107 protein-coding genes, 1 rRNA gene and 1 pseudogene (1 of these 109 running past the window's edge) are annotated in these 112,778 nt (G+C 67.9%); 64 read left to right on the top strand and 45 right to left on the bottom strand.

What is annotated here, in order from left to right; all coding sequences use genetic code 11:
* The 5 genes from ACIP5Y_RS40405 to ACIP5Y_RS40385 all read right to left on the bottom strand — a co-directional run.
* A protein-coding gene (locus tag ACIP5Y_RS40405; protein WP_400358269.1) for a helix-turn-helix transcriptional regulator crosses the window boundary here: on the bottom strand, positions 1-615 show its 5' portion. The gene continues 216 nt to the left of window position 1, outside the view; only the first 615 of its 831 coding nucleotides appear in the window; the start codon lies at positions 613-615; its stop codon lies beyond the left edge, outside the window.
* A gap of 49 nt (positions 616-664) precedes the next feature.
* The gene (locus tag ACIP5Y_RS40400) at positions 665-2,611 is read right to left on the bottom strand and encodes an ATP-binding cassette domain-containing protein (RefSeq protein ID WP_400358265.1); all 1,947 of its coding nucleotides are present in this window, start codon (positions 2,609-2,611) and stop codon (positions 665-667) included.
* 39 nt (positions 2,612-2,650) lie between these two features.
* Entirely contained in the window at positions 2,651-3,847 is a 1,197-nt protein-coding gene (locus tag ACIP5Y_RS40395) for a type III polyketide synthase (RefSeq protein WP_400358263.1), read from the bottom strand.
* Between the two features lie 80 nt (positions 3,848-3,927).
* Entirely contained in the window at positions 3,928-5,388 is a 1,461-nt protein-coding gene (locus ACIP5Y_RS40390; protein ID WP_400358261.1) for a fatty acid desaturase, read from the bottom strand.
* Positions 5,389-5,635: 247 nt separating this feature from the next.
* Entirely contained in the window at positions 5,636-6,313 is a 678-nt protein-coding gene (locus tag ACIP5Y_RS40385; protein ID WP_400358259.1) for an LppX_LprAFG lipoprotein, read from the bottom strand.
* On the opposite strand from ACIP5Y_RS40385, the gene ACIP5Y_RS40380 reads away from it, so the two are divergent.
* The 3 genes from ACIP5Y_RS40380 (at position 6,303) to ACIP5Y_RS40370 (ending at position 8,321) form a co-directional block, all read left to right on the top strand.
* Entirely contained in the window at positions 6,303-6,467 is a 165-nt protein-coding gene (locus ACIP5Y_RS40380) for a hypothetical protein (RefSeq protein WP_400358257.1), read from the top strand. The two genes, ACIP5Y_RS40385 and ACIP5Y_RS40380, sit on opposite strands and share 11 nt — an antisense overlap.
* A gap of 369 nt (positions 6,468-6,836) precedes the next feature.
* The gene (locus tag ACIP5Y_RS40375; RefSeq protein ID WP_400358255.1) at positions 6,837-7,673 is read left to right on the top strand and encodes a methyltransferase domain-containing protein; all 837 of its coding nucleotides are present in this window, start codon (positions 6,837-6,839) and stop codon (positions 7,671-7,673) included.
* 6 nt (positions 7,674-7,679) lie between these two features.
* Positions 7,680-8,321, top strand: a complete 642-nt coding sequence (locus ACIP5Y_RS40370; protein WP_400358253.1) for a TetR/AcrR family transcriptional regulator — start codon at positions 7,680-7,682, stop codon at positions 8,319-8,321.
* Between the two features lie 116 nt (positions 8,322-8,437).
* On the opposite strand, the gene ACIP5Y_RS40365 is transcribed toward ACIP5Y_RS40370, so the two are convergent.
* Positions 8,438-8,806, bottom strand: a complete 369-nt coding sequence (locus tag ACIP5Y_RS40365) for a DUF1844 domain-containing protein (protein ID WP_397013670.1) — start codon at positions 8,804-8,806, stop codon at positions 8,438-8,440.
* 329 nt (positions 8,807-9,135) lie between these two features.
* Here ACIP5Y_RS40365 and infC point away from each other — a divergent pair, with 329 nt between their 5' ends.
* From infC to ACIP5Y_RS40335, 6 genes are all read left to right on the top strand, one after another.
* Complete coding sequence (infC, locus tag ACIP5Y_RS40360) at positions 9,136-9,840, top strand: translation initiation factor IF-3 (protein ID WP_400358970.1); 705 nt, start codon at positions 9,136-9,138, stop codon at positions 9,838-9,840.
* 66 nt (positions 9,841-9,906) lie between these two features.
* A complete protein-coding gene (gene rpmI, locus ACIP5Y_RS40355) occupies positions 9,907-10,101 on the top strand; it encodes a 50S ribosomal protein L35 (RefSeq protein ID WP_040856904.1) in 195 nt (64 codons plus the stop codon).
* A gap of 103 nt (positions 10,102-10,204) precedes the next feature.
* Positions 10,205-10,585, top strand: a complete 381-nt coding sequence (rplT, locus tag ACIP5Y_RS40350) for a 50S ribosomal protein L20 (protein ID WP_067506715.1) — start codon at positions 10,205-10,207, stop codon at positions 10,583-10,585.
* An 11-nt stretch (positions 10,586-10,596) separates the two neighbouring features.
* Entirely contained in the window at positions 10,597-11,424 is an 828-nt protein-coding gene (locus ACIP5Y_RS40345) for a TrmH family RNA methyltransferase (protein WP_400358250.1), read from the top strand.
* A 179-nt stretch (positions 11,425-11,603) separates the two neighbouring features.
* Positions 11,604-13,367, top strand: a complete 1,764-nt coding sequence (locus ACIP5Y_RS40340; protein ID WP_400358248.1) for an amidohydrolase — start codon at positions 11,604-11,606, stop codon at positions 13,365-13,367.
* A 56-nt stretch (positions 13,368-13,423) separates the two neighbouring features.
* The gene (locus ACIP5Y_RS40335) at positions 13,424-14,938 is read left to right on the top strand and encodes an APC family permease (RefSeq protein WP_400358246.1); all 1,515 of its coding nucleotides are present in this window, start codon (positions 13,424-13,426) and stop codon (positions 14,936-14,938) included.
* A 41-nt stretch (positions 14,939-14,979) separates the two neighbouring features.
* On the opposite strand, the gene ACIP5Y_RS40330 is transcribed toward ACIP5Y_RS40335, so the two are convergent.
* From ACIP5Y_RS40330 to ACIP5Y_RS40290, 9 genes are all read right to left on the bottom strand, one after another.
* The gene (locus ACIP5Y_RS40330) at positions 14,980-15,786 is read right to left on the bottom strand and encodes an ATP-binding cassette domain-containing protein (protein ID WP_400358244.1); all 807 of its coding nucleotides are present in this window, start codon (positions 15,784-15,786) and stop codon (positions 14,980-14,982) included.
* Positions 15,783-16,580: an ATP-binding cassette domain-containing protein gene (locus ACIP5Y_RS40325; RefSeq protein WP_400358243.1), complete on the bottom strand. Its 798-nt coding sequence runs from the start codon at positions 16,578-16,580 to the stop codon at positions 15,783-15,785. The genes ACIP5Y_RS40330 and ACIP5Y_RS40325 overlap by 4 nt, the downstream gene beginning before the upstream one ends.
* Positions 16,577-17,452, bottom strand: a complete 876-nt coding sequence (locus tag ACIP5Y_RS40320; RefSeq protein WP_400358241.1) for an ABC transporter permease — start codon at positions 17,450-17,452, stop codon at positions 16,577-16,579. The genes ACIP5Y_RS40325 and ACIP5Y_RS40320 overlap by 4 nt, the downstream gene beginning before the upstream one ends.
* Positions 17,449-18,399, bottom strand: a complete 951-nt coding sequence (locus ACIP5Y_RS40315; protein ID WP_400358240.1) for an ABC transporter permease — start codon at positions 18,397-18,399, stop codon at positions 17,449-17,451. Before ACIP5Y_RS40315 ends, ACIP5Y_RS40320 begins: the two co-directional genes overlap by 4 nt.
* A gap of 97 nt (positions 18,400-18,496) precedes the next feature.
* Positions 18,497-20,071: an ABC transporter substrate-binding protein gene (locus tag ACIP5Y_RS40310; RefSeq protein WP_400358238.1), complete on the bottom strand. Its 1,575-nt coding sequence runs from the start codon at positions 20,069-20,071 to the stop codon at positions 18,497-18,499.
* A gap of 31 nt (positions 20,072-20,102) precedes the next feature.
* Positions 20,103-20,894 (bottom strand): alpha/beta fold hydrolase, encoded by a 792-nt coding sequence (locus tag ACIP5Y_RS40305; protein ID WP_400358236.1) that lies wholly within the window; start codon positions 20,892-20,894, stop codon positions 20,103-20,105.
* The gene (locus ACIP5Y_RS40300; protein WP_400358234.1) at positions 20,887-22,173 is read right to left on the bottom strand and encodes an O-acetylhomoserine aminocarboxypropyltransferase/cysteine synthase family protein; all 1,287 of its coding nucleotides are present in this window, start codon (positions 22,171-22,173) and stop codon (positions 20,887-20,889) included. The genes ACIP5Y_RS40305 and ACIP5Y_RS40300 overlap by 8 nt, the downstream gene beginning before the upstream one ends.
* Positions 22,170-23,189, bottom strand: coding sequence for an isopenicillin N synthase family dioxygenase (locus tag ACIP5Y_RS40295; protein WP_400358232.1), 1,020 nt, complete (start codon positions 23,187-23,189; stop codon positions 22,170-22,172). Before ACIP5Y_RS40295 ends, ACIP5Y_RS40300 begins: the two co-directional genes overlap by 4 nt.
* A 59-nt stretch (positions 23,190-23,248) precedes the next feature.
* A complete protein-coding gene (locus tag ACIP5Y_RS40290; RefSeq protein WP_400358230.1) occupies positions 23,249-23,809 on the bottom strand; it encodes a TetR/AcrR family transcriptional regulator in 561 nt (186 codons plus the stop codon).
* A 103-nt stretch (positions 23,810-23,912) separates the two neighbouring features.
* Here ACIP5Y_RS40290 and ACIP5Y_RS40285 point away from each other — a divergent pair, with 103 nt between their 5' ends.
* Together ACIP5Y_RS40285 and ACIP5Y_RS40280 are read left to right on the top strand one after the other, a co-directional pair.
* Positions 23,913-25,352 carry an MFS transporter gene (locus ACIP5Y_RS40285; RefSeq protein ID WP_400358229.1) on the top strand — a complete coding sequence of 480 codons (1,440 nt, stop codon included), beginning with the start codon at positions 23,913-23,915 and terminating at the stop codon, positions 25,350-25,352.
* A 72-nt stretch (positions 25,353-25,424) separates the two neighbouring features.
* Positions 25,425-26,225, top strand: coding sequence for an SGNH/GDSL hydrolase family protein (locus ACIP5Y_RS40280; RefSeq protein WP_400358228.1), 801 nt, complete (start codon positions 25,425-25,427; stop codon positions 26,223-26,225).
* Between the two features lie 10 nt (positions 26,226-26,235).
* Here the strand turns inward: ACIP5Y_RS40280 and lipB are convergent, their stop codons facing one another.
* Entirely contained in the window at positions 26,236-26,895 is a 660-nt protein-coding gene (gene lipB, locus ACIP5Y_RS40275; protein ID WP_400358226.1) for a lipoyl(octanoyl) transferase LipB, read from the bottom strand.
* Between the two features lie 64 nt (positions 26,896-26,959).
* Here lipB and ACIP5Y_RS40270 point away from each other — a divergent pair, with 64 nt between their 5' ends.
* The 3 genes from ACIP5Y_RS40270 to pheT all read left to right on the top strand — a co-directional run bounded on the left by ACIP5Y_RS40270 (position 26,960) and on the right by pheT (position 31,576).
* Positions 26,960-27,895: a potassium channel family protein gene (locus ACIP5Y_RS40270; protein ID WP_400358225.1), complete on the top strand. Its 936-nt coding sequence runs from the start codon at positions 26,960-26,962 to the stop codon at positions 27,893-27,895.
* An 85-nt stretch (positions 27,896-27,980) separates the two neighbouring features.
* The gene (gene pheS / locus ACIP5Y_RS40265) at positions 27,981-29,042 is read left to right on the top strand and encodes a phenylalanine--tRNA ligase subunit alpha (protein ID WP_400358223.1); all 1,062 of its coding nucleotides are present in this window, start codon (positions 27,981-27,983) and stop codon (positions 29,040-29,042) included.
* Between the two features lie 32 nt (positions 29,043-29,074).
* Entirely contained in the window at positions 29,075-31,576 is a 2,502-nt protein-coding gene (gene pheT / locus ACIP5Y_RS40260; RefSeq protein WP_400358221.1) for a phenylalanine--tRNA ligase subunit beta, read from the top strand.
* Positions 31,577-31,683: 107 nt separating this feature from the next.
* Here the strand turns inward: pheT and ACIP5Y_RS40255 are convergent, their stop codons facing one another.
* The gene (locus ACIP5Y_RS40255) at positions 31,684-32,136 is read right to left on the bottom strand and encodes a MarR family winged helix-turn-helix transcriptional regulator (RefSeq protein ID WP_400358219.1); all 453 of its coding nucleotides are present in this window, start codon (positions 32,134-32,136) and stop codon (positions 31,684-31,686) included.
* Positions 32,137-32,194: 58 nt separating this feature from the next.
* On the opposite strand from ACIP5Y_RS40255, the gene ACIP5Y_RS40250 reads away from it, so the two are divergent.
* Complete coding sequence (locus ACIP5Y_RS40250; RefSeq protein WP_400358217.1) at positions 32,195-32,602, top strand: VOC family protein; 408 nt, start codon at positions 32,195-32,197, stop codon at positions 32,600-32,602.
* Here ACIP5Y_RS40250 and ACIP5Y_RS40245 read toward each other — a convergent pair.
* Positions 32,554-33,354 (bottom strand): hypothetical protein, encoded by an 801-nt coding sequence (locus ACIP5Y_RS40245; RefSeq protein ID WP_400358216.1) that lies wholly within the window; start codon positions 33,352-33,354, stop codon positions 32,554-32,556. The genes ACIP5Y_RS40250 and ACIP5Y_RS40245 overlap by 49 nt on opposite strands.
* 223 nt (positions 33,355-33,577) lie before the next feature.
* On the opposite strand from ACIP5Y_RS40245, the gene ACIP5Y_RS40240 reads away from it, so the two are divergent.
* From ACIP5Y_RS40240 to ACIP5Y_RS40230, 3 genes are all read left to right on the top strand, one after another.
* Entirely contained in the window at positions 33,578-34,294 is a 717-nt protein-coding gene (locus ACIP5Y_RS40240; protein ID WP_400358214.1) for a MarR family transcriptional regulator, read from the top strand.
* Positions 34,295-34,457: 163 nt separating this feature from the next.
* Positions 34,458-34,616, top strand: coding sequence for a hypothetical protein (locus ACIP5Y_RS40235; protein WP_400358212.1), 159 nt, complete (start codon positions 34,458-34,460; stop codon positions 34,614-34,616).
* Positions 34,617-34,727: 111 nt separating this feature from the next.
* Entirely contained in the window at positions 34,728-36,113 is a 1,386-nt protein-coding gene (locus tag ACIP5Y_RS40230; RefSeq protein WP_400358210.1) for an MFS transporter, read from the top strand.
* A gap of 16 nt (positions 36,114-36,129) precedes the next feature.
* On the opposite strand, the gene ACIP5Y_RS40225 is transcribed toward ACIP5Y_RS40230, so the two are convergent.
* The 3 genes from ACIP5Y_RS40225 to ACIP5Y_RS40215 form a co-directional block, all read right to left on the bottom strand.
* The gene (locus ACIP5Y_RS40225; RefSeq protein ID WP_400358208.1) at positions 36,130-36,720 is read right to left on the bottom strand and encodes a TIGR03086 family metal-binding protein; all 591 of its coding nucleotides are present in this window, start codon (positions 36,718-36,720) and stop codon (positions 36,130-36,132) included.
* Positions 36,721-36,785: 65 nt separating this feature from the next.
* On the bottom strand, positions 36,786-37,523 hold the full coding sequence (locus tag ACIP5Y_RS40220) for an SDR family NAD(P)-dependent oxidoreductase (protein ID WP_400358206.1): 738 nt from the start codon (positions 37,521-37,523) through the stop codon (positions 36,786-36,788).
* An 82-nt stretch (positions 37,524-37,605) separates the two neighbouring features.
* Positions 37,606-38,037, bottom strand: coding sequence for an Rrf2 family transcriptional regulator (locus tag ACIP5Y_RS40215; protein WP_400358204.1), 432 nt, complete (start codon positions 38,035-38,037; stop codon positions 37,606-37,608).
* Positions 38,038-38,253: 216 nt separating this feature from the next.
* Here ACIP5Y_RS40215 and ACIP5Y_RS40210 point away from each other — a divergent pair, with 216 nt between their 5' ends.
* Positions 38,254-39,561, top strand: a complete 1,308-nt coding sequence (locus tag ACIP5Y_RS40210; protein ID WP_400358203.1) for an MFS transporter — start codon at positions 38,254-38,256, stop codon at positions 39,559-39,561.
* A gap of 9 nt (positions 39,562-39,570) precedes the next feature.
* Positions 39,571-40,356 carry an alpha/beta hydrolase gene (locus ACIP5Y_RS40205; RefSeq protein WP_400358201.1) on the top strand — a complete coding sequence of 262 codons (786 nt, stop codon included), beginning with the start codon at positions 39,571-39,573 and terminating at the stop codon, positions 40,354-40,356.
* 13 nt (positions 40,357-40,369) lie between these two features.
* Here ACIP5Y_RS40205 and rho read toward each other — a convergent pair whose 3' ends face one another.
* Positions 40,370-41,533, bottom strand: a complete 1,164-nt coding sequence (rho, locus tag ACIP5Y_RS40200; RefSeq protein WP_400358199.1) for a transcription termination factor Rho — start codon at positions 41,531-41,533, stop codon at positions 40,370-40,372.
* 265 nt (positions 41,534-41,798) lie between these two features.
* On the opposite strand from rho, the gene ACIP5Y_RS40195 reads away from it, so the two are divergent.
* The gene (locus ACIP5Y_RS40195) at positions 41,799-42,311 is read left to right on the top strand and encodes a PspA/IM30 family protein (RefSeq protein ID WP_400358198.1); all 513 of its coding nucleotides are present in this window, start codon (positions 41,799-41,801) and stop codon (positions 42,309-42,311) included.
* Positions 42,312-42,345: 34 nt separating this feature from the next.
* Positions 42,346-43,383 carry a hypothetical protein gene (locus ACIP5Y_RS40190; RefSeq protein WP_400358196.1) on the top strand — a complete coding sequence of 346 codons (1,038 nt, stop codon included), beginning with the start codon at positions 42,346-42,348 and terminating at the stop codon, positions 43,381-43,383.
* Between the two features lie 58 nt (positions 43,384-43,441).
* Here ACIP5Y_RS40190 and ACIP5Y_RS40185 read toward each other — a convergent pair whose 3' ends face one another.
* From ACIP5Y_RS40185 to ACIP5Y_RS40175, 3 genes are read right to left on the bottom strand one after another with little or no spacing between them, the layout of a single operon-like run.
* Complete coding sequence (locus tag ACIP5Y_RS40185; RefSeq protein WP_400358194.1) at positions 43,442-43,849, bottom strand: RidA family protein; 408 nt, start codon at positions 43,847-43,849, stop codon at positions 43,442-43,444.
* Between the two features lie 10 nt (positions 43,850-43,859).
* Positions 43,860-44,615, bottom strand: a complete 756-nt coding sequence (locus ACIP5Y_RS40180; RefSeq protein ID WP_400358192.1) for an IclR family transcriptional regulator — start codon at positions 44,613-44,615, stop codon at positions 43,860-43,862.
* Positions 44,612-45,646 carry a sugar kinase gene (locus ACIP5Y_RS40175; RefSeq protein ID WP_400358190.1) on the bottom strand — a complete coding sequence of 345 codons (1,035 nt, stop codon included), beginning with the start codon at positions 45,644-45,646 and terminating at the stop codon, positions 44,612-44,614. The genes ACIP5Y_RS40180 and ACIP5Y_RS40175 overlap by 4 nt, the downstream gene beginning before the upstream one ends.
* A 105-nt stretch (positions 45,647-45,751) precedes the next feature.
* Here ACIP5Y_RS40175 and ACIP5Y_RS40170 point away from each other — a divergent pair, with 105 nt between their 5' ends.
* The 7 genes from ACIP5Y_RS40170 to ACIP5Y_RS40140 all read left to right on the top strand — a co-directional run bounded on the left by ACIP5Y_RS40170 (position 45,752) and on the right by ACIP5Y_RS40140 (position 53,136).
* Positions 45,752-47,083, top strand: coding sequence for an amino acid deaminase (locus tag ACIP5Y_RS40170; RefSeq protein WP_400358188.1), 1,332 nt, complete (start codon positions 45,752-45,754; stop codon positions 47,081-47,083).
* 10 nt (positions 47,084-47,093) lie between these two features.
* Positions 47,094-48,710, top strand: a complete 1,617-nt coding sequence (locus ACIP5Y_RS40165; protein ID WP_400358186.1) for an amidohydrolase family protein — start codon at positions 47,094-47,096, stop codon at positions 48,708-48,710.
* A gap of 55 nt (positions 48,711-48,765) precedes the next feature.
* Positions 48,766-49,374: a bifunctional 4-hydroxy-2-oxoglutarate aldolase/2-dehydro-3-deoxy-phosphogluconate aldolase gene (locus tag ACIP5Y_RS40160; protein WP_400358968.1), complete on the top strand. Its 609-nt coding sequence runs from the start codon at positions 48,766-48,768 to the stop codon at positions 49,372-49,374.
* A gap of 9 nt (positions 49,375-49,383) precedes the next feature.
* A complete protein-coding gene (locus ACIP5Y_RS40155) occupies positions 49,384-50,856 on the top strand; it encodes a GntP family permease (RefSeq protein WP_400358184.1) in 1,473 nt (490 codons plus the stop codon).
* 71 nt (positions 50,857-50,927) lie between these two features.
* On the top strand, positions 50,928-51,293 hold the full coding sequence (locus ACIP5Y_RS40150; protein ID WP_400358182.1) for a DUF6188 family protein: 366 nt from the start codon (positions 50,928-50,930) through the stop codon (positions 51,291-51,293).
* Positions 51,294-51,682: 389 nt separating this feature from the next.
* On the top strand, positions 51,683-52,420 hold the full coding sequence (locus ACIP5Y_RS40145) for a helix-turn-helix domain-containing protein (RefSeq protein WP_400358180.1): 738 nt from the start codon (positions 51,683-51,685) through the stop codon (positions 52,418-52,420).
* Positions 52,417-53,136 (top strand): helix-turn-helix domain-containing protein, encoded by a 720-nt coding sequence (locus tag ACIP5Y_RS40140; RefSeq protein WP_400358178.1) that lies wholly within the window; start codon positions 52,417-52,419, stop codon positions 53,134-53,136. The genes ACIP5Y_RS40145 and ACIP5Y_RS40140 overlap by 4 nt, the downstream gene beginning before the upstream one ends.
* 18 nt (positions 53,137-53,154) lie before the next feature.
* Here ACIP5Y_RS40140 and ACIP5Y_RS40135 read toward each other — a convergent pair whose 3' ends face one another.
* On the bottom strand, positions 53,155-54,660 hold the full coding sequence (locus ACIP5Y_RS40135) for an LCP family protein (RefSeq protein ID WP_400358966.1): 1,506 nt from the start codon (positions 54,658-54,660) through the stop codon (positions 53,155-53,157).
* A 262-nt stretch (positions 54,661-54,922) separates the two neighbouring features.
* Here ACIP5Y_RS40135 and argC point away from each other — a divergent pair, with 262 nt between their 5' ends.
* The 6 genes from argC (at position 54,923) to ACIP5Y_RS40105 (ending at position 60,776) form a co-directional block, all read left to right on the top strand.
* The gene (gene argC / locus ACIP5Y_RS40130) at positions 54,923-55,996 is read left to right on the top strand and encodes an N-acetyl-gamma-glutamyl-phosphate reductase (RefSeq protein ID WP_400358176.1); all 1,074 of its coding nucleotides are present in this window, start codon (positions 54,923-54,925) and stop codon (positions 55,994-55,996) included.
* Complete coding sequence (gene argJ / locus ACIP5Y_RS40125) at positions 55,951-57,204, top strand: bifunctional glutamate N-acetyltransferase/amino-acid acetyltransferase ArgJ (protein WP_400358964.1); 1,254 nt, start codon at positions 55,951-55,953, stop codon at positions 57,202-57,204. Before argC ends, argJ begins: the two co-directional genes overlap by 46 nt.
* Positions 57,201-58,100 carry an acetylglutamate kinase gene (argB, locus tag ACIP5Y_RS40120; RefSeq protein ID WP_400358174.1) on the top strand — a complete coding sequence of 300 codons (900 nt, stop codon included), beginning with the start codon at positions 57,201-57,203 and terminating at the stop codon, positions 58,098-58,100. The genes argJ and argB overlap by 4 nt, the downstream gene beginning before the upstream one ends.
* On the top strand, positions 58,097-59,296 hold the full coding sequence (locus tag ACIP5Y_RS40115; protein WP_400358172.1) for an acetylornithine transaminase: 1,200 nt from the start codon (positions 58,097-58,099) through the stop codon (positions 59,294-59,296). The genes argB and ACIP5Y_RS40115 overlap by 4 nt, the downstream gene beginning before the upstream one ends.
* The gene (gene argF, locus ACIP5Y_RS40110) at positions 59,293-60,234 is read left to right on the top strand and encodes an ornithine carbamoyltransferase (protein WP_400358170.1); all 942 of its coding nucleotides are present in this window, start codon (positions 59,293-59,295) and stop codon (positions 60,232-60,234) included. Before ACIP5Y_RS40115 ends, argF begins: the two co-directional genes overlap by 4 nt.
* 68 nt (positions 60,235-60,302) lie before the next feature.
* Positions 60,303-60,776, top strand: a complete 474-nt coding sequence (locus ACIP5Y_RS40105) for an arginine repressor (protein WP_400358962.1) — start codon at positions 60,303-60,305, stop codon at positions 60,774-60,776.
* Between the two features lie 6 nt (positions 60,777-60,782).
* Here the strand turns inward: ACIP5Y_RS40105 and ACIP5Y_RS40100 are convergent, their stop codons facing one another.
* Positions 60,783-61,550, bottom strand: a complete 768-nt coding sequence (locus tag ACIP5Y_RS40100) for a trans-aconitate 2-methyltransferase (protein ID WP_400358168.1) — start codon at positions 61,548-61,550, stop codon at positions 60,783-60,785.
* 198 nt (positions 61,551-61,748) lie between these two features.
* Here ACIP5Y_RS40100 and ACIP5Y_RS40095 point away from each other — a divergent pair, with 198 nt between their 5' ends.
* Genes ACIP5Y_RS40095 through argH form a run of 3 tightly spaced genes read left to right on the top strand, consistent with a single transcriptional unit; the run spans position 61,749 to position 65,351 of the window.
* Positions 61,749-62,951 carry an argininosuccinate synthase gene (locus ACIP5Y_RS40095; RefSeq protein ID WP_400358167.1) on the top strand — a complete coding sequence of 401 codons (1,203 nt, stop codon included), beginning with the start codon at positions 61,749-61,751 and terminating at the stop codon, positions 62,949-62,951.
* Between the two features lie 42 nt (positions 62,952-62,993).
* Positions 62,994-63,893, top strand: a complete 900-nt coding sequence (locus ACIP5Y_RS40090; protein WP_400358165.1) for a class I SAM-dependent methyltransferase — start codon at positions 62,994-62,996, stop codon at positions 63,891-63,893.
* Between the two features lie 36 nt (positions 63,894-63,929).
* Positions 63,930-65,351 (top strand): argininosuccinate lyase, encoded by a 1,422-nt coding sequence (gene argH, locus ACIP5Y_RS40085; protein ID WP_400358164.1) that lies wholly within the window; start codon positions 63,930-63,932, stop codon positions 65,349-65,351.
* A 58-nt stretch (positions 65,352-65,409) separates the two neighbouring features.
* Here argH and ACIP5Y_RS40080 read toward each other — a convergent pair whose 3' ends face one another.
* Positions 65,410-65,592, bottom strand: a complete 183-nt coding sequence (locus ACIP5Y_RS40080) for a hypothetical protein (protein WP_400358162.1) — start codon at positions 65,590-65,592, stop codon at positions 65,410-65,412.
* A gap of 209 nt (positions 65,593-65,801) precedes the next feature.
* Positions 65,802-67,301, bottom strand: coding sequence for an alpha/beta hydrolase (locus ACIP5Y_RS40075; RefSeq protein WP_400358160.1), 1,500 nt, complete (start codon positions 67,299-67,301; stop codon positions 65,802-65,804).
* Between the two features lie 98 nt (positions 67,302-67,399).
* Between ACIP5Y_RS40075 and ACIP5Y_RS40070 the strand changes: the two genes are divergently transcribed.
* Entirely contained in the window at positions 67,400-67,723 is a 324-nt protein-coding gene (locus tag ACIP5Y_RS40070; protein WP_400358158.1) for a DMT family transporter, read from the top strand.
* Between the two features lie 24 nt (positions 67,724-67,747).
* On the opposite strand, the gene ilvA is transcribed toward ACIP5Y_RS40070, so the two are convergent.
* A complete protein-coding gene (gene ilvA, locus ACIP5Y_RS40065; RefSeq protein ID WP_400358156.1) occupies positions 67,748-68,989 on the bottom strand; it encodes a threonine ammonia-lyase in 1,242 nt (413 codons plus the stop codon).
* 180 nt (positions 68,990-69,169) lie between these two features.
* Between ilvA and ACIP5Y_RS40060 the strand changes: the two genes are divergently transcribed.
* The 4 genes from ACIP5Y_RS40060 (at position 69,170) to ACIP5Y_RS40045 (ending at position 73,121) form a co-directional block, all read left to right on the top strand.
* On the top strand, positions 69,170-69,673 hold the full coding sequence (locus ACIP5Y_RS40060; protein WP_400358154.1) for a hypothetical protein: 504 nt from the start codon (positions 69,170-69,172) through the stop codon (positions 69,671-69,673).
* A gap of 147 nt (positions 69,674-69,820) precedes the next feature.
* Positions 69,821-71,344 carry an NCS1 family nucleobase:cation symporter-1 gene (locus ACIP5Y_RS40055; RefSeq protein ID WP_400358152.1) on the top strand — a complete coding sequence of 508 codons (1,524 nt, stop codon included), beginning with the start codon at positions 69,821-69,823 and terminating at the stop codon, positions 71,342-71,344.
* A 76-nt stretch (positions 71,345-71,420) separates the two neighbouring features.
* Complete coding sequence (locus ACIP5Y_RS40050; RefSeq protein WP_400358150.1) at positions 71,421-71,879, top strand: RrF2 family transcriptional regulator; 459 nt, start codon at positions 71,421-71,423, stop codon at positions 71,877-71,879.
* Between the two features lie 9 nt (positions 71,880-71,888).
* Positions 71,889-73,121: a globin domain-containing protein gene (locus ACIP5Y_RS40045; protein WP_400358148.1), complete on the top strand. Its 1,233-nt coding sequence runs from the start codon at positions 71,889-71,891 to the stop codon at positions 73,119-73,121.
* A gap of 139 nt (positions 73,122-73,260) precedes the next feature.
* Here ACIP5Y_RS40045 and idi read toward each other — a convergent pair whose 3' ends face one another.
* Genes idi through ACIP5Y_RS40025 form a run of 4 tightly spaced genes read right to left on the bottom strand, consistent with a single transcriptional unit; the run spans position 73,261 to position 78,173 of the window.
* Positions 73,261-73,863 carry an isopentenyl-diphosphate Delta-isomerase gene (gene idi / locus ACIP5Y_RS40040; RefSeq protein WP_400358146.1) on the bottom strand — a complete coding sequence of 201 codons (603 nt, stop codon included), beginning with the start codon at positions 73,861-73,863 and terminating at the stop codon, positions 73,261-73,263.
* Positions 73,860-74,780 carry a geranyl diphosphate 2-C-methyltransferase gene (locus ACIP5Y_RS40035; protein WP_400358145.1) on the bottom strand — a complete coding sequence of 307 codons (921 nt, stop codon included), beginning with the start codon at positions 74,778-74,780 and terminating at the stop codon, positions 73,860-73,862. The genes idi and ACIP5Y_RS40035 overlap by 4 nt, the downstream gene beginning before the upstream one ends.
* 51 nt (positions 74,781-74,831) lie before the next feature.
* Positions 74,832-76,754 carry a family 2 encapsulin nanocompartment cargo protein terpene cyclase gene (locus ACIP5Y_RS40030; protein WP_400358143.1) on the bottom strand — a complete coding sequence of 641 codons (1,923 nt, stop codon included), beginning with the start codon at positions 76,752-76,754 and terminating at the stop codon, positions 74,832-74,834.
* Positions 76,755-76,766: 12 nt separating this feature from the next.
* Positions 76,767-78,173 carry a family 2B encapsulin nanocompartment shell protein gene (locus ACIP5Y_RS40025; RefSeq protein ID WP_400358141.1) on the bottom strand — a complete coding sequence of 469 codons (1,407 nt, stop codon included), beginning with the start codon at positions 78,171-78,173 and terminating at the stop codon, positions 76,767-76,769.
* 560 nt (positions 78,174-78,733) lie between these two features.
* Between ACIP5Y_RS40025 and ACIP5Y_RS40020 the strand changes: the two genes are divergently transcribed.
* Positions 78,734-81,655, top strand: coding sequence for an AMP-binding protein (locus ACIP5Y_RS40020; protein WP_400358960.1), 2,922 nt, complete (start codon positions 78,734-78,736; stop codon positions 81,653-81,655).
* A 111-nt stretch (positions 81,656-81,766) separates the two neighbouring features.
* Positions 81,767-82,525: an aquaporin gene (locus ACIP5Y_RS40015; RefSeq protein ID WP_400358139.1), complete on the top strand. Its 759-nt coding sequence runs from the start codon at positions 81,767-81,769 to the stop codon at positions 82,523-82,525.
* Here ACIP5Y_RS40015 and rffA read toward each other — a convergent pair.
* The gene (gene rffA / locus ACIP5Y_RS40010; RefSeq protein WP_400358137.1) at positions 82,515-83,654 is read right to left on the bottom strand and encodes a dTDP-4-amino-4,6-dideoxygalactose transaminase; all 1,140 of its coding nucleotides are present in this window, start codon (positions 83,652-83,654) and stop codon (positions 82,515-82,517) included. The genes ACIP5Y_RS40015 and rffA overlap by 11 nt on opposite strands.
* Positions 83,644-84,675, bottom strand: a complete 1,032-nt coding sequence (locus tag ACIP5Y_RS40005) for a glycosyltransferase (protein ID WP_400358958.1) — start codon at positions 84,673-84,675, stop codon at positions 83,644-83,646. Before ACIP5Y_RS40005 ends, rffA begins: the two co-directional genes overlap by 11 nt.
* Positions 84,676-85,040: 365 nt before the next feature.
* On the opposite strand from ACIP5Y_RS40005, the gene ACIP5Y_RS40000 reads away from it, so the two are divergent.
* From ACIP5Y_RS40000 to ACIP5Y_RS39990, 3 genes are read left to right on the top strand one after another with little or no spacing between them, the layout of a single operon-like run.
* Positions 85,041-87,233, top strand: coding sequence for a hypothetical protein (locus ACIP5Y_RS40000; protein WP_400358956.1), 2,193 nt, complete (start codon positions 85,041-85,043; stop codon positions 87,231-87,233).
* On the top strand, positions 87,230-87,754 hold the full coding sequence (locus ACIP5Y_RS39995; protein ID WP_400358135.1) for a GtrA family protein: 525 nt from the start codon (positions 87,230-87,232) through the stop codon (positions 87,752-87,754). The genes ACIP5Y_RS40000 and ACIP5Y_RS39995 overlap by 4 nt, the downstream gene beginning before the upstream one ends.
* A gap of 10 nt (positions 87,755-87,764) precedes the next feature.
* The gene (locus tag ACIP5Y_RS39990; protein ID WP_400358133.1) at positions 87,765-87,986 is read left to right on the top strand and encodes a Trm112 family protein; all 222 of its coding nucleotides are present in this window, start codon (positions 87,765-87,767) and stop codon (positions 87,984-87,986) included.
* A gap of 10 nt (positions 87,987-87,996) precedes the next feature.
* Here ACIP5Y_RS39990 and ACIP5Y_RS39985 read toward each other — a convergent pair whose 3' ends face one another.
* The 3 genes from ACIP5Y_RS39985 to ACIP5Y_RS39975 are packed head-to-tail and all read right to left on the bottom strand — an operon-like array spanning position 87,997 to position 90,127.
* Complete coding sequence (locus ACIP5Y_RS39985) at positions 87,997-88,605, bottom strand: TetR/AcrR family transcriptional regulator (protein ID WP_400358131.1); 609 nt, start codon at positions 88,603-88,605, stop codon at positions 87,997-87,999.
* Complete coding sequence (locus ACIP5Y_RS39980; RefSeq protein ID WP_400358130.1) at positions 88,602-89,390, bottom strand: ABC transporter permease; 789 nt, start codon at positions 89,388-89,390, stop codon at positions 88,602-88,604. The genes ACIP5Y_RS39985 and ACIP5Y_RS39980 overlap by 4 nt, the downstream gene beginning before the upstream one ends.
* Positions 89,387-90,127: an ABC transporter ATP-binding protein gene (locus ACIP5Y_RS39975; protein WP_400358128.1), complete on the bottom strand. Its 741-nt coding sequence runs from the start codon at positions 90,125-90,127 to the stop codon at positions 89,387-89,389. Before ACIP5Y_RS39975 ends, ACIP5Y_RS39980 begins: the two co-directional genes overlap by 4 nt.
* A gap of 290 nt (positions 90,128-90,417) precedes the next feature.
* On the opposite strand from ACIP5Y_RS39975, the gene ACIP5Y_RS39970 reads away from it, so the two are divergent.
* Entirely contained in the window at positions 90,418-91,476 is a 1,059-nt protein-coding gene (locus tag ACIP5Y_RS39970) for an NAD-dependent epimerase/dehydratase family protein (RefSeq protein WP_400358126.1), read from the top strand.
* A gap of 3 nt (positions 91,477-91,479) precedes the next feature.
* Here ACIP5Y_RS39970 and ACIP5Y_RS39965 read toward each other — a convergent pair whose 3' ends face one another.
* Entirely contained in the window at positions 91,480-92,097 is a 618-nt protein-coding gene (locus tag ACIP5Y_RS39965) for a TetR/AcrR family transcriptional regulator (protein WP_400358124.1), read from the bottom strand.
* 98 nt (positions 92,098-92,195) lie between these two features.
* On the opposite strand from ACIP5Y_RS39965, the gene ACIP5Y_RS39960 reads away from it, so the two are divergent.
* Positions 92,196-93,686, top strand: coding sequence for an amidase (locus tag ACIP5Y_RS39960; RefSeq protein WP_400358123.1), 1,491 nt, complete (start codon positions 92,196-92,198; stop codon positions 93,684-93,686).
* Positions 93,687-94,111: 425 nt separating this feature from the next.
* On the opposite strand, the gene ACIP5Y_RS39955 is transcribed toward ACIP5Y_RS39960, so the two are convergent.
* From ACIP5Y_RS39955 to ACIP5Y_RS39945, 3 genes are read right to left on the bottom strand one after another with little or no spacing between them, the layout of a single operon-like run.
* Positions 94,112-95,146 (bottom strand): sensor histidine kinase, encoded by a 1,035-nt coding sequence (locus ACIP5Y_RS39955; RefSeq protein ID WP_400358121.1) that lies wholly within the window; start codon positions 95,144-95,146, stop codon positions 94,112-94,114.
* Complete coding sequence (locus tag ACIP5Y_RS39950; protein ID WP_400358954.1) at positions 95,136-95,840, bottom strand: response regulator transcription factor; 705 nt, start codon at positions 95,838-95,840, stop codon at positions 95,136-95,138. The genes ACIP5Y_RS39955 and ACIP5Y_RS39950 overlap by 11 nt, the downstream gene beginning before the upstream one ends.
* On the bottom strand, positions 95,840-97,330 hold the full coding sequence (locus tag ACIP5Y_RS39945) for a hypothetical protein (protein ID WP_400358120.1): 1,491 nt from the start codon (positions 97,328-97,330) through the stop codon (positions 95,840-95,842). Before ACIP5Y_RS39945 ends, ACIP5Y_RS39950 begins: the two co-directional genes overlap by 1 nt.
* A gap of 140 nt (positions 97,331-97,470) precedes the next feature.
* Between ACIP5Y_RS39945 and ACIP5Y_RS39940 the strand changes: the two genes are divergently transcribed.
* From ACIP5Y_RS39940 to ACIP5Y_RS39915, 6 genes are all read left to right on the top strand, one after another.
* The gene (locus ACIP5Y_RS39940; RefSeq protein WP_400358118.1) at positions 97,471-98,136 is read left to right on the top strand and encodes a glycosyltransferase family 2 protein; all 666 of its coding nucleotides are present in this window, start codon (positions 97,471-97,473) and stop codon (positions 98,134-98,136) included.
* Complete coding sequence (locus ACIP5Y_RS39935) at positions 98,133-98,813, top strand: DUF2064 domain-containing protein (RefSeq protein ID WP_400358116.1); 681 nt, start codon at positions 98,133-98,135, stop codon at positions 98,811-98,813. Before ACIP5Y_RS39940 ends, ACIP5Y_RS39935 begins: the two co-directional genes overlap by 4 nt.
* A 269-nt stretch (positions 98,814-99,082) precedes the next feature.
* Positions 99,083-99,637 (top strand): methyltransferase domain-containing protein, encoded by a 555-nt coding sequence (locus ACIP5Y_RS39930; protein WP_400358114.1) that lies wholly within the window; start codon positions 99,083-99,085, stop codon positions 99,635-99,637.
* On the top strand, positions 99,634-100,890 hold the full coding sequence (locus ACIP5Y_RS39925) for a molybdopterin-dependent oxidoreductase (RefSeq protein WP_400358113.1): 1,257 nt from the start codon (positions 99,634-99,636) through the stop codon (positions 100,888-100,890). The genes ACIP5Y_RS39930 and ACIP5Y_RS39925 overlap by 4 nt, the downstream gene beginning before the upstream one ends.
* Positions 100,887-101,453: a hypothetical protein gene (locus ACIP5Y_RS39920; protein ID WP_400358111.1), complete on the top strand. Its 567-nt coding sequence runs from the start codon at positions 100,887-100,889 to the stop codon at positions 101,451-101,453. The genes ACIP5Y_RS39925 and ACIP5Y_RS39920 overlap by 4 nt, the downstream gene beginning before the upstream one ends.
* Before the next feature lie 25 nt (positions 101,454-101,478).
* Positions 101,479-102,693 carry a low temperature requirement protein A gene (locus ACIP5Y_RS39915; RefSeq protein ID WP_400358109.1) on the top strand — a complete coding sequence of 405 codons (1,215 nt, stop codon included), beginning with the start codon at positions 101,479-101,481 and terminating at the stop codon, positions 102,691-102,693.
* Positions 102,694-102,705: 12 nt separating this feature from the next.
* Here the strand turns inward: ACIP5Y_RS39915 and ACIP5Y_RS39910 are convergent, their stop codons facing one another.
* Positions 102,706-103,425 carry a DsbA family oxidoreductase gene (locus ACIP5Y_RS39910; protein WP_400358107.1) on the bottom strand — a complete coding sequence of 240 codons (720 nt, stop codon included), beginning with the start codon at positions 103,423-103,425 and terminating at the stop codon, positions 102,706-102,708.
* Between the two features lie 182 nt (positions 103,426-103,607).
* Here ACIP5Y_RS39910 and ACIP5Y_RS39905 point away from each other — a divergent pair, with 182 nt between their 5' ends.
* The 4 genes and pseudogenes from ACIP5Y_RS39905 to ACIP5Y_RS39890 form a co-directional block, all read left to right on the top strand.
* Positions 103,608-104,789, top strand: coding sequence for an NAD(P)/FAD-dependent oxidoreductase (locus ACIP5Y_RS39905; protein WP_400358106.1), 1,182 nt, complete (start codon positions 103,608-103,610; stop codon positions 104,787-104,789).
* A 62-nt stretch (positions 104,790-104,851) separates the two neighbouring features.
* Positions 104,852-105,769, top strand: coding sequence for an RNA polymerase sigma-70 factor (locus tag ACIP5Y_RS39900; protein ID WP_400358104.1), 918 nt, complete (start codon positions 104,852-104,854; stop codon positions 105,767-105,769).
* Positions 105,770-105,994: 225 nt separating this feature from the next.
* Positions 105,995-106,615, top strand: a complete 621-nt coding sequence (locus ACIP5Y_RS39895; RefSeq protein WP_400358102.1) for a DNA-3-methyladenine glycosylase — start codon at positions 105,995-105,997, stop codon at positions 106,613-106,615.
* Positions 106,616-106,683: 68 nt separating this feature from the next.
* Positions 106,684-107,109: pseudogene (locus ACIP5Y_RS39890) on the top strand (Clp protease N-terminal domain-containing protein); the annotation flags it as partial.
* 381 nt (positions 107,110-107,490) lie between these two features.
* Here ACIP5Y_RS39890 and ACIP5Y_RS39885 read toward each other — a convergent pair.
* Positions 107,491-109,128, bottom strand: coding sequence for a 2-isopropylmalate synthase (locus ACIP5Y_RS39885; RefSeq protein ID WP_400358952.1), 1,638 nt, complete (start codon positions 109,126-109,128; stop codon positions 107,491-107,493).
* Positions 109,129-109,356: 228 nt separating this feature from the next.
* Between ACIP5Y_RS39885 and ACIP5Y_RS39880 the strand changes: the two genes are divergently transcribed.
* From ACIP5Y_RS39880 to ACIP5Y_RS39865, 4 genes are all read left to right on the top strand, one after another.
* Positions 109,357-110,028 carry a FadR/GntR family transcriptional regulator gene (locus ACIP5Y_RS39880; protein ID WP_400358100.1) on the top strand — a complete coding sequence of 224 codons (672 nt, stop codon included), beginning with the start codon at positions 109,357-109,359 and terminating at the stop codon, positions 110,026-110,028.
* A 117-nt stretch (positions 110,029-110,145) separates the two neighbouring features.
* Positions 110,146-110,574 carry a DoxX family protein gene (locus ACIP5Y_RS39875; protein ID WP_400358098.1) on the top strand — a complete coding sequence of 143 codons (429 nt, stop codon included), beginning with the start codon at positions 110,146-110,148 and terminating at the stop codon, positions 110,572-110,574.
* A gap of 267 nt (positions 110,575-110,841) precedes the next feature.
* The gene (gene tyrS, locus ACIP5Y_RS39870) at positions 110,842-112,128 is read left to right on the top strand and encodes a tyrosine--tRNA ligase (RefSeq protein ID WP_400358096.1); all 1,287 of its coding nucleotides are present in this window, start codon (positions 110,842-110,844) and stop codon (positions 112,126-112,128) included.
* A 568-nt stretch (positions 112,129-112,696) separates the two neighbouring features.
* A 16S ribosomal RNA gene (locus tag ACIP5Y_RS39865) occupies positions 112,697-112,778 on the top strand; the annotation flags it as partial.

The raw sequence follows: 112,778 nt of genomic DNA, 5'->3' as shown, positions 1-112,778 counted from the left end.
TTCTTTGCTCACCGTGCGTAATTCGGCTACCAGCCGGTCGAATCCCGGGTCGCCGGGTGAGCGGTCGGCGCTGGCCCGGAAGGCCGCTACCACGCTGGGTGCGTTGGCCGCCCATTCGTCGTACATGCTGCGGTATCGCGTATTGGTGAAGAACGAGACGAGACAGTTGTAATCGCCGTCGCCGTACCCGTATACCGCGCGCGAGCCGTCGTTGATGGCCAGCAGATTGAAGTACTGATCGCGGAGTGTGGCCGGTCGTGGTGACCAGCTGTCCACCAGCCGCCGCAGCTCGGGGCTGACCTCGGTGCCGGGATCGACTTGTCCCAGTGGGGGATTGAGACCGGCGAGCACGAAAAGGTGTGCGCGCTCGGTCTCGTCGAGTCGGAGGGCCCGGCTCACCGCATCGAGTACGTCGCCCGATACATTGATGCGACGGCCTTGTTCGAGCCAGGTGTACCAGGACACTCCCACCCCGGCGAGCAGCGCGACTTCCTCCCGCCGCAGCCCCGGTGTGCGTCGTTGCCCGACGCTCACCAAGCCGACATCGCCGGGCGCGATACGCGCCCGGCGAGTGCGGAGGAAGTGGCGGAGCTGCTCTCGCCGTTGCTGTTTCACTGCCGAGGATTCGCTGCGCATACCTCGGCCAACAACGGCGGGTGCTCGGCTACTTCCCGGCGGTGACCGGTTCGGTCAGTTGCTTGACTTCGGCAACACGCCCGAAGTCGAGTTTGACGATCTGGTCGGCGCAGTCGAAGTAGCGGTCGTCGTGGGTGATGACGATGACGGTCTTGCCGCGCTGTTTGAGCTCGGTGAGCAGTTCGCGGTAGAAGACGTCGCGGAAGCGGGGTTCCTGGTCGGCGGCCCATTCGTCGAAGACGTAGATCTGCCGGTCCTCGAGCAGCGCGGTGAGCAGCGCGAGCCGCTTGCGTTGTCCCTGGGACAGATCGATGGTGGACAGCCGCCCGTCCTGCACGGTCACCTTGTGCGCGATCTGCAACTCCTCCAGGTATTTGCGCACCTTGTCGTCGACGCCGGCGTCGAAGCCGAGGTAGTCCTCGAACAGGTAGAAGTCGGTGAAGACCGCGGAGGTGTTCTGCCGGAACCATTCGATGTTCTCGTGGTCGATCGGCTCGCCGTTGAGCACCAGTTGCCCGGTGCGCGGCACGTACAGTCCGGTGATCAGCTTGGCGAGCGTCGACTTGCCGCTGCCGTTGCCGCCGATGATGAAGGTGGCGCGGCCGGGTTCGAAGACGAGATCGACGGGGCCGAGCCGGAATCCGGTGCCATCGTCCGGCGGCGGTCCCGCGGGGGCGGGCATGGGCCGGCCGTCGGTGCCGTGGCTGACGAACCGATGGCCGTTCACGTCCGGCAGGGAGCCGGCGCGTGGACCGCCCGGTGCGCGCCGTACACCCGGTGCGGGGTGCGGCGGCCGCTGTCCGGGGGCCGGATGCGGCGGGAGCTGACCAGGTGCGGGCCGCTGCCCGGGCTGACCGGGACCGGACTGCTGCCCGGCGGCCGCGGACCGTGCGTGCGCGGGGTGCGGGGTGACTCCGGATTCCGCGCCGGGTGCGGGCGGGAACGGTGAAGGCGCTTCCGACACATAGTTGTAGCTCAGGTTCTTCAGTTCCAGCCGGGCCGGTTCGCGCAGCGGCGCCCGGTCGCTGTACGGCAGTCCGCCCTCGTCGTGCATGGCCTCCATGGACAGGTTCATGCTGCGGATCTTGGCCAGTGCCACGTCACCGCGCAGCAGGTCCGGAATCCGGTTCATGAAGTTCTGCATGGGCATGGCGAGGAAGGTGGTGACCAGCACGTATCCGACCATGGCGTTCTGCCCGACGTGCAGGGACGAGGCGATGACGAACAGGATGAGCGCCATGGTCGCGAGCTGCAGCAGCTGCCCGAAGCCTTGTGCCACCGAGAATTTCGAGCCCGCGTCCACATTCTGGTCGCGCAGGTTCTGTGCCGCGCCGAGCAGGTGCCGGTCCATGAAGTCCCGGCGCCGCCCGCGGTGCAGTTTGAGTTCCTTGATACCCAGCGTGGCCGACTGGAACGAGCGCAGCAGCGCGTCCTCGTTCTCGCGGGCCTGCCGGTAGATGCCGCGCACCCGCTTGAGAATCACTTCCACACAAGCGATTCCGAGCAGCGTGCCCGCGACGGTGACCGCGAAGATCGGGCTCGACACGATGGCCAGGAAGACGAAGCACCCGACGATGGTGGCCACGTCGACGCAGATGCTGGGGATGGCGGTGACCGCTTGCGACAGCGATCGCACGTCCTCGATGAGCGTCGCCATCAGCCGGTGCATGCCGAGTCGTTCGAGGTGTTCCAGTGGCGCGGAGACGATTCCGGAGCTGAGGTCGGACCGCAGCCGGTAGATGGCGTCCTGGGCGAGCCGGATGAGCAGCACCTGCGACACCACGCCGCTCACCAGGATGACCAGTGCGGTGAGCGCGAAGCTCTGCCAGGTGACGGGTGGATGCGGCTGCGGTGATACTACTCCCCGGATCAGGGTCACCAGGTAGGTGTTGGCTGCGCCGCAGACGAGGCCGGCTGCGATGACGGCCGCGATCCGCATCCACGAGATCGAGACGAGGAATCGGATGAGTTGCATGGTTACTGCTCTCCAGAACTGACAGTGGCCGGGCTGCGGTTACTGCCGGACGATGTCGAAGATCAAGCCTTCGAGGGTCACACCGGGAGCGAACGAGAACGCCACACCGGTCGAGATCGGCTGATGAGCCGCCTGCGCGATCATCTGCTCCAGCACGAAGATCAGCGAAACGCTGAGCATGTTGCCGTATTCGGCGAGCACGTCCCAGCTGAGCGCGGCGCGTTCCGGGCTGATGCCCAGCGAGCGCACCGACTCTTCGATGATCTTGGGTCCACCCGGGTGGATGGCCCACAGATCGACGTCGGACTTCTGCATTCCGTTGCGCCGCAACACTTCCGACACCACCGGATCGACGCCGCGCAGAATGTACTGCGGCAGGTCGGCGGACAGTTCGCAGGTGATGCCATTGTCGTTGACGCCGAGCACGATCCCGTCCTCCGCGTCGTCGAACAGGTGGCTGAAGGTATCGCGGATGACGACCTTGCCGGCCGCCAGCTGCTGCCGCACCTGACCCGCGCCGATGACGACCGCGCCGCAGCCGTCGCCGAACAGGCTGTGAATGATCACATCGTTGATGTTGTCGTCGAAGACGGCGTTCACCGAGCTGAGTTCGAGCGCGATCACCAGCGCCTTCTTGTCCGGGTGCGCCCGGACGAAGTCGACCGCGGTGCGGATGCCGTTCATGGCGGCCGCGCAGCCCATGAAGTTGATGATCACCCGGTTCAGCGACGGCGCCAGGCCGAGCTGCTTGAGCACGGCCACATCGACTCCGGGAGCGATGAATCCGGTGCTGGTGACGAACACCATCAGGCCGATCTCGGCGGCGGGATCCTCCAGTCCGGCGACGGCTCGGCCGGCCACGTCCACGGCCAGCGGCACCGCGAGCTCGTAGAAGAGGTGCATGCGCTCGCGGATGGTCGCCGGTTTGCGGCTGTAGTCCAGGAATTCGGGATCGACCGGGTTCACCGCGAGGTGCCGGTTGGTGATCTTCGTCTTCTGGTAGACCCGCGGGATGCGGGCGCGCTGGCCGGGATCGGCGAACAGGTCGGCGACCGCGCCGGCGGCCTCGGCCTGATCGAAGATCTGGCCGGGCGCACCGGTGGCGATGCTCTCGATCACACCGACCGTGGTCGGCGGGGTGGGCGGCAGCAGCTGCTGCCCGAAGCCGAATCCGTGCTCGTCCCCCGAGAGCGCGGTGGTGGGCGCAAAGCCCCCTTCGTCGATAGTGATGGACATGGGATCTCCCCTCGTATTATTTCGAACTGCGATCGCGGTGCGTCCGGTGTGCCGGGCGCACCCCGATCCGTGGAATCGGTTCAGACCGTTCCGATTCCGGTGAAGCCCTGGATCGTGTAGACGGCGCAGGTCTTCAGTGCCAGCGGTGAGAAATGCTCCCGCAGGAACCCCCAATCCCGTTCCACCGCATCGTCGGACCTGGCCAGCAGGTAGGTCCTGATCTGCTTGGGGAAACGGTCGGTGAAGAAGCTCTTGGCCGGCAGCCATTCGATGCCGAACTTCGCAGACTCCTCGCGGAGCACGTCCTCGGTCGCGATATTGGCGAAACCACTACGCTGGTAAGGCAATACGTGATGCACCCGGTGCGAGCTCAGGCCGGCCGACAGGAAGCAGTCGACGTAGCGGTTGCCGACCACCTTGAGGTCGTAGGCCTGTTCGATCTGGTTGATCGCCCAGTCCTCGGTGTTCGATTCGATGTGCTCGGATTCCACCTCGAAGTCGTGGCTGGCCACCACCAGGAAGGTGCTGACCCAGAGCGAGATCACGAATTGCAGTGCCCAGGCCCAGAAATCGCCCATCAGGGTGAAGGTCAGGAACTCCGCGAGCAGCAGGATGCGCACGCCGAACGAGCCGATGAAGTGCGGCAGCGCCCCGCCCCAGGTGCCGTACATGTCCTTGATGCCCACCTTGCGGGTGAGACGGCATACGTCCAGCAGGCGCATGATCATGCCGGTCATGGTGTGCCCGAACTTGTGCGCGGTGTGCACCGGAATCCGGAACAGCCGCGGTAGCCGCATCATCATGGTGAAGACGTTCTTCTTGATGTCGACCTCGCTCTGCGTGTGCGGGTGGTGCAGCAGCGCGTGCCCGTCCGCGGTCACGAAGGAGAGTGCGACGTAGTTGAGATCGAACGCGTTCACATGGATCTTGTTCCAGCCCTTTTGAGCTCGGTGGATCGCATAGTGCCCGAAGCCGGCCAGGGAGCTGCGCAGCAGCACCATGAGGATGACGAATACCGGCAGCGGCATCCAGGGCCGCTCGAACAGGCGCAGGCCCTGTACCGCGAAGTACGCGACGGCCAGGATCGCCACCACGATATTGAACAGGCGGTCCATGCGCTTGATGCGCGCGGCCAGCTCCGGTTCCTTGAGCCGCTTCTTCACCTGGTGCAGCAGGTCGGCCTTGTTGTCGAAGCGGTACTTCGGGGTGTCGCGCCAGCTGTCGAAGCCCTCGTTGAACAGGAAGTCGGGCGCGTTGGCCTTCGGGTGGATGTCCTCGGGCAGGGCGTCGCGGTTCAGGGCGTACCGTTCGATCAGTTTCCCGATGCCCTCCGGGTTCTTGTGGTAGGAACCGATAATGGAGGTGATGTCACGGTTTTTCGTGCGGCCGATGAAGAACTCGCCGCCGGGATGCTTGGAGATCCAGTCGCTCAGGTCGTAGGCTTTGCCGTTGTAGACCCAGACATTCGACAGTGGCGGCGGACCGTCGAGTGCGGGCCGACGGAACTCCTCCTCGGCGTCCGGTCGTTCACTCGTAGTCATTTTTCTAACCCCTCATAGCAAAATCGCACGTACACAAGATTTTTTGGAATTCTCGGTATGAGAAAAGTGTCGGCGCGGGCCCTTGCATTCGCCTGAAAAACCACTTAAGGACAGGGCCCTTGACGGCGCTGGGCAGCGCCTTGCGTCCCCCGAATACGACAGCCGGCCCGGGGGAGCGGGCGAAGGCCGTTGCGGCCGTTGCGCTTTCCCCGGACCGGGTGCCGAACTTCTGATCTCAGACTGTGGTCTAGCTGCCCGGCTTGGTCACGTGCACCGGCTTGCCCCAGTCGGACAGGGTCACGGTGACGCTGCCCGGATCCTTCTTGACCAGGGCCTGCACCAGATTCGGGCCGGTGCCCGGGGACGGGGCCGAGGACGGCAGCGCGGTCGCCGAGGTGGCCGGCGGCGCCACGTCCTGGATCCACAGCGTGATCGGGAAGGTGCCGCCGTCCTTGCCGATCTGCGGTGCGATCGGGTCGATGACGGCCGAGTCGATGGTGCCGGTCACCTTCACGGTGTTGATGCCGTTCACCTGCTCGCGGTCCACCACCTGCGGGTTCTGCACCTGGGCAATGACATTGGCCAGGCCCTTGTCCTTGTCCAGGATGATGCCCGGATCGTAGATCTTCTCGGCGTCACCGATGGGGGCGTAGGTGGTGCCGTCGCCCGCGTACATCTTCTTGTCCACCACCAGGAACTTGGTATCGGTGAACGGCGCGTCCGGCTTGGTCCGCACCTTCGCCTCACCGATGGCCTGGCCCGCCCCCTGCGGCTGGTTGGTCACATCGGCGTCGACGCTCTCGATCGGCAGGGTCGGCAGGTTGTCCGCGGTCAGCTTCAGGTGCACCGATTGCAGGGTCTGCGTGGTGCGCGCCGACTCCTGCAGGATCTGAGTGCCGTTCGGCAGCGGAGTGTTGGCCGGCACGCTGGAGCTGCTGGCCGGGGAACTGCTGCTGCTGTTGGAAGAACATCCGGTCACCAGAGCGGCGAATACGGATGCCGCCATCACAGCGGGCACGATGGCCCGCCGCGACGACCGGAATCGAGATCGCTGGGTACCCTTCCCCCGCGACATGTGATCAATCATCAATAACCCCCGTGGAGTTCGTGCGACGCTCGCCCGAAACGAGCGAGACCCCGGCATTGAACCAGCATCGCCGCATCACCGCCAATACTTACCGACACGCGGTCGCGCCGGTCGTATCGAATATCGCAAAGCGAGCCTCGCAATGTTTACAAAACCCCGTGCCGTTGCCGAGATTTCGCCACTCGGTAGCTTTCGGATAACTCCGAGTCTTTTCCGGTTGACGAGTTGCGATTACATGGAATCCCTGCCGACGCAATCGAATCGCTGACGCGTAGCGACACGCTCGGGGCTTCCCTTGTCCGGCTGTGCGCGCTATCGTGAACGTACGTTCATGAACATGCGTTCACGGTGGGAGCCGAAGATGACCGAGATCGTCAATACCGCGCAGTCCGAGGCCTGGAACGGTTACGAGGGTGAACACTGGGCGGGCAACGCCGACCGCTACGACGCGATGAACAGCGGCTTCAACGACATCCTGCTCACCTCCGCGCAGGTCGGCTCCGGTGACCGGGTCCTCGATATCGGTTGCGGCAACGGCCAATTGACCTGTCTGGCCGCGCAACGCACCGACTCCGGCTCGGCGACCGGAATCGACCTGTCGGGCCCGATGCTGGCCCGGGCCCGCGAACGCGCAGCCACCGACAAGGTGAAGAACGTGTCCTTCGTCCAGGGTGATGCACAGGTATACCCCTTCACCGCAGCTCAATTCGACGTAGCACTGAGCCGATTCGGCATCATGTTCTTCGCGGACCCGGTCGCGGCCTTCACAAATATCCGGCGAGCCCTGACGCCGGGTGGTCGTTTCGCCTGTGCGGCCGTGCCGCCCCTGCCGGGCACCGAACTGGGCGCCATATTCGATTCCGTCGCAGCGCATCTGCCGACCTTCGAGGTGGCCCACACCCGGGGCGCCTTCGCCGACGCGGACGGCATTCGCAACCTGCTCGGCGCCGCAGGCCTCCGCGAGATGAACGTAGAACTGGTTGCGGTCGAAGCGATCTGGGGAAAGGACCTCGCCGATGCGACGGCCTTCCTCTTCGAATGGGGCCCGGTCCGCCACCATCGCGCCCTCGCCGGCCATGCGGCCGACGACGAGGTGCATGCCGCGATCTCGGCCGGCCTCGAGCCGTACCTGACCCCCGACGGCGTCCGGATGCCCAACACCGCCTGGCTGACCACGGCCGCCGCGCCACTACCGTAATCCGCTATGTCACCGAGAAAGGCAGCGGCGCTGCGGAACAGCGACGACGCCCGCGGTCTCCGCGAACATCTCGTCGCCACGGCCCAGCGCCTCATGGCCGAACAGGGCACCGCCGGGCTCACCGTCCGCGGCATAGCCCGCGCCGCCGGCGTCGCGGACGGTGTGCTCTACAACTACTTCTCGGACAAGGAGGAGCTCCTCGCCGCCGCGGTGCGAGCGCACGTGGCTGCCGCACATCGAAATCTCGGTCCATTGCCCGCCGCGGGCGACGCGACGGTCGAGGAAAACCTGCGCCACTACCTCCGGGCAGGCCTGGCACTGCACAGTGCCGTGCTCCCGATCTTCGCAGGCCTACTGACCAGCCCAGCGATCCTGGCCAGGTTCGAAGAATCGGTCTCCGCCCCCGAGTCAACCGCGACCGAACCGCAAGAGGGGCACGCGCTCTGGCACGAGAGCCTGTCGAACTATCTCGGCGGGGAACTCGAGCTCGGTCGTCTGGCCCCCGGCGCCGATATCGAATCCGCGGTCGCCCTGCTGGTCGGCATCTGCCACGACCAGGTACTGAGCGCCCTGCTGCCGGGCGCTCCCGCGACCCGCGCCACGGTCGATTCCGTGGTGGCGACCCTCCTCGAAGGAATCGGGCCCTAGAGAAGGGGTCGGCTCGAGTAGGTCGGCTCGAGTAGGTCGGCTCGAGTAGGTCGGCTTGAGTAGAAGGGGTCGGCTCGAGTGGTAGAGCCGGGGCCCCGAGTAATAGAGCCGGGGGCTCAGTAGACCGGGCCGGTGTACTTCTCGCCGGGGCCCTGACCGGGAGCGTCCGGGTAAGCGGAGGATTCGCGGAAGGCGCGCTGCAGGGATTGGAGGCCCTCGCGGATGGGACCGGCGTGGGGACCGAGGTATTCGACGGAAGCGGTGACGAGGCCGGCGAGGGCGGTGATCACCCGGCGGGCTTCGTCGAGGTCGAGGTGCGGACTGGTGGCGGGGTCCTCCTCGCCCAGGCCGAGCTTCTCGGCGGCGGAGCTCATCAGCATCACTGCGGCGCGGCTGATGACTTCGACGGCCGGGATGTCGGCCAGCTCGCGTACGACCTCACCGTCGATCAGGCCCGAATCGTCGTTCATGGTTGCCTCGCTCATGGGTTAGAGCATGGCATTATGAGGGTTCTGCCTGGTCGTGGGGGCGGGCGATTCGGAGCTTACGGCTATGGGTGTTAGACTCTCCTGCGACGACCGCCCCGGACTGGTTCCTGCGACCGACTCGGGGCACTAAGTGGAGCCCGACTCCCACCGTCAGCCGGTGTTTTCACCAGGCAAGACGGTCCGGTCGCCCATCTTTTACCGGATGGGTTTCTCGCGTGGGTTCGTCCTGCGTGGGGTGCGTTGCGAGTTGTTCGCGTCGCAGATCGGTCGACTCGGGCCCCGTGGCGGTGAAATACCGGCACGGGGCTTTCGTGTTGAAATTGGGGTTGCAGTTATTGCTTGCGGTCGTTGACGAACCGCTTGACCTAGGAGGCCCCATCAGCACTGAGACCCGCATCAACGATCGCATCCGCGTACCCGAGGTCCGCCTCATCGGTCCCGGTGGCGAACAGGTTGGGATCGTGCGTGTTGAAGATGCACTACGTGTCGCTCAGGAGGCAGACCTCGACCTGGTCGAGGTCGCACCGGACGCGCGTCCCCCGGTTTGCAAGATCATGGACTACGGCAAGTTCAAGTACGAGACCGCGCAGAAGGCGCGTGAGTCCCGGAAGAACCAGGTCCAGACCGTGATCAAGGAGCAGAAGCTCCGACCGAAGATCGATGACCACGACTACGAGACGAAGAAGGGCCACGTCCTTCGCTTCTTGCAGGCCGGGTCGAAGGTCAAGGTCACGATCATGTTCCGCGGTCGCGAGCAGTCGCGGCCCGAACTCGGGTTCCGGTTGCTCCAGCGGCTGGCCTCCGACGTCGCTGAATTCGGCTTCGTCGAGACTTCGGCCAAGCAGGACGGCCGAAACATGACCATGGTCCTCGCGCCGCACAAGGGCGCGAAGACGCGGGCACAGGCGCAGCGGACGGCCACCGAGAGCGCCAGCGCTCCGGCTGCCGCGGCTGCTCCGGCTGCCGAGGCCGCACCGGCCACCGCGGAAGCGGTGGTCGAGGGCCAGGCGGCGGCCACCCCGCAGCAGTAATAACGAAAGAGCTCCGGCGGCGTGCGGTTTCCGCATGCCGCCGGCACGAGACAGATTGAGGAATCCATGCCGAAGATGAAGAGCCACAGCGGCGCCTCGAAGCGATTCAAGGTGTCGGGCAGCGGCAAGCTGCTGCGTCAGCAGGCGAACCGTCGCCACCTGCTCGAGCACAAGCCGTCCACCCGGACTCGTCGTCTGGACGGCGTGGAGGTCGTCGCGAAGGCGGACGTCGCTCGCGTCAAGAAGCTGCTCGCCAAGTAAATAAAGGCTGAGCCAGCCGCAAGCGATCCGTTCGCGGAACGCATAACACCGACCAACTTTCGGGCGCAACCGCAGCGCCCCCTATTCGATCAAGGACTGACAAGTGGCACGCGTCAAAAGGGCCGTCAACGCTCAGAAGAAGCGCCGTTCCATCCTCGAGGCCTCCAAGGGCTACCGCGGCCAGCGGTCGCGCCTGTACCGCAAGGCCAAGGAACAGCAGCTGCACTCGCTCACCTACGCCTACCGGGACCGCCGGGCGCGGAAGGGTGACTTCCGCAAGCTGTGGATCGCTCGTATCAACGCCGCAGCGCGTCTGAACGACATCACCTACAACCGCTTCATCCAGGGCCTGAAGGCCGCGGGTGTCGAGGTGGACCGCAAGATCCTGGCCGAGCTGGCCGTCTCCGACGCCGAGGCCTTCGCCGGCCTGGTGGCCGTGGCCAAGGCCGCGCTGCCCGCCGACGTCAACGCCCCGGCTGCCTGAGTCCGGACTGCGTGACAACGCAACATTCGAAACGACCCGCGGAAGCGCTCTCCGAGCGCAATTCGCGGGTCGTTTCCGCTGTCAAGCTGCATCGCGGCCCGATGCGCCGCAAGACCGGGCTGTTCCTGGCCGAGGGCGCGAATTCGGTGGAGTCCGCGCTGGAGACCGGCCGCGTCGAGGAGCTCTTCTTCTCCCTGCGGGCCGCCGAGCGTGAGCATGAGCTCGTCGCGGGCGCTGCCGCCCAGGGCATCCGCACCACGCTGGTGAGTGATCGGGCCGCGGAAATGCTGGGGGAGACCGTGACTCCGCCCGGTCTCGTCGCCGTGTGCCGGGTGGTGGATGTGCCGTTGCGCGAGGTGCTGGACGCCGCCCCGCGCATGCTGGCGGTTCCGGTGGGGATCGCCGACCCTGGCAATGCGGGCACCCTCATCCGGGTGGCCGACGCCGTGGGCGCCGACGGTGTTGTGCTGGCCGGTGATTCGGTCGATCCGCACAATGGCAAATGTGTACGCGCCTGTGCGGGCAGCCTTTTCCACGTTCCGGTCGCGCGTTCCCGCGATATCGACGCCACCCTCACCTCGCTGGAGGAGGCGGGTATCGCGATTCTCGCCACTACCGCCAAGGGCGAGGTCGATCTGGACGAGGCCGACGATATTCTGCGCGGACCGGTCGCCTGGCTCTTCGGCAATGAGGCGCACGGTCTGGAGCGTGCGGTGGCGGATCGCGCGACCCATCGGGTGCGCATTCCCATTCACGGCCGCGCCGAGAGCCTGAATCTGGCTGCGGCGGCCTCGATCTGCCTGTACGCGAGCGCGCGGGTCCAGCACGCGGCGCGGTAGGGAACCGAATTCCCGGTTTGCTCAACGCGTTTCACGCGGCGAGCTGATTCGCGATTGGCCCTCCCGCGCGGCGCGGCCGGACGACAATGAGTGAGTTCTCATTTCGTCGGCATCGCCGCCGGGTCGGCCGGTGTGACGATGGGCGGCCCTCTTCGGCGATCGGTTGGAAGAGGTTCACCATGTCGGATTCCGATACCTCGGCCCTGCTCGGCAAGGCCGATCGCATCTTCTACAACGGTTCGATCGTGACGATGGCCGAAACCGAGGTGACGCCGCCCGAGGCCGTGGCGGTCCGGGGCGAGAAGATCGTCTTCGTCGGGGATCTCGCCGAGGCCAAGGTGAAATGGCAAGGAATCGGCACGCGTATGCGGGATCTCGCGGGCGCGTGCCTGCTGCCCGGATTCATCGATGCGCACGGTCATATCGGCGGCGTCGGCTTACAGGCGATGCTGGCGAATCTGCTCGCCGAACCCGATGGTGACGTCGCGTCGATCGGCGATGTGGTGGACAAGCTTTCGGCGTGGGCGGACACCGATATCGGTAAGCGGTCCGAGTGGATCATCGGCATGGGGTACGACGATTCGCTGATCGGCGGGCATCCCACCCGCCAGGACCTCAACCGGGTCTCCACCGAACGACCGGTGCTGGCGGTGCATCAGTCCGCGCATCTGGGCGCGGTCAATGATCGAGCCCTGGAGTTGCTCGAATACGACCACGACACAAAGGATCCCGACGGCGGCCATATCGGCCGGGAGGACAAGCGCGCGGAGTTCGGCACCCCGGACGGCGTACTGGAGGAGACCGCGTTCAATCCCGCCTTCGATCGCGCGGTGGCCGGAATCTCCGGCACCGACTCCGGCAACGTGTATGTCGAGGGCCGGAAGGAGTACAGCCGGTTCGGTTTCACCACCGCACAGGACGGCGGGGTGAAACGCGATCTGCTCGACGCGCTGCGCCTGTTGCAGCACACCACCGGCTGGCAGATCGACCTCGCTGTTTACCTCAAGGCGTCGGAGTTGAAGACGGATGCCGACTGGGATCGGCTCGACGCCTCCGGCGACTACTACCGGGGGATGCGGCTGGCCGGGGTGAAGCTGATCCTGGACGGTTCGCCGCAGGGCCGGACGGCCTGGCTGAGCGAGCCCTATCTGAAGCCGCCGGAGGGCAAGGGAGACGGCTACGCCGGCTACGCGACGCTGACCGATACGGAAGCGAACGAGCAGGTGTACCAGGCGTTCCGGCGTGATCTGCAGGTCATCGCGCATGTGAACGGTGACGCGGCCATCGCGCAGTTCATCCGGGCGGTCCGGACGGCCTGTGATCGGCTGGGCGAGCCGAATGCCGTGGCTCGGCGTCCGGTGGCGATTCACGCGCAGACCGCGACCAGTAAGCAGATCGAGGACTTCGCGCGGCTCGGCATCATTCCGTCGTTCTTCACCATGCACACGTTCTACTGGGGCGATTGGTATCGGGATGTGGTGCTGGGTGAGGAACGCGCCCAGAACATCTCGCCCACCGCCTGGGCGCTGTCGAACGGCCTGCGCTATACCGCGCATCACGATGCGCCGGTGGCGCTGGCCAACTCGATCGCCATCCTCTCCAGTCAGGTCACCCGGGTCACCAGGTCCGGCAAGGTCATCGGCGATCATCAGCGGGTGTCGGTGCGGGCCGCCCTGGATTCGCTGACCCGCAATGCGGCCTACCAGTACTTCGAGGAGGACCGGAAGGGCACCATCGAGACCGGCAAGCAGGCCGACCTGGTGGTGCTCAGCGTGAATCCGCTCGAGCTGCCGGAACCGGAGGTCCTCGAATCCTGGGACGACGTGCGGGTATTGGAGACCGTCCGGCGTGGTGAGACGCGGTTCGAGGCGGGCGCCGCCCGGCGCGCGGAGACCGGCGGCGAGGTCGTGAATATGGGTGCGCTCGTGCAGTACCACTGCTGAGGGTCGCGGGCACCGGCGGATTCGGTGCGCTGGATGGTTGCCCTTACTCTTAGCCGGTGACATCGCCCAGTACTCTGCGGTCCGGTGCGCTCTCCCTCGTCTCCAGTGTGGTGATCGGGGTGGCGTCTGCGGGTCCCGCCTACAGCATTACCGCCACCCTCGGATTGGTCGTCGCGGCGGTCGCATTGCAGTCGCCGATCATCGTGCTGCTGGCGTTCGTGCCCATGCTGCTGGTGGCGATCGGGTATCGGGATCTCAATGCGGTGGAACCGGATCCGGGGACCACGTTCGTGTGGGCGACGCGCGCGTTCGGTCCGTTCACGGGCTGGATGGCCGGGTGGGCGATCGTGGTGTCGGACCTGCTGGTGATGGCGAGCCTGGCGCAGATCAGTGCGCAGTACACCTTCCATCTGGTGGGGGCGCACGGCATCGGGGCGGATGCGACCAGTGTGTGGGTACTGTTGCTGGGGATTGTCTATCTCGTCGTCATGACAGTGGTGGCGGTGTGCGGGATCGATGTGTCGGCGCGCTTGCAGTCGGCGCTGCTGGCGGTCGAATTCGGGATGCTGGTGGTGTTCTCGGTGATCGCGCTGGGGCGGGTGGCGCTGGGGCATGCGCCCGAGGGCGCGCATATGCCGGAGTTGTCCTGGTTCAATCCGTTCGCGATCGACTCGTTCTCCGACTTCGTGACGGCGCTGCTGTTGATGGTGTTCATCTACTGGGGCTGGGATTCCGCGGTGTCGGTGAACCAGGAGACCGTGGATCCGCGGCATACGCCGGGGCGTTCGGCGGTGCTCGCGACCATCACGCTGGTGGCGCTCTACCTGCTGGTGACCGTGGCCGCGCAGGCGTTCGCGGGGGTGGGCGAAGCGGGCCTGGGGCTGGCGAATCCGGATCATGTCGACGATGTGCTCGGTGCGCTGGGCAGTGCGGTGTTCGGCGGCAGCTGGATCGGGACCATCCTGGTGCACCTGCTGTTCCTGATGGTGCTCACCTCGGCGGCCGCGTCGACGCAGACCACCATCCTGCCGACCGCGCGCACCACCTATTCGATGGCGCTGCATCATGCGCTGCCGGAGGCGTTCGGCCGCATCGATCCGCGCTTCCGCACCCCGAAGTTCTCGACCATCGTGTTCGGCGGGCTGTCGGTGGCGCTGTACGTGGGCCTGAATTTCGCCTCGGGCGGTCGGCTCATCGCCGAAGCGGTGACGGCCATCGGCATCTCGATCGGCCTCTACTACGGCCTCACCGGACTCAGCTGCGCCTGGCTCTACCGCCACGAATTCGCTTCCAGCCCAAGGACACTCGTGATCAAGGGCATCCTGCCGACCCTCGGCGGCCTGGCCTTGCTTTTCGCCGCCGGCTGGACCGCGGTCACATCCTGGTTCAGCGCGGTCTTCGTACTAGGCGTGGGCACCCTCCTGATCGGCATCCCGATATATCTGATCCTCGCGCGCACCATGCCGCCGTTCTTCCGCGGCGAGGTGCTGGCCCGCAGGCTGCCCGCCCCCACCGAAGAGATCATCGAGGCCGACGCCGAGCCAGAAGAGGACGTAGTGGTCCGCAGCTGAGGCCGCCCAGCACCAAGTGGACAGCCCGGTGACCTCGATTGTCATGCGGTGGAACCTTCTCGGAGTGCCGGCACCGCGCGCAGCAGTGCTTGCGTGTACGGGTGTTCCGGGGCGGTGAGGACGCCGGCGGTGGCGCCGCGTTCGACGACCTCGCCGTCCTTCAACACCAATAGTTCGTCGCAGAGTTGCTGGACCACACCGATATCGTGCGAGACCAGGATCAGTGACAGTCCGTAGCGGGCGGCCAGATCGCGGACGAGGTCGATGATCTGGGCGCGTACCGAGGCGTCGAGCGCGGAGAACGGTTCGTCGCCGACGAGGACCTTGGGATTCGGAGCGAGGGCACGGGCGATGGCGATGCGCTGGCGCTGGCCGCCGGAGAATTCGTGTGGATAGCGGTGTGCCGCATCGGGTTCCAAGCCGACCGCGGTCAGTAGCTCGGCGACGCGCTCATCGTGATCACCCGGAATGCGCAGGCATTCCAGGGGTTCCGCGATCGAGTCGCGAATGCGGGCGCGTGGGTCCAGGGAGCTGAGCGGGTCCTGCAGCACCACCTGCACCTCGCGCCGGAACCAGGTGAGATCGCGACCGCTGACCGGCCGGTCGCGATATCGCACCTCGCCGCTGTCGGGCCGGTCCAGGGCGAGCAGCAGGCGCAGGAGAGTCGACTTCCCCGAACCGGATTCGCCGACGATGCCGAGCCGGCCGCCCTCGCGCAGGCGCAGGTCCAGATCCCGCACGGCGTGCCGCAGCGGCGGGCGCTCGCGCAGTGAGCGGCGCGGTAAGCGGAAGGAGCGGTTCAGGCCGGTGGCTTCGAACAGGGTCCCGGTGGCTTCGGACGGGGTCATCGCGCGACTTTCTCCTGCCGGTGGAACGAGGCGGCGCGGGCGAGTTCGAGCAGGGTCCGGGTATAGGGGTGCTCGGGCTCGTGCAGGATCCGATCCAGGTCACCCGTTTCCAGCACCCGGCCCTCGCCCAGCACCAGCACCCGCCGGACGATCCGGGCGAGCACCGCCAGATCGTGAGTGATGAACAGCAGGGCCGTATCGTGGCCGTCCACGAGATCGTCGAGCAGCGTGAGGATTTCGGCCTGCACGGTCACATCGAGCGCGGTGGTGGGTTCATCGGCGATCAGTAAGGCGGGGCGCGACGCCAGCGCCGCGGCGATGCCGACCCGCTGGCGTTGACCGCCGGACAGCTGATGCGGGTAGGCGCGCACGATGTGCTCGGGGTCCGGCAGGCCGACCCGCGCGGCCAGTTCGATCGCCGCGTCCCGCGCCTGCCTGCGCGACAGCTCGCGGTGCAGGCGCAGCGGTTCCGCGATCTGCTTGCCCACCCGCATGAGCGGGTCGAGCGCCGACAGCGGTTCCTGGAACACCATGGCGATCCGGTCGCCGCGGATCTTCGACAGTTCGCGGTCGTTGCGGCCCAGCAGCTCGGCGCCGTCGAACCGTATGCTGCCGGTGACCTCGGCCTCGTCGGGCAGCAGGCCCAGAATCGCCAGTGCGGTCAGCGATTTCCCGGAGCCGGACTCACCGATGACACCGAGCCGGTCGCCGGCCTCCAGGCGGAACCCGATACCGTCCAGCAGTGTCGCCCCGCCGATCCGGACCCGGAGATCGACGACTTCCAGCAGGGTCATCGGGCAGCCTTCCGCAGCCGGGGATCGGTGGCATCGCGCAGGGCATCGCCGAGCAGGTTGAAACCGAGCACGGTGAGCGAAACCGCCAGTCCCGGCCAGATCACCAGCAGTGGCCGTGCACTGATGTAGGCCTGCTGCTCGCGCAGTAGGCCGCCCCAGGACGGCGTCGACGGCGAGCTGCCATAACCCAGGTACGTCAGCGCCGCCTCGGTCAGCACCGCCAGCGCCATGGCGAGGGACAACTGCACGATCAAGGTCGGAGCGATATTGGGCAGCAAGTGTTTTCGAACGATCCGCACGGTCGAAGCCCCCGCCGCGCGCGCCGCGAGCACATAGTCCGCCCCCATGACCCGCGCGATCTCCCCACGCGAAACCCGCGCCACCGCAACCCCGAACGCGATCCCGATCGAAACGACCACCGTGCCGAGCGAACTCCCGTACACGGCGGCCAGCACCATGGCCAGCAGTAGTGCGGGAAAAGCGATTCCGAGATCGATCAGCTGCTCCACCACCGCCCCCACCCACCGAGGCGCGAGCACGGCCGCCAACCCCAATGCCAGACCGAGGATCCCGGCGATCACCGCCGACCCGGCCGCGGCCAGCAGTGTCTCCCGCGCCCCCGCGAGCAACTGACTGAACTGATCGTGCCCCACCCGATCGGTGCCGAGCAGATGCCCTTGCTGAAACGGCAGCAGCCAGGCTCGCCGGGGATCGGTCGCCTGCGGATCGAACGGCGTCCACCAGACCGAGACGACCGCCGCGGTCACCAAGGCACCCGCGACACCCGCCCCGAAAACACCTGCCGGACGCCGCATCAGCGCCGCCACGACGGTTCGCGCCGCCTGCCATCGACGCCGCTGTCCCGCCTTCATGCCGGGCTCCCGAGTCGAGGATCGATGAGCCGGTGCGCGAGGTCGACGAGGAATCCGATCACCAGCACCGCGGCCACCAGGATCAGCACCTCGCCTTGAACTTTCACCAGGTCGCGGTTGCCGACGTCGGTGATCAGCATGCTGCCGACGCCGGGCAGGGTGAAGACCTGTTCGATCACCACCGCGCCGACCAGCAGGGTGGCCAGTTGCAGGCCGAGGACGGACACCACCGGGAGGGCCGCATTGCGGAAACCGTGGCGCAGCAGCGCTTGTGTGCGGGTGAGGCCGCGGGCGCGGGCGGTCCGCAGGAAATCGGAATGCAGTACGCCGAGGACGGCCGAGCGCACGAAGCGCAGCAGCACCGCGCCCTCGGTCAGGCCGAGCGCCAGCCAGGGCAGTACGAGGCTGCGCATCGCGGCCCCCGGTTGCGACCAGCCGTCCACCGGAAATCCTTGGGCGGGAAACCAGCCCAGTTCCACCGAGAACACCAGTACGAGCACCAAAGCGAGCCAGAGCGTCGGCACCGCGATTCCCAACTGGGACAGGATATTCAGCGCACCGCCCACGATGCCCCGCCGCCGCACCGCCGCCCACGTCCCCAGCGGTACGGCCACGGCGAGAGCCACCACGATGGACCCTCCCACCAGCGGCGCGGTCACCGCCAGCTTGCGCCCGAGTTCCGCACTCACCGAGGTCCCGTTCAACTGCGACCGCCCGAAATCTCCGTGCAGCACCCCGCCGATCCACGACGCGTATTGCGCCGGCAACGACCGATCCAGCCCGAGATCGCTTCGAATGGCGGCGATCTGAGCGGGACCGGCCTGCACCCCGCCGATGGTCGCCGCGACATCACCCGGCAGCAGCCGCAACAGCGCGAACACCACCACGCTCGCCACTGCCAGCGACAGCGCCAGCAGCCCGGCCCTGCGCGCTATGAACCAGGTCACGCCGCCATCCGGAACCTGCGGTGCGCCGGGCCATGCCGGTCAGCGAGCTCGAGGGCGGATGCCTGCCGCGCGGTGAGCGCCCGGTGCGTGGCCCGCATCATTTGCCGACCGCGATTGCGCTCAGGTTCAGCCGGTTGCTGGTTTCGGCCTGCGGCACGCCGTAGACGCCGGAGCGCACCACGGTGAACGTCTCGCCCAGCCAGAGGAAGTCGGCGGCCGCGTCCTGCGAGACCTGCCGGGCGACCTGCTTCAGCAGGGTGTCACGGTCGGTGTCGGAGGCGGCGGTGCGGGCCTGGTCGTACCACTGCCGCGTCTGCTTGTCGTCGTAGCCGAAGTAGTAGGCGGGTTTGGTGAAGTTGTCGAGGTCGCGGGCTTCGGCGTGGTCCACCAGGCTGAGCTGGAAGTCGTGGTCGGTGAAGACGCGGGACAGCCAGGTCTGGAATTCGACCTGCCGCACGGTGAGGGTTACACCGACCTGTTTCAGGTTGGAGACCAGGACGTCGCTGATGGCGGTCGGGTAGATGTTCGGGACGTCCAGGGTCAGGGCCAGGCCGTTGCCGAATCCCGCGCCGGCGAGGAGTTTCCGGGCATTGCCGGGGTCGTAGGCGTCGATGCCGGTCAGGTCCTCGTACCAGGGGTCCTGCGGGGGTACATCGCTGCCGATGCTCGTACCCGCGCCGACCGCCTGGATGAGGGCGTGCTTGTCGATGGCCTGCCGGAGGGCATGGCGTACATCGGGATTGGTGAACGGCGCCTGGGTGCCGTTGAACGCCAGGGTGTATTTGTCCGTGGTGGTGCCGCGCAGCACCGTGAACTTGTCATTGCCCGAGAACGGTTGCAGCAGTGTCGGGTCCGCGGCGAACTCGATATCGGTCTGACCTGTCTGCTGGGCATTGTCGGCCGCGTTGGTTTCCTTGATGTAGTGGAACACCACCTTTGCGACCTTCGGCTTGGCCGACCAGTAGGTGTCGTTGCGGGCCAGCGTGATCGATGACCCGCGGTTCCAGCCCGCCAGTGTGAACGGGCCCGACCCGTTCTCCCTGCCGTCGAGCGTCGTGAAGTCGGTGCCCTGCTTGTAGACGATCCCGCCGCGCTGGGAGAGGTTCCACAGCAGCAGGGTGTCGCGCTGCTTCAGCGTGATGCGCACTGTGGCCGGATCGGGCGCGGAGACGTCGGCGATCGATCCGAACTTGGCGGCCTGCACCGACTTCGAACCGGGCGCGATCTGCTGCCGCAGCGACCACACCGCGTCCGCCGCGGTCAGCGCCGAGCCGTCGTGGAATTTCGCGTTCGGCGTGAGATGGAAGGTGTAGGTGAGCCCGTCGGGGGATTGGTCCCAGGTGGTGGCCAGCCGGGGGACGATCTTGTCGTCGGCGGCGGTGTCGACGCTGACCAGTCCCTCGTACACATTGTCGAGCAGCAGTTGGTCGAGGGCCGCGCCCGAGGTGCCGAAGATATTGAGGCCGGTCGGTTCCAGCGTCAGCCGGGCATTCACCGTGGCATTCGTATCCAGCTTGTCATCGGGCGGTGTCGCGGCCTGCGTGGTCCGGCCCGCACTGCCGCCGGTGGTATCGCCGCCGGTACCGCAGGCGGCGGTGGCGAGCATTGCCAGCAGCGCCACGGCGAGCGTGATGCGCTGGGCGCGTGCGGATATTGCCGTCGAGAAGATCAAACGTTGTCCTCGGTGTTCAGACGTGTCGGGTTCAGGCGTGCTCGGTGAGGAAATCCACCACGACGCGGTAGACCTCGTCACGGTCGAGCTCGTTGAGAATGTTGTGCCGGTCCTCGGCGAAGATCTCGGCGCGGGCGCGGGGCAGCAGTTCCGCCGCGCGGCGCACGCCCTCGGCGGGCGCCATATCGTCCTCCGCGCCGTGCACGAAGAGCACCGGCAGGTCCAGCTTCTCCAGCACCGCGGGCAACCGCGCGGCGGTTTCGATCAGTGCCGCAAGGGTTTCCGGTCGCAGTCCGCCGTCCCAGGTGAGGGGGTCCTCTCGGAGCTGCTGGGCGAAGCCTTCGTGGCGGGTCAGCTCGATCGGGTCGCGGCGCAGCTCCCACGGGTCGATGCCGGAGGCCAGCAGTTCGGCGAGCGCGCTGGTGCCGGCGGGCACCAGTGACGAACCGGCCAGCACCAATCCCGTTGCGGGAATCCCGTGTTCGGCCACCAGCAGGGCCGAGACCAGCGAACCCAGCGAATGCCCGATCAGGAACAGCGGCGCCGCGGGCTGTTCGGCGCGGGCGAGCCCGATGAGGGTCAGCGCATCGGTCACGAGATCGTCGACCGACGAAATCAGCACGCGCACACCGTCACTGCGGCCGTGCCCGGCGTGATCCCCGGCCCATACCGCGATCCCGGCGTCCCGCAGCGCGGCCACGAAGGGCGCGTAGCTGCCGATGTGCTCACCCAGTCCGTGGAAGAACACCACCAGCGCCCGCGGCTCGTCCGGCGTCCACCGGTCGTAGTGGATCTGCCCTGTGACACCGTCGAATTCAGGCATCGAGTCCCGCCTCCAGATCGCCGATCAGATCGGCCACATCCTCGAGTCCGACCGACAATCGCACCAGCCCCGGAGTCACCCCGCTGTCGAGCTGCTGCTGTTCGTCCAGTTGCGCGTGCGTGGTGGAGGCCGGGTGGATCACCAGGCTGCGGACGTCGCCGATATTCGCCAGATGACTGAACAGGCCGAGATTGTCGACCAGCCGCCGCCCGGCGTCCGCGCCGCCGGTGAGCTCGAAGGCCAGCACGCCGCCGACACCCAGCGGCAGATACCGTTTCGCGGCATCGTGCCAAGGACTTCCGGTGAGCCCGGCGTAGTGCATGTGCTCGACCTCGGTTCGCTCGCTGAGCCATTCGGCGACGGCCTGCGCGTTCTCGGTGTGCCGGGCGACCCGCAGGGACAGCGTTTCCAGCCCGTGCAGCAGCAGGAAACTGTTGAACGGCGACACCGCCGGTCCGAGGTCGCGCAACAGTTTGGTGCGCACCCGCATGATGTAGGCCAGTTCCCCGAATTCCTCGGCGTACACCAGCCCGTGGTAGCTCGGGTCCGGTGCGGTGAGCTGCGGCCAGCGTGCCGGTTCGGCCCGGAAGTCGAAACGCCCGCCGTCGACGATCGCGCCACCCAGTGCGGTGCCGTGCCCGGAGAGGAACTTGGTGGTCGAATGCACGACGATGTCCGCACCGTGCTCCAGCGGCCGTAGCAGGTACGGCGTCGGCACGGTGTTGTCCACCACCAGCGGCACGCCGGCCGCGTGCGCGATATCGGCCACGCCCGCCACATCGAGCACATTGCCGCGCGGGTTGCCGAGGGTTTCGGCGAACAGCGCCTTGGTATTCGGCCCGATCGCCGCCCGCCACTCGGCCAGATCATCGGGATCGCGCACGAAGTCGACCGTGATCCCCAGCTCGGCGAACGTGTACGCGAGCAGGTTGTAGGTGCCGCCGTACAACGTCGCGGCGGCGACGAGGTGATCACCGGTGCGTGCGATCGCCAAGAGCGCCAAGGTGACTGCCGCCTGCCCGCTGGCCAGCGCGACCGCGCCGGCCCCGCCCTCCAGATCGGCCAGCCGTTCCTCGACGACCGCGGTGGTGGGGTTGGACACTCGCGTGTAGGCGTGTGTCTCCAAGTCGCGCAAGGCGAATGCGTCGGCGGCGTGGGTGGCGCTGTCGAAGGTGTAGGAGGTGGTCTGATGGATCGGCGTGGCCCGGGAACCCGTCACCGGGTCGGGGCGTGCGCCACTGTGGATCTGCCGGGTCTGGAACCCCCACTGCGCGCTCACCGGGCCTCCAGCACATCGGACCACCAGCGCCGCGCGACCGCGGGATGTGAACGCAGCCAGCCGATCACGGCGTTCTCCCCGAATGCCGCCAGCAGCGGATTCTCGGCGTCCTGGCTGACGCCGCGGGCGCGTTCGGCCAATTCCGCTGGTAATCGCAAGGGTTCGACCACGGCGTCCAGGCGCGGGCCGAGGAAGAACGGCACCGAATACCGGTCCACGCCGGCGGGCGGGCTGACCACCCGGTGGCGGGTCGCGGTCAGGTAGCCCCGGGTGGCGATCTCCAGCATTTCGCCGATATTGAATACGAAGCTGCCCGGTACCGGGACCGCGTCGATCCAGCCGTCGGGTCCCTGCACCTGCAGGCCGCCCACCTCATCCTGTTGCAGCAGTGCGAGATACCCGTAGTCCTTGTGCGCGCCGACGCCTTGATCGGAGCCGGGATCGGCCGCTCCGGACTCGCGTCCCGGATAGTGGATGATCTTGACGTGCGTCGAGGCCTCCTCGTCGAACCAGGTGTCGAAGTAGCCTTCGTCCTGTCCGAGCGCAACGGCCAAGGCGCGCAATACCTCCCGGCTCACACGCAGCGCCTCGGCCTGCCAGGCCAGCGTGGTGTCGCGCAGCTCCGGCAGCGCCTGCGGCCACTGGTTCGGGCCGATCAGCCGCCGCCACACCGGATCGCCGGGGGAGAGGTCGATCGCCTCGCGTTCGGGGCCGATATCGATCTGCTCGCGCCGGTCGGGGGAGCCGGCGGTGTATTCGTGGCCGGTACAGGTGTAGCCCCGGAACTGCGGCGAATTGATGTTCTCGATCGCGAGACGCTGTTCCGGCGGCAGCGCGAAGAACCGGCGCGCCACGTCGAAGATGCCGGAGGTGAGTTCCTCGGGGACACCGTGTCCGATGACGTAGAAGAAGCCGATCTCGTGTGCGGCGTGGCGCAGTTCCGCCAGGAATTCGGCGCGATCCGCGGCCGGACCCCGGAACCGTGCGATGTCGATGAGCGGCAGACGGGCATTCACCTTCGGCAGCGTAGGCACGGTCCGGCGGGCCGGGGAGTCTTGCGCTCACCGTGATCGGATCACTCGCCGAGGGTCGCCAGGATTTCGGCCGCCCACGGCTCGCAGTCGCGTCCGGGGTTGGTGACGCCCATGGCGGCCATATTCGTCAGCAGCATGCCCTTGGCCATGAAGTCGCGTGCTTCCTCCACGGAGGCCCCGGTCAGCTCGCGGACGAGGGTGTAGATGCCGCCGAATCGGGTGCGAATGGACTCGCCGATGGCCGGATCGCCGGCGGCGGCGATGCCTTGCAGGAAGACCCGGGGCAGGTGGTCGTCGCCGAGGAAGTCGCGGTAGCGGTCACCCATGGCGTCCAGCCGTTCCTTCGGTGTCGCGTCGCCGGGAGCGTCGGCGGCGCCGGACCGGAACAGTTCGTCGATCCGGTCGCAGACCCGGGCCAGTACGTCCAGGAACAGCTGCTGTTTGGTGCCGAACAGCCGGATGACGTAGGGCTGCGAGACGCCCGCGCGGCGTGCGATCTCGTCGGTTCGGGTTGCGGCGTAACCGGATTCGGCGAAGGCGCTGATGGCGGCCAGCAGGACCTCTTCGCTGCGTTCACCGGCGGTCATCCGCGTCCTGGTCATGGTGTTCGGCCTCCTTGCCGTCGGGGAATCGGGTCTTCCATTGACATGTTATCAGTCAATGCATACTCTCTAGTTATCAGTCGATAACAACAAAGGCCGGAGCATGACCGACATACTCGAGACATCGACGGGCGCAACCGAATACGCGCCCAAAGCCCGGTCCCTGGCCGCGGTGCTGGCGGCCGTGGGCATCCCCATGTTCATGGTCACGCTGGACAACCTGGTGGTGACCAACGCCCTCCCCGTGATCCGCACCCAACTGGGCGCCTCGCTCACCGACCTGCAGTGGTTCGTGAACGCCTACACCCTCTCGTTCGCCTCGCTGCTGCTCACCGCCTCCGCCCTCGGCGACCGCATCGGCCGCCGCCGGCTCTACCTGGCGGGCATCGCACTGTTCACCGTGGCCTCGGCGGCCTGCGCACTGGCCACCGAGCCGTGGATGCTCATCGCCGCACGAGCGGTGCAGGGCTTCGGCGCGGCGGCGGTGATGCCGCTCTCGCTGACACTGTTGTCGGCGGCAGTGCCGGAAAAGACCCGCAGCGCCGCCATCGGCATCTGGGGCGGCATCTCCGGGCTCGGCGTCGCGCTCGGACCCGTGATCGGCGGCGCGGTCGTCGACGGCCTGAGCTGGCATTGGATCTTCTGGATCAACGTTCCGGTCGGCATCGTCGCCGTACCGCTGGCGGCCTGGGTCCTGAACGAATCATTCGGCGGCGCAAGGAAAGCCGACCTGGTCGGCCTGTTGTTGTCGGCCGGCGGTGTGCTCGGCGTCGTGTGGGGCGTGATCCACGGCTCGGGCGACGGCTGGACCTCCGGACAGGTGCTGGGCGGATTGATCGGCGGCACAGCGCTGCTGGCCGCCTTCGTGGTCTGGGAACACCGGGTCGCCGATCCGATGCTGCCGCTACGACTGTTCCGCTCCCGCGGCTTCAGCGCCGTCAATACGACACTGTTCACCTTCTCGCTCGGCGTCTTCGGCTCGATCTTCCTGCTGTCCCAGTTCTTTCAGGTGGTGCAGGGCCTGACACCGCTGCAATCGGGCATCCGCACGCTGCCGTGGACACTGGCGCCGATGGTCGTGGCCCCGCTCGCGGGTCTCATCGTGGATCGGGTCGGGCCGCGCGTGCTGATCGTCACGGGCCAGGTGCTGCTGTGTGCGGCGCTGACCTGGATGGCGCTCATCACCACCGTGCACGTCGAATTCGGTTCCTTCGTACTGCCGTTCCTGCTCGGCGGCATCGGCATGGGCCTGACCTTCGCTCCGGCCTCGTCGGTGGTGATGGCCAGTGCGGAGCCGGACGATCAGGGCATGGCTTCCGGCACCAACAACACCATCCGCGAGGTCGGCGTCGCGATGGGCATCGCGATCCTGGTCTCGGTGTTCAGCTCACACGGCTCGTATCTGTCCCCGCAGAGCTATGTGAACGGACTGGTGCCGGCCGTGGAGGTCGGCGCGGTCATCGTCGCGGTCGGCGCGGTGGTGGCGCTGCTGCTCCCCGGCCGCAAGGGGAGTGGGTCCGGCGTAAAGACTTCCGGCCACTGATTCCCGAATCCCGCGGCCCCTCGGTTACCTACAGTCGCGTAACCGAGGGGTCGCGGAGCATGATCGAATACCGTGCCGAAGCTATCCCTCGAACGAGAAATCCTGTCCTTCGTCGCCCTCGGTGACAGTTTCACCGAGGGTCTCGACGACCCGTACCCCGACAGCGCGGACACCCCGGACGGGCGGTATCGCGGCTGGGCGGACCGGGTGGCCGAACACCTGGCCGGGCAGGTTCCCGAGGTGCGCTACGCCAATCTCGCGGTGCGCGGCAAGCTGATTCGCCAGATCATCGACGATCAGCTGCCGCTCGCCATGGATCTGCGTCCGGACCTCATCACCTTCTGCGCCGGCGGCAACGACATCCTCCGGCCGGGCAGCGGCGATCCCGACACGCTGGCCGGACTGTTCCGGGACGCGGTCGCCCGGCTCTGCGAGACCGGGGCGACCGTCGTGGTCTTCACCGGCATGGATGTCGGCTCCCAGCCGGTCATGCGCCGCATGCGCGGCAAGATCGCCACCTACAACATGCACATTCGCGCGGTGGCGGACGAATTCGGCTGTCCCGTGGTCGATCTGTGGGGCATGAAGCCGCTGCAGGATCCCCGCGCCTTCGGCTGGGACCGGCTACACCTGTCCCCGGAAGGCCATCGGCGGGTGGCGCTGCGGGTATGCGAGCTGCTCGGCGTCCCCGTCGAAGACGATTGGCGCGCACCGTGGCCCGCACAGGACCCACTGCCCTGGCCGGACGCCCGCCTCCAGGATCTACACTGGGCCAAGGAGTTTCTGCTGCCGTGGATTCAGCGCCGGCTGACCGGCCAGTCCTCCGGCGACGGCATGCGGCCGAAACGGCCCCGCCTGGAACCGGTCCGCTGACCGGCGGGCGTCAGTCCGGGATGACTGCCTCGTAAGCCGTGGCGACCGTCTTCGCGACCTGCTCGAGGGTGGGTGCGGGGCGGTCGCCGAGTTCCCGCTCGACCGAGGTCATATCGACCTCCGGGAGGCCGCAGGCGACGGCCAGCTTCCACGGGCTCAGATCACCGGTCACGTTCACCGCGAAGCCGTGCGTGGAGACATTGCGCCCCACCCGCATTCCGATGGAGGTGATCTTGCGTCCGGTATCGCGGGTCCACACGCCGGTCAGTAGTTCCGAACCGCGCGGGGTCTCGCGGCGTTCGGCGGGAATACCGAGCGCGTCGAGGGCGGCGATCATCCGGTGCTCGACCTCGCGGATGTAGTCGACCACGCCCTCGCCCGGCCGCAGCTTGACCACGAGATACCCGACCAGCTGGCCGGGACCGTGATAGGTGAGCTGACCGCCGCGGTTGGTCTCGAACACCGGGATCGCGGAATCCGGTGCGGGCAGATGCGCTTCCGGGGTGCGCCGGCCGATGGTGAAGATCGGTTCGTGGCTGAGCAGCCACAGCGTATCCGGCCGCCGGTCCTCGACGCGCTCCTGCCACAGCCGCTGCATGCGGTCCATGGCGGCGGAGTATTCGGTGAGCCGGTCGGTGTCGTCGATCAATGCCAGGGGACGGACCTTCACGAAGTCCATTCGTACCACGCGCGCTCGTCCCCGCCTGTTCGCGCCCGCGCCGGGCCGGGGTGCGATGCTGCTCCGCAGTGTGGTCGACGCCCGCAGGGATACCGTCCACGCCCAGCACGATTCTCTCCGCTATCGGCCCCAGGTCGATCCGACCCGATTCGACGCGCCCATGTCTCCCACCGAACTCGCGGCCGAGCCGCCCTCGCTCCCGAAATCCGATCCACGAGCCGGCCACGAGTCGCGCTGGGAGCGGGCGACGGCACTGCCGTTGTCGGCGCTGGCCGTCGTCTTCCTCGTCTCCTATGTCTGGCAGGTGCTCGATCACGGGCGAACTCGCGGACTCGATCCCTGGCTCACCCGAATCGATCTCACGATCTGGGTGCTCTTCTGCCTGGATTTCCTGCTCCGCCTGCGGTTTTCGGTGGATCGCCGACGGTTCCTGCGCAAGAACTGGCTGGATATGGTGATCCTGATGTTGCCGCCGCTGCGTCCACTGCGGCTGGCCCGGGCCGCGCTGTTGATCATGGGCGCGGTCGATCGGCATACCCGGCTGCAGGCGCGGGTGCGGCTCACGGTGTTCGTGGGCGTGAGTTCGGTGCTGCTGATCCTGTTGTGCAGCGTCGCCATGTACGGCGCCGAGCGGGATGTGCCGGACACGCACGTGCACAACTTCGGTGATGCGCTGTGGTGGGCGGTGGTGTCGGTCACCACGGTCGGCTACGGCGATGTGTATCCGGTGACCGTGGAGGGCCGGTTGATCGCCATCGTGCTGATGAGCGTGGGCATCGGGCTCATCTCGTTCGTGATCGGCGGCGTCACCAGCTGGGTCACCGACCAGCTGCGCACTGTCGACGAGACCGCCGAGCATACCGACCGGGAGCTCGGCGAACTGCTCGGCGAAGTCCGGGCCCTGCGCGCCGAGCTCGCGGCGCTGCGCAGCGAACTGCGTACCCCCGCCGACGGGGTGCGAGCTGCGGAAAATGCGGGTGAACCGGGCTGATTACAAGGATTACGATGCGACCAGCAAGAATGGGGAGGCAAATCCGCCCGACCCGCACCACCAGCCAGGGGAGAGACGAACCATCGTGGCCGACGATATCGAACCCGCCCAGCCGTCCGAGGCGCTGAGCGAACAGTCCCTGTTCGCTGCCGCGGAAGCAGCCGAGAAGGCGTTTGCGACGGCCGCCACCCTGGATGAACTCGCGGTCGCCAAGACCGAGTTCATGGGCGGGAAGTCGCCGATCTCGCTGGCCCAGCGTTCCCTGGGCACGCTGCCCAAGGAGGAGAAGGCCGAGGCCGGCAAGCGCGTCAATATCGCGCGTGGCCGCGTGTCCGCCGCCTACGAGGCCCGCAATACCGAGCTGCTCGCCGAGCGCGACGCGGCCGTGCTGGTCGCCGAGTCCATCGATGTGACGCTGCCCGCGCGGCGCGGCGCGATCGGCGCCCGGCATCCCATCACCGTGCTGAGCGAGCGCATCGCCGATGTGTTCGTGGGCATGGGCTGGGAGGTCGCCGAGGGCCCCGAGGTCGAGACCGAGCACTTCAACTTCGATGCCCTGAACTTCCTGCCGGATCATCCGGCCCGCACCATGCAGGACACCTTCCACATCGCGCCGGAGGGTTCGCGGCAGGTGCTGCGCACGCACACCTCGCCGGTTCAGGTGCGCTCCATGCTGTCTCGTGAGCTGCCCATCTACGTGGTGTGCCCGGGCCGCACGTTCCGCACCGACGAGCTGGACGCCACCCACACTCCGGTGTTCTCGCAGGTGGAGGGTCTGGCCATCGACAAGGGCCTGACCATGGCGCATCTGAAGGGCACCCTGGACGCGTTCGCGCGGGCGCTGTTCGGACCGGACACCACCACCCGCATGCGGCCCAGCTTCTTCCCCTTCACCGAGCCGTCCGCCGAGGTGGACGTGTGGTTCCCGGACAAGAAGGGCGGCGCGGGCTGGGTCGAGTGGGGCGGCTGCGGCATGGTGAACCCGAAGGTGCTCATCGCCAGCGGGATCGATCCCGACGTGTACAGCGGTTTCGCCTTCGGCATGGGCATGGAGCGGACTCTCCAGTTCCGCAACGGCCTGTCCGATATGCGCGACATTGTCGAGGGTGATGTGCGCTTCACATTGCCGTTCGGCATCCAGTCCTGACCTGACCCCGATACGAGGAAGCGAAACGTCAAGTGCGAGTAGCGCAATCCTGGCTGACGGAACTCCTGCAGCGCACCACCCCCGAGTGGTCGGTGACGGCTGCGGAGCTCGACGCCGGTTTCGTCCGGGTCGGACTGGAAGTCGAAGAGGTCGATCCGCTGGAGCGGATCGAGGGTGATATCGAGCAGCCGCTCGTGGTGGGCCGCGTCGCCGAGATCACCGAGCTGACCGAGTTCAAGAAGCCGATCCGGTTCTGCAAGGTCGATGTCGGCAATCCGGAACTGCAGGAGATCGTCTGCGGCGCACGGAATTTCGCCGTCGGCGATCTGGTGGTCGTGGTGCTGCCGGGCGGTGTGCTGCCCGGCGGCTTCAAGATCACCTCGCGAAAGACCTACGGCCACACCAGCAACGGCATGATCTGCTCGGTCGCCGAACTGGGCATCGGCAAGGACCACAGCGGCATCCTGGTGCTCGAGCCGGGCACCGCCGAACCGGGCGCCGACGCCAATGCGCTGCTGGGCCTGGACGACACGGTCATCGAACTGGCCATCACCCCGGACCGCGGCTACGCGTTCTCGGTGCGCGGCCTGGCGCGCGAGCTGGCCTGCGGCTTCGACCTGGAGTACGCCGATCCCGCCCAGCGCCTGCTGCCCGACTCCGACGCCGAGGCCTGGCCGGTGAAGATCGAGCCGGAATCGCTGTGCACGCGCTTCGCCGCCCGCCGCGTCACCGGCATCGATCCCGCCGCCGTCAGCCCGTGGTGGCTGCAGCGTCGCCTGCTGCTCTCGGGCGTGCGCCCGATCTCCCCGGCCGTCGACGTCACCAACTACGTCATGCTCGAACTCGGCCAGCCGCTGCACGCCTTCGACGCCGCCAAGGTGTCGGGCGGGCTGGTGGTGCGCCGCGCCAACAAGGGTGAGACCCTGCGGACGCTGGACGAGGCCGAACGCACGCTCGACGCCGAGGACGTGGTGATCGCCGATGATTCCGGTGTCGTCTCGCTCGCCGGCATCATGGGCGGCGCCTCGACCGAGGTCGGCTCGGACACCACCGACATCCTGCTGGAGGCCGCGACCTGGAACCCGGTCGCCGTCGCCCGCACCACGCGCCGGCACAAGCTCGGCTCGGAGGCCAGCCGCCGCTTCGAGCGCATCGTGGACCCCGAAGTGAACCTGGCGGCACTGGATCGCGCCGCCACCCTGCTGGCCGAAATCGCCGGTGGCACTGTGGAATCCGTGCTCACCGACGTCCGCATCCCGGTGCCCGCGATCGCCCCGATCAGCATGGACATCGATCTCGCGGACCGCACCGCGGGCATCCACTACGCGCCGGGCGCCGCCACCCGCCGGCTGCAGCAGGTCGGTTGCGGCGTCGAGGTCGGCGTCAGCGAGGGCGGCCACGCCCAGCTGGTCGTGACCCCGCCCAGCTGGCGTCCCGACCTCACCCAGCCCGCCGACCTGGTGGAGGAGGTGCTGCGCCTGGAGGGCCTCGACAAGATCCCTTCGGTGCTACCCACCGCTCCCGCGGGTCGTGGCCTCAGCGCCGAACAGCGCCGCCGCCGCTCGGTCAGCCGCGCACTGGCTTTCACCGGTGCGGTCGAGGTCCAGCCGCCGGTCTTCATGTCCGCCACCGTGTTCGACACCTGGGGTCTGGATGCGGATGATCCGCGCCGCAAGACGCTGAAGGTGCTCAATCCCCTCGACGCCGAGCGTCCCGACCTGGCCTCCACCCTGCTGCCGGGTCTCCTGGAAGTGGCCGCCCGCAATATCTCCCGTGGCGAACGCGACCTCGCGATCTACGGCATCGCCCAGGTGGTCCTGCCCACCGACCACACGGTCGCGGTGGAGCCCCTTCCGGTCGACCGCCGCCCCACCGAGGACGAAATCGGCGTCCTGCTCCGCTCGCTGCCGGATCAGCCGGTTCACATCGCCGCGGTCCTCACCGGCCGCCGCGAACCCCGCGGACCCTGGGGGCAGGGCCGTCAGGTCGAGGCCGCCGACGCCTTCGCCCTGGCGGATGCCATCGCCGATGCCGCGGGCGTGACCATCGAACGCCGCGCCGCAGCCCTGCTGCCGTGGCATCCGGGCCGTTGCGCCGAACTCGTGGTGGACGGCGTGATCGTCGGCCACGCGGGCGAACTGCACCCGGCGGCCCTGGAGCGTTCGGGCCTGCCCCCGCGCACCTGTGCCCTGGAACTCGACCTCGACGCCCTGCCCCTCCGCGAAAACCGGCCCGCCCCGGTGGTTTCCGCGTTCCCGGCGGTCCTCCAGGACGTCTCGGTGAGCGTCGACAAGTCCGTCCCGGCCGCTGCCGTGGAATCCGCCCTCCGCTCCGGCGCGGGCGCTCTCCTCGAAAGCATCTCCCTCTTCGACGTCTACGAAGGCGCCCAGGCAGGTGAGGGCCGCAAATCCCTCACCTACGCCCTCCGCTTCCGCGCCCCCGACCGGACGCTGACGGAAGACGAGGCCAGCGCGGCGCGCGACGCAGCCGTCGCGGCAGCGGCTTCGGCGGTGGGCGCAGTCCTGCGCGGCTGACCCGGTAGCGAACACGGCGGCTCGCCCGGGCACTTCGGTGCCGGGGCGAGCCGTTCGCATTCCCGCCCCGTAATCCATTGCGGCGCTGCGTAATGGGCTGAACTCCGTTATCGCGCGGGCGGCAGGTTCATGAAGACGCGACTGATCATCGCTGTCAGTTGCTTCCGTTCGGCGGCGGTCAGCGGTGCCAGTAGTTCGTCCTGAACCGCTGCTTCCTCGGCGTTCAATTCGGCGAGCGTGGCACGGCCGGTCTCGGTCAGTGCGACCGTCACCCGCCGCCGGTCGGCCGCGTCGCGCACGCGCTCGACATGACCGAGCGTGCCGAGGTCCTCGACGATCTTCGCGATATCGCTGGGATCGATCGCCAGCCGCAGTGCCAGATCTCGTTGTGCGTGCGGGCCGAAGTCGGCCAAGGCGGCCAGCACGGCCATATGCCACAGCCGCAAACCCCGCCCTGCGAGTCGCTCGGCCAGCCGCTGCCGCGCCGCCTTGCCGGTCCGGGACAGCAAATAGGTCGTGAGAGCGGTCAGGCTCGGCGGCTGCACGGTGGGCTCGTCCATGATAGGACTATAGGTGCCAACCCATCATGGGTGCACACCTAGGAATTGAAGGATCCGCATGGATGCCCTACACCCTCGCCTGCTCGTGGACCGCTTCGCCGCCGGCTTCGAGTTCTACGACGCCGTCCTCCCAGCGCTTTTCGGCGCCCGCCTGAGGAAAGGCACCGCCGCCGGCCCCTACGCGAACTGGGATGTCGACGACCAGGCGATCCTCGTACTCTTCGATCGCGCCGCCCTGGCCGCGACCATCGGCACCACCGATCTCCCGGCCTCGACTCCCGCCGCACAGGACCGGGCCATGTTCGTCTGCCAGGTAGCCGATGTCGACGAGGGCCTGGCTCTGTGCCTGAAACACGGCGGCATATTGGTCACCGAGGCGACGGACCGCCCCGAGTGGGGCCCCGGCCTGCGCACCGCTCACCTGCGCGACCCCGAGGGGCACCTCATCGAACTCCAGTCGTACTGACCCGCCTGCCAAGTGACCGGAAGCCATTGCACTGCGCGGCCTCCGGCGCCGGCCGGCCGCATCCGAACCTCCTCCGCCGGTACCGTGAGCCGCAGACCCGGAAAGCGGGTTATCAGGGCGGGCAGTGCAATTCGCAGCTCCAACCCGGCCAGCTGCCGGCCCAGGCGTCCGTGGATGCCGTGGGTGAAGCGCGTGGTGGTCGGGGGAACGGTCACGTAGCGCAGCAGTTCCTCGGCCGCGCGCTCGGGATCGGTGCGCAGTGTGGCGCACTGTTCCGGGTCGCGCAGCAGTCCGAATGCGCTGAGCGTCAACATATGTGCGCTGATCTCGAATCCGCCGATCAGCAGGAGTGTGGCTGTCCGGGCGAGTTCTTCGTCCCGCACGTCTGCCCGGGTCAGGTCAGCGAGCAGATCGTCGGCCGGTTCGGTTCGCTTGGCGGCGACCAGATTTCGCATGTAGTCCCGCGTCTCCTCGAAAGCGGCGACTCCAGCTTCGACGCGCGTGCTGCGGGGGAGGTCCGGATCGCCGAGGTCGGTGGCGAGTTCGGTCACCAGGCACTGGAAGCGATCGCGGTCGGCGTCGGGCACGCCGAGCAGTTCACAGATCGTCAGTGCCGCAATGGGATGGGCGAACCACTTCACCAGATCGACCGGACCGCCGGCGTGCTCCATGACATCCAGGTACAGGTCACTGATCGCTGCCACTCGTTCGGCGAGCAGCCGCGTCCGCCGGACAGTGAACGTGCCGGTCATCGGTTTCCTTCCGGTGCGCACCTTTCAGGTTGCATCGAACGCTAGGTCGTGTTCAATGGTTTCTCAATGAGAACCTCGTGGAAATCTTCTATTCTCGCAGTTGGAGCGCGTATGCGAATGCAATGACCCTGCGGCGAAACGCAATACCCGAGGCGCGGATTTGCAATGAGATGTCGCTGAACGCATCTCGGCGCCGCGGGACCGACGAAGGAGGATCGCACCGATGCCAGGCGGCAGACTCGCACTCGAGGAGCGGGAATTCATCGCGGCGGGATTGGCCGACGGCTGGAGCTACACCGAGATCGCACGCCGGCTCGAGCGACCGGCCTCGACGGTCAGCCGCGAGGTGATCCGTAATGGGGGACCGGGCCGCTATCGGGCCGACCGGGCACACCGCGCCACCGTGGTGCGAGCCCGCCGGGGCAGAGCACCGCAACCGGCCTCGCCCGCAGCGGGTTTCGGCATGGACGATGAGGCGCTGCGCGAGTTCGCGGCGCGGTTCGCCGAGCTGCTCGTCTTCGACGGGATGCCCCGGATGCAGGCCCGAGTACTGACCTGCCTGCATCTCACCGACTCCGGCAGTCTGACCGCCGCCGAATTGGTGCGCCGCCTCGGCGTCAGCCCCGCCTCCATCTCCACCGCCGTCGGCGCGCTGGAGAAGCGGGATCTCATTCGCCGGGAACGTGATTCAGCACGCCGCGACCGGTACTGCATCGACGACCGCACCTGGTACCGCACCACCCTCAACCTCGCCCGCGCCTCCGAGGCGAAGGTTCGGGCCGCCCGCCGCGGCGCCGAGATCCTCGGCCCGGCCACCCCGGCGGGCGCCCGCCTGACCGAGATCGGCCGCTACCTCGACTACCTGGGCAGCGAAATGGTCCAGGCCGTCGAACGATGGCACGCGGCAGGACCATCCCGGTCCCACCCGGCTGATCGGTGATCCGGCCGGAGCCTGGTCGCGGTGTTCTCCCGCTGCGGTGCCCATACTTTTGGGGCAACGGGGGAAGGGGGTTGCTGTCGCCGAAACCGTCTGTGCTGCAAACGGATCGCGGTGACAGTCTCGGCATTGCCGAGAGCCATGTCGTAGTGCGCCATCGTTCGAGATGTCCTACATGGTCACCAATCTGGTGCCGTGGCGGCCCGCCGCCTGGGCTTTGATGGCGGAGCGTGCCGACCTGTTCGCGACGCGTTCGAAGGGCGCTGGCCTGGATGGGATCGCGGCCCAGGCGGCAGTATTGGCGGCCCGGCTGCGCAGCGACTGACAGCAGCGCCGCGGCCCGGCGCCGGAGGGCGTAGCCCTACCCCCAGTTGGCTTGACTTAACTATAGTCATCGATAAGATGGCTCTAGTTAACTAGAGTTAGAGGGGTTGTCGTGGAAGACTCTGTCCTGCAGGTCGATACGCGGGAGCGGGTACGGCCGACCGCGGTCGTCTGGATTCTCTGTTCCGCGTCGTTCGTGGCGATGCTCGACGTGTTCGTGGTGAACGTCGCCTTCGGGAAGATCGGGCAGAGTTTCCGGGGGGCGTCGCTGGCGGACCTGAGCTGGGTGCTCAACGGGTATGCGATCGCGTATGCGGCATTGCTGATTCCGGCGGGACGGTTGTCCGATCGACTGGGGCGGAAGAACGGATTCCTGGTCGGGCTCGGCGTGTTCACGCTCGGCAGTGCGCTGTGCGCGGTGGCGCCGACGCTGTGGCTGCTGGTCGTATTCCGGGTCGTGCAGGCTGCGGGGGCGGCGGTGCTGACGCCGGCCGCGTTGGGCCTGCTGCTCACCGTGCTGCCGCCGGAACGGGTGAGCGGCGCCGTGAAGGTCTGGGCCACCACGAGTTCCGTGGCCGGTGCGCTCGGGCCCGTCGTGGGCGGCGCGCTGGTGGAGATTTCCTGGCGGCTGATATTCGTGATCAATATTCCGGTGGGCATCGTGGCCGGAATCGCCGCGCTGCGCGCGATTCCGGATCTACGGCAGCAGACTCAGGCCCGGATGCCGGACCTGCTGGGGGTGGCCCTGCTGATCGGTGCGCTCGGCACACTGTCGCTGGGGCTGGTCGAAAGCGGCGCCTGGAGTGGTTCGGCGGTCTGGTCCGTCCTCGGCATCGCCGTCGTGCTGTCGGGGCTGTTCCTGGTGCGTGTGCTGCGGCATTCCGATCCGGTAGTGCCGCCGCATCTGTTCCGGGTGCGGTCGTTCGTGTGGGCCGACGTCACCGTGCTGGCGTTCTGCACCGCGTTCGGGGCATCGTTCCTGAGCATGGTGCTGTGGCTGCAGAACGTGGCGGGCTACAGCGCGCTCGAAGCCGGATTCGCCATCGCGCCGGGCCCGCTGATGGTGCCCGTGTTCGCCGCCGTCGGCCAGTACCTGATCCGCCGACTGCCGGTGAATAGCGTTGTCGCGCTGGGTAATCTGCTGTTCGCGGCGGGGACGCTGCTGCTGATCGCTTGCTCCGGTACGCCGGTCCGGTACGCGCAAGATGTACTGCCGGGCTGGATGGTCATCGGCGCGGGCATCGGTATCGCCCTGCCCAGCCTGATGGCCACGGCGGTGGCCGAACTTCCGGCGGCCCTGTCGGCCACCGGCAGCGCGGTGGTGAACACCGCCCGCCAGCTCGGCTATGTCCTGGGCGTCGCCATCCTGATCGCCGTGTTCGCCGCAACCTCCGATCCCGTCAGCTCATTCCGGCACGGCTGGTGGTTCATCGCCGGTACCGCACTACTCGCCGCGATTACCGCCGCGGGAGTCCGCCCGCGGCCGCAATCGGCATGAGAATGGAGGTCGTCGGTCAGGCCCGGACGGCGGGCGCCCAGTGCGGGTCCCGGCCGGATGCGGCCACGGCGCGCGTGAAAGGGTCCGTGCTGTCGGCGACTTCGACTGCCGCACCGAACATTTCGTATTCGCGATAGCCCTCGGCGTTCCCGTCGACGATCTCCTTGATGGTCGACGCCGACGGCTCGGATATCCGGTACTGCTGGCCGGTCGCCATGGCCACATCCCACCCGTGCAGCGCCAGTTCCAGGAGCAGCATTGCGGCGACCTCGGCGGCGGGCGTCGTGGCCCAGCCCAGATCGATATCACCCTCCCATGTGGCGGGGTCGGACCAGGCTTTGAGCGCCCGATCCAATTGCGCCGCAAACTGTTCGGCCCAATCGCTCGCGGTGGTGAAATCGCGCTCGGTCAGCTCGTCGGGAAGCGGCCGGCGCTGGGCCCGGCACTCCAGCCCGTATGACGAGTAGAGCACCCAGTGGTTGATCAGCGCACGCACATCGAACTCGGCGCAGGGAGTCGGTCCCGACAACAGGTCGGAGCGGACTCCCTGCGCCACCCGGCCGGCTTCGGCAGCGCATTCGGTCATCGCAGAGAAGATCTTGTTCATACCGGGAACGCTAGGTCGATACCGGACATCGGGTCTTGTAGAAACGCGTCACGCCGATCCGCGGCTCAGAGTTGCGTGGCGCCGCCGTCGACGAGCAGTTCCGCGCCGGTGGTGAACGAACTCTGGTCCCCGGCCAGGTAGAGGGCGGTGGCCGCGACCTCGTCGGGATGCCCCATACGGCCGAGCGGTGTGGGTGCGCCGCCGGAATTGCCGTGCGGGAACGCGTCGCGGATCTCGTCGCCGCCGGGTGTCGCTATCGGCCCGGGGGTGAGGGCATTGACCCGGACGCCGCGCCCCGCCAGTTCCGCGGCCCAGGTGCGGGCGAGACTGCGGATGGCGGCCTTGGTGGCGCCGTAGACGCCCAGTCCCGGTACGCCGACCAGGGCCGCGCTGGAAGAGAGCAGGATCACCGAGGCGCCGGCCCGCAATAGCGGGAGCGCCTTCTGAACGGTGAAAACCGTCCCCTTCAGGTTGATCGAGGTGGTGCGTTCGTACTCCGCCTCGGTGATCTCGCCCAGTGGACCGAAGTCCCCGACCCCGGCATTGGCCACCACGATGTCGAGATGTCCACTGCGCTCACCGATTTCGGCGAACACCCGATCGAGTTCCTCGAGACTCGACACATCACTCCGAATCCCGACGCCGCGCTTGCCGACCGCTTCGACGGCGGCATCCAACTCGGCCTTGCGTCGCCCGGTCAGATACACCGTGGCTCCCTCCGCGGCGAACCGGCGAGCAATGGCCAGCCCGATGCCGGAGGAGGCCCCGGTTACCAGCGCGATCTTATTGTCCAACTGTCCCATGAGATTCTCCGATTCCTAGAGGTAACAACTGTGGTTACATTGATGGGCTGGAAAAAGGACTTCATCGGATCGAGGCGTGAGATCATTTGACCCGCAATGTGTCTCGTAGCACGTCTTCGAGCGTCGTTCTCGCCAACTCCGCACGAAGCGCGCCTTCGGCCCGCTCGTAAGCGGCGGTCATCGCGGGCCTGATCCCATTGCCCACAACGCATTCCGGGTCCGGCGTGGCAGGATGCAGCGCAAAAACCGGCCCGGGCTCGATGGCCTCATAAACCTCGAGCAAGCTGATCGCACCGAGGTCCCGAGACAACATCCATCCCGCCCCCGCCCCCCGCCGCGACTCGACCAACCCCGCCCTGCGCAGCTCGCCCAGCAACCGCCGTATCACCACCGGATTGGTATTCACACTCGTCGCGATCTGCTCCGAAGTGGCCACCACATTCCCCCGCCGCTGATACAACCCGATCCACGTCAGCGCATGCGCCGCAATGGTCAGCCTGCTGTTAGCACTCATAACCCGCACCTCCGACCATGTCGTAACAGTAACGGTTACGTCCAACCGATGGCAAGCGCCCGTTGCACGAGCGTGGCGAAGTCGCCTCAACTCGCCACTCACCGAACACAAGGCATTTCGCGTCCTACCTGACGATCTCACCTGACCTGGCAGCTCGACTCCGCCCTCGCCCGATGGTTCGGCTGATTCGTCGCGGCGGGCAGGCAGAATGCCGGGGTGGAATCTGTTGAGGTGGGTCGCGCGACGTTGCGCAAGGTGACCTTGCGGTTGGTGCCGTTTTTGGGGTTGCTGTATTTCGTGAACTATCTGGATCGGGTGAATATCGGGTTTGCCGGTCCGAACGGGATGAAGGCCGAGCTCGGGTTGAGTGAGACGGTCTTCGGATTCGCTTCGGGGATCTTCTTTCTGGGGTACCTGGTGCTCGAGGTGCCCAGCAATCTGGCGCTGCACCGCTTCGGCGCGCGGCGCTGGATTGCCCGGATCCTGGTGACGTGGGGTGTGATTGCCTCGGCAATGGCCTTCGTACCCAATGGCACGACGCTGATCGTGCTGCGGTTCTTGCTGGGTGTGGCCGAGGCCGGGTTCTTTCCGGGAATTCTGCTGTATCTGACCTATTGGTTCCCGCAGCAGCAGCGGGCGCGGATCGTCGCCCTGTTCATGACCGCCGTGCCGATCTCGACGGCGCTCGGCGCAACCCTGTCGAGCCTGGTATTGCAGTGGGGCAACGGGGTTTTCGGGCTCACCGGATGGCGCTTCATGTTCCTGGTGGAGGGCGTGCCGTCCCTGATACTGGCCGTGGTCACCTGGTGGTACCTCACCGATCGGCCGGAGCAGGCGCGCTGGCTGGAACCGCACGAAAGGCAGTGGCTGGCAACCGAACTCGCGGCGGAGGACGAGCAACGGTCGGTGAGCGGGCACTGGACGGTGCGCAAGGCGCTCACCTCGCCGCGGATTCTCGGCCTGGCACTGGTGTACGCCGGGATCGTCTACGGCCTGTATGCGCTGGGCTTCTTCCTGCCCACCATCATCAATGGCTTCCAGCAGCAGTACGGCACGCACTATTCGGTGATCCAGCGCGGTCTGATCAATGCCGTGCCGTATGTGATCGGCGCGGTGGTCATGGTCCGGTGGAGCCGCCACGGTGATCGCACCGGCGAACGGGTGTGGCATGTGGCGCTCCCCGCCCTGGTGGGCGGGCTCGCCATTCCGGTCACGCTGTACCTGGGTGACCCCTTCGGGGCCATGGTCGCGGTGACCGTCTGTGCGGTCGGGGTGCTGGCGGCACTGCCGACCTTCTGGGCGCTGCCCAGTACCTTCCTGTCCGGCGCCGCCGCGGCCGGCGGTATCGCGCTGATCAATTCCATCGGCAATATCAGCGGTTTCGCGGCGCCGTATGTGACAGGTTGGCTGAAGGATTGGACCGGTTCGCAGCGGGCCGGGCTGTGGGTGGTGGGCGTCTGCATGGTGGCTTCGGCCCTCGGCGCGCTGGCCATGCGCAACGCCACCCGGGAGCGGGTGCGGTAGGAAGGAACCATGCTGCATCCAGCGACCCCTGTCCTCAATGCGCTGAGCTTCGTGCCGGGCGATCGGCGGATCCTCGCGACCCCGGACCAGTTCGGCGTGCCGTACGAACAGCTGTCGCTGCGTACCACTGACGGTGAGACGGTGGATGCCTGGTTCGTGCGCGCCGCGCGGGAACCGCTGGGGCACATCCTGTTCGCGCACGGGAACGGCGGGAACCTGGGGGATCGCTCGCCGATCCTGGCCTTGCTGGCCGCGGCCGGATTCGATGTGCTGGCCTTCGACTACCGGGGTTACGGCCGCAGTTCCGGACGGCCGAGCGAGCACGGGACCTATCGGGACGTGCGAGCCGCGCGGGAGGCGCTGCTCGCACAGCCGGGGGTGGATCCGGACCGGGTGGTGTACCTGGGTAAATCGCTCGGCGGCGGCGTCATGCTGGAGCTGTCGAATGCCCTGCCGCCCGCGGCGCTGGTCCTCATGTCGACCTTCACCGGCATGCGGGACGCGGCCCGGGCGGTCTACCCGTTCCTGCCGAAACTGCTGGTGCCCAACGCCTATCCGAGTCTGCGGCGCATTCGTACGTTGCGCTGCCCGGTGCTGATCATGCACGGCGATGCCGATGAACTACTGCCGGTGCAGATGGGCCGGACCTTGTTCGCCAATGCGTCCGAGCCGAAGCAGCTGGTGATCTATCCCGGCGCTCATCACAACGATCTGGTGCTGATTCCGGGCTGGGCCGACACCGTGGCGGCCTGGCTCGCCGGGGTATTGCCACCCGCGCGGCGCGCGCCACAGTGATTTCCGGGCGGCATCACGCCGCGGCGGCGTGACTTCCGCGCAGGATATTGAGCAGGAACTCGGCATTGCTGCCGGTCTTGCGCAGGCCGTCGAGCAGTATGTCGAGGGCGCGCTGGTCGTCGAGCCCGGCCAGGGTGCGTCGCAGCTGGTCGACCGCGCGGCGCTCATCGGGGGCGAAGAGCAGTTCGTCGCGCCGGGTGCTGGAGCGGTTGATGTCGACGGCGGGGTAGATATGCCGCCCGGCCAGCGTGCGATCCAGCTTGAGCTCGGCATTACCGGTGCTCTTGTACTCCTCGAAGATGAGGGTGTCGGCCTGCGACCCGGTCTCGACCAGGGTGGTCGCGATAATGGTCAGCGAGCCGCCGCCTTCGATATTGCGGGCCTTGCCGAGGAACCTCTTCGGCGGCAGCAGGGCCGCGGAATCGACTCCGCCGGAAAGGATCCGGCCCGAGGCGGGCCCGGACAGGTTGTAGGCGCGGGCCAGTCGCGTCAGCGAATCGAGCAGCACGACGACATCGCGGCCCTGTTCGACGAGCCGCTGGGCGCGTTCGATGGCGAGTTCCGCGAGTGCGGCCTGCTGGGCGGGTGATTCGTCGAAGGTGGCCGCGACGACCTCGGCGGGAATGCCGCGCGACATCTCGGTGACCTCCTCGGGCCGTTCGCCGACGAGCACCATCATGAGGTGCACTTCGGGATGATTGGCCACCAGGCCGTGCGCGATCTCCTGCAGCACAGTGGTTTTGCCCGCCTTGGGCGGTGCGACGATCAGGGCGCGCTGCCCCTTGCCGATCGGCATCATCAGGTCGATGACGCGGGTGGTGAGCTGATGCCTGCCGGTCTCCAGCCGCAGTCGCTCGTCGGGATGGATGGGGGTGAGGTCCGCGAATCGCGGCCGGGATTTGACCGCGCCGGGCGCCTCGCCGTTGACGGTGTCGACCCGCACCAGCGGAGCGAGCTTGCCGCTCTTGGGATTCGGCTGCGCGAGGCCGGCTACGGCGTCGCCGCGGCGCAGATCGTGCTCGCGGACGAGCCGGGTCGGCACGTGGATATCGTTTGTCCCGGGCAGGTAGCCGTCGACACGGAGAAAGCAGTTCTGGCCGTGGAAGTCGATGATTCCCATTGCGGGCGTGAGTGTTTCGATGTGCTCCAATGCGGGAGCGGGATTGATGGTTGTCATGGTGTTACTCCTCGAGAGGCATGAGAAAGGAAGGTTGAGACCGGAGCGGCATTGGGCCGCTTCCGGATTCGAGCGGGGTCTACGCGGGTAGCCGAACCACACCTGCGGAATCCGTACTCGTGAGGGAAGAAATCTCGGGGGAGGGACCTGCTACGTCGACCTGCATCCTCGAGACTGCGACCACTTCACCGTACGCCCCGGATCGCACATCGCGCAATCCCGGCGTTTCGCCCGGCGGTCGGTGGCGCTGCGTAGCCTGGAACGCATGAGCGATGCGGAGATTCTCGCGGGGCAGTTGTCGCAGCTGTCGGATGGCGAGCTCGCGGCGGTGGTCGCGGTCGCCAGCCACGGCCGGGCCGGTCTGGCTGCACTACATGCGGTGGCGCAGTCGATCGCGGCCACGTCCGGCAGTCATGTTTCGGATGTCATCGATGTGACTCCTGACACCCCGTTCCCGGAAAGCTATCCGGAGTCTGAGACGCCCGGCCCGTCGGTGCAGGTCGGAGACGGTCCCGTCACCCCTGTAACACCGATACCGCCTGCGGGTATTCCGTCCGGGACGGAGATCGGCGGCTATACGACAGCCGGTGTCCCTACTTTCGAGTCAGTTCGCGATAAGGTCGAGCAGCGCTACGGCACCTCGCAGGGGATGGGCGAATTGGATCGGCAGACACCGGCGGGTCGTAGCGTCGACGAACAGTGGGATGCGCGGCGCAAGGCCGCGCGGGACCGCCTGGACCAGATTCGAAAATCGATGCACGACAACGATTCCGAGTAGTCCAGCGGTCCGTACGACCGATGGGTGGAACCCTATGACCGAGCCTCGCGAAATCGCAGAGCGCCTGCTCGACCTCCAGGTCGACTTCATTGTCGCGGAGGTGACCGGCGAGCGCTTCGCCGAGGTTATCGTCCGCGACGTGGACGCGGTGATCGGTGTCGCAGACACCATCATCTTCCGCGATGTCGTGGAGATCGATCAGGCCAAGCAGACCGTCGCCAATGTGATCGACCTGATCGGCGGCAGCCCCGTCCTCGGCGAGATGGTCGGCACCCTGGCCAACTCCCTCTACGAGAACATCGCCGCCAACAATGACTACACCCTCGGCGACGTGGTCGAACGCGAGCCGGTGGAACAGCTGCTGGAGAAGATCTTCGGCCTGCACCAGGCCCAGGAACGAATCCTGGAGCGGCTCACCGAGAGCCCGCTGATCGCGACGGTCGCCGCCAAGTTCGTGGACAAGCTGGTCGACGATCTGATGGAGGCCAACAAGCAGATGGCCTCGAAGATTCCCGGCGTCGGCTCCCTGGTGTCGATGGGCACCAATGCTGCCAAGTCCGCGCGCAAGGCGGCGGAGAAGGCCGGCGGCAGCTTCATCGGCGAAATGGCGGGCAAGGGCGCGCAATTCGCGCTCAAGCGCACCAATAACGCCATCCGCGAAATGCTCCGCGACGCACCCGTGCACGATGCGGCCATGGAATTCTGGGACCTGCACGCGGGCGAGCCGGTCAGTGGACTGCGCGAATACCTGTCCCAGCAGGATCTCTACGAGCTCGCCCTGATCATCCACCGGATCGCGCTCACCACGCGCGAGAAGGAGTACTTCGGGGTGCTGGTCGACCAGGGCGTCGAGGTCTTCTACGAGAAGTACGGCGACTACACCCTGGCGGGACTGCTGCCGGAACTGGGCCTGTCCAATGAGGTCATCGCCGAGGAGATCCTGCGCTACGGCCCGGCCGTGGTGGAGGCCGCCAAGCGAAATGGCGTGCTGGCCAAGCTGATCCGCGAGCGGCTGGAGCCGTTCTTCCTGTCGGAGCCGGTGCTCGCCGTGCTGACGGAAGCTACCAAGTAAGACCGACGGAAACGGGCCGGTCACCGAAAGGTGACCGGCCCGTTCGTGTTTCGTGGTATCAGCTTTCGACGATCGCGATGCCGTCGATCTCGACGAGCATCTCCTCGCGCGGCAGACCCGTGAAAACCGTTGTGCGGCTGGGTAGCACACCACTGGTCGTGTTCTCGTTCACGAACTTGCCGTAGGCCTCGTTCATGATGGCGAAGTCCTCACGCTTGGTGAGGTACACGCGCAGCATCACCACATCGTCGAAGCGTGCCCCGCCGGCCTCCACGATGGCCCGCACATTCTCGAGCGTCCGGATGGTCTGGTTCGCAACGTCTCCCGGGTAGAGGTATTCGTTGGTGTCGGGATCGACCGGTCCTTGTCCGGAGACCTGCAGGAACGGCCCCTTCCGTACACCCTGGGAGAAGGTGTGGGCGGGTGCGGGCGCCTGGTCGGTGCGGATGGCGATCTTCTCGGTCACAGTGGGCCTTTCACTGGTCGGGGCTCGGACTCCAGCCGAGCTCGGTGGATACGGCGTCGGCGGTGGCGCGCACGCGCGGCAGCAGACCGAGCACCTGGTCGTGGTCGAGCAGCATGTCCGGCACGGAGACCGACAGTGCGGCGACGACCGTGCCGGTCCCGTCATGGATCGGGACGGCAATGCAGTTGATGAAGCTCTCGTGTTCCTCGTGATCCTCCGCGAACCCTTGGGCGGCAACGAGTTCCAGCTCCACGAGGTACTGCTCCGGCGTGCGGATGGTGCGGTCGGTATAGGGCCGATAGTCGAGGCGCCCGGCGATGACCGGCCACTGCGCCCGCGGCTGCCCGGCCACCAGCACCTTGCCGACCGCCGTGCAGTGCAGCGCCGCGGGCCGCCCGATCCGCGAGTACATGCGCACGCTGTGGGTGGCGTCGAGCTTGTCGATGTAGACGGCCTCACCGGATTCGTAGGTGGCCAGGTGCACGGTCTGCCCGGTCTCGGCATTGAGCGCGCTCAAATGCGGCCGCGCCACCGTGCGCACGTCACGCCCCTCGAGCGACCGGTTGGCGAGTTCGAAGAGCCTGGTGCCCAGCCGATACCGGTGCTCGCTGTCATGGGTGACGAAGCGCTCGGCCTCCATGGTCTGCAGCAGCCGCAGCACCGTCGACTTGTGCACCCCCAGCAGTGCGGCCAGCTGGTCCAGGGACTGCGGTTCCTCACCGAGCCGGACGAGCAGGTGGAGGGCGCGCTGGAGACTCTGGCTCATGACGCCACATTCTCGGCTACGGCCACGCCGGGCGGGTAATGCATACCCGCCCACTCGGACGCGGTTGCGGCGGCGAGGTATTCGAGCACCGGTAGCGGAGCCAACTCGGCCACATCACCGGTGCCGGTGAGTGCGGCGGCGGCGCAGAGGTGGCCGAACCGCAGCAGTTGCTCATGGGATCGGCCCTGCAGTAGCGCGCCCAGGTAACCGCCCGCGAAAGCGTCTCCCGCACCGATTCTTTCGGTGACCTCGAGAGCCAGCGCCGGAACTTCGAGCCGGTCCGCGCCGAGGAAGCCGGTCACGGAATGCTTGTCGTTCTTGACGATCAGATGCCGGGGCTCGGGGAAGAGAGTGCGCAGCTTGCCGGCGTCGGCAACGCCGAAGACGGCCTCGGCCTCGTCGGCCCCGAGGAACGCCACATCGGCGGCGCGCAGATGGCGGGCCAGGATGTCGGCGGCGACATCTGCGCGCCGATCCCACAGTGCGGGGCGGTAATTCAGGTCGAAGCTGATCAGCCGTCCGTGTCTGGGGAGGGCGAGGATGGCCTCGGTCAGTTCGGTCGCGGAGGGCGACAGCGCGGTCGTGATGCCGGTGAAGTGGATCAGTTCGGCGGTATCGAGCAGTGCCGCCGCGGCATCGAGGTCGGTGCGGGAGAGTGCGCTGGCGGCCGAGCCGGTGCGGTAGTAGAGCATGCGGCTGGCGCCGGCGTCGAGGTCGGTGGGCCGTCCCGAGCCGCTGCCGCGTTCCTTCACGTAGACGGCGGTGGGCCGGGCCGGGTCGACGGTGACCGCGGAGGTGTCGACGCCGCGGCCGGTGAGTTCGCGAATCAGGTAGCGCCCGAAGCCGTCGTCGCCGATGCGGGAGATCCAGGCGGTCGGTACGCCGAGCTGGGTGAGGACGCCGGCCACATTGGCCTCGGCGCCGCCGGTGCCGCGTTCGAAGACGGGGGAGTCCTCGAGCGGCCCGGGCCGGGCGATCAATACCGCGAGCCCTTCGCCGACGGTGACGGCGCGTGGGGTCGGCTGGATCACACCGATCTCCTTCGAGTGGTTGCGGCATTCGGACATCACGTGCAGAATAACCACCGGAAACACGATGTGCAACAAGCGTTGCAAATTATGCAATGTCTTGACGCTATGACCGGAAGGAGCGTCGTGGCCGCCGACAAGGATGTCGCCGCAATCCCGAACGAGCCGGGCGAGCTGATTCTCGGCCCGCAGCACAAATCGCTGCCGCCCGCCGCCTGGGGACTGACGGTGCGGGAATTCCTGGCCACGGCACCGCATCTGGACGAGCTGCAGACCCCGGTCCTCACCATGGACCGCGCGGCGCTCGACGCCAATCTCGCCGTCATGGCCGACTGGGCGCGGACCGCCGGCGTGCGGCTGGCCCCGCACGGCAAGACCTCCATGTCGCCGCAACTCTGGTTCGAACAGCTCGCGGCCGGGGCGTGGGGCATCACCCTCGCCACCGGATGGCAGGTGCAGGTGGGCCGCGCACTCGGCCTGAACCGCATCATGCTCGCCAATGCCCTGCTGGATCCGATCGGATTGCGCTGGGCCGCAGCCGAAATCGTGGCCGACCCGAACTTCGAACTGTTCAGCTGGGTGGACGGCGTCGACTCGGTGCGCGAGATGGAACGACACCTCGCCGACGCGCCGGAGGGCGTCCGGCTGTCGGTGATCGTGGAACTCGGTGGGTCGCACGGCCGTACGGGCGCCCGCGGCAAGGCAGCCGCCCACGAGATCGCCGACGCCGTGCACAAGTCCGCCCGGCTGAAGCTGGCGGGCATCGGCGGCTACGAAGGCGCCCTCGCTCACGATCGCAGCGCCGAGGCGGTGGCCGCCGTGCGCTCCTATCTCGGCGAGATCGGCACGCTGCATCGGGAACTGGCCGCCGAGGGCCGCTACGAGGACGCCGCGATCATCACCGCGGGCGGCAGCGCCTATCCCGATCTCGTGGTGGAGCAGCTGGCCGAATACGCGGACGAGGAAGGCGCACAAGGGATTCCGACCACCGTCGTACTGCGTTCCGGTGCGTACCTGATCCACGACGACGGCTTCTACTCCGGCATCTCACCACTGGCCGCGGGCCGTGCCGAGCGCCCGCTGCGGTCGGCCATGCACGGCTGGGCACGCTCGGTGTCCCGCCCGGAAACGGAACTCGCGCTGCTCGACGCCGGCAAGCGTGATCTTCCGTTCGATGAGGGGCTGCCGGTCCCGCAGCGGATGGCGGGACCGGCAGCACGTCCGCTGCCGACCGGTGCGCACGTGTCCGCGCTGAACGACCAGCACGCCTTCCTGCGGCTGCCCGGCGGCAGTGCGGCCGATGTGCCGGTGGGCAGTGTGGTGCGGCTGGGTTTGTCGCATCCGTGCACGGCCTTCGACAAGTGGCGGCTCATTCCGGTGATCGACGACGCCGAGGCCGCACGGCCCCGGATCGTGGATTTCCTGCCGACCTATTTCTGAGCGGAATATCATGGCCGACTTGCTGATTCGTGACATCGACGTCATCGACGGCACGGGTGCGCCGCGCTACCGCGCCGATGTGCTGGTGCACGGCGGGCGCATCGCCCGGATCGCGGAGCCCGGCACCCTGCCCGGTGCGGACCGCATCCTCGAAGAGCGCGAGAACATGGTGCTCGCACCGGGTTTCATCGATATGCACGCCCATTCGGACCTGCATCTGCTCACCGCGCCGGAGCACTTCCCGAAGGTGAGCCAGGGCATCACCACCGAGGTCATCGGACAGGACGGGCTGTCCTATGCGCCGATCGACGACGCGACCCTCGCCGTCGTACGCCGCCAGATCGCGGGCTGGAACGGCAATCCCGCCGATCTGGACTTCACCTGGCGCACCGTCGGCGAGTACCTGGATCGGCTGGATTCGTCCGGGATCACCCCGAACGCCGCCTACCTGGTGCCGCAGGGCACGCTGCGCATGATGGTGGTGGGCAATGACAAACGCCCGGCCACCCCGCCGGAGATCGACCGCATGCGCGAACTGCTCGCACAATCCCTGGCCGAGGGCGCGGTCGGCATGTCCAGTGGGCTCACCTACACGCCCGGCATGTACGCCGACACCACCGAACTCGCGGCCCTGTGCGAGGTGGTGGCCCAGGCGGGCGGCTTCTACGCCCCGCACACCCGTTCCTACGGCAAGGGCGCACTGGATGCCTACGCCGAGATGATCGAGCTGTCCCGCCGCACCGGCTGCGCCCTGCACCTCACCCACGCCACCATGAACTTCGGCGAAAATCGCGGCCGCGCACCGGAATTCCTCGCCATGATCGATGCCGCCCTCGCTGAAGGCTGCGACATCACCCTCGATACCTACCCGTATCTGCCGGGCTCGACCACGCTGTCGGCGCTGCTGCCCAGCTGGGCCATGTCCGGCGGGCCGGATGCGGCGCTGGAACGGATCTCGGACCTCGACACCCGGCTGGCAATCGTCGCGGACGTGAACGTGCACGGCTCCGACGGCTGTCACGGCGTGACCGTGGACTGGGACACCATCCAGATCAGCGGCGTGGCGAACCCGGACCTCGAACGGTACGTGGGCCGCACCGTCACCGAGATCGCGGTCGCCGAGGATGTCCCCCCGGTCGAGGTCTTCTTCGACCTGCTGACCCGGGATCAGCTGGCCACCAGCATCCTTCAGCATGTCGGCCACGAGGAGAACGTCCGCGCGATCATGCGCCACCACCGCCACATGGCAGGCACCGACGGCCTGCTCGCCCCCGAACGCCCGCACCCCCGCGCCTGGGGCACCTACCCCCGCTACCTCGGCCATTACACCCGCGAACTCGGCATCCTCGAGCTCGAGGACTGCGTCCACCACTGCACCGGCCGTCCCGCCGAACGCCTGCGCCTCCGCGACCGCGGCCTCATCCGCCCGGGTTACGCCGCCGATCTGGTTCTCTTCGACCCCCAGACGGTTCTCGACACCGCCACCTTCGACAACCCGAAACAACAGGCCCAGGGCATTCCTTACGTTCTCGTCAACGGCGAATTCGCCATCAACGCAGGCAAACCCACCGGCACCCGCGCCGGTCGCGCCCTACGTCGTGACCCGGTCTCGGGCGATACCCGATGACCGCCTACCGCCTGTCCCTGTCCCTGATGCAGAAGGAGATCCCGTGACCACCGCCATGGAGGCGATTCTGGCCGATAAGGCGCTGACCGTTGTGCGCGCGCCGGAGATTCCGGATCCGGTGGCCCTCGCCGATGCGCTGGCCGGGGCCGGAATCCGGGCCGTGGAGCTGACTTTCACCACGCCGGGCGTGCTGGATTGCCTGCGTAAGGTTGCCGAGGCCGGGCGGGCGGTGATCGGGGCGGGGACGGTGCTGAACGCCGAGCAGGCGCGTGCGGCGATCGATGCGGGTGCGCAGTTCCTGGTTACGCCGGGCAATACCGAAGCCGTCGCGGAAGTGGCTGCGCGGCACGGGATTCCCGTTGTCATGGGGGCCTTCACGCCGACCGAGGTCATGCGGGCCATGGATCTGGGTGCGGCCGCGGTGAAGATCTTTCCGGCCAGGGCGCTCGGCCCCGGGTATCTGAAGGATCTGCGCGGGCCGTTTCCGGGGGTGCGGCTGATTCCGTCGGGTGGGGTCAATGCGGGGAATGCCGCCGAGTTTCTTGCCCAGGGGGCGGTGGCGGTGACCGCCGGCACCGATGTAGTCCCGCCGGCCGCCGTGGCGGCCGGTGATTGGGCCGGGATCGCCGCGCGTGCGGCCGGTTTCGCCCGCTCCTTGCACTGAGAGGTAAACATGAGCGCCACCGTCGACTGGCTGCGTACGAGCACGCCGGGACTGTTGCTGCTGTGCGGTCTCGCGATCGCCGTGCTGCTGCTGGCCATCATCCGGTTCAAGCTGGAACCGTTCATCGCCCTGCTGCTCACCGGTCTCGGGCTGGCGCTGGCCGCCGGCCTGCCGGTATCCCAGATCGTCGGCACCCCGCTGAAGTCCTCGGACTCGTTGCTGGAGACCGGATTCGGCGGGATCCTCGGCCATATCGCCGTGATCATCGGCCTGGGCACGGTACTCGGCGCGATCCTGGAACGCTCCGGCGGCGCCGACGTACTGACCGAGAAGCTGCTGAACATGTTCGGCGAGAAGGGCGCTCCGGTCGCCATGGGCCTGCTCGGGCTCATCTTCGGCATTCCGGTGTTCTTCGATATCGGCATCTTCGTGCTGGCGCCGCTGGTGTACGTGGCCGCCAAACGCGGCGGGCGCTCGCTGGTGCTGTACGCCATGCCCATGGTGGCGGGCCTGTCCATGACCCACGCGTTCCTGCCCCCGCATCCGGGTCCGGTATCGCTGGGCGGGCTGATGGGCGTGAGCCTGGGCTGGCTGATCCTCATGGGATTCGTCTGCGGCATACCGGGATTCATTGCCGCGGGCATCGTGTGGGGCAGCTGGATCGGGAAGCGCATCCAGGTAGAGGTGCCCGCCGAGTTCCTGGTTCGCAAGCGCGATTCAGGCTCCGCCACCGCAGATTCCGGCAGTCCGGTCGCGGTGGCTTCCGGTCCCGGTGCGGCGGCGGTCGGTGTCGCGGCCCCCGTGCGCCCGCCCTCAGTGGTGCTGATCGGCGGTATCATCGCGATCCCGCTGGTGCTGATTCTCGGCGCGACCTTCGGAAGTCAGCTGCTGCAGGCGAATTCGACGCCGCTGGAGGTGCTGACCTTCCTCGGTACGCCCGCCGTGGCCCTGCTGCTGGCGGTGCTGGTCGCGTTCTATGTGCTCGGCATCCGCCGCGGCTCCTCGGTGCAGGAGCTGGGCGCGGTGACGGCCGAATCGCTGCGGCCGGTGGGCATGCTGCTGCTGGTGGTGGGTGCGGGCGCGTTCTTCGGCAAGGTCATCTCCGCGACCGGGATCGGTACCGCCTTGGCGCACACCATGTCCGAGGCCGGGCTGCCGGTGATCGTGCTGGCGTATGTGATCAGTTGCGGCCTGCGGATCGCGCAGGGCTCGGCGACGGTGGCGATCGTCACCACGGGCGGCATCGTCGCGCCGCTGGTGACCGGGCACGGTTATTCGCAGCTGGCGCTGGCGCTCATCGCCATGGCCATCGCGGCCGGCTCGATCGTCCTCAGCCACGTGAACGACGGTGGTTTCTGGATGATTTCGAAGTTCTTCAATCTCAGCGTGAAACAGACCCTGCAGACCTGGACGGTGCTGGAAACCATTTTGTCCGTGGTGAGTTTCGCGGTGGCGGCGCTGTTGTTCGCCGTACTGACCTGATCACTGTCCGACGCGATCGGGTCCGATCCGGCAGAGTGGGTTCAGGACATTCCGGACGTTGGGAGCGGGTCATGGATCTACCGATCGCCGGTGCACACCTGACGGTGCTGCGTTCCGATCCCATACTCGTGCTGGGCGCGGGCGAATACGAGCTGCACGTGGAAGGCGAACTGGCCGTGCACAGCCCGACCGGTCCGACCCTGCACCGCATTCCCGGCGAACCACACACCGACGAGCTGACGGCCGCGCTCACCGGTGAAGTGGTGTCGGCGGCGGTCGCCGCCGGGGGCGCGCTGGGCATCCTGCTGGAGTCGGGCCACCGGCTGGCGGTCGAACCGGACCCCTACTTCGAGGCGTGGAATCTCACCGCACCCGGCCGCTACCTGGTGGTGTGCATGCCGCGCGGCGAACTCGCGATCTGGTCCGCCGAAGAGTGAGTGGGACAGTTCGCGCGCGGCCGGTGCGTTCGTGCACCGGCCGCGGCGCGATCGTGCAAGGGCGACGATAGCCATACCTTTGCCCGCTGCTCGGAAACCCCAGCGGCACGCGGCGTGGTTCGCCTCATCCGGGACGGGGTGAACCGCGGCCGTGCCGTCCCCTCCCGGGCCTCCGTGGTGGCCGTACATCGTCGGACGGCCTGGATGAGCATCCCGATCCGGCGTGTCGATCGTCAAGTTCCGGCCCTGTCCCAATTTGTCCCAGTTGCGGTTTTCGTGGATGCTCTCCCGGGCGCGCAGGGAAGATTCCTGCCGCTCAGCTGTCCGAGACGGACCCGTGTGGGTCCTCGACGCAGCTCGAGGCAGCACGGATCTGTGGAGGTTGGAGCTTGTCCGGCACACGCGAAGGGATCGCGAGCTATCTGCGTGCGCGCCGCGAGGCCTTCGGCTTGACACGGGCCGAACTGGCCCGCCGCGCCGGCATCTCGGAGGGCCTGCTGCAGAAGATCGAACAGGGCACCCGCCCGCCCACCGCCACCGCGCTCGGCCCGCTGTTCGATGTCCTGCAGGTGCCGGTCCAGATCCGCGAGCATGCCGCCGGCCTGCTGCAACCGGAGTTGGCCGTCGAATTGCTCGACGGCCCACCCGAACCCGGCGAACTGGCCTTCCTACACAGCCTGCCTTACCCCGCCTGCATCCAGACCATGCCCGCCGTGGACGTCGTCGCCGCCAATGACGCCTACCTGCGCACCTTCCCCGGCCTGCAGGCCGGCGACAATATCCTGGAATGGCAGCTGCTGAATCCGGTGGCGCGCGAGGTGATCGAGGAATGGGAGCGCGAAACCCATTTCCTGGTCTATGGTTTCCGCCACATGGCCAACGGCCTCATCCCGCCCGAGCGGCACGCGCGGATCGTCCACGCCTGCAGCGCCTCGCCGGACTGGGAACGACTGTGGTCCACCGATATTCCGCCCGCCGATCTCCCGCGCCGGCCCGGCCGCCTGAAATCGCCCGATACCGGTGAGTGGATCACCGTGTCCGTTCAGATCTTCCGCTTCGAACTGCCGCGCCGCCCCTGGTGGCTGTACACCCTGACCCCGATCCCCCTGCTGGAGTCCGCGATTTGACCGGCGTACACCAGGGGATCGCCAACTATCTGCGAAGCCGGCGAGAGGCCATCGGCCTCACCCGGGCCGAATTGTCCCGGCTCGCTGGTATTTCCGAGGCCCTGATCCAGAAGATCGAACAGGGCACCCGCCCGCCCACCGCCACCGCGCTGGGCGCGCTGTGCGACGCACTCGGCGTCTCACCGCAGTTCCGCGACCACGCGGCCGGACTGCTGCGGCCCGCGCCCGCCCTCGACACGCATCCAGGCGTACCCGATTCCGCCGAACTGGACTTCCTACAGGCCATGCCGTTCCCGGCCTGCTTCCACACCCCGCCCGCTGTGGACGTCATCGCCGCCAATGACGCCTACCTGCGCTGGTTTCCCGGCATCGTGCCGGGCGCCACCATCGTCGAGTGGATGATGACCAATCCCGCGGCGCGCAGGGTGACCGCGGAATGGGAGCGTGAGGCGCACCTCATCGTCTACGGCTTCCGCTATATGGCGCCGGCCTTCATCGCCGCGGAACGGATCGAGGAGATCATCCGGGCGTGTGCCGCGGCGCCCGATTGGGAGCGTTTCTGGTCCACCGACATCGTGCCCGTCGAGAATCCCCGCCGCCCGATCCGGATGAAGTCGCCGGACACCGGCGAGTGGGTCGCCATGAGCAGCCAGATCCTGCGCTACGAATTTCCGCGGCGCTCCTGGTGGCTGCACACCATGAACCCGATCCGCTGACCGGCGGACGTGCGCCGGTCAGTTCACGCAGGGGATCTTGGAGCCGATCGTGGTGGCCACCGGCTTACCGGAGTCGGGGGAGCCGTCGTCGACCGTGGTGGTGGTCGCCGTCGAACCGGTCGAGGTGGTCGGCGAGGTGGTCGAGCTCGGGGCGGTGGTCGTGGTGGCCGTGCTCGGATCCAGTGCGGAGGTGTCGAGATCGGCGCCCACCACCAGCTTCACGTGCCCGTCGTTGACCGACGAGGACGGGCTCACCGGCAGGCCGCCGAGCATATCGGCCAGCTGCTTGGCGTCGGCGTCGGCGCCGCTGCCGTAGTAGATGGTGGAGGTGGTGCCGTCCGAACTGGTGGCGTTCGCCACATCGCCGGTGGGGAAGCCCTTGGCGCCCAGCAGCTTCGAGACCTTCGCGGCGATGCCCGGCGTGCCACTGGCATTGACCACGTCGAGCGTGGACGTCGGGGTGGTCTTGGGGGCATTGGGCACGGCCGGGGCGGCCACGCCGAACGCCTCGCGCACCGTCTTCTTGATGGCCACCGGGTCGATGACATTGACGTCCTGCTCGTCGACGGTGTCGTAGCGCAGCACCGGCAGGGTGCGGAACTCGACGGTCGGCGAACCGGCCCGGCCCAGCGTGGTGGCGAAGTCGGTGAGGCTCCAGCCGTCGGAGAGCACCACATCCTTGTGCGCCACGTCCATGAGCTGCTTCAACCGGCTCGGATTGGTCAGCGTGCCGGAGCCTTTCAGCTCATTGGCCACCGAGGTGAGGAAGGCCTGCTGCCGGTGCGTGCGGTCCAGGTCGCCATTGTCGAGGCCGTGCCGTTGCCGCACGAAGGCCAGCGCGTCCGAACCGTCCAGATGCTGCGGCCCGGCCGGGAAATTCGCGCCCGAGTAATAGCTGTCGTCCACCGCATGATTGAGGCAGACGTCGACGCCGCCGAGCGCGGTCGCCAGATCGTAGAACCCGGCCAGGGAGATCTCGGCGAACCGGTTGATGGGAACTCCGGTGAGCGCCTTGACCGTCTGCACGATGGAGGTACGGCCGGCCTCGCGGCCCTGGCGTTCCAGTTCGACCTTGTCGGTCATGCCCGCGTTCTCGAGCTTCTGCTCGACGGCGAACTTCTTCAGGCCGTACGACTCCTTGATCTTGGCGTGGTCGTAGCCGGGGATCCCGGAGACCGGCACATAGTCGTCGCGCGGAATGGAGAACGCGATGATGTTCTTCATATCCTTCGGAATGTGCACCAGGATCAGCGAATTGGCGTTGTAGCCGCCCTCGGTGCCATCGCCGGCGTGCAGCTGGTCGAGGATCTCCTTGGGTAGGTCGTTGCCGTTCAGGTCTTTTCGGGTGTCCAGGCCGATCAGCAGCATATTGATATCGCCGTCGAGGCTCTGGTCCTCGGGCGCGATCGCGCCGGATCGGGTGAAGCCCTGATCGAGGCTGTTCTCCCCGTACCAGGCCGCGCCGGTCACGCCCATGACGCTCACCGCGACCAGGGCCATGACGCCGCGTCCGGCGACCCGCATCTTGCTGTGTTCCTGTCGGCGCCGCTGCTGCCGCTGTTCCGCGCGCCGGCGTTGCTGCCGGTTCGGCTGTGCACGCCGGGCGGAGCGGGGTGCGGATTCGGGCGTCTCCGTTGCGCGTTGCGGACGGCCCTGGGGGCCGACGATCGGCAGCGGTTGGGTGGCGTCGTCGTACATGGCGTTGTCGAGTGTGCCGTACGAGACGGCGTCTGTCAGATTTCCACCCGCTTGTGAATGAGCTTGCACAGTCGTGCATAATCATCACATGGCGGATACCTCGACTGGACCCACGCTGCGGGTCGCGGTGGCTGGAGCGAGCGGATACGCGGGCGGAGAAGTCCTGCGCCTGCTGCTGGGACACCCGGCGTACCGCAGCGGGCGCCTCGAGATCGGGGCGCTGACCGCGGGCTCCAATGCCGGGACCACGCTGGGCGAACTGCAGCCGCACCTGCTGCCGCTGGCCGACCGCCTGCTCGCACCGACCACCGTCGAAGAACTCGCCGGGCACGATGTCGTCTTCCTGGGCCTGCCACACGGACAGTCCGCGGCCTTCGCCCGGGCGCTGCCGGAATCCACCGTCATCATCGACTGCGGCGCCGACTTCCGGCTCACCGACGCCGCCGCCTGGGAGAAGTACTACAAGAGCCCGCATGCGGGCAGCTGGCCCTACGGCCTGCCCGAGCTGCCCGGCGGCCGGGAGCAGCTGCGCGGCGCCACCCGCATCGCGGTGCCGGGCTGCTATCCGACCGTGTCGAGTCTCGCACTGGCCCCGGCCATCGCGGCGGGCATCATCGAGCCGAACGTGAATGTGGTCGCGGTGAGCGGCACTTCGGGCGCGGGCCGCAAACCCGATATCGGGCTGCTCGGCTCCGAGGTGATGGGTTCGCTGCGCGCCTACGGCATCGCGGGCGCACACCGGCACACCCCGGAAATCGCGCAGAATCTGAAGGCGGCCAGTGCCGTATCGGGTACCCCGATCGACGTCAAGGTTTCGTTCACCCCCGTGCTGGCGCCGCTGCCGCGTGGCATCCTGGCCACCTGCACCGCGCCGACCTCGGTGGATGCCGCGCAGGCCCGCGCCGTCTACGAGAAGGCGTACGCCGACGAGCCTTTCGTGCGCCTGCTGCCCGAAGGCGTGCTGCCGCAGACCGGTTCGGTGCTCGGCTCCAATGCCGTGACCCTCCAGGTGACGGTGGACACCGACGCCGGACTGCTGGTCGTCATCGGCGCGATCGACAACTTGACCAAGGGCACCGCGGGCGCCGCGGTGCAATCCATGAATCTGGCTCTCGGATTCGACGAGACCGCAGGACTTTCCACCGTAGGAGTGGCACCGTGACCGACATCCACGACGGCAAGCTGGTCCGGACCCAGGGCGTCACCGCGCCCCTGGGCTTCCGCGCCGCCGGAATCGCCGCCGGCATCAAGAAGAGCGGCAAGGCAGATCTGGCGCTGGTCTTGAACGAGGGCCCGGACTACGCCGCGGCCGGTGTCTTCACCCGCAACAAGGTCAAGGCCGCGCCCGTGCTGTGGTCGCAGCAGGTGCTGAAGACCGGCCGCCTGCGCGCGGTCATCCTGAATTCCGGTGGCGCCAATGCCTGCACGGGCCCCGGCGGCTTCCAGGACACCCACGCCACCGCCGAGGAACTCGCGAAGGCCCTGAGCAACTGGGGCACCGAGACCGGCGCGGGCGAGATCGCCGTCTGCTCCACCGGTCTCATCGGCGACCGGCTGCCCATGGACAAGCTGCTGCCCGCGGTCACCGAGATCGTGCACGAGATGGGCGGCGGCCTGTCCGGCGGCGCCGAGGCCGCGCGCGCCATCATGACCACCGACACCGTGCCGAAGGAAGCCGCCTTCCACCACCAGGACAAGTGGAATGTCGGCGGTATGGCCAAGGGCGCGGGCATGCTCGCACCGTCACTGGCCACCATGCTGGTCGTGCTCACCACCGATGCGGTCGCCACCGCGGAGCAGCTGGACGAGGCGCTGCGCGCCGCGACCCGAATGACGTTCGACCGCTTGGACGTCGACGGCTCCTGCTCCACCAATGACACGGTGCTGCTGCTGGCCAACGGCGCGTCCGGCGTCACGCCGAGCCAGGCCGAACTGAACAACGCCGTGCGCGCGGTCTGCGACGACCTCGCCGAGCAGCTCATGTCCGACGCCGAGGGCGTCACCAAGCGCGTGCACATCACCGTGCAGGGCGCGGTGAACGAGGACGAGGCGCTCACCGGCGCTCGCGCCATCGCCCGCGACTCGCTGGTCAAGACCGCGTTCTTCGGCTCCGACCCGAACTGGGGCCGGGTGCTGGCCGCCATCGGCATCGCGCCGATCGAGCTGGATCCGGACCGGGTCACGGTGTCGTTCAACGGGAATCCCGTCTGCGTCAACGGCGCCGGTGCGCCGGGCGCGCGCGAGGTGGATCTGTCCGGCGCCGATATCCAGGTGCTGGTCGAACTCGGTCTCGGTGACGGCGTGGCCACCGTCCGCACCACCGACCTCTCGCACGGCTATGTCGAAGAGAATTCGGCCTACAGCTCATGAGTCAGGCCTTCCAAGAGTTCTCGGCCCTGGAGAAGGCGCACGTCCTCGCGGGCGCCCTGCCGTGGCTGCAGAAGTTCCACGACAAGATCGTGGTCGTGAAGTACGGCGGCAACGCCATGATCGACGAAGAGCTGAAGCGGGCCTTCGCCGCGGATATGGCCTTCCTGCGCACGGTCGGCGTGCACCCGGTGGTGGTGCACGGCGGCGGCCCGCAGATCAGCGCCATGCTGAAGAAGCTGGACCTGCAGGGCGAATTCCGCGGCGGCTTCCGCGTCACCACGCCCGAGGTCATGGATGTGGTGCGGATGGTGCTCTTCGGCCAGGTGGGCCGGGAGCTGGTCGGGCTCATCAATGCCCACGGGCCGTACGCGGTCGGCATCTCCGGTGAGGACGCGCGGCTGTTCACCGCCACCCGCCGCACCGTGCGGGTGAACGGCGAACCCACCGATATCGGCCTGGTCGGCGACGTCACCGAGGTGAATCCCGACGCCGTGCTGGATCTCATTGCGGCGGGCCGGATTCCGGTGGTCTCCACCATCGCCCCCGACGCCGACGGCGTGGTGCACAACATCAACGCCGATACCGCCGCGGCCGCGCTGGCTCAGGGCATCGGAGCCGAGAAACTGGTCGTACTCACCGATGTCGAGGGCCTGTACACGGATTGGCCCGACCGGTCCTCGCTGACCACCCGCATCGACACCGACGAGCTCGCCAAGTTGCTGCCACGCCTGGATGAAGGCATGGTGCCCAAGATGGAAGCCTGCCTGCGCGCCGTGCAGGGCGGCGTCCCGACCGCACACGTGATCGACGGGCGCGTACCGCATTCCGTGCTGCTGGAACTGTTCACCGGGGAGGGCATCGGCACGATGGTCACCCCGTCGGAGGAGAAGTCATGAGTACAGCCGAAATCCAGCAGCGGTGGCAGGCCGCGCTGATGAACAACTACGGCACCCCCAAGGTGGCACTCACCCGCGGTGCGGGCGCGGTGGTCTACGACGCCGACGGCAAGCGCTACCTGGACTTCCTCGGCGGCATCGCCGTGAACAGCCTGGGGCACGCGCATCCGGCGATTCTGGAGGCGGTCACCCAGCAGCTCGGCACCCTCGGGCACGTCTCGAATCTGTATGCCAGCGAACCGGTCATCGAACTGGCCGAGCGGTTGCTCGCGCACTTCGGCGACGGGCACGGTAAGGCGTTCTTCTGCAACTCCGGCGCCGAGGCCAACGAGGCCGCCTTCAAGATCGCGCGGCTGACCGGTAAGACCAAGATCGTCGCCGCCGAGGAGGCGTTCCACGGCCGCACCATGGGCGCGCTTGCCATGACCGGGCAGGCCGCCAAGCGAGAACCGTTCGCGCCCATGCCGCCCGGCGTCGAATTCGTGCCCTACGGCGATGCGCGCGCGCTCGCCGCGGCGGTCGACAACGACACCGCCGCGGTGATCCTGGAACCCATCCTGGGGGAGAGCGGCGTGGTCGTGCCGCCGGCCGACTACCTGGCCCAGGCGCGCGCCATCACCAAAGAGCATGGCGCACTGCTGATCCTGGACGAGGTGCAGACCGGTATCGGCCGCACCGGCGCCTTCTACGCGCACCAGGCGGCGGGCATCGTGCCCGATGTCATCACCCTCGCCAAGGGTCTCGGCGGCGGGCTACCCATCGGCGCCGTCCTGGCGCAGGGTGCGGCGGCCGAGCTGCTGCAGCCGGGCATGCACGGCACCACCTTCGGCGGTAATCCGGTCTGCGCCGCGGCCGCGCTCGCGGTACTGCGGACCATCGACGAGGAAGGTCTGCTGGCGCACGTCGAGTCGGTCGGCAAGATCCTCGTCGACGGCATCGACAATCTGCACCACCCGCTCGTCGACCATGTGCGGGGCGCGGGCCTGCTCATCGGCATCCAGCTCACCGCCGCTGTCTCGACGCAGGTGGAGGAATTCGCCCGTGCGGCCGGATATCTCGTGAACCCGGCCAAGCCCGATGTGATCCGGCTGGCGCCGCCACTCGTGCTCACCGAGACCCAGGCCGAGAATTTCCTGACCGACCTGCCCGGCATCCTCGATGCCGTGCGGGCCACACCGGAGAAGGGGACCAAGTGACCATCCGGCATTTCCTGCGCGACGACGACGTCACCCCGGCCGAACAGGCCGAAATCCTGGCCCTGGCCGCCGAACTCAAGGCCGCCCCGCAATCGCGCAAGCCCCTCGCGGGCCCGCGGGGCGTGGCGGTGATGTTCGAGAAGAACTCCACCCGCACCCGCTTCTCCTTCGAAATGGGCATCGCGCAGCTCGGCGGCCACGCGGTGGTCGTGGACGGTCGCGACACCCAGCTCGGCCGCGAGGAGACGCTGGCCGACACCGGCCGCGTGCTCTCCCGCTACGTCGACGCCATCGTGTGGCGCACCTTCGAGCAGACGCGCCTCGACGAGATGGCCTCCGCCGCAACCGTTCCCGTGGTGAACGCGCTATCCAACGAATTCCACCCCTGCCAGGTGCTCGCCGACCTGCAGACCCTCAAGGAGCGCAAGGGTTCCGACCTTACCGGTCGCAACCTCACCTATCTGGGCGACGGCGCCAACAATATGGCGCACTCGCTCATGCTCGGCGGCGTGACCGCGGGCATGAACGTAACCATCGCCGCCCCCGAGGGTTTCGAGCCCCTCGGCTGGATCGTCGAGGCCGCCCAGAAGCGCGCCGCCGAAACCGGCGCGAAGATCGCCATCACCGATGACCCGCTGGCGGCCGCCGACGGCGCCGACGCCCTCGTCACCGACGCCTGGACGTCCATGGGCCAGGAGAACGACGGCCGCGACCGTGTCGCCCCCTTCCGTCCCTTCCAGGTCAATGCCGCGCTGCTCGCCCGCGCCGCCTCGGATGTCACTGTCCTGCACTGCCTTCCGGCGCACCGCGGCGAGGAGGTCACCGACGAGGTCCTCGACGGCCCGCACAGCGCGGTCTGGGATGAGGCCGAGAACCGCCTGCACGCGCAGAAGGCCCTGCTGGTCTGGCTCCTCGAGAAATACGGGAGCGCCGCGTGACCACCGAGCGACGATCCCCGGCGCCCGGTAGGGCGGGTGCGGCCACTCCCGGCTCCGCTTCGGGAAACATCGCCCGCACCCGCGCCGGTCGCCAAGCCCGCATCGTCGCCATCCTCTCCGCCCAAGAGGTCCGCAGCCAAACCGAACTGGCCACCCTGCTCTCCGGCGAAGGCATAGAAACCACCCAGGCCACTCTCTCCCGCGACCTGGACGAACTCGGCGCGGTGAAACTCCGCGCCGCCGACGGCGGCGCGGGCGTCTATGTCGTCCCCGAGGACGGCTCACCGGTCCGCGGCGTCATCGGCGGCACCGAACGCCTCTCGAAGCTGTTGGGCGACCTACTCGTTTCGACCGATGCCAGCGGCAACATAGCCGTCCTCCGCACCCCACCCGGCGCGGCCCACTTCCTCGCCAGCGCCCTCGACCGAGCCGCCCTCCCCGAAATCGTCGGCACCATCGCCGGCGACGACACCATCGCCGTCATCGCCCGCGAACCCCTCACCGGCGCCGAACTCGCCGCCAAAATCGAACACCTGGCCTGAGATTCGCTATTCGGGCTTCTGGGCGACGGCGAATACGCGGCGGAACGGCAGCCAGGTGCTGCCGTCTGCTCGTTGTGGATAGGCCTCGCGGAGGAGTGGGGCCAGTTCGGCGCGGAATTCTTCCCAGTCGTTGTCGTTCAAGGCGTTTCGTACCGGGCGCAGGGCGGTGCCGGTCACCCACTCCAGTACCGGATCCGGTCCTTCGAGGGCCTGGAGGTAGGTCGTCTCCCAGGCGTCTACGCGGCATCCGGCGGCGCTGAATACATCGCCGTAGCCTTCGGGGCCCGGGACGGCGTCCCGCTTCAGCAGCCCAGGGGTCCCCAGCCGGGCCTGCCAGCGCTCGGTCGACGCAAGTTCACGGATCGTGACATGTGAAGGGGAGTCGAAGTTTCCGGGCACCTGGATGGCGATCCAGGCTCCTGCCGGCAGCGCATCCACCCACTTGGTCAGCAGCGCCTCATGTCCCGGCACCCATTGCAGGACCGCATTGGACACGACCACATCGGTATCCGGTTCCGGTTGCCAGTCCCGCACATCCTCCAGTACCGCGCCCACCCCGATTTCCCTTGCCGCAGCGACCATTTCGGGTGAGGAGTCGAACGCCTCGACGACGGCCCCCGGCCACCGTTCCGTCAGTGTCACCGTCAGATTCCCGGGCCCGCATCCGACATCGGCCACCCGCCGAGGCTGTGTCGCGCCGACCCGATCGACGAGGTCGAAGAAGGGCCGGGCCCGGTGATCATCGAACGCGAGGTACTTCTTGGGGTCCCACATCGGCAGCTCCCAGCTGGTCGAGTTTACCAAACCGTACGTACGTACTGTATTACTTCGGCCGTGCCGTGGCAAGGCTCGGGGCGGGGTGGGGGACCCCGGTTATGAATGGGCTTGCATCGTCGTGCATAATCATTTGCAGGGCGAGACGGGGGGTCGAGGCCAACGGGACTTACACGAACGATCGAGGAGCACACGGACATGACGAAGCGGGTTGTACTCGCCTACTCCGGTGGGTTGGACACCTCTGTTGCCATCAGCTGGATCGGCAAGGAGACCGGTGCGGAGGTGGTCGCCGTCGCGATCGACCTCGGCCAGGGCGGCGAAGACATGAACGATGTGCGTCAGCGCGCGCTGGATTGCGGTGCTGTCGAATCGATCGTCGTCGATGCGCGGGACGAGTTCGCCAATGAATACTGCCTGCCGACCATTCAGGCGAACGCGCTGTACATGGGCCGGTACCCGCTGGTGTCCGCCATTTCGCGGCCGCTGATCGTGAAGCACCTCGTCGAGGCCGCCGAGTACCACGGCGCCGACACCGTGTCGCACGGTTGCACCGGTAAGGGAAACGACCAGGTCCGCTTCGAGGTCGGTATCGGCGCGCTGGCGCCGGACCTGAAGGTGATCGCGCCGGTGCGTGATTACGCCTGGACCCGTGAGAAGGCCATCGAGTTCGCCGGCGAGAACAAGCTGCCGATCAACGTCTCCAAGAAGTCGCCGTTCTCCATCGACCAGAACCTGTGGGGCCGCGCGGTCGAGACCGGCTTCCTCGAGGATCTGTGGAACGCCCCGACCAAGGACGTCTACGACTACACCGTGGACCCGACCGTCAACTTCGAGGCCCCCGACGAGCTCATCGTCACCTTCGACAAGGGTGTGCCGGTCGCCATCGACGGCCGCCCGGTCACCATGCTGGAAGCCATCACCGAGCTGAACACCCGGGCCGGTCGCCAGGGCGTGGGCCGCCTCGACATGGTCGAGGACCGCCTCGTCGGCATCAAGTCCCGCGAGATCTACGAGGCGCCCGGCGCCATCGCGCTGATCACCGCGCACCAGGAGATGGAAGCCGTCACCATCGAGCGCGAACTGGGCCGCTACAAGCGGCAGGTCGAGCAGCGCTGGGGCGAGCTGGTGTACGACGGCCTGTGGTACTCCCCGCTGAAGCGCGCCCTCGACGCCTTCGTGCAGGACACCCAGCAGCATGTCACCGGCGATGTCCGCATGGTGCTGCACGGTGGCAGCGTGGTCGTCAACGGCCGTCGCTCCGACGAGTCGCTCTACGACTTCAACCTGGCCACCTACGACGCGGGCGACACCTTCGACCAGTCGCTGGCCAAGGGATTCGTGCAGATCCACGGTCTGTCCTCGAAGGTCGCGGCCCGCCGGGATCTCAGCAAGAAGTAGTAGCCTGCGACCGGAGCAAGATCCGGAAGCCAGGAGGCGCCCATGCGAACCGATGACGACAGCTGGGAGATCACCGAAAGCGTGGGCGCCACCGCCATCGGCGTGGCCGCCATGCGGGCCTACGAATCCCGCCGCGAGGACGCCCTGTTCCACGACCCGTACGCCGAGAAGCTGGTGCGGGCCACCGGATCCGACGGCTGGACCGGCATCCTGGACCGGGTGCTGGCCGGTGGCGAGCAGATCGGCGGCATGTACGCCGCCTCCGGCATGAGCAGCACCATGGTGGCGCGGACCGTCTACTTCGACGACTACCTGACCGCCGCCGCGGCGGTGGGCATCCGGCAGGTGGTGATCCTGGCCGCCGGCCTCGACGCCCGCGCCTACCGGCTCGAATGGCCGTACGGCACCAGGATTTTCGAACTCGACCAGCCGCAGGTGCTGGCCTTCAAGGCCCGCGCCCTGGCCGGCGACACGCCCGCCGCCGACCGCCGCGAGGTCCCCATCGACCTCCGGCAGGACTGGCCGAAAGCCCTGCTGGACAAGGGCTTCGAACGGGACCGGCCGACCGCCTGGCTGGCCGAGGGGCTACTGCGCTACCTGCCCGGGTCCGCACAGGACCAGCTGTTCGAGCGGGTCCTGGAACTGAGCGCGCCGGGCAGCCGGATGGCCCTGAACATGGGCATCGGCACGGAACACCTCGACCCGGAGCTGCGCGCCCAGCGGGAGAAGATGATGGCCGCGGCCGGGATTCGGCTGAAGATGGAAGAACTCTTCTATCCGTGGGAAGACCGCACCGACCCGCGCGACTGGTTCGCCATGCACCGCTGGCTGGTGACCGAGGGCAATCCGGTCGACGTGCTGGCCGCCCGCGGCCGCGCGGTGCCCGCGGCGACCGGGCCGGATATGACCAAACACATTCTGATGACCGCGATCTCATCCTGACCGTCCACCGAAACCACCGCGAGGAGACGACACCCCATGACACAGGCCGGCAGCACGAACGAAGGCGCGCTGTGGGGCGGACGCTTCGCCTCCGGCCCGGCCGCGGCCATGGCGGCGCTGAGCAAGTCGACCCACTTCGACTGGGTGCTCGCGCCGTACGACGTCCGCGCCTCGAAAGCCCATGCGCGCGTACTGCACAAGGCCGGTCTGCTGTCGGAGGCCGATCTCGCGGGCATGCTGGCCGGACTCGATCAGCTTGCGGCGGACGTGGAATCGGGCGCCTTCGGCCCCGTGGACTCCGACGAGGATGTGCACGGTGCGCTGGAGCGCGGCCTGATCGACCGGGTCGGCACCGAACTCGGCGGCCGGTTGCGCGCCGGGCGTTCGCGGAACGACCAGGTGGCGACCCTGTTCCGCATGTGGCTGCGCGATGCCGTGCGCCGCGTGGCCGCCGGGGTGCTGGATGTGGTGGACGCGCTGGTCGAACAGGCGGCCGCACACCCGGATGCGGTCATGCCGGGCAAGACCCACCTGCAGGCGGCGCAGCCGGTGCTGCTGGCGCACCATCTGCTGGCGCACGCGCATCCGCTGCTGCGCGATATCGACCGCCTGCGCGACTTCGACAAGCGGGCCGCGGTGTCCCCGTACGGTTCCGGCGCGCTCGCGGGTTCCTCGCTCGGCCTGGATCCGGAGGCCATTGCCGCCGACCTGGATTTCGATGCCGCCGCCGCGAACTCCATCGACGCCACCTCCTCGCGTGATTTCGCGGCCGAGGCGGCGTTCGTGTTCGCCATGATCGCCGTGGATCTGAGCCGCATGGCCGAAGAGGTGATCATCTGGAGCACACCGGAATTCGGCTATGTCACCCTCGCCGACGCCTGGTCCACCGGTTCCTCGATTATGCCGCAGAAGAAGAACCCGGACGTCTCCGAGCTCACCCGCGGCAAGGCGGGCCGGCTCATCGGCAACCTCACCGGCCTGCTCGCCACGCTGAAGGCCCAGCCGCTGGCCTACAACCGTGACCTGCAGGAGGACAAGGAACCGGTCTTCGATTCGGTGGCCCAGCTGGAACTGCTGCTGCCCGCCATCGCCGGCCTGGTCTCCACCCTGACCTTCCACACCGACCGCATGGCCGAACTGGCTCCGGCGGGCTTCACCCTGGCCACGGATATCGCCGAATGGCTTGTCCGGCAGGGTGTTCCGTTCCGGGTGGCGCACGAGGCCGCGGGTGGCTGCGTGCGGGCGGCGGAGGCGCGCGGCGTCGGACTGGACGAGCTCACCGATGCGGAATTCGCCGCCGTCGACCCGGCGCTCACCCCCGCCGTGCGTGAGGTGCTGACCGTGCAGGGCTCCATCGCCTCCCGCAATGCGCGCGGCGGCACCGCCGGCGTGCAGGTCGCCAAGCAACGCGAAGAGGTCCGCGGCACGGCCGCCGATCAGCGCGCCTGGCTGCGCTGACAGTCGAAATACCAACGGCCCGTGGCACTCCCGGTAGGGGAATGCCACGGGCCGTTCGTCATCCGCGGCGGTAGTTCATATGTTTGGCGGGCGGTACGGATACCCGCCCTTGATCGCGCACCTTGCCGCTCATCTGCTGTTGTGGCTGCTTACCGGCCTTCGCCCGCCGTTCCTTGCGGGAGAGTTGCCGTTCGGCGGAATCATCGGATCGGTCTTCGGGCAGCGAAAAGTGATCGGGCACAGGTCCTCCTGGATATGTGGGACCGGCTCACCGGGAATCAGCGTCCGGCCGGAGTCGGGAAAGCGCACGCCGCGGCGCACAGAAGCACCGCGAGGGCGTACGAGCAACAAGAAGTGCTCAGGAGAACAGCAACATCCACATGCCGACGACCATAACCAGAGCCGGTCCCGCCCCGCATCCCATTTAATTTCATCCAGTCGGCGGCCGACTCAGTTGGGCAGCACCGTGCCGGGCGCGGGCAGGGTGCCGTTGATCAGGTAGTCGACGATCGCGTCGCGGGTCTGACCGGGCAGGAGGGAAGAGGTGTGGCCGTTGCCGTCCCGGGTCAGGAAGACCGCGTTCGGAATCTCGGTCGCCATCAATTGCGCCCAGCCGTACGAGGTGGACGGGTCATGGGTGGCATTGACCAGCAGCGGCCGGATGGTCGGCTTCGCGACGGCGGTGTGCGGCGGGTTGCTGAAAGCGCCCGGCCAGCCCTGGCATTGGGCCAGGTAGCTGTAGGACTGTCCGATGCCGAGCGTATTCGGGGCCAGGGTCGCGGCGAGGGTCTGCTCGGACTTCAGCATGGCGTAGGTATCGAAGTCGGCCCGGAATTCGGCGCAGCCGACCGCCAGCCCGGCGGCGTCCGAGGGGGTGGGTTTCGCGGGGGAGAGTGCGCTGGCATCGCCGTGGCGGGCCTGATCGAGCGCCTTCGCCAGGCCGGGCCAGCCTGGGCTGACGGGCTGGAGATCGGGTGCGAAGAGCATCTCGTCCTGGATCTGCTGCATCAGATCACCCAGGCCGACCGTGGGCTTGCACTGACCCGAGGTGACGCAACCGGGCGCGGCGAGCGGCGCCCGCCGGGCCTGCGTAGCCAGGTCGCGGACAACGGAATTCGCGTCGTCACCGCCGAGCGCGCAATCGGTGGCGGTATGACACCAGTCCGCGAAGCGATGCAGGGTGTCCTCGAACGCGGCCGTCTCGTAGACGTGCATGGCGCTGGGCGGCAGCGAATGCACCAGGGCGCCGTCCAATACCAGCGCACGGCTGTTGCCGGGGAACAGGCGCGCGTACTCGAAGCCGATCTCGGTGCCGTAGGACAGTCCGAGATAGTTCAGTGGCCCGTCCCCGAGACGTTGCCGCACCACGTCGAGATCGCGGGCGACATTGATGGTGTCCACGTGATCGAGCAGTGGGCCCGTGAGCCGCTGACAGCTCTGCCCGAGCGCCCGATTCGCGGCGACCAGGGCATCGAACGAAGCCTGATCCGTGGGGTAGATATCGGGCAGTTTCGCCTGCAGTTCGGTATCGCATTGCACCAGCGGCTTGCTGGTGCCGATACCGCGCGGATCGAAGCCGATGAGGTCGAAGCGGGACCGCAGTTGCGCGGGAATGATTCCCGGATGGGCGCTTTCACCGGCTACCACGCTGGTGCCCGCGCCGCCCGGACCGCCGGGATCGATCACCAGCGATCCGATGCGGTGCGCCGCATCGCTCGCGGGCAGGCGGTTGAGGCCCACCGTGATCTTGTCGCCGTCCGGCTTGTCCCGGTCCAGAGGCACCTCGACGGAAGCGCACTGCACCTGTGTCCCCATCTCCGCCGGGCAGTTGGTCCAGCTGAGCGGCTGGACAGCCGGTTTCGCGTCCTTCGTATCGGATCCGCAGGCGGCGCAGAGGGCGGCGAGAGCCACCGCGGACACCATCGTGCTCACGAGCTGCATGGTTCGCATGGATTCAGCCTATGAATCCGATGATCACCACACATCCAGGACAACCCTGAGTCCTTGCGGTGTACGGGCTGGGGTGCGCCGCTGGCTATTGTGCAGCCATGACCTTCCTGCTGCTGGCCCTGGCCATCGCGTCCGAGGTGACGGCGACCGTGTCGCTGAAGTTGTCGGAGGGGTTCAGCAAGCTGACGCCGTCGATCATCGTGGTGATCGGTTACGGCCTGGCGTTCTTCTTCCTGTCCCAGGCGCTGAAGCGGGGGATGGGAATCGGTGTCGCCTACGGCATCTGGTCGGCGGTCGGGGTGGTCGCGGTGGCGACGATCGGCGCCCTGTTCCTGGACGAGCACATCACGCCGGTGCAGATCGGCGGGATCGTGCTGGTGATCGCGGGCGTGCTCGCGCTCGAGCTGGGCGGCGCGCACTGACGCGCACCGCCGCACCTCGGGCGATCAGTCGTCTGCGTGCGCGGTATCCTCCACGCGCACAGGGTATCCCGCGTCCGCGAGCGCGGTCAGCATCTCGTCCCGATGCGCCGGGCCGCGCGTCTCCAGGGTGAGCAGCACCTCGACCTCGTCGATGGCCAGCCACGCGCCGGTGCGCGAATGCACCACGTCGAGGACGCTGGCGCCGGTGCGGCCGAGTTCGGCCAGCAGGCGGCTGAGACTGCCGGGACGATCGGAGATGGTGACCCGGGCGGCCAGGTAGCGGCCGGCGGCGCTGAGGCCGTGACCGATCACCCGGGTCAGCAGCAGCGGGTCGATATTGCCGCCGGACAGGATGGCGCACACAGGGCCTTCGAGCGCGAGTTCGTCTGCGCCGCAAGCCATGAGCGCCGCGACGGCGGCGGCCCCGGCGGGTTCCACGATCAGTTTGGCGCGTTCCATGCACAGCAGCAGCGCCTTCGACAACGCGTCCTCGTCGACGGTCACGATGGTCGGCTCGCAGGCCACGATCTGCTCGAACGGCACCTCGCCGGGCTTGCCGACGGCGATACCGTCGGCCATGGTCGCCATCTGCTCCAGCTGCACCGGCTTGCCCGCGGCCAGGGAGGCGGGCCAGGCCGCCGCCTCGGCCGCCTGCACGCCGATCACCCGCACCTCGGGCGCCAGTCGCTGCAGCGCGGCGGCCACGCCGGCGAGCAGTCCGCCGCCACCGGTCGGCACCAGGACGGTGCCGACTCGCGGGAGCTGGTTCAGGATTTCGAGCCCGACGGTGGCCTGTCCGGCGACGATGTCCACATGGTCGAACGGGTGCACCAGGGTGGCGCCGGTCTGCTCGGCGAATTCGCGTGCCGCGGTGAGGGATTCGTCGATGGTGTCGCCGACCTGATGCACGGTCGCGCCATAGGCCTTGGTGGCCACCAGTTTCGGGAGGGCCGCGCCGACCGGCATGAAGACGGTGGATTCGATGCCGAGCGAGGAGGCCGCCCACGCCACGCCCTGGGCGTGATTACCGGCGCTGGCCGCGACCACACCGTGGGCGCGTTCGGATTCGGCGAGGTTGGCGATGCGGTTGTAGGCGCCGCGCGGTTTGAACGATCCGGTGCGCTGCAGGTTCTCGCACTTCAACCACACTTCATGCCCGATTCGCTCCGAGAGCACTCGTGACGCCACTACCGGAGTTCGGCGGATGACCGGTGCCAGTAGGGTCGCCGCCGCATCGATCCGCGAGATCATGTCCATGGCTGCCATGTTGCCAGTGAATAGCGACCCCTGCCGCCAACCGAAGGAAGTTCACTAACCGGACACGGCGCGCTGACGGCAATCCGCGGAACAGCGGAAATGTCCGGCTATCGTCTCACCCGTCGGCGGTCTGCCCCACCTCCACCATTGCGGGACGAGAGGGAAGCTGTGTCGAAAACAATGAAAATATTGGCGGCAGCCGGTATCTGCGCCGGTTCCGTCCTGACCCCGGCCGCCTTCGCGCCGGCGGCGCACGCCCTGCCGTCGATCGGGAGCTGCAGCGGCGGTGACTTTCGATGGACCGCGATCGACGGGGTCCTCGATATGACGCCCAAACTGCTGCACTTCACCTCGGTCGGGCGATTGTGGGGCTGCTCCGGCGATCCGGCCATCACCGGCGCCACCTTCACCGGTATGCACGTCGCCATGTCGGACTGTATGCGTCCGGCCGACGGTCCGCTTACAGTGAATGTCAACTGGTCCGACGGGGAAAGCAGCACGCTGTGGGGACCGTGGCCGGTCGGCATGTCCCAGCCCACGGTCGGTCCGCTGCAGGTGGTCGACGGTTTCGGGCTGGGCAGTTGGGTCCGCGTCGTCGCCGACTACGAGATGATGACCCCGGAGATGGTGATGGGTTGTCTCGGCCCCGGATTGACCACCGGTACAGGACATCTCAGCGCCGAGATGATGTAGCCGGGAGCCCGGTGGACCCGGCTCGTGTGAACCCCCGGAAAACGATATATGGATTCCGCAATGGGCGGGCAATGGTCGTGCAACGGCGGGGCAATAGCCTCTCCCTATGGTGATCCGGACATCACCGGATTTTCGATCGGATGCACCATGACCGATATTGTCACCCCCGCCGCAGCGTCGACCTCGGCGGACCCGAAGGCCGCGGCCCCGCCGCCGGCCTACGACCCACGCCTCACCAATGACGATCTGGCTCCCCTGAAGGAGCAGCGGTGGGGCTCGTATCACATCTTCGCGTTCTGGATGTCGGACGTGCACAGCGTCGGCGGATACGTCACGGCCGGCAGTCTTTTCGCGCTCGGCCTGGCGGGCTGGCAGGTGCTGGCCGCACTGCTGATCGGCATCACGATCGTATATTTCCTCTGCAATCTGGTCGCCGCGCCCAGCCAGCGCGCCGGTGTCCCGTACCCGGTCATGTGCCGCAGCGCCTTCGGGGTGATCGGCGCGAACATTCCGGCCATCATCCGGGGCCTGATCGCGGTGGCCTGGTACGGAATTCAGACCTATCTCGCCTCGGCGGCGCTGATAGTTGTTGCGATCAAACTGTTTCCGAGTCTCGCACCGTACGCCGTGGCGAGCCATTACGGATTCCTGGGTCTGTCGCTGCTGGGCTGGTGCGCCTACCTCGTGCTGTGGGTGATTCAGGCGGCGGTGTTCTGGCAGGGCATGGAGTCGATTCGCAAGTTCATCGACTTCTGCGGTCCCGCCGTCTATGTCGTCATGTTCGCGCTGTGCGGGTATCTGATCCACAAGGCCGGCTGGGGTGCGATCAATCTGCAGCTCGGTTCGGTGAAATACCACGGCTGGGATGCGCTGCCGGTGGTGCTGGGCGCCATCGCGCTGGTGGTGTCGTACTTCTCCGGTCCGATGCTGAACTTCGGTGACTTCTCGCGGTACGCCAAGTCGCTGGGGGCGGTGCGGCGCGGGAACCTGCTCGGCCTGCCGGTGAACTTCCTGGCGTTCTCGCTGCTGGTGGTGATCACCGCGTCGCTGACCATTCCGGTGTACGGGCAGCTCATCACCGATCCGGTGGAGACCGTGGCGCGCATCGACTCCACCTTCGCGATCGTGCTGGGTGCCTTGACCTTCACCATCGCGACGGTCGGCATCAATATCGTCGCCAACTTCATTTCGCCGGCCTTCGATTTCTCGCATGTGAGCCCGCAGCGGATCAGCTGGCGTATGGGCGGCATGATCGCCGCGATCGGGTCCGTGCTGATCACGCCGTGGAACCTGTACAACAATCCGGATGTCATCCATTACACGCTGGAAGTTCTCGGGGCTTTCATCGGACCGCTGTTCGGGGTGCTGATCGCGGACTACTACCTGGTGCGCAAGCGGACCATCGTGGTGGACGACCTGTTCACCATGTCGGAGTCCGGAAGGTACTGGTACCGCAAGGGATTCAATCCAGTGGCGGTCATCGCGACCGTGGTGGGTGCGATCTTCGCGGTCTTCCCGGTACTGGCGACGAGTCTGTACGGAATGAACACTGCGGCGCAATACAGTTGGTTCATCGGTTGCGGGCTGGCGCTGGTGACATATGTCCTGATCGCCAAATATTTGCCGGGTCTCAATTCGCAGTCGAATAAGACTGTGTCGCCGGTAACATAAACCGCACGGGGGCGCGTATTAAAGCGCACACCGCCGAAATCTGCTTTTCCCAGTCGGAATTAGTACCGTGGAAGACATGCAGCTCTCCCGGTTCACAGATCTCGGATTGCGCGCCCTCATGCGACTGGCCGTCAGTAGTGGCGCCGAGGAACGAGTCACCGTCAAACTCATTGCCAGACAGGTGAACGCCTCGGAGAACTATGTGGCCAAGGCGGTCTCCAAACTCGCCGAACTCGGGTTCGTGGAGTCCCAGCGCGGCCGCACCGGCGGCATCTTCCTCACCGCCGCCGGCCGCACCACCACCCTCGGCAGGATCACGCGCGCCCTCGAAGGCGACTGCGAGGTCATCGAATGCACCGGCGACAATCCCTGCCCGCTTGCGGGTGCCTGCAATTTGCGGGGCGCCCTCGGGCGGGCCCAGGAGGCCTTCTACGCCGAGCTCGATCGCTACACGATCATGGACGTGGTGGATCAGCGGACCGTGGATTTGCTGTACATGCCGTACATACCGTCGGCCGCATTCGCAAACGAATAGGAGATCCCCATGACGATCGCACCGGATTCCGCGCTGCCCGAGGCCCTCGAGTTGGAAGCCGGGCACGCAGAAGTCATCCGGGCGACGCTTCCGCTCGTCGGGGCCCGCATCGACGACATCACCCAGCTCTTCTATCGCACGCTGTTCACCGCGCACCCGGAGCTGTTGCGCGACCGCTTCAACCGCGGCAATCAGCAGCAGGGCGCGCAGCAGCGGGCCCTGGCGGCCTCCATCGCCACCTATGCCACCCACCTGGTGGATCCGGCCCTGCCGCATCCGCGAGAGTTGTTGTCCCGCATCGGCCACAAGCACGCGTCGCTGGGCGTCACCGCCGCCGAATACCGCATCGTGCACGAGCATCTGTTCGCCGCGATCGTCGAGGTGCTGGGTGCGGAGACGGTCACCGAGGAGGTCGCCGCCGCCTGGGACCGCGTGTATTGGCTGATGGCAACCACTCTCATCGACCTCGAACGGTCGCTCTACGACACCGCCGGTGTCGAGGCCGGAGACGTCTTCCGGGAAACCCGGGTAGTGCAGCGCATCGACGATCCCGCCGGCGTTGCGGTCTTCGTGGTGGAATCCGCGGACGCCGATCGGCCACTGCCGGAATTCGTGCCCGGGCAGTACATCTCGGTCGGCGCGGACCTGCCCGACGGCGCCCGTCAGTTGCGCCAATACAGCCTCACCAACCGTTCCGGTGACGGGCGGCTCGCCTTCGCGGTGCGAAAGGTGGTGGCGGAGGCCGGAACTCCGGCCGGCGAGGTCTCGGCCTGGCTGCACGACACCATCGGCGTCGGCGATGAACTCCAGATCACCCTGCCCTTCGGCGACCTCACCATCGATCCCGCGGCCACCACGCCGCTGGTCCTGATCTCCGCGGGCATCGGCATCACCCCGATGGCGGGCATTCTCGAGTACCTGGCCGCCGCGGCGCCGGCCCGGCCCGTCCAGGTCCTGCATGCCGATCGCTCGGCAACCACCCATCCGCTCCGCGAGCGCGTCACGGATCTGGTTGCGGGCCTGCACAATGCGGAGGCGCACGCGTGGTACGAGAAGGACGGCGACGGCCTGATGAACCTGTCCGGAATCGAGTTCCCCGCGGACGCCGACTACTACCTGTGCGGCGGTGCCGGCTTTCTCCAGTCCGTTCGCACTCAGCTCACGGCGGCCGGAATCTCCGGCAACCGAGTGCATTTCGAACTCTTCGCCCCCAACGACTGGCTGCTCGACGCCGCTGTCTAGCCGGTAAACGTCACAGTCGTCCCGAAACCCTGTAGGCCGGGAGCCTGTGCGGCGCCCTTCGTGGCATGCCCGCACAGGCTCCCGGCCTTCGTTCCGGGCGGTGGTCGCGGCCGCCCGGGACTGTATGAGGTCCGGCGGATCAGGCCGGAGTGTGGCCCGGGTTCGGGCGCGGAGCGCGGCCGGAGGCGGCGATCACCCGCAGCACACCGCCCAGCCACGGGGTGTAGCGCTGCGGGTAGGCGGCCACCGCGGGAGCCAGGGAGCCGGGGTCGATCCAGGCGATCTCCTCGACCTCGGCGGGATCGGGTTCGGGAGTGGCGTCCGTCAGCCGGCCGATGAGCACGTGGTCGAATTCGAACTCCACCCGGCCGGTGCTCGGGTCGTCGGCCTGGTAGGTGAACTTGCCCACCTCGGTCAGTTCGGCGGACAGGCCCATCTCTTCCCGCAGGCGAATCACCGCGGCCTCGGCGACGTCCTGGCCGGGTGCGGGATGCCCGCAGCAGGTATTGGTCCACAGCAGCGGGAATCGGGTCTTCACGGCCGCGCGCTGCTGCAGCAGCACCCGGCCCGCGGGGTCGAACAGCAGTACCGAGAATGCCCGGTGCAGGCGTCCCGGTGCGGTGTGCGCCGCCGCTACCGGCAGCGAGCCGACCGGCCGGCCCTGCTCGTCCACGAGCTCGACGAGCAGGGCTTCACGGTCGACCGCCGGGGTGGCGTCGGATGCGTCGATAGTGCCGGTCACTTGCCCACCTTATCGGCGACGATCAACAGGTACTGGAAACTCCCCTCCTTGTAGGAGGTCAGGAAGGGCTTCTCCACACCCGTCGCGAGCTCGGACTTCGTGCGCATCTCCCAGTACGGGATGGTGGCCGCGGTGAGGTCCGTCACCGCGGCGGGCACCAGGCCATTGGCGGCCAGCGCGGCGAAGTAGCGGCTGCGCGGATGGATATTGCAGCCGTAGTGGGCGTCGATCCAGCTCACCGCGGCCGAGCGGGCCCCGAACAGATCGTTCGAGCAGCCGGTAATGCACACGTACCGTCCGCCCGGTTCCAGCAGTCGCGAGAATTCCGCGAACAGCTCGAAAAGGTCGACGTACATGGTGGTTTCATTGGTCCAGATGCCGCGCCGGGAACCCGTGTCGAAACCGGTGTCGAGCATGTTGGCGAAGTGGAACTTCACCTTGTCCGCCACGCCGCGGTCCGCCGCCTGCGCATTGGCGAATTTCACCTGGTATTCGGAGATGGTGACGCCGTCCACGCCGCAGCCGAAACGCTGATTGGCCATGAAACTGGTTCCGCCACGGCCGGATCCACCGTCCATCAGGCGGTCACCGGGGCGGACATCGCCGAGGCTGTCCAGCAGCAGGTCGGCCTGTGCGGTCTCCAGGCGGTGCAGATCCGTGACAATGCGCTCCTGGCGGGTCTCCTCGGGGCCTTCCAGGACCGACCAGTCCGGCTCGCCGATGCCGTAATGGTGGTGATAGAGACCGTCCACCTCACCGAGTTTGGTGTTGACCCGATCGTCGTTGGGGTTGTTGTTCCAGTAGGCGGCGACCGATTTCTGATAGGCGGTCTTCAGGACACCACGGGCGGGGGCCTCGGACGTGCCGGGTGCGGACGTGTCGGCTTCGGACGTACCGTCGGAGTGGAGCATGGTCATGCGAGGTAATCCTCTCGATCGCGGATAGGGACAGAGGAACCCGGCCGGGGCTCAGTTCCTCTCGTTGTAGCGGCGGCTGTCGGCATGCCAGGCGCGATTGCCGCCCATCCAGGCCCACAGGCCGCCGAGGAAGCGGCGTAATTCGGGGGAGCCGGTGGCGGCGAGCGCGCCCGCCTCGGCCTCGAAGCGGTGCACCAGTTCGTCGTGGACCTCGGCGGTGCGCTGCACGGCCTCGCGACGGGAGCACTGCTCCTCGGCGGCCAGCACCGTCGGCAGATTGAATTCCCTGCCGTCGGAGAGGTCTTCGCGGGCCATGGAGTAGAGGTCGTTGACCATCTGACTGGCGAGCGCGGCGGTGGTGGTCACCTTGCGCACCCGGGGGTCGGTGTATTCGGCCGCCAGGAGCTCGTAGCCGCCGACCGCGTCGAGCGGGGCCATGCACGGGAGGAAGCTGTGCGGCTGCCGATTCAGCAGGTACTCCCACACCGGTGGCATGCGGCCCGCCATCCGCCAGCCGGCCTCCGCGCCGAGCGCGATGAACCAGCCGGCGATCTCGGTCCGCAGCCGCGCCACCTGGGCGGGCGAGGCGAATTGGGCCAGATGCTCGAAGGAGGTCCGGAAGGCCCGCAGAATCGGATCGCTCTGCAGCGCCTGCTCCACCTGCGCCTGATACCGGGCCGGCAGGAACACCGGATCCATTGTCGCGGCTGCCAATTCGAGCCGTGGCCCGAGCTCCGCCGCGGCACTGGACCTGGTCCCGTCCGGCGCGATATCGCTGGCGTCCTCCTCGCAGTAGTAGTCGTCCACGGACCACTCCGACACCGCGCACTTGGCCACCGCCAGCAGCCGATCCGCATCGTCGCAATCCGGATGCGCCAGCATGATCAACCGCCCGAAGTCGGCCTTCCGTAATTCGTCCAGCCGCCCCTCGTACAGCCCGATGGCCTGCGCCCAGGCCAGAATCCCCTCGTTCACCGCCGCCGCCAGCACCGGATCATCCCGCACCGGCGGCGGACAGTAGAGCGCCGGAATGACCTGCCCCTTCGCCTTCCGCCGCGTGAACGTGGTCCCGATCCCACTGGGCCCGTGCGCAACCTGCCGTTGCCCTCCGGAAGACCCACTGCCGGTGAGTAATCCGGCGGCCTCCCATGCCGCCCGCCCCGCCCCGTCCACCGCACTCGGCGCCCCCGGCGCGGCGGCCACCGAGGTGGCGACCGCCGGAGCCGCAGCATCCGCCTCGACCACCGTGTCGGCGCGGGCTGCCGGGGACGTCGGTGCAGCCGGCGCGTCCTGGGGCGGGTTGGGACGCCGCCAGTGCGCCGAGGTAGATCCGAGACCGTTGGGGCCCTGCGGCATTCGGCCCGGTCGCGTCGGTTCGGCCGCGCCCGAGTTCGTGGGTGCGGGCGATTCACCCGGGACGGGGGTGCCGATGGGGCGGCGATAGGTCGACCCGGTGCCGACTCCGGTCGGGCCGGCGGGCTTCGGCGGACGCGAGGCTGTCGCGCCTGCTGGAGGTGCGGCCGCCATGGGTGATGTTGCGGGCAAGTGTGTTTCGGGTGGGGTGGGAGAACCGCCGGCGGCCGGCGGCGCAGGTAGGCCGCCCGACCCGAAGGAGCGAGGGATCGGGCCCGGAGGGGATTTGCGGCCTTGCGCGGTGTGCGGGGGCGCGACCGCACCGCCGGAAGGGGCCGGGGGGTGGCCTGCCCGCTGGGCGATCTGGGCTATGGCCTCGAGGGTGGGGAGGTTCGGGGTCACGGCGGGGGCGCCCAGGCCGCTGGGACCGAGGAGGCGGCGGGGGCCGTGCGCCTCGGCGGCATCGGACTCGTCGAGGCGTGAATCATCCAGTGGGGCAGGTGATTCCGCGGCGAAGAGCGTGGCCGGGGCGTTGGGGTCGAGATTGGTCAGGAGTGCGGCGACAGCCGCCGCCACCTCGTGGGTGGCGGGCGGCGCCGCGGCGCGGGAGAGCACCGACATGGCCTGCTCCGATCAGTCGGACTGCCGGGCGACCAGCACATTGTCGAGAATGCCGAGCGCGTCGGGGACCAGGACGGCGGCCGAGTAGTAGCAGGAGACCAGGTAGGAGATGATCGACTGGTCGTCGATGCCCTTGAACCGCACGTTCAGGCTGGGCTCGTACTCGTCGGGAATCCCGGTCTGATGCAGGCCGACGACGCCCTGCTCCTTCATGCCCGTGCGCATGGCGAGAATGGAGGTGGTCTGGGTGTCGCTGACCGGGATCTTGCTGCACGGATAGATCGGGACGCCGCGCCAGGAGGGCACGCGGTGGCCGTCGATCTCCACCGGGTCCGGGTAGATGCCGCGCTTGTTGCATTCGCGCCCGAAGGCCGCGATCGCCTTGGGGTGGGCCAGGAACAGTTTGGTGCTGCGGCGCATGGCCAGCAGCTCGTCCATATCGTCCGGGCTCGGCGCGCCGGACTCGGTGTAGATGCGCTGTTTGAGATCGCAGTTGTTGAGCAGCCCGAAGTCCTCGTTGTTCACCAGGTCGTATTCGCGGCGCTCGTAGAGGGCTTCGATGGTCAGTCGCAACTGCTGCTCGATCTGATCCATCGGATCGTTGAACAGATCCGCGACGCGGGTGTGCACCCGCAGCACGCTCTGCGCCAGGCTGAGCTCGTACTGCCGCGGCTGGGCGTCGTAGTCGACGAAGGTGCCTTGGAGCAGTGGCTCCCCGGAATGGCCGGAGGCGACCAGGATTTCGGCCTCGCCCTGCTTGTTCTGCGGCTTCGGCGGTGCGGAGGCGATGGCCTCCAGATGGCGCTGCAGCGGCGGGATGTTCTCCAGTAGTTGGTCGAGCGCCGAGCGGGTCAGCACCAGCATGGTGGTCGGGGTGACCGTCTTGACCGTCACCGGCCAGAGCACGTCGCCGTCGGTGAGGGTTTCATCGCCGAAGAAATCGCCGCCGGCCAGCATGCCGAGCTTGGTGGTCTCGCCGTATTCGCCGGTGCCGATCTTGGAGAGCTTGCCGTGCACGATCAGCATGACCTGATCCATGGGGTTGCCGAATTCGGCGACGATGGTGCCGGCTTCGAGATTCCGCTGTTCGAAGCGCCGGGCCACGGCGGCCAGGATCTCTTCGTCGTCGAAGGTGCGGAGCTGGGGGAGTTCCTGCAGTTCCAGCGGGATGACCCGGGCGTTGGGCCCGTCGATGATGTATTCCACCTCGCCGTTGCCGACGGTGTGCGTGAGCCGCCGGTTGACGCGGAAGACGCCGCCTTTCACCTCGTTCCAGGGCAGGGCGCGGGTCAGCCACCGGGAGGTGATGCCCTGCATCTGGGGTTCGGATTTGGTGGTGTGCGCCAGCTGGGAGGCGGCGCTGGTACTGAGGGATTTGCGGTGATTGGTTTCGGTCTGGATGGGCGATTCGATGGTCATGCTGCGGTCCTCACCTCTAAAGGCCACCGCGATTTTGAGCAAAGCGGTGGAGTCCATGGCGAAACAGCAGGCCCGTTCGGGTCTGCGAGAGCTGAATGAGTGAGTGAAAGAACAAGCGCGACAGTGCGTTCCAGCGCTACCGATGGTAGTTCCGCTCGTTGTACGGCCGCAGTAAAACGCATAAACATGATGGCCAGTACATTGCTGTGAATCCGGCTGTGGGCTTTGCCGCCTCGCACTCGCGGAATGCCAAGGCGCGCGGTGGGTCTCGGCAACTCGATGATGACCGGGGGAATGTTGTTCCGGATGGGTGGATTCGCAGGTTCACACGTTTTTCGCCGAACAACCGGACGGTCGGATCTGCTTGCCGATTGCTACGTTTGAGAAGGCCGATCGGTCTGTATTCGTTAGCTCTCATGGTGCTGGTCACAAGCCCCGCGAAGTAAGCTGGCCTTATGGCAAGCTCATCGGGACGCGTCGGGGCGGATGACGCTGGTCACGAGCAGGGTGAGGCTGGGAGCAAAGCCGTGAAATTCAATACGAGGTCCGTGGTGGGTCCGATGCAGCGCCTGGTGGCGACGGCCCAGAACGGACTGGAGGTGATCCGGTTCGGGGGACTGGCTCACGACATCGAGTCCTCGCCGTACGAGGTCACCGAACGCAAGCGCATGTACCGGCTACGGCACTACTTCCCCGACGACACCACCGCCGATCGGCCCGTCGTGGTGCTCGTCCCGCCCATCATGGTGAGCGCCGAGATCTGGGACGTGAACGCCGCGGACGGGGCCGTCGGCATGCTGCACACCGCCGGAATCGATTGCTGGGTGGTCGATTTCGGCTCGCCCGCCACCGAGGAGGGCGGCTGGGACCGCGACCTCGCCGACCATGTGCTCGCGGTCAGCAGCGCCGTCGACACCGTCACCGAACTGACCGGGCGCGCCGTCCATCTCATGGGCTACTCGCAGGGTGGCATGTTCGCCTATCAGACCGCGGCCTACCGCTACGGCAAGGGCGTGGAATCGATCGTTACCTTCGGCAGCCCGGTGGACGCCGTCGCGGGCATGCCGTTCGGGCTGCCGCACGGCCTGGTCTCCGACGCCGCCGACTTCCTCACCGATCATGTGCTGAATCGGCTGCCGATCACCGATTCCATGGTGCGCCTGGGCTTCCAGGCCCTGGACCCGGTCAAGACCGCCCGCGCCCGGCTGGACTTCCTGCGCCAGCTGCACAACCGCGACGCCCTGCTGCCCAAGGAGCGGCAGCGCCGCTTCCTGGAGGGCGAGGGCTGGCTCGGCTACCCGGGTCCCGCGCTCACCGATCTGCTGCAGCAGTTCGTGAAGCACAATCGAATGATGCTGGGCGGCTTCGTGATCCGCGACCAGCTCATCTCCCTGGCCGAGCTGAAATGCCCGATCCTGGCCTTCGTCGGCGAGGTCGACGATATCGGCCAGCCCGCCGCCGTGCGCGGCATCGTGCGCGCCGCACCCAATGCCGAGGTATTCGAAGCCAGTTTGATCGCAGGGCATTTCGGCCTCGTCTCCGGTTCCACCGCCACCCGCCAGACCTGGCCGCTGGTGCGCGACTGGGTGAACTGGCAGTCCGGCCGCGGCGAGCTGCCCGAGCAGATCCAGCACATGAGCCTCGAGGTGGCCCGCAAGGGCCCCAGCTCCGGCTTCACCCGCGCCGTGCACGCGCTCGGCAGCCTGGCCGAGGCCGGCACCAGCCTGGGCAAGACCATCGAGGGCGTCGCGGGGCAGACCCTGCGTGGCACCGTCGAACTCACCGGTGAGGCCGCCCGCGCGCTGCCCCGCCTCACCCGGCTCGGCATGATCCAGCCGCACACCCGGATCTCGCTGGGCCGCCTGCTCGGTGAGCACGCCCGGAACAATCCGTCGCGGGAATGCTTCCTGTTCGAGGATCGCGTGCACACCAACAAGGCGGTGAATCAGCGCATCGACAATGTGGTGCGCGGCCTCATCTCCGTCGGCGTGCGCCCGGCCACCCGGGTCGGCGTGGTCATGGAGACCCGGCCCAGCGCCCTGGTCGCCATCGCCGCCCTGTCCCGGCTCGGCGCGGTCGCCGTACTGCTGGCGCCCGGCAGCGAACTGACCAAGGTGGTCGAGCTGACCGGGGCGCGACTGCTGCTCGCGGATCCGGAGAATCTGGCGGCGGCCGTCGCCACCGGGCATCGAGTGCTGGTGCTCGGCGGTGGCTCGCGTGACGCGGGCACCGATCACCTGGGTATCCCGCTCGGCAGCGATGTCGTGGATATGGAGCAGATCGACCCGGACGCGGTCAGCCTGCCCGCGTGGTACCGGCCCGATCCGGGCCTGGCGCGCGAGCTGGCGTTCATTCTGGTCACCGGTACGGGCGATCACTTCGACGTCAAATACATCACCAATCACCGGTGGGCGCTGTCCGCGTTCGGTACCGCGACCGCGGCCGACCTGGACCGCAATGACACCGTGTATTGCCTTGCGCCGCTGCACCATTCCTCTGGACTATTAGTCAGCCTCGGTGGCGCGGTGGCGGGTGGCAGCCGCATCGCGCTGGCTCGTTCGCTGGACCCGGCCCAGTTCGCCGAGGAGGTGCACCGGTACGGCGTCACGGTGGTCACCTACACCTGGACCATGATGCGCGACATCCTGGACGCCGACACCTTCCCGAACGGGCATCCGCATCCGATCCGGCTGTTCATCGGGTCGGGTATGCCCGCCGGACTGTGGCGGCGCACCCAGGAGCGTTTCGACGCCCGCGTGCTGGAGTTCTACGCGTCCATCGAGGGAGATGTGGTGCTGGCCAACGTGTCCGGCATCAAGATCGCCTGCAAGGGCCGGCCGGTGCCCGGCACCGCCCGGGTCGAACTCATCGCCTACGACCCGACCACCGACGAAATCCTGGTCGACGATTCGGGTTTCGCGCGCCGCTGCGCCGATAACGAGGTGGGATTGCTCATCGGCACCGCCTCCGACACCGTCGACCTCTCGGCCGGCGGCCTGCGTGGCGTCTTCGCGCCCGGCGACTCCTGGATGCCGACGGAGAACCTCTTCCGCCGCGACAGCGACGGGGACTACTGGCTGATGGACCGCCGCGACACCGTCATTCACACCCCGCGCGGGCCGGTCTACACCCAGCCCATCGTCGACCTGCTGAACGACATCACCGCCGTGGACATGGAGGTCGCCTTCGCGGTCCCGGTCCGTGACCGCATCCTCGCCGTGGCCGCGGTGAGCGTCCGTGACGGTTTCACCCTGGCGCCCAAGGATGTCAGCGAGGCCGTTCGCGCGCTGTCCCCGGCGCAACGGCCGGACATCGTCTACGTGGTCGACGAGATCCCGCGCAGCTCCACCTTCCGCCCGTCCACGCGTGCCGTGCAGGCCGCGGGCCGCGCCGAACCCGACGACCGGACCTGGTGGTACAACCGGGAATCCGAGGCCTACGAGGTGCTCACCCCCGAACTGGTCACCCGCCTGTTCTCCTGATCCGGTTGAACCGGCGGGCCCGCCGATCCGTTAATGATGTGTGGGTAGGGCTGAAAAGCCTTATCCAACATCATATTTCCGGATCGACTTACCTCGAAGGGGGTAGGCGGGATGACGCAGGGGACTCGCACGGAGGTTGCGGAAGACGTTGATCGGGACGAGGTTCCGATCCTGCGCAGAGTACTGGCCGAGGGGGTCGGTACTTTTGTGCTGGTGTTCGCAGGGGTCGGGACGGCGGTGCTGGCCGGCGGCAGGGTCGGGGCGCTGGGGATTGCACTGGCCTTCGGATTCACGCTGCTGTGCCTGGTCTACGCCATCGGCCGGGTATCCGGATGTCATATCAATCCGGCGGTGACGCTCGCTCAACTGGTGCTGGGACGCATTTCGGTCGTCGCGGCGGCCCTGTACGTGGCCGCGCAGGCGGTCGGCGGACTGGTGGCCGGTCTGCTCGTCTACGGGGTAGCCAGTGGCCTGCCGGGATACCACCGTGCGGACGGATTGGCCGCCAACGGATTCGGTGAATACAGTCCCGCCGCGAAGGGCGGGCAGGACGGGTACGGGCTCTGGGCCACGATCACGATCGAGGTGGTGCTGACCGCGCTGCTGGTGTTCGTGGTGCTGTCGGTGACCGAGCGGGTGGCCGATACCGCGCTCGCGGGGCTGGCCATCGGCATCACGCTGGCGGTGACCAATCTGGTCGCCATCCCGGTGGACAATGCCTCGATCAACCCGGCACGCAGTCTGGCCTCGGCGCCGTTCCAGGACGATGCCCTGGGTCAGCTGTGGGCCTTCATCGTTTTCCCGCTGGTGGGCGGGGTGGTCGGCGCGCTGGTCTACGCCGTCGTGCACGGCCGCCCGATCAGACGGTGAACGAAGTTACCCCGTCGACCACACGCGCCAGCTGCTCTTCGGTCAGTCCCGGCCAGAGCGGCAGGCGCACAACGGTTCCGGAGAACTCGGCGCTGCGCGTGCACGGCACCGGAGTGCGGCCCAGTTTCAGCCCCGCGGGGCTGGAATCCAGTGGCACGTAATGGAACGGCGCCACGATGCCGCGTTGCGCCAGATGCGTGATGAGGTCGTCGCGGCGGTGCTCGGCGGGCACGCGCAGGTAGTAGAGGTGCGCCGTGTGATCGCGATCGTCCGGGACCGTCATGAGCCGGACATCATTGCGGCGCGCCCACTCCGGGAGCGCGGCGGTGTAGGTGTTCCACACCCGGTGCCGGTTCTCCTGGATGGTGTCGAACTCGCTCAGCTGCGCGTCCAGCACCGCGGCGTTCAACTCGCTGGGCAGGTAGCTGGAGCCGATGTCCTGCCACGAGTACTTGTCCACCGCGCCGCGCAGGAACCGCGCCCGGTCGGTGCCCTTCTCGCGGATGATCTCCGCGCGCGCCATCAGGATCTCGTCGGTGAGCAGCACCGCGCCGCCCTCACCGCAGTGAATGTTCTTGGTGTCGTGGAAGCTCAGCGCGCCGATGGTGCCGATGGTGCCCAGCGGGCGGCCCCGCCAGCGGCCGCCCAGGCCGTGCGCATTGTCCTCGATGATGGCGATGCCATGGGCGCCGGCGAGGCGCTGCAGGCCCTCCATGTCCGCCGCCACGCCGCCGTAGTGGATCACCATGATGGCCTTGGTGCGCGGGGTGATGAGCCGCGCCACCGACTCCGGGTCCAGATTGCCGGTGGATAGGTCGATATCGGCGAAAACCACTGTGGCGCTGCGCAGGGCCATGGCGGTCGCGCTGGAGGTGAACGCGAAGCTCGGGACGATGACCTCGTCATCCGGGCCGAGTTCCAGGAGCAGCCCGGCCATTTCGAGCGCATGCGTGCACGAGGTGGTCAGCAGCGCGTACGGCGCCCCGGTGACCTCGCGCAGCTTGGCGGTGGCCGCCGCGGTGAACGGCCCGTCGCCGTGACTGTGGTCGGAGGACAGCACCGCTTCCACATTGGGCAGCTCGCGCGCGGCACGGAACGGGCGGCTGAAGATGATGCGGTCAGTGCTCACCCGGGTCTGTCCCTCTCATTGCTGCGTCGTATTCGATTTCACGGTAGCGGTTTTCGCGCGGTTCGGGCCGCGGCGTGGGCGAATCCACTGTCAGGTATAGCGGTTTGCCCACCAGGACGTGCAATGCCACACCGAGATATTCGGCGATCAGGCCGAGCGAGAACAGCACCGCGCCCGAACACAGCAGCAGCACCGTCATGAGCGAGGCCCAGCCCTCCGGGTCGGCGCCACTGTCGGTGAGGGCCTGATAGACGACCCACGCCGCCATCACCCCGCCGACCACGGCCAGCGTGACGCCCAGCAGGCTCACCAGGCGCAGGCCGCGGGTTCCGCTGCACAGCACCATCTTCCAGAACAGCGAGAACAAGCGGCGGTAGTTGTAGCCGGAGTCCTCGCGGCCCTCGGCGCGCAAGGTGACCGGCACCTGCGCGACATCGCCCACCACCCAGGTGAGCGCCACATCCAAATACACTCCGTTGGAGGCGACTCCGGCCAGCTGCCGCGCGATATCGCCGCGGATCAGCCGGTAGGACTCGAACCGGGTGGAGTCCGGGAACGCGAACAGCGTGGCCAGCACCACCTTCGCGCCGCGCGAGGTGATATTGCGCAGGAAGCCGTGCGGGCGGGTATTGCTGGGCTTGGAGTACACCAGGTCCGCGCGCTGGTTCAGTGCCGCGTCGAGGAATTCGCCGATGAACGCCGGATCGTGCTGCCCGTCCTCGTCCATGGTGACGGTCCAGTCGCCGTGCGCGGCGGCCATGCCCGCGATGGTGGCGGCGTCCTGTCCGTAGTTGCGGCTCATCCACACCACCCGCACCTGCGGATAGGTTTCGGCCAGTTCCTGCAGCACCACATCGGAGCGGTCGGGGCCGTGGTCGTGCACGAGCACGATGTCGTCCACCCGGAAGAGCGCGCCGTCCGGCGTCGTGACCGGTCCGCCCAGTTTGTCCAGCTCGGCGACGAGCGCGGCGATGGTCTCCTCGCCCCGGTACACGGGCACCACGACGGACACGGCGTGCACCCGCCCGGAGGGGCCGGGGGCGCCGCGTCGATCGGTCTCGGACCGAGGGGGGCGGGCAGACGGAATCGGCATCAGCTCAATCGACTTTCGAGGACGGTGCGCGCCGGAACTTCTCGCTGAACAGCAGAGTTCGAGCCGCCGTGAACTTTAACACGCTGCAGGTCGCGACAATCGGGGCGCAGGCTGATCATGGCCACATCATTCCTTACGTCCGGAATCTCCCAACGGACTGGGACAATGCCATCCGGCGAAACGCACTGTAGGGTCTGGAACTCGTGGTGGAAAGCTCAATTTCCGAGGTGGTCGGGGCCACCGAATCCGAGGCCGATGAACGGGCGGCGCGGCGTGCAGTGAACCGCTGGGGCATGATCACCGTCGCCGGTGTCGCGCTCGGATACCTCGCGGTGGTGCTGGCAAATGCCCGGCACTTCTTCACCGATGACACTGAATCCCAGTACACCGGGCTCTGGGTGTTCTTCGGTCGCGCCTTCCGCGAGGGTCATTTCCCGCTGCTCATTCCCGAGCAGTGGATGACCGGTAATTACACCAATGAGGAAGCGGGACTTTTCAATCCGCCGCAGCTGCTGATCGACCTGATCGCGCCCTCGGTGCCGAACCTGGCGGTCTACGCCACCCTCATCAAACTCGTCTTCGCGATCATCGCCGGCCTCGGCGTGTACCGCGTCTGCCTCGCGTACGGTTCCCGCCCCGAATGGGCCGCGGTCGCCGGCGTGGCAATGCCCTTCACCGGCTTCTTCCTCTTCTTCGACGAGGCCAGCTGGTACACGGCCATGACCGGCACGGCCTGGATGATCCACGCCTGGGCCTCCTCGGTGCGGTATGCCCGCGGCAAGGGCGGCCCCATCCCGGTCTTCATCTATCTCTATCTCGCGATCACCGTGCAATACGTGTTCCCGGCGGTGGAAGCGGTGCTCATGCTCGTCGCCGTCGCGGTGGGCGAAGTGGTGCTGCGCGGGAAGGCATCCTGGATGCCGCTGCTGCGGCTGACCGCCGCCGCGGGCTGCGCGGGTCTCGCCGGTCTGGCGACCTTCCTGCCGAGCATGTTGTCCGCGCAGGTGAGCTGGCGTGGCAATTCGCAGATCAATAACGACATGTTCCTGACCGTGCCGTGGTCGGAATCGCTGAATGCCAGCCTGCCCAGCACGATGCCCGCATTCCAGTCGTGGTGGGGATACGTCCAGCCGCTGCCCATGACCTATATCGCCTGGTTCCTGATTCCGGCACTGGCATTCGTGGACTGGGCCGCGGCGCGGGCACGGTGGAAGGAATTCGTCTCCATCGCGCTGTTCGCATTGATGGCATTGATGTGGACGGCCGGGCCCGGTGTGGTCGGGCCGCTACGCTGGCCCGCGCGGGTACTACCCATGCTGGCGCTGGGTCTGCTGGTGCTGGTGTGCGTGCTGCTCGGGCGATTCGGCACGGTACGCAATTGGCGTAATCGCGGCATTGCCGCGGGAGTACTGATCCTCGCCCTGTGGGTGCGCACCTTCTCCGCCGACCCGCACGATGTGCTCTGGCATGTGCTGTCAGCGGTCATCGTGGCGGTCCTCGGTGCGGCGGTGGTGTGGCTGGGCCGCACACGCGGCGTCGCAGCGGCGGCCGCGCTGACGCTGGCCGCCGTCATACCGATCGCCTATTTCCAGGTGCGGTCCGTGCAGCCTACGCCCATGTCCTGGAACCTGCCCGCGAACCGGGAAGACGCCAAACAGGTCTTCCCGAAGTTCGCCGACGGCACCACGATTCAGCTCTCCGACCGCGGTCTGCTGCAGCCCGCGGACAAGAGCCTGCAGGGCGCGTACGGCTCCCTGGTGTGGGGCAACTACGCCAAGGACCTGGAACGCAACTACGTCAACGGCTATACACCCAACGGGCACTTCTACTTCGGGCAGATGCTCTGCATGGCCTGGGACGGCAGTGTCTGCCCCGACGCCTACCGGCGCATGTTCGCGCTGGAACCCGGCACCGGCCGCACCCTCGCCGACCTCATGAAGGTGGACCGAGTGGTGTTGCAGAAGGCCATGTTCCCCGACGCCGGTAACCAACCCGCCCCGGACGGCTGGCATTTCGTCGACGTTCCCGGGCACCAGAAATACATCTGGGTGCTGGAACGCGACAACGGCCCGATCTCCGCCGTGAACGGCCGGATCGCCGACGCCCGCAACGTCACCGCGAACTCGTTGTCCGAGACCGACACCACCAGCCGCGTGCGCGTCACCTCCGACAGCGGCGGCCGCCTCATCTTCTCCCGCCTGGCCTGGCCCGGCTACCGCCTCACCCTGGACGGCAAGAGCGTCCCCTTCACCACCGTCGCGAAAGTCTTTGTCGCCGTGGATATCCCCGCCGGCACCAAGGGCGCCGTCCTCGACCTGACCTGGCGCCCGCCCGGCTGGAAGATCGGCATCGGCAGCGCGGCGGCCGGCCTCCTCGGTCTCTGCCTCCTGCAATACCTGTGGTTCCGCGGTCGCCGCCCCGGCGAAGACCACGCCGACCCGGTCAATCCGGAACCGACCCGAGAACTGGTGGACTCCCTCTCGTGACAACCACCGACAACCCGGGCAGCGGGCCCGCGGCCGCCGCGCCGGCCGGCACCGAGATCACCGCCGAATCCGGCCCGGCCGGCCCGCTGCTGCGGCTGGTGCGTCGTCAGGAAGTGGCCTACGCCTTGGTCGGTGGCTTCAACACCGTCCTCGGCATGGTCCTCACCGTCGTCTGGCTGACCGTCCTACACGGCGTGGTCTCGGAGAATGTGGCCGCGGCTCTTTCCGTAGCGCTGGCCTACTGCGTAAGCATGGTCATCGCCTTCGTTCTCCATCGCACACTGGTGTTCCGGGTACGCGGCCACCTGGTCCGGGACTTCATAGCTTTCGTAGGCGTGAACCTGGTGGGCATGCTCCTCAACATGGCCCTCCTCCAAGGCGCCGTGTCTCTCCTCCACGCCCCCGACAAGCCCGCCGCGGTAGTGGTCATGGCCTTCGTAGCGATAGTGAGCTACTTCGGCCACCGCCACATCTCCTTCCGCCGCACCCACGATGCACCCCCCACCCACGAGGCCCGGTAGTTTGTCCTCCATGCCGGACGAAACCTTGGACGCCACCCTCCTCACCCTCCTCGCCTGCCCCCAGGACAAAGGCCCCCTGACCCTCGTCCACACCGAATCCGGCGCCCAGGAGCTCTACAACCCCCGCCTCCACCGCGCTTACCCCGTCGACAACGGCATCCCCGTCCTCCTGGTGGACGAGGCCCGAGACATCACCGACGAGGAACACACCTACTTCCTCACCCAGTCCTGAGCAGTCTCCGTCAGGTGGGTGGGAGGTCACCGGTGAAGTAGCGCTGGAGGGTTGGGCCGACCAGGGCTACCAGTTCTTCCAGGGGCATGGAGGCGATGGGCTCGAGTTGGACGATCTTGCGGGCTACCAGGATGCCGGCCAGTTGGGAGGCGGCGAGGACCGCGCGTTTGGCGCCGGTGCCGGGGGGTGAGTCGACGCGGGGGCGGATGTCCTTCAGGACGACGTCGAGCATGAAGGTGCGGGCCAGGGCCGGGTCGCCGCTGCCCAGGACGGCGCGGAAACCGGCGATGGCTTGGACGCCGAGGGGGGAGTCCCACACGCCGACGACCGTTCGGACCAGGGTCTCGCCCAGGTGCTCCACCGGCACCGCGGCCAATTGCGCCAGTACGATTCGCGGATCGATGGGGAGTTGTAGTGCGGCGGCGAGTAGTTCGGCCTTGGTGCCGAAATAGTGGTGCACCAGTGCGGGATCCACGCCGGCGGCGGTCGCTATGGAGCGGATCGACGCGCGGTCGAAACCTACCTCGGCGAACCGTTCCCGGGCGGCGTGCAGAATCGCCTCCCGGGTGCCGGAATTGCCGGGGCGCCGACCACTGCGCGCGTTGTTGGCGGACGTCACGCGGTGCGCCGCCGTAGGGTCGCCGCGCCGAGAATCAGTGCGACGGCGGCGAATGCGGCCACGACCGCCAGATCCCGCCACATCAGACCCGTCGCGCCGGTGTGCGTCGAAACCTGCTGTAGTGCGTCCACCGCATAGCTGAGCGGGAGCACGTCGCTGATGGCTCCCAGCCAGCCGGGCAGCTGGCCGCGCGGCACCAGCAATCCGCACAGGAAGAATTGCGGCAACACGATCACGGGCATGAACTGTACGGCCTGAAACTCGGTGCGCGCGAACGCACTTGCCAGCAGGCCCAGCGCGACGCCGAGTACCGCGTCGAGGATCGCGATGAGCACCACGAATGCCGGACTGCCCGCCGAGTTCAGTCCCAGCAGCCAGAACGCCACCAGGCACGCGACCGCCGCCTGCGCCGCCGCGGCGACCGAGAATGCGCTCGCATACCCGGCCAGCAGATCCAGCTTGGAGATCGGCGTGGTCATGAGTCGCTCCAAGGTCCCCGAAACCCGTTCGCGCTGCATGGCGATCGCGGTGATCAGGAACATGACCACGAACGGCAGGATGCCGAGCATGGTGATCCCGATCCGGTCGAACAGCCTCGGTTCGCCAGGGAATTCCGGATAGTTCTTGTACACGAAGTAGAGCAGCGTCATCAGCGCCGCGGGCACCACGAGAATCATGGCAACCGTGCGCCGATCGGTGCGCAGTTGCCGCAGGATCCGCAGGGTGGTGGCGGTGTAGCAGCGCAGCGGCTGCGGCCCGGCCGGTCGCGAAAGGGTGGCGGTCACAGCTCTTCTCCCATCCGGATCAGCTTGAGGAAGGCGTTCTCCAGGCTGGATTCGCCGGTGTCGGACCGCAGTTCGGCGGGGGAGAGCTGAGCCAGCAGCCGCCCCTCCCGCATGAGCAGCAGTTCATCGCAATGCTCGGCCTCGTCCATGACGTGACTCGAAACCAGCAGTGTGCGCCCCTGTTTCGCGAGCGCGCGGAACTGCTCCCAGAGATCCGCGCGCAGTACCGGATCCAGCCCGACGGTCGGTTCGTCCAGCACCAGCAGTTCCGGATCGGCCACCAGCGCGCAGGCCAGCGATACCCGGGTCCGTTGCCCGCCGGAGAGCTGATTGCCCCGATGCCGCGCATGACTGCCGAGCCCGACCGCCGCGAGCGCGGTCTCGACCTCCGCGGCCGAAGCCCCGTACAGCGCACCGAAATACGAGACGTTCTCGGTGACGGTGAGGTCGTCGTAGATGCTGGGCGCCTGGGTCACGTACCCGACCCGCTGCCGCAGCTCTTTCGACCCGGCTTCCTCGTCGAGCACGGTCACCGTGCCCTTTTCGAGGATCTGCGTGCCCACGATGCTGCGCATGAGCGTGGTCTTGCCGCAGCCGGACGGCCCGAGCAGCCCGGTGATGCTGCCGCGCGGCACGGTCAGCGAAATGTCCTGGAGTACCTGGTGCCCGCCGCGGCGCACTTCGAGGTGTGCGATGGCGATGGCGGGCGGGGCAGTGGTCGGCGCCGTCACAGTCACCCTCAATTCATCGAGTGTTGAATTCACTACGTGGTGAATTGTGCGCCCGGACGTGGGATGCCGCAAGCCCCGCCACGCGGGAGATCGGCGGCATCCTCGCCCATATGTACATGGGAATATGCGCATTAAGGCATGTATGTCCGGATCGGTCTGACGAAACCGTGACAAACCCGGCCGAATCGGCCAGTCGGCCAGTATTCGAACCCGGAACCGCCGAGAATCGCCGGAGTACCCGGATCCGCCGTGCGCTCGCCGGCCGATCGGGATCCTCGCCGCCAAGGAGACCGTATATGCGCGTATTGCTCACCGGCGCAGCCGGATTCATCGGCTCGCACATTCACCGCACCCTGCTGGACGCGGGTCACGAGGTGACCGCCCTCGACCTCATGCTGCCCGCCGCCCACGGCCCCGACGCGGCGCCCCCGGCAGGCGTGGACCGCGTCGACGTCCGCGACCCGGAAGCCCTCGATGCCCGCCTGACCGGCATCGACGTGGTCTGTCACCAGGCCGCCGTGGTCGGCGCCGGCGTCAGCGCTCAGGACGCCCCCGCCTACGCCAGCCACAATGACCTCGGCACCGCCGTCCTGCTCGCCGCCATGGATCGGGCGCAGGTCGGTCATCTCGTACTGGCGTCGTCCATGGTCGTTTACGGCGAAGGCCGGTACATCACCGCCGACGGGACGGAGGTCGCCCCGGGTCCGCGGATCCCCGCCGACCTCGACCACGGCCTCTTCGACAACTACGCACCCTCCGGCGAGCCCCTGACCTGGTCCCCCATCGACGAGGACGCCCCACTGCGCCCGCGCAGCCTCTACGCCGCGGCCAAAGCGGCGCAGGAGCATTACGCGGCGGCCTGGTCCGCGGCTACCGGCGGCACCGTGACCGCACTGCGCTACCACAATGTCTACGGCCCCGATATGCCCAGGGACACACCGTATTCGGGTGTCGCCGCCATCTTCCGCTCATCGCTCGAGGCGGGGGAGTCGCCCCGGGTATTCGAAGACGGCGGGCAGACCCGCGACTTCATCCACGTGCACGACATCGCCGCGGCCAATCTCGCGGCCGTCGAGCAGCCGATCGGCCCGTTCACCCCGCTGAACATCGCCTCGGGTCACCCGATCACGATCGCGGAAGTGGCTGCCGTGCTGGCCACCGCGCACAATGGCAAGCCGCCGGTGGTGACCGGTGACTACCGTTCCGGCGATGTCCGCCATATCGTGGCCAGTCCCCAACGCGCCCGGCGTGCACTGGGTTTCACCGCCGTCATCACCCCGGAACGCGGTCTGACGGAGTTCGCCACCGCACCCCTGCGTGCCACGGCCGCGGCCGGAGCGCCCACCTGGCGCTGACCCTCAGGCGCCGCCGTCCGCCGAAACGCGTTCGCGCATGAGGAATTCCACGGTCGCCTCGAACGCCTCGTCCACCCGCGCGCGATCCCCGGTGGTGATCAGATCCAGCTGCAGGCCGCGGACCTGCGCGAGAATGAACGTCGCTGTCCGCGAGACGGTTTCGGCGGGCCAGTGATACCGCAGCAGCTCCCGTTCGATGACGGTCAGCCAATCCGTGACCAGCGCCGACACCGGATGATCCGGCGTGCGAGCGGCGGTGGCGACCAGTTCGAACAACACCAGGAACTGGCGTTGCTCCCGCGGCCGGCACAAATGCTGCCACGCCGCGCGCAGCAGTTCCGGCGGCGAGTCCACCGCGCGCAGTTCCTCGCTGAGCAGCCGCTCCTCGAAATCGGCGCGAATATGCTCGAGCACCTCGGCGATCAGTGCTTCCTTGGTCGCGAAATGCCTGATCAGCGTGGCGTGGCTGACGCCGAGCGCCCGCGCGGCCGGTCGCAGTGACAGCTCCCGTACGCCATTGTCGAGCACGTATTCGGTGGCGGCGGCGAGTAGTTCCGGCCGGCGATGCTGGAAGCGCAAGGTCCGGCCGTCGATCCTGGTTTCCGCTTCTGGTGCCCGCATGTGCGAGATATTACCGTTCCGAACGGTTACCTAACCGACTGGTACGGCTATTCTCGGGGAGTGCGGCGGGACAGCGCGCCGGCGAGTGAGGAGAGAACATGAGGTACGACGAATACCGCGCGTACGACGCGGTCGGCCTGGCGGAACTCGTCGCGAAAGGCGACGTGCACCCCACCGAGCTGCTGCAACTCGCACTCGACCGCACCGCGCAGGTCGATCCCTCGCTCAATGCGATCAGCCTGCTCATGGAACAGAACGGCAAGGAACTCGCACAGCGCGCCGACCTCACCGGACCCTTCGCGGGCGTCCCGTTCCTCATCAAGGACCTGGGCCAGGACTACGCCGGCTACCCGACCTCCGGCGGCACCGGACCCCTGCGCAAGGTGCCCGTCACCCGCAACAGCATCGTGGTGCAGCGCTGGCTGGATGCCGGGCTCGTCGTCTTCGGCAAGACCACCACCCCCGAATTCGGCAGCAAGGCCATCACCGAAACCCGGACCTTCGGCGCCACCCGCAATCCGTGGGACACCGGCCGTACCCCCGGCGGCTCGTCCGGCGGTTCCGGCGCGGCCGTCGCCGCGGGCGTCGTGCCCATGGCCGGAGCCAGCGATGGCGGCGGTTCGATCCGAATTCCGGCCGCCTGCAACGGTTTGTTCGGTCTCAAGCCCGGCCGCGGTGTCGTCCCCAGCGGTCCCGTCGTCGGTGATCCGCTGTTCGGCGCGGTGAGCGAGGGCGTGCTGTCCCGCAGTGTCCGCGATACGGCGGCCATGCTCGACGTGCTCAGCCCGCCCGACCCGGGCGCCCCGTACGGGGTGCCCAGCCCCGACCGCCCGTACCGCGACGCCGTCACCGAACCGCCGCGGCGCCTGCGCATCGGTTTCACGCATGCCGCGCCGCAAGGTACGCCCGTCGACCCGGAGGCCGTGCGCGCCGTCGAACAGGTCGCCGCTCTTCTCGAAAGTCTCGGCCACACAGTCGAACCCATCACCCTTGATATCGACGGCCGCCAGCTCGCCTTCGATTTCATGACCGTGTGGACCGCCTCGGCCGCCGCCGAACTCGAGCAGGCCTGCCGCGTGGGCCACGCCTCGCCGGCCGATTTCGATATCGACACCCAGGTACTGGCCGCCGTCGGCCGCGGCGTCCCGGCCCCCGAACTCATGGCGGCCCATGCCCGCTGGAACACCTACACCCGCGCCATTGCCGACTTCCACGCCGGCCACGACCTGCTGCTGACCCCCACCCTCGCCGAACCGCCGCTGCGCATCGGCCAGAACCGCACCCCCGCGGCGGCGGACACCCTGCTACCGCCGCTACTCCGCCTCGGCGCCGGAAAAGTCCTGGCCCGCACCGATTTCTACCGCAACCAGGTGACAGCCAACCTGTCCGCGGTCCCGTTCACCCAGCTGGCCAACATCACCGGCCGCCCCGCCATGAGCGTCCCCACCCATTGGACCGCCGCCGGCCTGCCGCTGGGCACCCAGTTCGTGGGCCCCACCGGTTCGGAATACCTGCTGCTGCAATTGGCCGCCGAGCTGGAGGCCGCGCAGCCCTGGTTCGACAAGCACCCGCCCGAACCGATGGTCTGAGCTGTCGTGCGGGTGTACGCGGACCGGTCCCCTGGATCCGGCCGCGTGACCTGCGAGGAACAGCCGGCCGGCCGGAATCGTCGGCGGCGTGCGCCGGAATGGACAACGGCCCGGAAGCTGCGGGGCTTCCGGGCCGCTTAGTGCTCCGGGCGTCGTGCACGTATCCGACGCCCCGTACTGCGTTGTCGGCCGGCGCCCGCGGAGGCGGCTGGAGTCTGAGATAGCCACACCCACGGAACATCCTTGGACGGACGCAACCACGGCACGCCCCACGGCGCCCGGAGCAGACCGCCATCGAATCGGTTGAATCTCAGTCGGTCCCAACGAGTGTCGCGTCATGGAGGACACACCACCACCATCGCGGCGGCAGATGGCACGCCCGGTCTGCGAGTTGGCGTTACTGGTCGGTCAGGAGAACCGGGCCATCAGGTCTCTCCATTGGAGCCGAGCAAGGGGAGCCGGACCTCGAAACGAGCGCCGTCTTCCCGATTGCGGGCGGTGATATCGCCACTGTGCGCGGCCACCAGACCAGCGGCGATGGCGAGGCCCATACCGCTGCTGCTACCCAGCCCATCGGCGCCCGGCGAGCGCGCGGTACTGCCGCGATAGGCGACCTCGAAGATGCGGGGCAGGTCGGCCTCCGCGATACCGGGCCCGGTGTCGTCCACCCGGGTCCACGCGTGGCCGTCCGCCGCGCCCGCGGAGATATCGATGCGGCCGCCCGGCGGCGTGTGCGCGATCGCGTTCGCCACCAGATTCGTCAGCACCCGGCCCAGTGCCCGATCACTGCCCGCCACCACGATGCGGTCGTCGGGCTGTCGCGCGGACAGCTTGATGTGCGCCTTCTCCGCGGTCGGCTGATTGGCGGCCAGCACCTCGTCGATGAGTTCGCGCAGATCGACCGGTTCCATCTGCAGGCGCAGCGCACCGGCATTGATCTTCGACATCTCGAACAGGTCGTCCACCATGGCCGAGAGCCGATTCGTCTCGCGCACAATGCGATCCGCGTACCGCGCCACATCGACCGGGCCCGCCACCACTCCGTCCTGCAGGGCCTCACCCATGGCGCGGATACCGGCCAGCGGGGTGCGCAGATCATGGCTGACCCACGCGACCAGCTCCCGGCGCGACCGTTCGGCCGCCCTTTCCTGTTCGAGCATCTCCCGCTCCCACACCATGGCCCGCGCCTGTTCCCGGCCGAGCAGGACGGCCGCCGGCACCGTCACCGCGGCCACCACCGCGAGCACGACCGCGGTGCGCATGAAGTCGTGGGTGAACATGAGCCCGCTGACCGCTACCACTCCGGCGAGGGTGGCCAGCGTCGGAATCAGCACCAGCACAGCCATACTCGTGGTCATGGTGCGATTCCTGGTGTAGCGCAACAGGAGCGCGCCGATCACCACCACCGGCAGCGAACCCGCCAGCGCGTAACCGATGAGGGACGGGGTATCAGTGGGCACCGGTGACCTCCTCGGTGGAATCGGCCCGGCCCCAGGCATATCCGCGACCCCACACCGTCTCGATGCGATGCGCGGCGCCCAGTTTCGCGCGCAGGCGTTTGATGTGCACGGTGACCGTGGACAGATCCCCGAAGGACCAGCCCCACACCTCCGACAGCAGTTCGCTGCGGCTGTACACGCGTTGCTGATTGGCGAGCAGGAAAGCGAGCAGGTCGAATTCGCGTGCGGTGAGCTCCACCGGCTTACCGGCGGCGAGCACCGTCCGCGACCCGCGGCGCAGCTCCACCTGATCGCCCCGCAGCACCTCGTCCACGGCGGGCGCGGGGTGCGCGCGCCGCAGCACCGACGCCACCCGCAGCGCCAGTTCCCGCGGACTGAACGGCTTGGTCACGTAATCGTCGGCCCCGGCCTGCAATCCGATCACCCGGTCGTCCTCTTCGCCGAGGGCGGTGAGCAGGATGATCGGCATATCCGGATGCGGTCCGGACCGCACGGCCCGGGTCAGATCGATCCCGTCCGGCGGCGGCATCATCACATCCAGCACCGCCAGATCGATCTCATTGCGCGCCAGCACCGCCGCCGTCGACGGCCCGTCCGCCGTCTCGATCACCGTCAGCCCGTCGCGTTCGAGGTACCGCCGCACCACCTCCCGCACCACGGGATCGTCGTCCGCCACCAGAATCCGCATCACCATCACCAATTCGTCAGTATGAAGTGATTGACGAGCAGCGCCCCCACCGCCTGCACCGCCAGCCACACCCGAACATCCCGCCGCGGCAGCAAAGCCGCCCCCGCCAGCATCCACACATCGAACGGCAGCCAGATCCGCTCCGTCTCAGCCTTACTCAACCCACTGAGATCCGCCAGCAGCACGGCGATTGCCGCGGCCCCGGCCACCAGCGCAGCGGGAACCACCGCTGCTCGCCACTCCGCGAAGCCGGACAGCAGCCGAAACCTGAGACCCAGGGCGGCTTTCGGCTCCAGCACGGCTACCGCCACCTCGGTACTACCGTGTCCGACCGCCTGCGTGAGCGGGGGAAGATCGTCGGTGGAGTTCGGGTGCGTGGTCTGCCACAGGGTCGGGAGGCGCAGGCCGCGGGCTGTGCGGTGGACGGCGGCGAGCGGAGCCAGGCCGAGGGCACAGATCGTGGCGGCGAGGTTGCCCCACGCCCAGTAGGAGTAGGGGCGTTCGCTGGCGATGCCCTGGTAATAGCGTTGCACCACAAGGTGATAGCCGTCGAGCCACCAGAAGCCCGAGGCGGTGAAGGCGACGACCACGATCACCAGGCCGAGGGCCACCGGGAGGGCGGGGCGCAGGGAGCGGGCGATCAGTACCGCCAGCGCGGGGACCGCGATCAGGACCAGGCCGTAGTTGAGGTAGAGCGCGAAACCGAAGGTCAGGCCCGAGAGGACGGCGACGGCTGTCCAACCGCAGCGCTGCTGGGTCGCGAGGGCGAGCAGGGCGATCGCCCAGGCGCTCACGCCCGCGAAGAGTGCGTCGGCGGATACCGCTATCCAGATCACCGCGGGGGCCAAGGCCAGGAAAGGTGCTGCGGCACGGGCATTCTGCTCCGAGCCGAGGGCGCGCAGCGCGACCATGACCGCGGCCGCGGCGCTGGTGCCGACGACCGTGCACAGCAGCGCCGCCCACGCGCCGCCGCCGAGCCCGATTCGGTCCATCAGCACGAATACCAGTAGCGCGCCCGGCGGATGCCCCGACACGTGCGTGGTCCACGAATCCGGCTGGAAATCCAGGATGCGGCCGGAGAATCCGCGCAGCATGGCCCCGATATCGTGCACGCCGCCGACCTCGTGCAGGTACTCGTCGCGGGTGGTGAGCCGTCCGGCGAAACCGCGCTGCCAGCCGTCCACCATCGCCAGCGCGAAGGCCCACGCCAGCGCGGTCAGCCAGGTGGCGAGCAGCAGTCGCCGCCAGGGCAGGCGCGCCGCGGCGGTCGGGCCGTATGCCACGACGGCAATGGCGATCGCGATGGCCGGGCCGGTGCCCCACCCGATATGCGGCAGCCAATCGCCGAAGATCGGCGCGGCGCCCGCGTACAGGTGATCCCGCCATCGTTTGCCCATGAGTAGCGGTATCAGGAAGGCGGCGGCCACCAGCAGGGCAGCGCCTGCCGCGCACAACACATCGGCCCGGCGTGGCCGACCGGGCAATTCAAGGGTCACGGGAGCTTTCCGCACGCCCTCACCCTAGGCCGCCCGCACCCACGATCCCCTGGATATCGGGCATCCGTACAGGTCTCGTCATACTTTCGTCACGAGTGTCTTCGGGTCCGTTCGCGCCTCGCGGGCCTACGGTCGACTGCGTGACCCCAAGCAACGAGCAATCGGGTGTGACCGTCGTGATCCCCTGCCGCGATGAAGCCGGCGCCCTACCCGGCGTACTCGCGGCAATCCCCGACGGATATCGAGTCATCGTGGTGGACAATGGCTCCGCCGACGGCACCGCCGACGTGGCCCGCTCGGCCGGCGCCGCCGTGGTCGCCGAACCGATGCCCGGCTACGGCAGCGCGGTGCAAACCGGAATCCACGCCGCGAGCACCTCCATCGTGGCCGTTCTCGACGGCGACGGATCCATGGATCCCGGCGAATTGCCCGCCCTGGTCGCCGAACTCGGGCCCGGGGTGGACATGGTGGTGGGCCGTCGCCGCCCCGACCACGTCGCCGCCTGGCCCTGGCATGCGCGCCTGGGCAATCACCTGGTGGCCGCGCGCCTGCGCCGCCGCTACGGGCTGCCCGTGCACGATGTGGCCGCCATGCGGGTGGTGCGCCGCCAGCGCCTGCTCGCCCTCGGCCCCCTGCACCCGCGGTCCGGCTACCCCCTCGAACTGCTGATCGCCGCCGCCCGCTCCGGCTGGCGACTGGTCGAGCACGACATCACCTACCGCCCGAGAACCCATGGCGTATCCAAGGTTTCGGGCTCCCTGCGCGGCACCGTCCGCGCCGCACGCGACTTCTGGAGCGTCCGATGAACCTGCCCGTCACCCTCCTCGTCATCGCCAAGGCCCCCATCGCGGGCTTCGCCAAAACCCGCCTCACCCCACCCTTCACCCCCGGCGACGCCGCCCGCCTGGCCGCCGCGGCCCTCCTGGACACCCTGGACGCCATGCGCGACGCCGGCGCCCAGCGTTGCGCCGTCGCCTGGGTCGGCGACCTCGACCGGGCCGAGAACTCCAGCGAAATCGACTCGGCCCTACAGCATTTCGATGTCTTCCCGCAACGCGGCGACGATTTCGCACACCGCCTCGCCAATGCCCACGCCGACGCCGCCCGCTTCGGTCTACCGGTACTGCAAATCGGCATGGACACTCCGCAAGCCGGCCCCGCCCTGCTGGCAGCCTCCGCCGCCCAACTCCTGGACACCGGCGACGCCGTCCTCGGCCCCGCCGCCGACGGCGGCTGGTGGGCCCTCGGCCTCCCCGGCCCCGAACCGGCCCGCGTCCTCCGCGGCGTCCCCATGTCCACCCCGGACACCGGCCGCCTGACCCGGAAAGCCCTGCGCAGCACCGGCCTCCGCGTCCACACCCTGCCCACCCTCACCGACGTCGACACCTATGCCGACGTCCTCACCGTCGCCGCCCAATCCGACGGCCGCTTCACCGCCGCCGCCCGCCCCCACCTCTACACCCCCGCGGAAGTGTCGCTATGAATCGCCGACCCGCAGCCGACTCCGCCGCGACCGATGCCGCCGGCCTCGGATACGCGTCCGCGAATCATGCATCGGCCCAGGTGGATTCGGATCTTCGCCGCCGTGGTCTCAGCCGCGGAAGAGGCAATTCGGATGCCGCTGGACGACATTGGGTGCCTGCCGGGCTGCGGCCGCACGGGCGGGGGCCGGGCGGCGCGCCGGATTTATATGCGCGGGCGCTCGTCGGTGGTGACTGCTGGATCCGGGGCGGGGACGGATCGCGGCGGCCCATGCGTGTCGCACGGTGGCTCGGCGCGGACACACCCGAGGACGAGCATGTCGATCATGTGCTGACCTGCTGCTGTGATGGCCCTACCGTCGATCTCGGGTGCGGGCCCGGCCGTTTGACCACGCGCCTGCTGCGGCACGGTGTGGCCGCGCTCGGGGTGGATGTGTCGCCCATGGCGGTCGCCATGACCAGGTTCCGGGGTGCGCCTGCGCTGCATCGGGATCTGTTCGGGCGAATGCCGGGGACCGGGCGATGGGCCTATGCCATCCTCGCGGACGGGAATCTCGGGATCGGCGGGGATCCGGTGCGGCTGTTGCGGCGGACCCGGGAGCTGCTCGCGCCCGACGGGGTCGCGATCGTTGAATTCGCGCGCGCGGGAACGGGTGTCGTGGTGGATCGGATCCGGCTGGAATGCCCGACGCGGGTGGGGGAGTGGTTCCCGTGGGCGCGGGTGGGCGTCGAACGCGCCGAATCCGTGGCCGCCGCGGCGGGTCTGCGCGTGCTCACCACGGCGACCGTCTCGGACCGCCCCATCGTCTGGCTGGCGCGCTCATGAGCAGGATCGGAACGCTCATGAAACAGCGGGAACCGGAACAGGATTCGCTGCTGCCCGCAGTGCTGACCCGACGGATCAGTCCGGCGCGCTCGACCACCGTCGCCGCCTGGTCGGGCATGGCGCTCGGGGTCGGCGTGCTGATCCTGTTCGTGACAGGGATGATCAGTCACCTGATCCAGCATCCGCCCGGATGGTTCTGGTGGCCCGCGCATCCGGTGTGGCTGTACCGGGTCACGCAGGGCGTGCACGTGACCGTCGGCGTCATGATGATTCCGCTACTGCTGGTGAAGTTCTGGTCGGTGTACCCGCGGTTCTTCCTGAAGGAGCCGATCCGCCCGCGTGAAGCGCTGCCGCGGGTACTGGAACGACTCTCGGTGGCGGTGCTGATCGGGGCGATCCTGTTCCAGATCGTCACGGGCCTGTTCAATACCGCGCAGTTCTACCCCTGGAAGTTCTTCTTCACCACAACGCATCACGCCATGGCGTATGTCGCGGTCGGTGCGGTCATCGTGCATGTCGCCGTGAAGATTCCGGTGGTCCGCAACGTACTGTCACGTGCCCCGAAAGCCGCCGAAGCAGCAGCGGATCCGATCCCGGACGCCTCCACCGATGTGGCGGGGCCACGGAATGCGTTGCCGCCCGGCAATACCCGTCCGCCGGGCCTCTCGCGGCGCGCAATGCTCGCGGCGGCCGGCGCGGGCACGGTGGTCGCCGGACTCGCGGTCGCCGGCCAATCGGTGCCGTTCCTGCGCTGGGTCTCGGTACTCGCGCCACGCAGCGGCCATGGGCCGCAAGGAGTTCCGATCAACCGGACCGCCGCCGCGGCAGCCGTCACCGAGACCGCGCGCTCACCGCAATACGTCCTGACGGTCCGAGTCGGCGGACGGGAACGCGGCTTCTCCCGCGCCGAACTCGAAGCCCTGCCGCAATCGGACAGCGCACTGCCCATCGCCTGTGTCGAGGGCTGGAGCGCCCAAGGCCACTGGTCCGGCGTCCGCCTGCGTGATCTGCTGGCATCGGTCGGCGAATACCGTGGCGGCGACGTGCGTTTCGTCTCGCTGGAAACCACCGGCATCTACGGCTCCTCGGTGCTCCCGCACTCCTTCGCCACGGACGCCTCCACCCTGATCGCCCTGCGCCTCAACGGCGCGGACCTGACCCTCGACCACGGCTACCCCTGCCGCCTCATCGCCCCCAACCGGCCCGGCGTCCTGCAGACCAAATGGCTGAAATCCATCGAGGAGCTGTCATGACGGCGTTCCGGATCCTGCTCGGCGTACTCGGCCTCGGCCTGGCTGCGTATGGCATCAATCTGCTGCTGCAGATGAACACGACCGACCTGAAATCCATTGCGACCTGGTTCATCGGCGGCATCCTCGCCGAGAACCTGATCTACGGCCCCGCCGCCGCCCTGATCGGCCTGCTGGGTCATCATCTGCTCCCCGCCCGCTGGTGGAAAGCCGCCGCCATCGGCGCGATCTGCACCCTCACCCTGCTGCTCCTCGCGGTCCCGGTGCTGGGCCGCGCCGACGCCGTCCCCGGCAACCACACCATCCTCGACCGCAATTACCCAGCCGGCCTGGCACTTTCACTTCTCACCGTCTGGGCGGCCGTCATCGTCTACCTGTTCGCGACGCGCCCCCACCCGGTCGCCTCTCACCGGGCACCCGCACCCGCCGAACCCACTCCCCGGGATACGCCGGCCGCGGGACCGGTTACGGCTGCGCCGGAGGAGGATTCGGCCGCCATCGCTCCACCCGGGGCGGCCCCTGCCCCGCCGCAACCCGCCGAACCGTCCGGGCCGCAGCGCGAATGACCGGTTGCGGCCCTACGCTCGGGGCGTGACCAGTGATATTCCCGGCGTGAACGAGGATCGAGCCGAAGGCGGCCAGGTTCGCGCGTCCACTCTGGAACTGTTCTTCGACTTGGTGTTCGTCTTCACCATCACGCAGTTGACCCACGCGTTCATCCACCATCCCGGCTGGCAGGAGTTCGGCCAGGTGGCGTTGATGTTCGCCATCATCTGGTGGATGTACAGCGGGTACGTGTACCTCACCAACGAGGTCGCGCCCAACAGCAGCTCGCGGCGCACCTTCCTGCTGATCGGCATGTTCGGCTTCTTCGTCATCTCGATCGCCATCCCGCACGCCTTCACCGGCAGCGGGCTCGCCTTCGGTCTCGGCTACGTGCTGGTCACCGCCGTGCACGCGGCAATGTTCGTGACCGCGGGCGGGAAGTCGGCGGTGTCCGCCATGCTGCGCATCGGACCGCTCAACGGTCTGTGCGCGGTCCTGGTACTGGGCGGCGGCATCGCCGACGGCTGGGTGCGCGGACTGCTGTGGGGGCTGGCCATCGTGGTGCAGATCCTGTCGCCGTATCTGAGCAATCCGGACGGATTCGTCATCCGCACCAGCCACTTCTGTGAACGCCACGGACTGGTCGTCATCATCGCGATCGGCGAATCCGTCGTCGCCATCGGCGCGGGACTGGCGGACATGAACCTGACCATCGGACTGGTCGCGACGGTCGCGGTCGGCCTCACCCTCGGATATGTGCTGTGGTGGGCCTACTTCGGATTCGACGACGAGCGCGGCGAACACGCCCTGGCGGCCTTGTCCGCGCGAGCCCGGCTCCGGGGCGCGGTCAACGCATACGGTTATTCGCTCTACATCCTGCTCATGGGCATCATCATGACCGCCGCGGGCATCTCCATGACCATCGCGCACGGCAATCAGCCCGCCGGTAAGGCCGCGGCCCTGGCCCTTTCGGGCGGGGTGGCGCTGTTCTTCCTGGGCCAGTCCGCATTCCGGCTCGCCCTCGGCCTGCCGCGCGCCTGGAACCGGTTGCTCGCCGCGGTATGCGTGCTGCCGACGACCCTGATCGGAACCGCCTGGGTCGCCTGGGGACAACTGATCGTGCTGGTCGTGGTGGCCTACGCCTTCGTCATCGCCGACGACCTCATCGGCATCAGCTCCGGCGAGCGCAGCACGTACATCCCGCGCGTCACCCCACTCGGCCGCCGGGTGCTGGGCACCCACGCCCCCGGCGACCAGTAGGCCCGGACGAACTCAATTCCGCTCGGGCAGCGCGCATCCGTCCGGTCCGCAGGTGTCGGCGTCCGCCACGATCTGCAACTCCGGCGCCTGATCGCTCCATGCCTGCTGCAGCGCCTGCGCGAACACCTCCGCCGGCTGCGCACCCGACACCCCGTACTTGCGATCCAGCACGAAGAACGGCACGCCACGGGCGCCGAGCCGGGCGGCCTCGGCCTCGTCGGCGCGCACCGCGTCGGCGTAGGCCTCCGGATCGTCCAGCACCGCACGGACATCCGTCTCGTCGAAGCCCGCACCGACCGCTACCCGCACGAGCCGCTCGGTATCGCCGAACAGCGGCGCGTCCTCGGCGAAGTTGGCCGCGTACAGCGCATCCAGCAGTGCTTCCTGCCGCCCCTGCGCCAAGGCGTAGTGCAGCAGCCGGTGCATATCGAAGCTGCTGCCGAAATCGCGGCCCTCGATCCGATAGGTGAGGCCCATCGCCTCGGCCTGCGCGCCGATCCCGCGCTCATTGGCGGCGGCCTGCGCCTCGCTGATGCCGTACTTCTCCGCGATATGCGGCACCACGGCATCGCTGTGGTCCAGCGGCAGCGTCGGATCCAGTTCGAAGGACCGATGCACCACCTGCACGCCGTCGCGGTGCGGGAACGCCGCGAGGGCCTCCTCGAACCGGCGCTTGCCCAAATAGCAGAACGGGCAGTTGATGTCTGTCCAAATTTCGACCTGTACGGCCATCACACCTCACACTCCACGACGCTGTTTCCGCAGGCCGGAGACCCGGCCACCCCAGTCCCAACCGCGGGAAGCGATCGAATGTTCCGCAGTGATCCAGGTCATAGCCGTGGAGTTGTCACGTTTGCGGGGGCTGCCCTGTCCCATACGCGACCGACAAGGAACCCACACCCACGGAGACCGTCATGAACGCCAACGCCACCCACCGGATCGTCATCCTCGGCGCCGGCTACACGGGAATGCTCACCGCCGTCCGACTGGCCCGCCGAACCCGCAAGCAGAATGCTCAGATCACCCTGGTGAACCCGTCGAACCGCTTCACCGAACGGCTGCGCATGCACCAGGTCGCCGCCGGACAGGAACTGGCCCACTTCGACATCCCCGGGACGATGGCCGGTGCGGGCATCGAATTCCATTGCGCCGCAGCCACTGCCATCGATCCGGAGAACCGCACCGTCACCCTCGGTGACGGCGACATCCTGGCCTACGACACTCTGGTCTACGCCCTCGGCAGCGCCACCGACACCGGCCGTGTCCCCGGCGCCGACGACCACGCCTGGACTCTCAACGATCCCCGTGCGGCACACCGGTTCTCGCAGCGCCTCACCGAGATCGCGACGGCCGGTGGCGCCGTGACCGTCGTCGGCGGCGGACTCACCGGCATCGAAGCCGCCACCGAGATCGCCGATTCGCACCCCGGCCTGAACGTCACCCTGATCAGCGCGCAGGAACCCGGCTGGATGATGGGCGACAAGGCCCGCGCGCACCTGAACAAGGCGTTCGATCGCCTCGGCATCACCCGCAAGGTCGGCGTGAAGGTCGCCAAGGTGCTGCCTGACGCCGTGTGGCTGGAAACCGGCGAACTCGTGCCCGCCGACCTGACCCTGTGGACCACGGGTGTGAAGGTGCCGCAACTGGCCGCCGAGTCGGGCATCGAGGTCGACGCCCGCGGCATGATCGTCACCGATCCCGCCCTGCGCTCGGTCTCGCACCCCGAGATCCTCGCCGTCGGCGATGCGGCCGTCATCCGGCAGCCCTGGGGTGAACTGCACGGCACCTGCCAGAGCGGGATGGCCTCGGCCGGATACGCCGCCGACACCCTGGCCCGGCAGTTGCGCGGAAAGACCTTCGGGCCCTTCCGCTTCGGCTACATCCATCAACCGGTCAGCCTGGGCCGCAAGGATGCCGTCATCCAGTTCACCAATGCCGACGACACCCCGCGCCGCTGGTACCTGAAGGGTCGCGCGGCCGTCTTCTACAAGGAGAGCGTCAGCGCCAGCCCCTGGCCGAGTTTCAAGATGCACCGCCACATGGCGCCGCCGGTCAAGTTCTCGAACGGTGGCCGCGCAACCCGGGCGGCCGCATGATGCGAACACGGCGCGCCGGGTTCCGGCGCGCCGCTCGCGCGCACCCGCAACACTCTGTAGGTATGAGCTCCATGCAGGACCGCAGGACCGAATCGCCGATCGACCCCTTCGCCGAGCACCGCAGGCTGCTCTTCGCCACCGCGTATCAGATGCTCGGCACGGTCACCGACGCCGAGGACATCCTGCAGGACGCCTGGATCAAATGGCATGAGGTGGACCATGATTCGGTCCAGCACCCCAAGGCCTACCTGGTGCGCACCGTCACCAACCTCGCGCTCAACCGGCTCACCTCCGCGCGCGCCACCCGCGAAACCTATGTGGGCCCGTGGCTGCCCGAACCCTTGCTGACCGCGGCCGATGCCGCCGGGGAAACCGAAATGGCGGACACCGTGTCGACCGCAATGCTGGTGGTTCTCGAAACCTTGAACCCGACCGAACGCGCGGTCTTCGTGCTGCGTGAGGTCTTCGGCTACTCGCACGCCGAGATCGCCGGATTCCTGGACAAACCCGAGACCACCATCCGCCAGATCTCACACCGCGCCCGCAACCACGTGCAATCCCGCCGCCCCCGCTTCGACACCGACACCGCCGCCCGCACCGAGATCACCGCGAAGTTCATGGCCGCCGCCCAGGGCGGAGACCTCAACGCCCTCATGGAAATCCTCGCCCCCGACGTCACCCTCTGGAACGACGGCGGCGGCAAGGTCACCGCGGCCCGCCGCCCCCTCTACGGCCCCGACCACGTCGCCCGCTGGCTGCTCGGCGTCATGACCAAACCGATCTCCGCCGGCATCCGCCTCGAATCCGCCACGGTCAACGGCGAACTCAGCCTCCTCGCCGTCCTCGGCGACTACCGCGTCGGCGCCCTCACCTACGACATCCGCGCCGGCCACATCGAAAACATTCGCTTCCAGGTAAACCCGGACAAGGTCACCGCCCTGCAGTCCCCGCCGCCCACCCCGCCGTCCCCGGGGGAGTGACGTCCCGAGCCACCCGACCGATGGCCCGTGACAACTCGCCGCAGCGGCGCGGGCAAGCACCGGTGGCGGTGTCAGCTTCCCGGTTCGATCCGGGCGAATCGAGATCGCGCCACCGCTTCAGCCGCCACCACACCGGCGCCTGTTCCGCCCACGGTGGCGTCGCTCAATGGCTCTAGGGTCGCCCGACACCTCCGGCGGGGCGGCGCTCCGGAACAATGGGGCCTCGTGAGTGCCGAAGACCTGGCTGTGGAACCCCTGGCCGCCGCCCGCCGATTGCTGGGTGCGACGTTGTGGTCCGGGGTGGTCGCCATGCGGATTGTCGAGGTCGAGGCGTATGGGGGAGACCCGGCCGGGCCCTGGCATGACCCGGCAGCGCATTCCGGTCGTGGGCGGACACCGCGTAATGCAGTGATGTACGGGCCGCCCGGGGTGCTGTACGTGTACTTCAGTTACGGGATGCACACCTGCGTGAATGTGACGACCGGGCCGGACGGGATCGCCAGCGCCGTGCTGATCCGGGCCGGGGAGATCGTCGAAGGCGTCGAGCTCGCGCGCACCCGGCGCCCGGCCGCGCGGACCGACGCGGATCTCGCCCGGGGGCCGGGCAATGTGGGCAGTGCGCTCGGAATCGCCTTGGACGACTATGGAATTCGGCTGTTCGACCCGAAATCGGAGATTCGACTGGAACTCGGGCCGCCGCTCGCGGAATCGGCGATCTCGGCCGGGCCGCGCGTCGGCGTCAGCCTCGCCGCGGACCGCCCGTGGCGCTTGTGGCTCACGGAATCGCCTGCGGTATCGGCGTATCGCCGCAGTCCGCGCGCCCCGCGCCTGGAACGCCCGGCGTAAGACCCCTGCGCGTCACGGGGAAGGGGCTACCGTGGGTAGGAAGCGGATTGCCTGTCATGGGGGTTGCCATGTTCGAACGCTTCACCGACACTGCTCGCCGGGTCGTCGTCCTGGCCCAGGAGGAAGCCCGCCTGCTCGGGCACAACTGGATCGGGACCGAACACCTCCTGCTCGGCCTGGTGCACGGCGACGATGCGGTGGGAGCGAAAGGACTGGCCGGCCAGGTCGACCTGGACGACGCCCGCGAAAGGGTCCGGCAGGCGGTGGGCGAGGTCCCGGAAGAAGCTCCCGGCGGACATATTCCGTTCACCCCGCGCGCCAAACACGTGCTCGAGTTGTCCCTGCGCGAGGCATTGCAGTTGGGGCACAACTACATCGGCACCGAACACATCCTGCTGGCCCTCATGTCCGAACACGACGGAATCGGCTCGCAGATCCTGGTCGCCATCGGCGTCGACGAAGCGGACACGAGAGCCCGGACCCTGGCCCTCGTCCTCCCCGCCGGCGCCTACGCACCCCCGGCGCCCGCACCCGAACCCCCACTGCGCCGCCGCCTCGCAGTCCTCGAACAGCGCGTCTCGCGAATCGAACGCCGCCTCGCCGACATACCGGGCACCGACCCGGCCGACACCGTCCGCGAACTCACCGGCCTGGAAGAGCGCATCGCCGATATCGAACGCCGCATCGCCGTCGCGGCACGGGATTCGGGCGAAACCGGCGCGCCGGGCTCGCCCGCCACCTCCGGCGACGATCCCGGCGCGGCGACCGCATCGGGTACGGGAGAAACCCCCGCCTGAGCCAGCTCCATCGGCAATGCGCGCTCCCGGCAGCGCATCACACCCGGACCGGCTCCATGGTGCGCTCCCGGCCCGGCATCACACCCGGACCGGCGCCGCCCGCCACAGCCGGTTGCCCGACGCGACCACGGCGGCAGCCGCTGCGCCGGAAGTGGATTCGTGCCGGCCGAACGCCCAGGCCACGCCCTGGCCCGTGCGGTACTCCAGGTAGGCGACGGCCGCCGCATCCCCGTGATCGGCAGTCCGATGGGTATCGACGGCCTGGTGGGTGACGCTCAATACCTCGACGGCGTATCCGCGTTCGGCCAGCGCCCGCACCACATCCTCGACCGGAGCGTCGTCACGAATACCCAAGTCCCGCACCGTGATCGGCCCCGAGATCGGCGCGTAAACCTCCGTGAAAAGCGCCCACAGCATCGCCGCCGTCACCTCGCTCCCGGTTCGGTCGGTATGCCGCTGCACATGCCGCGCGAAGTCGATCTGCAGCCGCCGCGGCAACTCCAGCCCGTACTCCTCCTGTAGCAGATAGGCGATTCCGCCCTTGCCGGACTGCGAATTCACGCGAATCACCGCATCGTAGGAGCGCCCGACATCGGCCGGATCGATCGGCAGATACGGTACCTCCCAGGTGATTTCGCGCTCCGGAACGCCCAATTGCGCGGCTCGGGTCCGATGCGCGGCGAACCCCTTCTTGATCGCATCCTGATGCGTCCCCGAAAACGCCGTGTACACCAGGTCGCCCGCATATGGATGCCGTTCGGGCACCGGCAGCCGCGTGCAATACTCCACGGTCCGGCGGATCTCGTCGATATCGGAGAAGTCGACCATCGGATCCACGCCCTGCGCATGCAGATTCAAGGCCAGCGTCGCCAGATCCACGTTCCCGGTGCGCTCACCATTGCCGAACACGCACCCCTCCACCCGCTGCGCGCCGGCCAATACCGCCAGCTCCGCGCACGCGACCCCGGTGCCGCGGTCATTGTGCGGATGCACCGACAGCACCACGCTGTCGCGGCGCGCCAGGTTCCGGTGCATGTATTCGATCTGATCCGCGTACACATTCGGGGTCGCGACCTCGACGGTGGCGGGCAGGTTCAGCGTGACCGGCCGCTCCGGCGTGGCATCCCACAGCGTGGTCATGCGGTCGCACACGTCCAGCACGAAATCGGGCTCGGTCAGCATGAACACCTCGGGCGAGAACTGGAACCGCACATTCGGCATCTCGCCCGCCAGTTCCAGGATGTCGCGGCCACCGGCGGTGATCAGGTCGGCGACCTGTTCGGCCGAGGAGCCCAGCACCAGCTCCCGCCAGATCGGTGCGGTGGCCGTATACATGTGAACGACCACGTTATTGGGGATGTCCCGGATGGCTTCGATCGTCCGCTCGATCAGGTCCCGCCGCGCCGGCGTGAACACCACGATCGTGACATCCTGCGGCGCCAGCCGTTCCGTACCGATCAGCCGCACGAAATCGAAGTCGGTCTGCGAGGCGCTGGGATACCCGACCTCGATTTCCTTGTAGCCCATGGCCACCAGCATGTCGAAGAACCGCCGTTTACGGCCCGGGTCCATGGGCTCGGCCAGGGCTTGATTACCGTCGCGCAGATCCACCGGCACCCACAGGGGTGCGGTGGTGATCCGGTTCGCGGGCCACTGCCGTTCGGTCAACGGCACCGAAACACGCTGGTACACATCGCGATACCGATGCGACGGCATGTGTGAGGGCTGCTGGGGATTCCAGTCGAAGGGGGAAACAGAGGAAGACATCGGCTGCTGTGCTCTTTCGCTTCGGAAGTGTCGACCGGCGCAGCACAGCTACCCGCGAGCGGGGAGCCGGTCGATCAGGCCCCGCTGCGGCAGCGAAGGAGAAGCAGCACACCCTGTCCCATGTGGCCTAGACTAGAGGGAAACAACTCCTCAGACAAGTAGAGAGGTCGAAGAAACATGGCGCAGGTCCAGAGGCACCCGCTCGCCGCCCAGGCGGCCGAGGTGCTGCTCACCCGCATCCGCTCCGGGGAGTGGGAACTGGGCCACAAACTGCCCGGCGAAACCACGCTCGCCGCCCAGCTCGGTGTGGGCCGCTCCACCCTGCGCGAGGCCATCCGCGAACTCGCCGGCCGCGGCGTCCTCGAAAGCAGGCAGGGCGCAGGCGTTTTCCTCACCGCCCTCGACGTCACCGAGGACTGGGACACCGTGCTGCGCCGCGCCGACATCCTCACCGTCATCGAGGCCCGCATCGCCATCGAAGCCGAGGGCGCCGCCCTGGCCGCCCGCCGCCGCACCCCCGCCGACCTGCGAAACATGCTGCGCGCCCTGACCGCACGCGCCGAAGCAGGCGATTCGGTGGAAGCGCTGGTCGACGCCGACACCGCCTTCCATCGCACGGTGGTCGCGGCCGCCCACAACGACATCCTCATCGAGATGTTCAATGCCTTCGTCCCGCGCTCGCGGCACGCCATGATCGACATGCTCCGCATCCGCCCGGCTCTCGACAAGCACGCCGACCACGATGCGCACGAAGTCCTCTACGACGCCGTCCGCGCCCGCAACCCCGAGGCCGCCGCCACCGCCAGCCGCGTCCATCTGACCTCACTGAAAGCGGCGTTCGACAGCTGATCGAAAAACTTTCCGGGCAAGCGATGAGTTCTCGCGGCGGCCCCCGTCTGAATGGTTGAGCGCGTTCGACAACGAACACGAGACAACGAATCAGCAAGCCCTGGAAGGACTTTCGACATGACCGCCATTGCCGCCGCCCCGCAGACCCTCGCCGCCGCGCACCCCTCCAAGATCCGCAACCGCGTCCTGTGGACCGTGCAGATCGTGCTGGGTCTCTTCTTCATCATCGCCTCGGGCGGCCCCAAGCTCTTCGGTCAGGCCGACGCCCTGCGCACCTTCCAGACCATCGGCTGGGGCGAATGGTTCCGCTACTTCACCGGCCTGGTCGAGATCTCCGGCGGCATCGGCCTGCTGGTGCCCCGCCTGAACGCCCCCGCCGCCGCGGGCATGTCCATCACCATGATCTGCGCCGCCGCCACCCAGGCCTTCGTCCTCGGCTCCCCGGCCCTGGCCCTCTTCCCGCTGATCCTGGTCGGCGTCTTCGCCTGGATCGCCTACGAGCGCCGCGCCTCCTTCGCCACCTTCACCGACCTGGTGCACCGCTGAAAATCGCTCGACCTCCAGTCCGCTGCCGATGACAATCGGCGGCGGACAAAGTCGTGTCCGCTGGGTGTTCCGAACGCGCTCATGTTCGACCCTTCGCGACGACTTCGTCCGCCCGAGCCGCTGTCCCGGCCCGGGCAACCTGGGGTTTCAAGGGGTCACCCCTCCGAGCCGCGAGAGTCTCTTGGCCTGGGCAACCTGGGATTTCAGGGGTTCACCCCGGAGAGCCCCGGGAGTCGGCACCAATTCTCGTGCGGAAAGATAGAAGGCGTGAGCAGCGACATCATCGACGAACTGACCTGGCGCGGGTTGATCGCGCAGTCCACCGACCTCGACGCCCTGCGGGCCGAGATCGCGAAGGGCCCGATCACCCTCTATGCCGGGTTCGACCCGACAGCCGCGTCGCTGCATGCCGGTCACCTGGTCCCGCTGCTGGCGCTGAAGCGCTTCCAGCGTGCCGGCCACCGCCCGGTCGTGCTGGCCGGTGGCGCAACCGGACTCATCGGCGACCCCCGCGACGTCGGCGAACGCACCATGAACTCGACCGACACCGTGGCCGAATGGGCCGGCCGCATCCGCTCCCAGCTGGAGCGTTTCGTCGACCTCGACGACGCCCCGAACGCGGCGATCATCGCCAACAATATGGATTGGACCGGCCCGCTCAGCACGATCGACTTCCTGCGGGACATCGGCAAGCACTTCTCGATCAATGTCATGCTGGCCCGCGACACGGTCAAGCGGCGGCTCGAGGCCGACGGCATGTCCTACACCGAGTTCTCCTACATGCTGTTGCAGTCCAACGACTACCTGCAGCTGCGCCGCAAGCACGACTGCCGTCTGCAGGTCGGCGGGTCGGATCAGTGGGGCAACATCATCTCCGGCGTGGAGCTCAACCGCCGCATCGACGGCGAGCATGTGCACGCCTTGACCGTTCCACTGGTGACCTCGGCCGACGGCAAGAAGTTCGGTAAGTCCACCGGCGGCGGCAGCCTCTGGCTGGACCCGGAGATGACCAGCCCGTACGCCTGGTACCAGTACTTCGTGAACACCGCCGACGCGGATGTGGTCCGCTACCTGCGCTGGTTCACCTTCCTCTCCCGGGAGGAACTGGACGAGCTCGAGCAGGCCACGACCGAACGCCCGCACGCGCGTGAGGCGCAGCGCCGCCTGGCCGCGGAGATGACGACGCTCGTGCACGGCGAAGCGAACACCGCCGCGGTACAGCTGGCCAGTCAGGCGCTTTTCGGCCGCGGTGAACTCCGCGATCTCGACGAATCCACCCTGGCCGCGGCGCTGGCCGAGTCCGCGGTGGACGGCAAGGTCGCCGTGGCCGACCCGAACGCGACCATCGTCGACCTGCTGGTTTCGTCCGGTCTGTCGGAGAGCCGCGGCGCCGCACGGCGTGCTGTCAATGAGGGTGGCGCGGCCGTGAACAACGAGCGCGTCTCCGATCTGGAGTGGACGCCGTCCGACGCGGACTACCTGCACGGACACTGGCTGGTCCTGCGTCGCGGCAAGAAGAACTTCGCCGGCGTCCGCCGGGCCGGCGATCGATAGCAGAGCCGGGCCGGCGATCGATAGCGGAACAAGATCGGCATGACCTGGGCCACAACCCGGTGGTCCAGGTCGCCGATAGTCCCGATCCGCATCGTCGTGACCAGCGCAGACGCGCCCGTGACCAGCGGATTTGACGCAGCGTTTCCCGCCACGTAACTTATTCCAGGTCAGAGCGACACGGACACCGACCGGGACCGAAACCCCCAGCTCAGAGGCTGGATTTCGGACCAGGGAAACGAGGTTGGACGAGGAGCGCCTGGCACGAACACTCCAGACCGAAACTGGTCCTTGACTCTGTCGAGACTTACGGTTAGGCTGGAAAAGTTGCCTCGTTGGACATCCGATCAAATTCTTCGGTGGATCTGACGTGTGCGTGTGTTCTTTGAGAACTCAATAGTGTGTCGATGAATGTCAGTGCCAAATGTTTTAATTTGGTTCCGATTCCTCACCCCCCGTGTGAGGGTCGGACATTTAGTCAGCAAATCTTTTTGCTGGCGTTTGATTTTGCCAAGGTTTTCGGACTCTGGTTAATTCTTCCGATTGCACCTTCGGGTGTGGTTGAGAGTCTTCAACGGAGAGTTTGATCCTGGCTCAGGACGAACGCTGGCGGCGTGCTTAACACATGCAAGTCGAGCGGTAAGGCCCTTCGG

The organism is Nocardia sp. NPDC088792, assembly GCF_044750615.1.
Taxonomy (GTDB): Bacteria; Actinomycetota; Actinomycetes; order Mycobacteriales; family Mycobacteriaceae; genus Nocardia.
The sequence above is the reverse complement of the archived record's forward strand: the minus strand, read 5'-3'. Positions and strand labels throughout refer to the sequence as shown.

What these genes read in the sequence shown, in the direction of transcription:
- ACIP5Y_RS40400 (WP_400358265.1), bottom strand. Translation starts at nt 2,611, where the DNA reads ATGCAACTCATCCGATTCCTCGTCTCGATCTCGTGGATGCGGATCGCG.
- ACIP5Y_RS40395 (WP_400358263.1), bottom strand. Translation starts at nt 3,847, where the DNA reads ATGTCCATCACTATCGACGAAGGGGGCTTTGCGCCCACCACCGCGCTC.
- ACIP5Y_RS40390 (WP_400358261.1), bottom strand. Translation starts at nt 5,388, where the DNA reads ATGACTACGAGTGAACGACCGGACGCCGAGGAGGAGTTCCGTCGGCCC.
- ACIP5Y_RS40375 (WP_400358255.1), top strand. Translation starts at nt 6,837, where the DNA reads ATGACCGAGATCGTCAATACCGCGCAGTCCGAGGCCTGGAACGGTTAC.
- ACIP5Y_RS40370 (WP_400358253.1), top strand. Translation starts at nt 7,680, where the DNA reads ATGTCACCGAGAAAGGCAGCGGCGCTGCGGAACAGCGACGACGCCCGC.
- ACIP5Y_RS40365 (WP_397013670.1), bottom strand. Translation starts at nt 8,806, where the DNA reads ATGAGCGAGGCAACCATGAACGACGATTCGGGCCTGATCGACGGTGAG.
- rpmI (WP_040856904.1), top strand. Translation starts at nt 9,907, where the DNA reads ATGCCGAAGATGAAGAGCCACAGCGGCGCCTCGAAGCGATTCAAGGTG.
- ACIP5Y_RS40340 (WP_400358248.1), top strand. Translation starts at nt 11,604, where the DNA reads ATGTCGGATTCCGATACCTCGGCCCTGCTCGGCAAGGCCGATCGCATC.
- ACIP5Y_RS40330 (WP_400358244.1), bottom strand. Translation starts at nt 15,786, where the DNA reads ATGACCCCGTCCGAAGCCACCGGGACCCTGTTCGAAGCCACCGGCCTG.
- ACIP5Y_RS40325 (WP_400358243.1), bottom strand. Translation starts at nt 16,580, where the DNA reads ATGACCCTGCTGGAAGTCGTCGATCTCCGGGTCCGGATCGGCGGGGCG.
- ACIP5Y_RS40320 (WP_400358241.1), bottom strand. Translation starts at nt 17,452, where the DNA reads ATGAAGGCGGGACAGCGGCGTCGATGGCAGGCGGCGCGAACCGTCGTG.
- ACIP5Y_RS40305 (WP_400358236.1), bottom strand. Translation starts at nt 20,894, where the DNA reads ATGCCTGAATTCGACGGTGTCACAGGGCAGATCCACTACGACCGGTGG.
- ACIP5Y_RS40290 (WP_400358230.1), bottom strand. Translation starts at nt 23,809, where the DNA reads ATGACCAGGACGCGGATGACCGCCGGTGAACGCAGCGAAGAGGTCCTG.
- ACIP5Y_RS40285 (WP_400358229.1), top strand. Translation starts at nt 23,913, where the DNA reads ATGACCGACATACTCGAGACATCGACGGGCGCAACCGAATACGCGCCC.
- ACIP5Y_RS40270 (WP_400358225.1), top strand. Translation starts at nt 26,960, where the DNA reads ATGCTGCTCCGCAGTGTGGTCGACGCCCGCAGGGATACCGTCCACGCC.
- ACIP5Y_RS40255 (WP_400358219.1), bottom strand. Translation starts at nt 32,136, where the DNA reads ATGGACGAGCCCACCGTGCAGCCGCCGAGCCTGACCGCTCTCACGACC.
- ACIP5Y_RS40250 (WP_400358217.1), top strand. Translation starts at nt 32,195, where the DNA reads ATGGATGCCCTACACCCTCGCCTGCTCGTGGACCGCTTCGCCGCCGGC.
- ACIP5Y_RS40245 (WP_400358216.1), bottom strand. Translation starts at nt 33,354, where the DNA reads ATGACCGGCACGTTCACTGTCCGGCGGACGCGGCTGCTCGCCGAACGA.
- ACIP5Y_RS40240 (WP_400358214.1), top strand. Translation starts at nt 33,578, where the DNA reads ATGCCAGGCGGCAGACTCGCACTCGAGGAGCGGGAATTCATCGCGGCG.
- ACIP5Y_RS40235 (WP_400358212.1), top strand. Translation starts at nt 34,458, where the DNA reads ATGTCCTACATGGTCACCAATCTGGTGCCGTGGCGGCCCGCCGCCTGG.
- ACIP5Y_RS40225 (WP_400358208.1), bottom strand. Translation starts at nt 36,720, where the DNA reads ATGAACAAGATCTTCTCTGCGATGACCGAATGCGCTGCCGAAGCCGGC.
- ACIP5Y_RS40220 (WP_400358206.1), bottom strand. Translation starts at nt 37,523, where the DNA reads ATGGGACAGTTGGACAATAAGATCGCGCTGGTAACCGGGGCCTCCTCC.
- ACIP5Y_RS40215 (WP_400358204.1), bottom strand. Translation starts at nt 38,037, where the DNA reads ATGAGTGCTAACAGCAGGCTGACCATTGCGGCGCATGCGCTGACGTGG.
- ACIP5Y_RS40205 (WP_400358201.1), top strand. Translation starts at nt 39,571, where the DNA reads ATGCTGCATCCAGCGACCCCTGTCCTCAATGCGCTGAGCTTCGTGCCG.
- rho (WP_400358199.1), bottom strand. Translation starts at nt 41,533, where the DNA reads ATGACAACCATCAATCCCGCTCCCGCATTGGAGCACATCGAAACACTC.
- ACIP5Y_RS40195 (WP_400358198.1), top strand. Translation starts at nt 41,799, where the DNA reads ATGAGCGATGCGGAGATTCTCGCGGGGCAGTTGTCGCAGCTGTCGGAT.
- ACIP5Y_RS40190 (WP_400358196.1), top strand. Translation starts at nt 42,346, where the DNA reads ATGACCGAGCCTCGCGAAATCGCAGAGCGCCTGCTCGACCTCCAGGTC.
- ACIP5Y_RS40180 (WP_400358192.1), bottom strand. Translation starts at nt 44,615, where the DNA reads ATGAGCCAGAGTCTCCAGCGCGCCCTCCACCTGCTCGTCCGGCTCGGT.
- ACIP5Y_RS40170 (WP_400358188.1), top strand. Translation starts at nt 45,752, where the DNA reads ATGACCGGAAGGAGCGTCGTGGCCGCCGACAAGGATGTCGCCGCAATC.
- ACIP5Y_RS40165 (WP_400358186.1), top strand. Translation starts at nt 47,094, where the DNA reads ATGGCCGACTTGCTGATTCGTGACATCGACGTCATCGACGGCACGGGT.
- ACIP5Y_RS40160 (WP_400358968.1), top strand. Translation starts at nt 48,766, where the DNA reads ATGGAGGCGATTCTGGCCGATAAGGCGCTGACCGTTGTGCGCGCGCCG.
- ACIP5Y_RS40155 (WP_400358184.1), top strand. Translation starts at nt 49,384, where the DNA reads ATGAGCGCCACCGTCGACTGGCTGCGTACGAGCACGCCGGGACTGTTG.
- ACIP5Y_RS40150 (WP_400358182.1), top strand. Translation starts at nt 50,928, where the DNA reads ATGGATCTACCGATCGCCGGTGCACACCTGACGGTGCTGCGTTCCGAT.
- ACIP5Y_RS40135 (WP_400358966.1), bottom strand. Translation starts at nt 54,660, where the DNA reads ATGCGGGTCGCCGGACGCGGCGTCATGGCCCTGGTCGCGGTGAGCGTC.
- argC (WP_400358176.1), top strand. Translation starts at nt 54,923, where the DNA reads ATGGCGGATACCTCGACTGGACCCACGCTGCGGGTCGCGGTGGCTGGA.
- argB (WP_400358174.1), top strand. Translation starts at nt 57,201, where the DNA reads ATGAGTCAGGCCTTCCAAGAGTTCTCGGCCCTGGAGAAGGCGCACGTC.
- ACIP5Y_RS40115 (WP_400358172.1), top strand. Translation starts at nt 58,097, where the DNA reads ATGAGTACAGCCGAAATCCAGCAGCGGTGGCAGGCCGCGCTGATGAAC.
- ACIP5Y_RS40100 (WP_400358168.1), bottom strand. Translation starts at nt 61,550, where the DNA reads ATGTGGGACCCCAAGAAGTACCTCGCGTTCGATGATCACCGGGCCCGG.
- ACIP5Y_RS40095 (WP_400358167.1), top strand. Translation starts at nt 61,749, where the DNA reads ATGACGAAGCGGGTTGTACTCGCCTACTCCGGTGGGTTGGACACCTCT.
- ACIP5Y_RS40090 (WP_400358165.1), top strand. Translation starts at nt 62,994, where the DNA reads ATGCGAACCGATGACGACAGCTGGGAGATCACCGAAAGCGTGGGCGCC.
- argH (WP_400358164.1), top strand. Translation starts at nt 63,930, where the DNA reads ATGACACAGGCCGGCAGCACGAACGAAGGCGCGCTGTGGGGCGGACGC.
- ACIP5Y_RS40075 (WP_400358160.1), bottom strand. Translation starts at nt 67,301, where the DNA reads ATGCGAACCATGCAGCTCGTGAGCACGATGGTGTCCGCGGTGGCTCTC.
- ACIP5Y_RS40070 (WP_400358158.1), top strand. Translation starts at nt 67,400, where the DNA reads ATGACCTTCCTGCTGCTGGCCCTGGCCATCGCGTCCGAGGTGACGGCG.
- ilvA (WP_400358156.1), bottom strand. Translation starts at nt 68,989, where the DNA reads ATGGCAGCCATGGACATGATCTCGCGGATCGATGCGGCGGCGACCCTA.
- ACIP5Y_RS40055 (WP_400358152.1), top strand. Translation starts at nt 69,821, where the DNA reads ATGACCGATATTGTCACCCCCGCCGCAGCGTCGACCTCGGCGGACCCG.
- ACIP5Y_RS40050 (WP_400358150.1), top strand. Translation starts at nt 71,421, where the DNA reads ATGCAGCTCTCCCGGTTCACAGATCTCGGATTGCGCGCCCTCATGCGA.
- ACIP5Y_RS40045 (WP_400358148.1), top strand. Translation starts at nt 71,889, where the DNA reads ATGACGATCGCACCGGATTCCGCGCTGCCCGAGGCCCTCGAGTTGGAA.
- ACIP5Y_RS40035 (WP_400358145.1), bottom strand. Translation starts at nt 74,780, where the DNA reads ATGACCATGCTCCACTCCGACGGTACGTCCGAAGCCGACACGTCCGCA.
- ACIP5Y_RS40030 (WP_400358143.1), bottom strand. Translation starts at nt 76,754, where the DNA reads ATGTCGGTGCTCTCCCGCGCCGCGGCGCCGCCCGCCACCCACGAGGTG.
- ACIP5Y_RS40025 (WP_400358141.1), bottom strand. Translation starts at nt 78,173, where the DNA reads ATGACCATCGAATCGCCCATCCAGACCGAAACCAATCACCGCAAATCC.
- ACIP5Y_RS40020 (WP_400358960.1), top strand. Translation starts at nt 78,734, where the DNA reads ATGCAGCGCCTGGTGGCGACGGCCCAGAACGGACTGGAGGTGATCCGG.
- ACIP5Y_RS40015 (WP_400358139.1), top strand. Translation starts at nt 81,767, where the DNA reads ATGACGCAGGGGACTCGCACGGAGGTTGCGGAAGACGTTGATCGGGAC.
- ACIP5Y_RS40000 (WP_400358956.1), top strand. Translation starts at nt 85,041, where the DNA reads ATGATCACCGTCGCCGGTGTCGCGCTCGGATACCTCGCGGTGGTGCTG.
- ACIP5Y_RS39990 (WP_400358133.1), top strand. Translation starts at nt 87,765, where the DNA reads ATGCCGGACGAAACCTTGGACGCCACCCTCCTCACCCTCCTCGCCTGC.
- ACIP5Y_RS39970 (WP_400358126.1), top strand. Translation starts at nt 90,418, where the DNA reads ATGCGCGTATTGCTCACCGGCGCAGCCGGATTCATCGGCTCGCACATT.
- ACIP5Y_RS39965 (WP_400358124.1), bottom strand. Translation starts at nt 92,097, where the DNA reads ATGCGGGCACCAGAAGCGGAAACCAGGATCGACGGCCGGACCTTGCGC.
- ACIP5Y_RS39960 (WP_400358123.1), top strand. Translation starts at nt 92,196, where the DNA reads ATGAGGTACGACGAATACCGCGCGTACGACGCGGTCGGCCTGGCGGAA.
- ACIP5Y_RS39950 (WP_400358954.1), bottom strand. Translation starts at nt 95,840, where the DNA reads ATGGTGATGCGGATTCTGGTGGCGGACGACGATCCCGTGGTGCGGGAG.
- ACIP5Y_RS39935 (WP_400358116.1), top strand. Translation starts at nt 98,133, where the DNA reads ATGAACCTGCCCGTCACCCTCCTCGTCATCGCCAAGGCCCCCATCGCG.
- ACIP5Y_RS39930 (WP_400358114.1), top strand. Translation starts at nt 99,083, where the DNA reads ATGCGTGTCGCACGGTGGCTCGGCGCGGACACACCCGAGGACGAGCAT.
- ACIP5Y_RS39925 (WP_400358113.1), top strand. Translation starts at nt 99,634, where the DNA reads ATGAGCAGGATCGGAACGCTCATGAAACAGCGGGAACCGGAACAGGAT.
- ACIP5Y_RS39920 (WP_400358111.1), top strand. Translation starts at nt 100,887, where the DNA reads ATGACGGCGTTCCGGATCCTGCTCGGCGTACTCGGCCTCGGCCTGGCT.
- ACIP5Y_RS39910 (WP_400358107.1), bottom strand. Translation starts at nt 103,425, where the DNA reads ATGGCCGTACAGGTCGAAATTTGGACAGACATCAACTGCCCGTTCTGC.
- ACIP5Y_RS39905 (WP_400358106.1), top strand. Translation starts at nt 103,608, where the DNA reads ATGAACGCCAACGCCACCCACCGGATCGTCATCCTCGGCGCCGGCTAC.
- ACIP5Y_RS39900 (WP_400358104.1), top strand. Translation starts at nt 104,852, where the DNA reads ATGAGCTCCATGCAGGACCGCAGGACCGAATCGCCGATCGACCCCTTC.
- ACIP5Y_RS39885 (WP_400358952.1), bottom strand. Translation starts at nt 109,128, where the DNA reads ATGCCGTCGCATCGGTATCGCGATGTGTACCAGCGTGTTTCGGTGCCG.
- ACIP5Y_RS39880 (WP_400358100.1), top strand. Translation starts at nt 109,357, where the DNA reads ATGGCGCAGGTCCAGAGGCACCCGCTCGCCGCCCAGGCGGCCGAGGTG.
- ACIP5Y_RS39875 (WP_400358098.1), top strand. Translation starts at nt 110,146, where the DNA reads ATGACCGCCATTGCCGCCGCCCCGCAGACCCTCGCCGCCGCGCACCCC.